The sequence below is a fragment of the Streptomyces sp. NPDC079167 genome (genome assembly GCF_040686735.1).
Taxonomy (GTDB): domain Bacteria; phylum Actinomycetota; class Actinomycetes; order Streptomycetales; family Streptomycetaceae; genus Streptomyces.
The window spans coordinates 56,208-165,036 of sequence record NZ_JBFBLO010000011.1; the positions used below are offsets into that span (position 1 = coordinate 56,208).

The following is a 108,829-nucleotide window of genomic DNA, read 5'->3' on the forward strand; positions in this document are numbered from 1 at the left end:
TTCGCCGCGGTGAGAACGGCGGCCAGTGCGGAGTCGGTCTGCTGGTGATGTTGCATCACGGTGAGGAACTCGGTGTCGGTGAGGTCCTTGGTGACGCCGAGGTCGGCGAGAGTGTCGAGGTAGGCGGTCTTCAGACGGTCGTGCCACGGGTCGAGGTACGCACCCGTCTCGCGGCGCAGGAACGCCTCGAGAGGGGCGACGGTGTGGATTTGGTACCAGGCCGGGCCTGTGGGCCGTTCAACGGTCGGTGTGAACGGTGAGGGCAGGCGTGGGTCCAGCTCGATGTGCGAGAGGTCGACGAACCAGCAGCCGGGGATCTTCGGGTCGAACTGGGGGTGGCGGAAGTGGTCGGGCCCCGACAGACCGACCGTCAGCCGTGCGGCGGCCGCGAGGAACGCGGTGTTGAGGTCGAGGCCCGTTCTCCCAGTTCTTCACGGTCTGGGTCGTCTACTTCAGGGCCTGCGCGAGCCGGGCCTGCGTGATGCCGGCGGCCTCACGGAGCCGGGCGCGCTCCGACGGAGGCGCGCTCCGACGGAGGCTGGAGCTGGGGGCCCTTCCTCCAACCGCGCGTCGACCGACGCGAACAGCTCTTCCTCAGATGCCATGCCTGTCAACCTCCGCCCCTGGAGAGTGACAGCCCTCCCTGCATCATTTGGCCCGCGCCTTCAACCCGTTCGAAGTGAGGGGGCGGCAGGCGTGACGGTGCTTCCTACGGATTCCCGGGGCTCTGCGGACGAGCTACGCGGTAGCGGAGGTAGACGACCTTCGAGCTGAAGGTGCGGGTCTCCATGAGCTCGAGGCCGACCCGTTGCCCGCTACGGGGAAAGAACGGAATGCCACCGCCGACGAGGACCGGGTGGACCATGGTCCGGTACTCGTCGATCAGACCCGAGGCGGCCGCCTCGGCGGCCAGGGTCGCGCCGCCGATCGCGATGTCGCCCTCCCCCGGCTCGGCCCGCAGCCGTTCGATCTCCTGCGCCAGGCCGCCGGAGGCGAGGCGGGCATGTCCCTGCACCGCGGACAGTGTGGTGGAGAACACCACCTTGGGAAGCGGATTCCAGAGCGCGGCCCATTCGAGCATCGAGTCGTCGAGCGACGGGTCCTCGTCGGCGGTCTCCCAGTACAGCATCGTCTCGTACAGCCGTCGTCCCATCAGGTGGACGCCGACCTCCCGGATGTCGTCGATCCAGAAGCGGAAGACCTCCTCGTCGGGTCCCGTCCAGTCGAAGTCGCCGTCCGGCCCGACGATGTAGCCGTCAAGTGAGACGTTCATCGAATACGTCACGCTTCGCATCAGCAGTCCTCCTCGGTAGCGGGTTCGACAGTACGACCGCCGGATGCCGTAGGGCTTTCACGGCTCGCGGAATCGCCTGGGCCGGTCACCGGACGGGTTCACCACGTTCGTGTGCCGGCTGCCCGATCGCCCTTCCGCGGCGAAGGTGTTCGCAGGGCGCGCCGAGTCCGGGGACAGGGACGACCGTTCGTCCTCGGGTTCCCTGCCGTGCAATGCTGAAGGCACGTGGGACCACGGCGGGTAGCGGAGAAAGAGCAGGGTGAGGGCAGTGCGGCGGGGCGGGGCCAGGTTGTGGGATCGGTTCGCGGCGTCCGATCCGGGGCTGCTGCGACTCACGGCGGGGCTGCGGACCGTCTCGGCGATCGCCCTCACTCTGGTGGTTCTGGCCCTGGTGGGAACCGGCGTCAACCACTTGGTCGCCGGTGCGATGACGGCGATGACCGCCACCTTCGCCGTCAAGGACAAGCTGGTGCGCGACCAGGCGGTCACACTCGCCCTCGGTCTGCCGGTGTCACTCGTCGCCATGTCGCTGGGGGCGCTGCTGACTTCGCAGGTCGTCGCGGGCGACCTGTTCTTCATCGCCCTCATCTTCGGTGCCGTCTACTGCCGCCGGTTCGGCGAGCGTGCCACGGCACTCGGCCTCATCGGCTTCCAGGTCTACTTCCTCTCGCTGTTCGTCGGTGCGTCGACGACTGCCCTGCCGGAGCTGTGTCTGGCTCTTGCCATCGGATTCGGCTGCAGCGCGGTGGTTCGGTTCGGTGTCGTCCCGGAAACGCCCCAACGCGTCCTGGCACGGCTGCGCGACGCGTTCCGGACGCGGCTGGCCCAGCTCGTCTCCGTGCAGATCGAGCTCCTCGACGCCGGCCCGGAGCAGTTGGAGAAGGTGCTCGACGACCTGCGGCTGCGCACCGCGCGGCTGCATGAGACCGCTCTGATGATCCAGGGGCGCCTGGAGGAGGGGACTTCGGACGCGGACAAGGCGGCGCTGCTGCAACGCCGGGTGGCGGACGCCGAGATCGCCACGGAACGGCTGGGGATGCTGCTGTTGAACGCCCGCAGCGTCGAGCGTGCCGACACCCTGACCCTGCATCTCCCGCACGCACCCGTGCCGCTCACCGGCGACTGGAGGCCGGCTGAGGACGACGCGACCATCGCCCTGCGCCGGGACCTCACGGCGCTTCACCTCCTGGTGAGCCGTCCGTCGGCGCGCGACGGCGGCACGGCGGTGGCCCACATCCGTAACAGGCTGCTCGGCTACCGCGACGAGGAGAGGCTTCCGTCCGCGCCGTCGGGCATCCAGGACGCCTTCCGGGGCATCGGTGAGGCCGCCCGGTCCGTCCTGGGGCTGCGACTCGCGCTCGACGGACCCCAGGACGAGTCGGACGACTCTCCGGCCACCACCCGATCGCGCGAGGAGTTCGACGCGGAGGACATCGCGCTGGCCTCCTCCGAGACGCGAGGGGAGGAGGACCGAGGCGGGTTGCAGCGTCCCACCACGAGGGCCGCCTTCCAGGTGTCGGTGGGCTCGGTGCTGGCCATGGTCGGCGGTGAGTTCCTCTCCTCCCAGCGTTGGTACTGGGCCGTGCTCACGTGCTGGGTGGTCTTCCTCAACACCGCTTCCACCGGTGAGATCCTGGTCAAGGGATACCGGCGGCTCCTGGGCACCCTGCTGGGCGCGGTCGCGGGTGTCGCCCTGGCGGGGCTGGTCGGTGACCACACGTGGGTCTCGTTCGCGCTGGTCCTTGTCTTCATCTTCGCGATGTTCTTCACGGCCCCGCTGTCGTACGCGGTCATGTCCTTCTTCGTCACGGCCATGCTGGGCCTGCTGTACACCTTGCTGAACTCGTACAGCTTCGACGTGTTGGTGCTGCGCATCGAGGAGACCGCCATCGGAGCGGCGTGCGGCGTCATCGCCGCTGTCCTGGTGCTGCCGGTGCGCACCGACCGCCGTACCGACGAACTGCTGGGCACAGTCCTGGAACGGCTGGGTGATGTCGCGTCCGCAGCGGTGGAGCAGCTCAGTGGTGGACCCGCGTCCGATCTTCTCGGCAAGGCGCGCAGCCTGGACACGGCGCTGGACGAACTACGTGATTCCACCAACCCGTTGACCTATCCGATCACTCCGCTGCGTGGCCGCCGCCGGACCGTCCGCTATCTGGTGGCGCTCCTGGAGACGTGTGCGTACCACGCCCGTTCGCTGGCGGCGACCGCGGAACTCGTGCCGCACAGCAAGACTGTCGCGGCCGATCCGCGGCTCCACCGGGCGGGGCAGCGGATCGCCCACAACATCGGGGTGCTCGGCGCCCATGTCGAGGACGAGGGCGCCAGGGGCGAGGTCGAGTCCGGTGCCAGCATCGCCTCCACGCTGCGGGACGACGGGTCCGGCACCCAGCCGTCGGGGACGGTGACCTTCCGGGTGCTGCGTCACCTGCAGCGTCTCGACGAGGGTGTGGTGGGGCTCGCCCGCCCCCTGGACGTTCCGGTGGCCGACCGCGCCGAGTCGAAGGCCGCAGGCGGCTGAGGGCTCCGCCGGTCTCCTCACGTCGTGGCAAGGCCGTTGCGCCCCGGGGCGCACGGCTGGGTGATCAATCGCCTGACAGGCCCTGGCACGGGCTGGTCCGGTGGGGGGTGTATTCGGTGACCGTCCACCGCTCCCCGTCCGCCCGCTCCAACTTCGCCGTGACGGCGTACCTGACCGGCCGGCCCGGCGGGGGCGGGATCCGCCAGCCGGTCGTCGTGTCGAGGGTCTGCCAGTCCGATCCGTCCACGCAGTCCTTCACCGTCACCGTGGGCGGCTGGGCACCGGCGAGCACGGTGGCTTCCGGCTCGTGACGGAGGTCGCCGCGCATAGCCGTACGCTCCTTCTTCATGCGGGCCAGGTCCGCCTCGAACGCGGCCCACACGTCTGGCGAGGTGTACCGCTTCAGGTCCGTCCCGTCGGCCGAGGCAGCCCGGTACGCCGTGACCTGCTCCGTCCACATCAGGCCGTACGTCTCCAGTGCCTCGGCCTCGGCCGCCCCGTCAGCCGTACCGCTCGGCGAGGAGGAGCGTGCGGTCTCGGGCACCGGTGCGGCGGGCATGGCTGTCGTGGGCGTGTCCGCGGGCGGTTTCGCGTCGCTCCCGACACCACCGCCGCCACCGCAGCCGGTCAGGACGAGAACGAACGTCGCGGCGCCGCACCGGAGCGCGACACCCGCCCGGGAGCACCTCCGCCGAGCTGTCACCATCTGTGCTCCCGGTTCGCCGTGCGATATCGATCAGCGACTCAACGACGCACCGCCTCCGGGGGTCACCGCCGCCGGACCTCGCGTCACCGAACGGGGTACCCCGGTCCGGTGGCGGGGCGCATCGTGCACATGAAGGCTCCCGGGGCCGGCTTCGATCGGTCGGCTCCGTCGCCCCCCGGTCCGGAGCCCGGCCGAGCGGATGCTGTACGAAGATCTGTGTGAACGAACAGACCCAGCCGACGACCGTGCGTGTGTTCATCGCCCTCGCCCCGCCCGACCACGCGAAGGAGGAGCTGGCCCGGGAGCTGCGTCCGGCGTATGACACGCACCCTCACATGCGATGGAACCGCATCGAGGACTGGCACATCACCCTGGCCTTCCTCGGGGAACTTCCGGTCGAGACCGTTCCGCTCCTGCGCCGGCCGCTCGCTCTCCTCGCGGCGGACCGCCGGCCGCCCCGCCTGGCGCTGCACGGCAGCGGCACCTTCGACGACCGGGTGCTGTGGAGCGGCATCGACGGGGACCTCGACGGGGACCTCGACGAACTGCGTCGGCTCGCCGCCGATGTGCGTACGGCGGTGAAGGGGGCGGGAGTCGCCTTCGAGGACCGGCCTCTTCGCCCCCATCTGACATTGGCCCGTGCCCGCCGGGGAGACCGGACCTCGGCGGCAGAGATCGCTGAAGTGTTCGCCGGGTTCACCGGCAGTCCCTGGCCTGCCGAACGTCTGCATCTGGTCGGCAGCAACGCCGGCCGTAGCCGTGGGCCGATCCACTACGGGGACATCGAGGCGTGGGCTCTCGGCGGCGGAAACCGGACTGGAGCCACCGGATTCCGGTAGGCGCACGCCGGGCGGCCCCTCAAGGCCGTGTCGCCCGGGGCCAGGAACTGGGCGGTACGGCTGCCCGGACAGCCGTACCGGTCACGCGACAACTGCGCGTACCGGCCCGTGCTCCATTGTCGTGAGATATCTGGAAGCCGGTGTCGGCCTCCGGCCGGCAGGCTACGCATCCGTCCATGACCGTGAACCCCATCGAACTGCAGAAGTGCCTCGGCGGCGTGAACTACCCGGCCCCGAAGCAGGAAATCATCGACCAGGCGCAGCGGCACGGGGCCGACCAGAACATCATGGACGCGCTCGGCGGCATCCCCGACAAGGAGTACGACTCTCCGGCCGCGGTGAACAAGGAGGTCGGCAGCGGCTCCTGACCTCCGGGTCTCACTCGGCCGACGCGCCCGCGGGCGGTGAAGCCGGTCCTGCGCCCCGGTCGGCCCCATGAGGCCGGCCGGGGCGTAGCCGTTGCGGAGGAACGTCACGGGCGGAGGGCCGCAGGAGAAGCCCGCCGAGGGGCAGGGGCGGCGAGCGGCCCCGGCCTGCCCCGCGCCGCGGGACCGGCGAGTTGTACGTCAGGTACGCGGCGGGAGGTGATGGAGGCGTACATCGACGAGCTCGCCCCCCGCCACCTGGGCCGTCATGTAGGTGCACGAGGGCTGCCGACGCCGGTCGGTCGGCGAACCCGGGTTGAGGAGTCGCAGTCCACCGGGCGCGACGGTGTCCCACGGGATATGGCTGTGGCCGAACACCAGGACGTCGAGATCGGGGAAGCGGGCCGCGCAGCGTCGTTCGCGGCCCTGCGACGTTCCTGTCTCATGGACGACACCGAGGCGGAGCCCGTCGAGCTCCGCGCGCGCCACCTCGTCCAGCCGGGTTCTCAGCTCCGGCCCGTCGTTGTTGCCGAACACTCCCACGAGGCGCCGCGCGCGGGACTCGAAGAGGTCCAGAGTCGCCGCGTCCACCCAGTCACCCGCGTGGACGACGACATCGGCCGCGTCCAGCGCCCCGAGAAGGGGAGCGGGCAGTTCCCTGGCCCGCTTGGGCACGTGCGTGTCCGATGTCAGCAACAGGCGCACAGCCACACCTTCCGTCCGTCGGCTCAGCGGCTGACGACATGCCGCTCGTCGGGCACACAGTGTGTCATCGTCAGGCCTTCCACCTCGCGCGGTGGATTCTTGCCGAGATTGGCGAGGCGCTTGCGCTCGTCGTCCGAAAGGTCCTGGCTCGCCAGCGGTTTCAGCCCCGCGACGTCCTCGGGACCGATTCCGAGGCCTTTCCCGACCCGCAGCCCCAGGTCGTTCTCGACGAGGAGGAAGTGCCAGACCATCCGTTCCTGCACCGGCCGGTCGCACTGCGAGAGCATGTCGATGAAGTTCGCCACCAGGTCGTCCCGCTCCCAGTCCTCCAGGAGCTGGTACCGCTGGCCGGCCTGCAGGTAGTCGTTCGTCCGGGGAATCCGCTTGCGGGTGAGCCGGCCCCGGATCTCGGGTCCCTGCTCGTCGTGCGTCGGGTACTGCCCTTCGCGCAGGCCGCCGGTGATGGAGGGCTCGTAGTTCACTTCGGGGTTCTCCCCCTGGTGGCCGTTGTCGTACGCCATCAGCCCGTCGCGCTGGTTGGTGGCCACGTGCGCGTTCTTGGCCTGGTTGACCGGCAACTGCAGATAGTTCGGGCCCACCCTGTAGCGCTGGGTGTCGCTGTAGGAGAAGGTCCTTCCGACGAGCATCTTGTCGTCGGAGAAGTCCAGTCCGTCGACGAGCACGCCCGTGCCGAACGACGCCTGCTCGTTGTCGGCGAAGTAGTTGTCCGGCGTCCGGTTCAGCACCATCCGGCCGACGGGCTTCGGCGGGAAGTCCTGCTCGGGCCAGGTCTTCGTGTCGTCCAGAGGGTCGAAGTCCAGCTCGGGGTGCTCGTCGTCCGACATCATCTGGACCACCAGTTCCCACTCGGGGTAGTCCCCGCGCCCGATGGCCTCGTACAGATCCTTCGTGGCGTGCCCCAGCTCCTGGGCCTGTACGTTCGCCGCGTCCTCGGCGGTCATGCTGCGTACACCCTGCTTGGGAAGCCAGTGGTATTTGACCAGCACGGACTCCCCCTCGGCGTTCACCCACTTGTACGTGTTGACGCCGAAGCCCTGCATGTGGCGGTAGTCGGCGGGGATGCCGCGCGGGCTGAAGAGGTTGACGAGCATGTGCATGCTCTCAGGAGTCTGCGACATGAAGTCGAAGATCCGGCCCGGCTTCTGCTCGTGGGAGACGGGGTCAGGCTTCAGCGCGTGGATGACGTCCGGGAACTTGATCGCGTCCCGGATGAAGAAGACACCGAGGTTGTTGCCGACGAGGTCCCAGTTGCCGTCCTCGGTGTAGAACTTCACCGCGAAACCGCGTGGGTCCCGCGCCGCCTCGGAGGAGTCACGTCCGCCGATGACCGTCGAGAAGCGGACCGCCACATCGGTGCGCTTGCCCTCCGTCTGGAAGAGCTTGGCCCGCGTGTAGCGGGAGATGGGCTCGTCGCCCCACTTGCCGTACGCCTCGAAGTATCCGTACGTCGTCACGCCCCGCGCGTGTACGACGCGCTCGGGGATGCGTTCCCGGTCGAAGTGGCTGATCTTCTCCAGGAACTGGTAGTTCTCCAGGGTGGCCGGGCCCCTGGCACCCACCGTCCGCTGGTTCTGGTTGTCGTAGACGGAGTGACCTTGCCGGTTCGTGAGTACCGGGCGGTCGTCCTCGCGGCCGGCACCTGAGTTCGCTACGTCTGTCACAGCCAACAACTCCTCTTCGCTGTCCCTGGTACGCCGCGGCGCCGAGCGCACGCTCTCCCGCAGGCGGATCTCCGAGCTCATGCTCCTGCCACCTCCGCGCCCTCACCACCGCAGCGGGGCGAATGGATCAGCTCACAGACGCTCCTTGTCAATATCCAGAATCCTGTTTACTGTTTGATTTGTGAACGACCTGGACGCCCGCTTCCTCACCCGTAACGGCCTCGCCGCCCGGCAGCTCGCCGCCGTGCTCCTGCGTCACGAGCCGGACACCCGCCTGCCCAGGGTGAAGGACTTCGCGGAGCAGTTGGGCTGCGGCAACGGCACCGTCCAGGCGGCCCTCCAGCTGCTGGAGCAGTCGGGAGCCATCTCAACCACCGCCCGCGGCCATCTCGGCACGTTCCTGGTCCGGTCCGATCGCACCATCCTGTGGCGGCTGTCGGGCCTCGGCACCCTGCTCGCCGCCATGCCACTCCCCTACTCGCGGCGGTACGAGGGTCTGGCGACCGGGCTGCGGGGCGCCTTCGAGGAGGCGGGTGCGCCGTTCGCGGTCACGTTCATGCGGGGCGCCGGCGCCCGGACCGCGGCGTTGCTGGAAGGCAAGGTCGACCTGGTCGTGCTGTCGCGTTTCGCCGCCGACCGGCTGACCGCGGAACACCCGGTGGAGCTGGTCGCCGACCTCGGACCGGCCACCTACGTCGGCGCGCACGGCATGCTCGTGCGGCGGGGCGCCGACCTGGAGGCGTCAGGCCTTCGGGTCGCCATCGACCACACCTCGGAGGATCTGCGGATGCTCGTGGAGCGCGTCTTCGCAGGCCGGGAGGACATCGTGTGGCGGGAGACCTCGTACATGCAGCTGCCCGACCTGTTCTCGCGCGACGAGGTGGACGCGACCGTATGGAATCTCGACGAGGCGCGGGACCGGATCGGTCCCGGTGTCGAAGTACTTCCGCTCGGGGACGAGGTCACCCGTGAGCTGGCGCTGCGCAACTCCAGTGCCGCTGTGATCTGCCGGACGGACGGGGCGCAGGCGCTGGCCGCGGTCCGCGCGTCGCTCGACCTGCCCCTGGTGAAGCGACTGCAGGGTGAGGTTCTGAGAGGGGAGCGCGTGCCTTCGTACTGACCGGCGAAGGGCGGGGTGACCGGTGTCTCAATTCTCCGGAGCGTCGGCCGTCCTCAAAATACAGAATCCTGGTTACTGTTGATTTAGGAGGATCATGATGGACGACCAGCTCGCACTGCGGCTCCAGCTCTTCCGCGAGGGCGGTCAGGTCAGGCCCGAGGTGGCTGATTTCGTCACTGCCGAGCTGACCTCCCTGGAGTCCGAGGGCCTGACCGTCACCGAAGCGACGGCCGGGATGCTCACCAGCCACCTGATGATGGCCCTCGGCCGGCTCCTGGACGGTGAGCCGGTCGAGCAGTTCCTCACCGACGAACAGATCGCCGCAGAGCTCGCCGGGCATCCCGACGCTGTGGCCCGCGCCCGCGCCGTCTCGGCCCGTGCCGAGAGGCAGCTGGGGGCCGCGCTCCCCGACTCCGAGGTCAACTTCCTCGGCATGCACCTGGCCGTCCTGGCTCAGCGGCCCCCGTCCGGACCGGCCTCGGCCGGCTGACCGGACCTCTTGTTCCGCAACCAACCGCTACAGAGAGAAGAGCAGTGATGACGAAGATCCTCACGGGTGGAGTCGGCAAGGTCGAGGTCACCCAGGCCATCGGCGGGCTCGGTATCGACGCCCTCGACATCATCCCCTCCAGCGACATGGACGCCGCTATGAAACTCCGGATGGGGCAGGCCGACTACTACCTGGGCACGTGTCACACGGGAGCGGGCGCCTCGTTGGGCGTGCTCGTCGGTCTCATGGGCAGCGCGGCATGCCACACCTTCGGGCGGAGCGTGCCCACCGAGGAGGAGATCGCCGCTCTGCTCGACGACGGCAAGAAGGTCTTCGGCTTCTCGATGGACCAGATCGACGCCATCGCCCCCCTCATGGCACGCGCCATCGCTGCCCGCGGCTGACGTCAGCCTCTTCGCATCATCCCGGGCACCAAGGAGTGACTCGTGAGCACCACACTCGCCGCCGGTACCAGCCTCGACTTCACACTCGCCCAGCAACTGACCGTGATCGCCCTCTGCGCGCTGACGGCCTACATCTCGCACATGGCCCTGGCCGTCTTCAACGACGGGGTACGTCCCTTCCTTCTCGACTTCATCCAGGGACGCACCACCCGCAGCGCGACGACCGCTGTCTCCTTCGGTCTCTCCGCGGGCTTCATCTTCGGGCTCGGTGCCCCGATGGCGCTGTCCACCGGTGTCCTGAATCCGTGGCTGGTGTTCCTGCCCACCGACATCCTCGGGATGCTGTCGCCCAGGAAATGGCTCGCTCCGGTCCTGGGTGCCGCCTGGGGGGCCGTCGTCGTATTCGGGCTGAACGGCGCCAACAACGTGGCCCACGATCTCCCCGTCGACTTCCTGACCGCGATGCAGCAGATGTCGACGCCGATCCTGTTCCTCTTCACCCTGTTCCCGGTGCTCGCCATCACCAAGCAGTTCGGCCGCAAGTGGGGCGGTGTCGCCGGAGTCCTCGAACTGGTCCTCGTCGTCATGACCATGAAGCTGTGGCCGAACATGTTCGCCGGAGCGCTGGCCATGGCGGCCGGTGTGCTGATGCTCATCGGGCTGGCCGTCTCCAAGGACGTCAGGCAGCGCCGGGCCGACCGGACGTCGGTTGTCGTGGAGGACGTCCCTCAGGACGACCCGATGGCGTCGCTCTTCAGCGCCAGCGCCGCACGTCTGCGGAGGTATCTGCCGCTGTTCATGGTGCTCGGGGCCGGGGTCTGTGTGCTCGCGCAGATGCACATATTCGGCGGTGGCGAGGCGACCAGCTTCCTGATCGCGAAGGGGCAGTACTCCGAGGCCGCTCAGGTCGACTTCTACCGGGTGTTCGGCTTCATTCCGCTGATCGCGACGACCGCGCTGGCCTCCGGGGCCTACGGGATCGCCGGATTCACGCTGGTGTATCCGATCGGCTATCTCATGCCGAACCCTTTCGTGGCAGCAGTGGTCGGTGCACTCGTGTTCGCCTCCGAGGTGCTGGCGCTCTCCTGGATCGGCAGGCTCCTCGGCAAGCTGCCCAGCGTCCGGGACTCCTCCGAACATCTGCGCAGCGCCATCGGGGACGCCCTCCAGCTCGCGATCCTGTTCGGTTCGCTGATGGCCGCGAACGCCATGGGGGGCGGGCTCGGCATCCTCGTCGTCGGCGGTCTCTACCTGCTCAACGAGGCGATGGGCCGGCCGGTGGTGAGGATGGCCGCCGCTCCGGCGGCCGTGATCGTCGGCGGGATTCTCCTCAACATCCTGTACTGGCTCGACCTGTTCACGCCGCTGAAGGGCTGACCACTTCACGGACAGGACCGGCCCGTACGCGAAAGAAGGCTGCACGATGAACCGCCCCGCACCCCGCACCCTGCGCACCGTCACCGGAGAGCTGTCCGCCGCTTCCGTGCGCGGTCCCGCCCTGGCCCACGAGCACCTGGCCCTCGACCTGGACCGTCAGGGCGACGGCGCGGCCGTCCTCCGTCCGGAGCGCCACGCGGGGGCCGTGACCGCTGAACTCACCGCCCTGCGGAAGGAGTGCGGGCTCTCGCTCGTCATCGAGCTGACCTGCCGGGGCATGGGCCGCGACGTCGGTGCCCTGACCAGGATCTCGCGGGACTCCCAGGTCGCCGTCGTCGCCTCGACCGGCTGGTACTACGAGCCGTTCCACACGCCGGAGATCGAGGCCAGCACCGTGGATCAGCTGACCGACGTCCTCGTCCGAGAGATCGAGGACGGCATCGACGCGACCGGTGTCCGGCCCGGTGTCCTCGGTGAGATCGGCAGCCATGGCGACGTACCGACTGCTCCCGAGGCCAAGGTGCTCCGCGCGGGCGCGCGGGCCGCGCTCGCCACGGGCCTCTCCCTCGCCACGCACGCGCAGCTCGGACGGGGCGGGCTCGCCCAGGTGGAGATCCTCACCGGTGAGGGCCTGCCCGCAGACCGGATCAGTGTCGGTCACCAGGATCTGCTCGATGATCCGGGCGTCCACCGGGAGCTCGCGGCGCGAGGGGCGTACGTCGCCTTCGACACCGTGGGCAAGTCGTCGTACCGGAGTGACCGGGACCGGCTCGCGCTGCTGCTCGGCCTGCTGGAGGCCGGGCACGCCGACCGGGTCCTGCTCAGCTGTGACATCTCCCGCCACGGCTACCTCGTGGAGGAGGGAGGCCAGGGCTACGGCCATCTCTTCTCGAGTTTTCTGCCCCGGCTCCGGGCGGCGGGTGCCGACGACGCCCTGGTCGACCTGCTGACCCGCCGCAATCCGCTGCGCTTCCTGACCGGCGCGAGCGAGGAGGACAACTGACATGAGCCCCGCACTCCCCCCTACCTTCCCACTGGCGACCGTCCCCCTGGACGACGCCGTGGCGATGCAGTTCCGGCTGCTGGAGGCCACCGCCGCCCACTTCGAGGGCGATCAGCTCTTCTCGTCGGACGCCGGAGTCGTCCCCGGACTCGGGCGTCCCCGCACCACCGCACGTGTCGAGGCGGTGCTCGCGGACTTCTTCGGGGCCGAGGACGCCGCCTTCGTGCAGGGCGCGGGTACCGGCGCGATCCGGGCCGCCCTCAATGCCGCCGTCCGGGCCGGAGACCCGCTGCTCATCCACCGGGCGCCGGTCTACCGCACCACCGAGGTCACCCTGCGGAGCATCGGGGTGCGGACGGTCGAAGTGGACTACAACGACGCGTCCGCCCTCCACGAGGCGCTCACGTCCGGACGGGTCCGGTGGGCGTACGTCCAGCACACCAGGCAACGGCTCGCCGATTCCTACGATCCCGCCGAGGTCCTCGCGGCATGCCGGGCGGCCGGGGTCCGCACGGTCGTCGACGACAACTACGCCGTCATGCGCACCCCGGCGGCCGGAGTGGAACTGGGCGCCGACGCCTCCTGCTTCTCGCTCTTCAAGCTGCACGGGCCCGAGGGTGTCGGCCTGGTCGTCGGCGCCCGGGACCTCGTCGCGCACATCCGCCGTGACAACTACTCCGGCGGCGGGCAGGTCCAGGGCCACCAGGCACTCGACGCGCTGCGTGCCCTCACCCACGTGCCCGTCATGTGGTCCGTGCAGTCGCGCGTGGGTGCCGAGGTCGCGGAACGACTGGCGGCCGGAGAGGTGGACGGTGTGGCCGAGGTCCGCATCGCCAACGCCCAGGACCGCTGCCTGCTCGTCCGACTCGACCGGCCCGTCGCCCGGCAGCTGCCCTCGGTCGCCGCCCGCTTCGGAGCCGCCCCGTATCCCGTGGGCTCCAACTCCCGGTACGAGATCGCCCCTCTCTTCTACCGCATGTCCAGCTCGTCGCTGGACGACTCCCCCGGGCTGGCCGACTGGACCGTACGCGTCAACCCGATGCGGGCGGGCGCGGACCTCGTCGTCGGCATCCTGCGGAGTTCGCTCGCCGCCCTGGACGACCCGAAGGACGACTGACCGTGTTTCTCGACACCCTGCTCACACGTAACCCCGGGCTCGTCGACGCCGCGGCCGCTCTGCACCGGGAGGGCGCGATCCCCCCGGACACGTACGTCATGGACCTGGACGCCGTCGAGGCGAACGCCGCCTTGCTGGCGGCCGAGGCCGGACGCCTCGGCGTCGGGCTCTGGTTCGTCGTCAAGCAGCTCGGCCGTAACCCCGAACTCATCCGGGCCGTCGCCCGCCACATCCCCCGCTCCGCGGCCATCGACCCGGCCGAGGCCCGTACCCTGCTGGCTGCCGGAGCACGCCCCGGAAACGTCGGGCACCTCGTCCAGATTCCCCGGCGTGCCTTGCCCGAGGTGCTGGCCCGGCGCCCCGAGACCGTCACCGTCTTCGACCTGGACAACGCCCGTGCCGTTTCCGAAGCGGCGCGCGAACTGGGCTTCGTCCAGGACGTCCTGATCCGGATCGAGGGCGCCGACGGCTTCGTCCACCCCGGCCAGGAGGGCGGCGTCCCGCTCGCCCGGCTGGATGACTTCGCGAAGGCCGCCGAGGCCCTGGACGGCATCCGGATCGGGGGCGTCACCGCCTTCCCCTGTGTCCTGTGCGATCCGTCTACGGGCCGGCCGGCCGCCACGCCCAACTTCGGCCTGGCCCTCGAGGCCCGCGAACTCCTCGCCTCACGGGGACACCACGGCCTCAGGCTCAGCGCCCCCAGCGCCACCTCGATGGCCTCGCTCCCGCTGCTCGCCGAACTGGGCGCCACCCACGGCGAACCGGGCCACGCCCTCACCGGCACCACCCCTCTGCACGCCGTCGATCCGGGGCAGCCGGAGAAGCCCGCGTACGTGTACGTCAGCGAGGTCGCCCACACGCTCGACGACGGACGCCCGGCGGTGTTCGGAGGCGGCTTCTACGCCCGCTCCCACATCCGCGGCGCTCTCCTGCCCCGTACCGGCACACGGCTGGGCGTGCAGACCGCTCCGCCCGAGAACATCGACTACTACCGGCTGCTCGACGCACCCGCCGACGGGGCCGGCGTCCGCCTCGGTGACACCGTGCTCTTCGCCTTCCGCACCCAGATCTTCGTCACCCGTTCGACCGTCGCCGTCGTCTCAGGAGTCGCGTCCGGCTCCCCTCGGCTGAACGGCCTGTACGACGCCCAGGGCCGCGCCCTGCAGTAAGGAGCAATCCATGGCCAAGACCGTCATCGTCGTCATCGACGGGTTCGGGGTCGGCGCCATGCCCGACGCGGGTGCCCTGCGCCCGGGCGATCTCGCCGCCGACACCTGCGGGCACGTCCTCGACCACGCGCGCACCGCCTTCGGCCGGCCTCTGCGTCTGCCGGTGCTCGGGGCCCTGGGGCTCGGCCTGGTCCACCCCCACGCCGACCTGGCACGCCGAACCCGTCTGCCGGTCGCCGCAGGCAGGGCGGCGCTCGGCTATCCGGGCGCGGACACCTTCGCGGGCCACCAGACCATGATGGGAGCCGACTTCAGCCGGGTGACGGTGGCACGGCTCGCCGATCATCTCGACGAGGTGACCCGCGCGCTCCGGGCCGCCGGCCACCGGGCGGAAACCGTCGAAGGGAAACCCCTGCTCCTCGTCGACGGAGTCGTTCTGGTCCATGACAACCTCGAGGCCGATCCCGGGATCAACTGGAACACGTCCGGCAGCCTCGACGACTCCTCCTTCGACGGGCCCGGCGGGATCCTCGCCATCGCCCGTACGGTGCGCTCCGTCGCTCCGGTGGCACGCGTCATCGCGGTCGGGGGGCATGCGGACGGCCCTCTCCCCTCCTTCGTCCGCCCCGGCGGCGGGGGGACGGTCGGGCTCGACACCCCGGCCACCGGCTTCTACCGCAACGGCGGCCTACAGGTGCAGCACCTGGGCGCACCGCTCGATCACACCCGCCAGCTTCCCGACCTCGCGGCCCGGTCCGGCATTCCCGTCACGCTGGTGGGGAAGGCCGCCGACATTTTGGTGTGCGAGACGGCGGGACGTCATCCGGCCGTGGCCACCGACGAGGTCCTGTCCCGCACTCTGGAAGCCGTACGCGCGGGAGGCGACGCGCTCGTGGTGGCCAATGTGCAGGAGACGGATCTGGCAGGGCATCAGCAGGACGCCGAACGGTACGGGCGTCTGCTGGAGCAGGTGGACGCCGGGCTCGCCGGTCTGGCGGCGCTGCTGGCGGAGCCCGGCGACCGGCTGATCGTGACCGGCGACCACGGCAACGACCCCACGATCGGCCACGCGCACCACACCCGGGAGTATGTGCCGGTCCTGATCCACCGGCCCGGCACGGAAGGGGTCGAACTGCTTCCGGACGCACACAGTCTGGCGGACGTCGGCGCCACCGCGGCGGCGTCGCTGGCGCTGGATCCGGAGGAACTGGCCGGCGGCACGCCTCTGCACGCCGGCCGGTGCGCGGCCTGAAGGACCCTGTCGTCACACGCGTGGGCGGGCCCGGCAGATGGTCCCTGCCGGGCCCGCCGTCGCTCGGGGCACGGACCCGCACCCCGTCTTCACGAGTCGGGGTCAGCGGATCTCTGTGACCCGCTGCTCCTTGCGTGCGGCGCAGTTGGAGTTCTCCACCGACACGTACACGTTGTCGATGTGACCGCCCCAGCTCACGCAGTAGCCCTTGCCGTACACGTAGCCCGGTCCCGCGTACGACGTGAAGTTGCCGTCGTCCCCGGCCCACTCGTCGGTGGCGGGGACGTAGATGTACGCGGACATGGCCTTGGCCGTCCCCGGGTTGGTCCGGATGGTCGCGACACAGTTCTGGCCGTTGGAGGAGTTGTACGTCAGGTAGACGGTGCCCAGCGAGCCGACGGGCGCGGAGTTCACGGTCTTGTAGGCCTTGCCGCAGACACCCTGCGGTGTGACGTTCGGTGCGGCGGACGCCGTCGTGCTCAGCGCGACCGTGCCGCCCACCGCCAGCGCGGCGACAGCTCCGACAGCCGCGACATTGCGTACGATTCTCATATTTCCCCCTTGTGTCCCTGGGAGCGCTTTACTCCCACTTGATGTGACTCCCGATCAGTACGGATGGTTGCACCGCATCCACGGAGGGGTACCGGAGGTATCCGCGTCGGTGAGCAGCCGGTGGCTCTCGCCAGGGCAGTACGCGGAACCGCGAGGCCGCGCCGATCTCATCGGAGGAGGCGAGGATGCGGGCGTCCGCAGCCCTCTCCGACAGGGCGCGCTTCATCGCCGCCCCCTCGGTGGCGGCCGCGCCCCGACCGATTCGCCATTTTGCGGAACCTTTACCCGTGACCGGCCGTTTGACCGAGTGAGCGCACGGGCTCGTGACCGACAACTCAGACGAAGACCGAGGTGACCTCGATGGCAGTGTGGGACCAACTCAAGAATCAGGCCAAGAATCTGCAGCAGTCCCAGGGAGCGCGCGGGTCGACGCCCGGACGAAGCGGCGGGCAGGGATCCGGTGGTGGTTCGCGCGCCCAGTTGGTCAGCACGCTGAAGTCGCAGCTGGCTTCCCTCAAGACGGAGCTCAAGAGCGGTGGCTACCGGGACGCGAGCATGGCGATGTGCGCACTCGTCGCGGCCGCCGACGGGCATGTCGATCCTGCGGAGCGTCAGCACGTGGAGTCGATGATCCTGGGGAACGATGTCCTGCAGAACTTCCCGCCGGAGCAGTTGCGCCAGCGCTTCAACAAGCATGTGGACCAGCTCACGCTCAACTTCCAGCAGGGCAAGGCCGATGCCATGCAGGAGATCGTGAAGACCGCCAAGAAGCCGACCGAGGCGAGGGCCGTGCTCCAGACGGGCATCGTCATCGCCGGCTCCGACGGCAACTTCTCGCAGGCCGAGCACATGATTCTCCGAGAGGCATGCACGGCGTTGGGACTGTCCCCGGCAGAATTCCAGCTCTGAACCGGCCGGGCGGCGGGCCTGCCCGAACGGAGAGCGCCACGCCCTGATCCGTCCGGCAGCAGGCAACCGCCGCCGGACGGACAGGCCGGACGTCGCACGGGCGCGTCGGCGGATCTCTCTTCGCGGGCGCGGAACGGGCGTCGACGCGCCCTCGGGACAGCTCCGGCAGGACTTGCCGGGCGCTCAGCGCACGGAGTCCGAGGGTCAGCGCACGGAGTCCGAAGCGGGTGTCCCGTTGCGCGGCCGACGGTCTGCGGGAAGGGCGCAGGCAGGCGTCCCGCCCGGCATCCGCTCGCGGTTGTTCGCGACGAGCCGGTAGACACCGTGCGCGATCCAGCGGAGGGGAGGCAGGGTAAGCAGCGCCCCCATCACAGCCCAGCCGCTCCCCGCGTTCAGCAGCATCTTGGCGACTGCCTGCGCGCCACCGTGGATCACTCCGGGGGGCGTGATCCACAACAGTTCGTACTCTGCCCGCTCCCGGGTCGAGCCGAGGGATTCGAGATCCGCGAACTGCCAGGGAGTGATCTCACAACTGGGCCGGATATGCCGTTCGGCGAACATCACGGAGGAGGTACAGAAAGCGCAGTCTCCGTCGTAGATGAGCACAGGTCGCGTTCGCATGGCCTCATCATGCCCCACATGATCCTCGGCGGAGTACCCGCCCGGTCGCGCTGCCGGCCCGCGAGAGCGCGGAGACAGCGGCCACCGAGGGGCTACGCCTCCTGGCGCCGGCGTGCGAGGTGAACGGTGATGTCGGCGGCGACCTCGACCGTCTCCGGCAGGACGCGCATGATCCTGCTGAACACCTGCTGCTGCTCCGCGGCCGGCAGGACGAGATAGGCCGAGATGGTCGAGAGCTGGCCTACGTAGTCGGAAGCGCTCATGGTCAAGCGTCGTTCGATCACGGACTGCTGTACGTCGGTGAACCACGGGGCCCGTTGAAGCTCGGTGCCTGGCCACTGCATGGCATGACCTGCCGGGGTGCCGTCCGGTGACGGGACCGCGTCACTCTCCAGGAACGGCGCCCGTGCCGCTCGCACGGCTTCCTCCACAGCCGGATCGGCCGGCTGGATCGGCCCGCCGAACGAGGCGAACACCGCACCCGGCTCCAGCAGCGCCGCCACACGCGGCCACCGGCCCTCCGGATTCGTCCAGTGCAACGCGGCTGCCGCATAGACAAGCTCGTACGTCCTGTCGGGTCGAAGCTCCTCGAACGCGGAGCGAACCGTCCTGACGCTCGCCGGCACATGCTTGCGCAACTCGGCGAGCATGGCCGCGTCCGGCTCGGTCGCGGTGACCTCGACCCCGTGTCGAGCGAACAGGCGCGTCGCTTTTCCCGTCCCGGCACCGATTTCGAGGGCGGTCCGCAGCGGCTGCCCCGCATAGGCCGCCACTCTCTCGAACAGATCTGGTGAGTATCCCGGCCTGAACCGTTCGTACGCTTGTGCCGTTGCTCCGAAGCTCAGTGCGCGACCAGACATGCGCGCATCCTGGCACAGTTGCTGTTCGCGTAGAACGTCCGCCATGACACGGCTGCGCCTGCTGATCAGGCCGCAGCGGAACACGACACGGACGGCATACCGGTGGCGAACGGAAGCGCCCGCCCTACTCTGGAGCGCCAGAACGCTGTCGGCTGCGACCTTGCGCCCCGGACGCCCGCGTCATCCGGGGCGGCCCGCGGACGGTTGCCCGCCAGCCCCCTCGGAGTCAGGAAGTCGCCGCCCTCGTGCCCACCCCACTCCCCCGCCGTGCCGCGCTCTCCGCACTGACCGGCCTCGCAGCCCTTCCCCTCTGCGGGTGCGGCACATCACCGCCGGCTGCCGCTCCACCGGCGCCCTCCGCGACAGCGCCCTCGCGATCCGACGGGGCAGCACACAGGACGGAGCCCGCGTTCCAGGAACTGGAACGGAAGTTCGGCGCCCGGGTGGGCGTGTACGCGATCGACACCGGTAGCGGTCTGTCCGTCACACACCGGCCGGACGAGCGTTTCGCCTACGCCTCGACCTGCAAGGCGCTGCTCGCGGGGGCATTGCTGGACAGGTACACACTCAAGCGGCTCGAACGGCGCGTGCGGTACGGCCCCGGCGATCTCGTCGCCAACTCCCCGGTCACCGAGCGGCACGTGGACACGGGGCTGACCCTGCGCGAACTGTGCGACGCAGCCGTCCGCTACAGCGACAACGCCGCGGCCAATCTCCTCTTCCACGAGCTCGGTGGCCCCCGTGGGCTGCGGGACGCCCTCCTCGCTCTCGGCGACCGCACCACCCGGTGCGACCGCTACGAACCCGATCTCAGCGAGGCCGCGCCCGGCGATCCCCGTGACACCAGCACTCCTCGTGCCCTTGCCGCCGATCTGCGGGCCTACGTGCTGGGGGGTGCTCTGGGCACGGAGAGGCGGGCCGTACTGACCGACTGGCTCAAGCGGAACACCACCGGCGACGCACTCATCCGCGCCGGCGCTCCGGACGGCTGGGTGGTGGCCGACAAGACCGGCACGGGCGGCTACGGCACCCGTAACGACATCGCCGTCCTCTGGCCGCCGGAGTCCACTCCCGTCGTCCTCGCCGTGCTGACCCGTGGCGACGCCCGCGACGCCGAACCGCAGGACGCGCTCGTCGCGCAGGCGGCCCGTGTCGCCCTCACCGCCTTCGCCTGAGGACAGCCGCGTCAGGGACAGCCGCCCTCACGGCGGTCAGGGGCGGTAGCGGAGGGGGTGGTCGGCGGGTACCTCGGTCAGCACGATGCGGTGGCCGTCCGGGTCGGCGATCCACATCTCGATCAGCCCCCAGGGCTCCTGGAGAGGCGGGCGCAGGACGACCGCCCCGCGGGCCGCCACCTCCTCGTGTGCCGCCGCGCAGTCAGCGACCTGCATCCAGAGCCGCAGCGACTCGGTCGGAGGTGTCTCGGAACGGCCCGACACCTCGAGGAAGCCCCCGCCGAGGAAATACACCGTTCCGCGGTCCGGTCCGGTGCCGAACTCTCTGTAGACGGGGAGCCCGAGGGTCCGCCCGTAGAAGTCGCGGGAGGCCTCCGGGTCGCCGGGCCTCAGCAATACCCTGCTGCTCAGTACGTACACCATGGTCACGACCCTACGCGGACGGTGCGAGGGGATCGGTTCTCTCGCCCCACCGCCGGGCCGTGCCCGGGACACGCGGGTTCAGTGGGCGATGGTGTCGATCAGCTCGCGTGCGCCTTGGCGCAGCAGGGAGACTGCCACGGAGGTGCCGAGGGTGGCGGGGTCGAGAGGTCCTGCCCACTCGTGTGCGTTGAGGACGGTCTTGCCGTCGGGAGTGAACACGCAGGCGCGCAGTGAGAGATCTCCGTTGCGGTGAGCCGTGGCGTACCCCGCGATCGGGGAGTTGCAATGCCCCTGCAGGACATGGAGGAACATGCGCTCGGCCGTGATCTCCCGGTAGGTCCCCGGGTGGTTGAGCGCGCTGACGGCATCGATCGCCGCGGTGTCGTCCTCGCGGCACTGCAGGGCCAGGACGCCCGCGCCGATGGGCGGGCACATCGTCTCCGGTGCGAGGATGTCGCTGATCACGTCGGGGCGGCCGATGCGGCGGAGGCCCGCGACGGCCAGGAGCAGGGCGTCGGCCTCTCCGGCGGCGAGTTTCGCGAGCCGCCGGTTGGCGTTGCCGCGGAACGGAACGCAATCCAAGTGGGGGTGGGACGCCGCAAGTTGCGCGGTCCGGCGGACGGACGAGGTGCCGACACGCGTGCCGTCCGGGAGTTGGTCGAGCGTGAGCCCGTCCGGGTGTACGAGGGCGTCGCGGATGTCGTCGCGCTCGAGGAACGCGGCGAACGTCGTGCCGGCGGGCAGGGGGCGGTCGGCCGGGATGTCCTTGACGCAGTGGACGGCCAGGTCTGCCTCCCCGGCGAGCAGGGCGGCGTCGACCTCTTTGGTGAAGGCTCCCTTCCCCTCGACCATCGAGAGATCGCCCATCCATTTGTCACCCGTCGTCCTGACGGGGACGACCTCGGTGACCATGCAGGGATTACGGGCCGCGAGTTCGGCCCGGACACGCTCGACCTGGGCCAGGGCCATGGGGGAGTCGCGCGAGACGATGCGGATCAGCTCAGGGGCGGACATGGCTCTCACGATAGACCGCCGGGCGCGGGCGGCGCCCCTTCGACGCGGTCCCGGGCACCTGTTCCGGACGGCCCCGGAGGAGACCGGCGGACCGGGTCGGCGTCGATTTCCGGCCGCATTGGAACGGCCCTCCGTGTGACTCACGCACGGGTTCCGCCCATCGACAGAATGCGACAATAGACCGTCGAGCAGCAAGACTTGACGTACCGCCGCGCCCAAGTGGCTGTACCCGCGGGTCCGGCTCCTGGGATGTGCCCCTCTCCCCCGGACCTCATATGGCTGATTCGAAACCCTGCGGCCTTGCCTCACTCCCCCGAGGGCTGTCAGCCATCCGGCGAGATCCTTAGCATGACCCCTCACGGACATCGAATTCTCTCTCCGAGAACCGCGAGGGCTGGATGAACAACGGGGACACCTCCATTCCGAAGAACATCGACGTGAACGTGCCGAGCGTCGCACGGATGTACGACTACTACCTGGGTGGCAAGGACAACTACCCTGCGGACCGGGTGGCATCCGAACAACTGCTGGTGCACGTTCCGAGCACCAAGGTCTTGGCGGTGAACAACCGGAGGTTCCTGAGGCGTGTCGTGCACCACCTGGCATCCGAGTACGGAATTCGCCAGTTCATCGACCACGGATCCGGCCTGCCGACCCAGGACAACGTCCATCAGGTCGCCCAGCTCGTGGACCCCGAGGCCAGGATCGTCTACATCGACAACGACCCCATCGTCCTCGCGCACGGCAAGGCGATACTCGAGGAGAACGACAGGACCGCGGTCATCCAGGCGGACATGCGGGACACCGAGGGGATCTTCGGCCACCCGGAGGTGAACCGGCTCATCGACCTCGACGAGCCGGTGGCCGCGCTGTTCGTGTCGGTGATGCACTGCATTCCCGACCAGGACGATCCCGCGGGCCTGGTACGCCGGGTGGCGGACCGTCTCGCTCCGGGAAGTTTCCTGGTGGTGTGTCAGCTCGTGAGTGAGGACAAGGCCATCCGTGACTTCGTCACGGACTTCATGGCGGAGAGCACGGGCAACCAGTGGGGGCGGGTGCGCCGCGAGGCCGATGTGCACGGGTTCCTGGAGGGCCTGGAGGTGCTGGACCCCGGGCTGGTGGAGGTGTCGACGTGGCGTCCCGATTCGGATCTGGCGCCGAAGCAGGAGACGCAGGAGTGGATCGAGTTCGGCGGCGTCGGCCGCAAGTGGTGAGGGATCGGTGCTGACGAGGCCGGCGCTCGGCGTCTCCCCGCTGCGGTGGGACCGGCCTCGGGACCACCACCGGTCCGTGCCGCGCCGTCACGCCCGCCTGCCTGGCCGCACGGCCCGGGCCGGCCGCAGAAGCCGGCCGCAGTGACCGGGCACACCTCGGGCATCCACCGCCGATCGACGCCGCGCTCGCCAGGCGACTGGTCGACACGCAGTTCCCGCAGGGGACGCGTCTGCCTCTCGAGGTGCTCGACCCGGCCGGGTCGGACCACGTGATCTACCGCTGCCTTCCGGACGGCGCTCGGCGTGGACGACGCCACCTGGGCACGGGGACGCGGATGGGCCCTGACCACCGCCCTGAACGCCTACACCTCGTACGCCGCGTCCGATCCACGGGTTGCCGCGCAGACGACCCGGCAGATCACCGAGGCCCTGACCGGCTGAGCCCCCGTGGGAGGGGGGTCACCCAGCCGGACCGCTGCCGGTTAGCCGGCCGCCGGAGGTGTAGCGCTCGAGGGCCAGCCTCAGGAGGTCCTTGCTCTCGGCCGGGCTCGGCGACTGGGCGCTGAGCGAGTCCAGGATCCAGCGGTACTCGTCCGTGCTCTCCGGCTTGTTCACGGACGTGGCGTTGGTCAGGTGTTCGATGTACGCGACGTCGGGGAGCCCGTCCACCGCGAACCGCAGATAGGTGATGCCGTTGCCCGGAGACGTATGGGCGGTCACGTCGAAAGGGGCGACCTGCACGATGACGTGAGGAAGCTCCGTCATCTCCAGCAGATGCGCGAGCTGTTCGCGCATCACCCGGGTGCCGCCCGTCGGACGCATCAGCACGGCCTCGTCCAGCAGCACCCAGAGCTTCGGCGCATCCCGCCGCTGCAGCAACTGCTGCCGCCTGAGCCTCAGCTCGACCCGGCGGCGGGTGATCTCCTCCGATTCGAGAGCGTGACCGGAACGCACCACGGCATAGGCGTAGTCGGCGGTCTGCAGCAGCCCCGGAATGTAATGCCCCTCGTACGTACGGATCGACGCGGCGGCCTCCTCCAGACCGACCAGGGGCTCGAACCAGTCCGGCAGCACGTCGGCGTAGTTGCGCCACCATCCGCGCTGTCCGGCCCTGCGAACCAGGTCGATGAACTCGGCCGTCATGGCTGGGTCGGTCACACCGTAGAGCGTGAGGAGGTCGGCGGCGTCGCGCTCCTTGCAAGGGGAGTGCCCGGTCTCCATCCGGCTGATCTTCGCCGTCGAGCACCGGATCCGTTCCGCGGCGACCTCAGGGGTGATGCCGGCCTCGCCGCGCATCCGCCGCAACTGCGCGCCCAGCACCAGGCGCAGAGCCGTGGGACTCGCCCCCGTCGCCGGGGTGAGCGTCGGCCTCCGTGACGGCTGAAGCTGTTCGTTGCCGGGCATGCGGACTCCTGAGGACGGGCGTCGTGATGCCAGTCTGCCATCAGGAGCCCCGCCATGGCCCGGCCGATTGCGAGAGTGCCGTAATATTTCAGCCCGCGCTGACGCGGACTCAGCCCGTCATGGTGTCGAAGTCGCCGTCCCTGACGCCCGCGAGGAACGCTCGTACCTCGTCTCCCGTGTACACGAGGGCGGGCCCTTCGGGGTGCCGGGAGTTGCGTACGGCCACCGCTCCACCGGGCAGCAGCGCCATCTCGACACAGTTCCCGCTGGGATTGCTGTGATGGCTCTTCTTCCACTCCACGCCGGTCAGGGAGTTGGCGGGAACGCCGTTGTCGATGTGCTGCATGCGGTCCGTCCTTTTCGTTGCGCTGACACGTCCTGGTGTGTCACCAGGGTCCGCGCCGGGTGAACAGGTGTCCCTGGCTCACACCCCCGAGTGCAATTCCGGATGCAATTGCACAGCGGGTGCGGACGGCGAGGATACTAGTGGTCATCCGGCCCCGACGGCACCATTGCGCCGGGCTTCGACGGAGGGTTGTCAGCGCTCATGCACGCGGAGAACACACGGCGTCACGGAGCGGCAGCGCCCGTGCCCGGTTTTGCGGCGAGCGGCGCGGACCCGCACGAGGAGCTGGCGCGGGACCTCGGTATCGGGGCCCCGGGGTTCGCCACGCGTGGCCTGGGGGCGGACGCGGAGAGCCTGCGGCTGGCGCGTGCGTTCGTCCGCGAAGCTCTCCACCAATGGGGCCTGGGCTCCTGCGCCGATGAGGTCACCCTCGTCGCGGGCGAGTTGGCGAGCAACGCCGTCTGCCACGGACTGCTGCCCGACGAGCGGTCGACGGCCCGGCTCGGCCTCGCGTGCCAGGACGGGACGCTGGTCTGCGCGGTCAACGATTCCAGCCCCGAAGTGCCCGTACTGCGCCCGGAGGCCGAGTCCTTCGAGCGCGGCCGGGGTCTGCGCATCGTCGACGCGCTGAGCACTTGCTGGGGCTGGTCGCGGTCCCCCGGGGCGGGCAAGACCGTCTGGGCCAGGGTTCCGGTCCTCCGGCCCCCGGCGGGCTACAGCCCTGCCAGTGCCGTCCAGGCCGCCGCCAGGACCGAATGCCCGAGCGGGGTCGGGTGGACCCCGTCACCCGCGATGCACTCGGCGCCGCCGGCGGCGCGCGCCGCCTGGTTGAGCAGGCCGTCCGCCGCCAGCAGCGTGGCGTCGAACTCCTCGGACAGCCTGCGGACCGCCTGAATCCTCGGGTCGAGGTCGTCTCGCCAGGCCCACTGCTCCTCCTGTACCGGCACGAGGAAGGGCTCGATGAGGATCAGCTGGGCGTCCGACTCCTCCCGGACCTGGGTGAGGATGGCGCGGTAGTCGTGCTCGAACACGCTCACCGGGGTGACCGTGCCGTAGAAGTAGCGGCGGTAGGTCTCGTTCACGCCGATCAGGACCGACACCACGTTCGGCTCGAGGTCCAGGGCGTCCTCACGCCAGCGGGCGCGCAGATCCGAGACGCAGTCGCCTGCGACGCCCCGGTTGACGAACGTGATGTCGCTGCCCGGAAGCGCGGACCGCACATGTTCGGCGGCCGTCCGGGCGTAGCCGTTGCCCAGGGGGCAGTCCCGTTCCACCAGCCGTCCCGCGTCGGTGATGCTGTCGCCCTGGAACAGGACGGTTGCCGAGCGGTGCAGGCTGATGGTCACGCGGGCTCCGGGGGGTGAGGATCCAGGGGTCGACGGAGATGATCCTGCCCACGGAGATCCCGCTTGATCCGGACCGGGTCCGCCGTGGCCCGGCGTGGTCCGGGCCGGACTCAGCGGGCGGCGGCCGGAGCACGCACCGCGCTGAAGTCGAGCGCGCTCTCGACCTCGAGCAGCGTCTCCTCGGCCACCCGCCGCACCTCGGCCGGAACGTCGCCCTGCTCCTCCACCAGACCGGCGTAGATCGGTGCGTCGGATGCCTCTGCGAAACTCACGTGAACTGCCTATCGATCGGTTATGCCCGCCAATCAGCGGAAACGGGAGCCGAGTGTACGCGTTCGCCTCCGGGCGTCGGGGGGCGGACCCCGGGAACGGCCCCCGGCCACCGTAAAACCGGTTGTCCGCTGCGGGGAGCGGCTGCGACGCTGATCACTCCGAAGGGGTGTAGCTCAGAGGCCAGAGCGCCGGTCTCCAAAACCGGATGCCGCAGGTTCGACTCCTGCCGCCCCTGCTCGACAGGTCTCCCCGCCCGATGACGGGCGGAGAGACCTGTTCCACTATTCGATGACGAGTTCGACGTCGATGTTGCCGCGTGTGGCCTTGGAGTAGGGGCAGTACGCGTGCGTCGCCTCGACCAGGCGCCGGCCGGTCTCCCCCTCGAGCGCCTCAGGCAGCTCGACGCGCATGACGACCGCGAGCCCGAAGCCCGAATCGTCCTTGCCGATCGAGACCTCGGCCGTCACGGAGACGTCCTGGGTGTCGACCTTCATCTCACGGGCGACCGAGCTCATCGCGCTGGCGAAGCACGCGGCATATCCGGCGGCGAAGAGCTGCTCGGGGTTGGTGCCCGCGCCGTTGCCCCCGAGGGCCGGCGGCAGGGCGAGCGCGAGGTCGATCTGTCCGTCGGAGCTCACCGCCCGGCCTTCACGGCCGTTGGCGGTGGCGGCAGCGGTGTACAGCGCGTCCATGGGGTGACCTTCTCTCGTACGACGGTGGCCGAGGTCCGGCCACCCCGTAAGAATTACACGCAATTCAATTGCGCACAACTTAATGGCGAACGGCAAGCTACCCTTGACTCATGACGCCATCACCGACCCCCGCACCCGGACTGGCCGATCTGCCGGACACGGAACTCCTCAAGCTGGACCACCAGGTCTGCTTCTCGCTGCAGGCGGCCTCCCGCGCCTTCGGTGGCGTCTACCGGGAAGCGCTCAAGGACCTCGGCCTCACCTACCCGCAGTACCTGGCCCTGATGGTTCTCTGGGAACACGGCCCGCTGCCGGTCAAAACCATCGGTGAGCGGCTGCACCTGGACTCCGGCACGCTGTCGCCCCTGCTGAAGAGGCTGGAATCAGCCGGTCTCGTCAGGCGGGAGCGCAGCCCGCAGGACGAGCGGTCGGTCACGGTCCACCTCACCGGCGCCGGGACGGACCTGCGCGAGCGCGCGCTGCCCGTCCCCCGTTCGATCCTCAAGGCCACCGGCATGTCGGTCCAGGAGGTGCTGGCCCTGCAGGCGACCCTGGGGCGGCTCACCGCCTCCCTCGGCCGGGCCGGCTGACCGGGTCCGGGGCGTCCGGGGCGGGGCCGCACCAGCGCTCGCAGGAGTTCCGACGCCGAAATAGGATGCAGGAACTATCGCAACGCGGAGCGGCCCATGAACCGGCGTCGAACTCCCCGGTCGGCGAGCGCCGAGGACCTGCTCAGCACATTGCAGCACCTCACCGCCCGTGCGCGGGAAGAGGTGGAGCTGCATCAGGCCCGCGTCGAGCTGGCCCAGGCCCTGCAGCGCAAGATGCTGCCCGCGACGCTGCCTGTCTTCCCGGGACTGCAGACGGCGGCTCGGTATGCCCCCGCTCGGGACGGGCTGGACATCGGCGGCGACTGGTACGACGGCTTCCTCCTGCCGGACGGGTCGCTCGGCCTCGCCATCGGCGATGTCCAGGGGCACGACGTGGAAGCCGCGGCCTTCATGGGGCAGATCCGCATAGCCATGCGCGCCATCGCCAGTTCGGCAGCCGATCCCGGTGAGGTGATGGGCCGCACCAACGATCTGATCCTTTCGATGGATTCGGCGCTCTTCGCCACCTGCTCGTTCCTCCGGCTGGACCCGGAGACGCGGGAGCTCCGCAGTGCCCGCGCGGGCCATGTCGCATCCGTGTGGGCGACATCCGACGGACGCTCGGGCATCACAGCCGACGCCGGCGGCCTCCCGCTCGGCATCGCGCTGCGCCAGCACTACCCTGTCACCCGACGCGACCTGGACGTCGACGGGGTTTTCGTCCTGCTCACCGACGGAGTCGTCGAAGGGCCCTCGCTGTCGATCGACGACGGCCTGGACGGGATCAGGCGCCTGGTGAGCGCCCACGTCGGCGCCGACGCCGAGGAACTGGCGGACCGGGTACTCCAGGCCGCGGTGTTCACGGGCCATGAGGACGACGCGGCCGTGCTCGTGCTGCGCCACGACCGCCCCTCCCCGGGCCCCGGGTGAGCGGGTCCCACGCCCGTGCGTGTCACAACGGCCCGCCGTCAGGGGCGGTGTCTTATGAGATGCGTGATCCCCAGCGAGAAGACCCGACGCCGAGCCGTGATCGTTCTGCAGATGCTGGGCATCGCGACCGCTTACTACGCGTCCGCACGGCTCGGCCTCCTCAGAGAGATCGAGGTGGAAGGGTCGGTCGTCACCCCCCTGTGGCCGCCCTCCGGAATCGCCCTCGCCGCACTGCTGTACCTGGGACCACGGATCTGGCCCGGGATCGCCCTCGGGGCTCTCCTCACCGTCATCTCCATGAGCGACGGGTTCACCTTCTGGGGCCTCGCCGTCACCGCGGGCAGCGCTCTGGCCCCGCTGGGCTCCTTCCTGGCCCTGCGCGCGGTGGGGTTCCGGACGGAACTGGACCGCCTGCGCGACGGTCTCGCCCTCGTCTTTCTGGGAGCCCTGGGCGGCATGCTCATCAGCGCCACCACGGGCAGCGGGGTCCAGCTGCTGAGCGGAGGGCTGTCCGCCTCTCAGTTCTGGCCGGTCTGGTCCGCCTGGTGGGCGGGTGACGCGATGGGCGTACTCATGGTCACGCCTCTGCTGCTCGTCCTGCGCAAGGCACGCCTGCCCAGGACGGACGACCGGTGGGCGGAGACCGTTGCGCTCGCCGTGGTCACCGCGGTGGCTTCGACCGTAGCGACCAGAAGCTCGCTGTCCATGATCTACCTCCTCTTCCCGGTGCTCGTCTGGGCGGCGCTCCGCTTCCAGCTGGCCGGCAGTGCCCCCTGTGCTCTGCTCATGTCCGTCATGACGATCATCGCCGGAACCGAGGGGATCGGACCGTTCGCCGGTCACTCGGTGCTCGAGGTCATGCTGAACCTCTGCGTCCTCAACGGCTGTGTGGCGCTCACGGCATTGCTGCTCGCGGCGATCGTGACCGAGCACAACAACATCCGCCACGAGACGGAGCTCGCCTGCGAGGAGCTGGCCGCACTCGTGGAGGAGCTCGCACCGGGTCCGTCGACCGGGCGCCGGCCCGGCGGACCGCCGTCCGACCTGAGGTAGGACCCCGCACCCGGATCAGGACCGCTGGACGGGCCTGACCCGGACGCGCGAGGCGCGGCCCTCAGGTGGTACGGGGGAAGTGGTCCGCCAGGAAGTCGTTGCGGAACGTACCGGAGGGGTCGAGCCGCTCGGTCAGCCGCTCGAAGTCGGCGTAGTGACCGTACAGCTCGCGGAGCGCCGCCGGCGGGGTGGTGAAGACCTTGCCCCAGTGCGGCCTGGCCCCGAAGGGGGCGAGGGCCTCCTCGATGGCTCCGAGGACGGGCGTGACAGCGGCGGTGTCGGGCACCCAGGTGAAGTGGAACGCCACGGAGTCCCTCCCCTGTGCCGGGCTCAGCCACAGGTCGTCGGCCGCCACCGTGCGGATCTCACCGATCTGGAGGAGCGGCGCGAACTGCTGCCGGATCCGGTCGAGAGCCTCGTAGGCCGCCACCGCGTCATGCCGGGCGACGAAGTACTCCGACTGGAGTTCCTCCCCGTTGCTCGGCGTGAATTCCAGCCGGAAGTGAGGGAGCCTGGCGTGCCAGGGGCCCGGGACGCCCTGCTGCTCGGTGCAGTGTTCCGCCGCCACACCGGGGACCGGGTGCCTCGCCCCCTGCGCGAGCGTCGCGCCGAGCCACCGGGACGGTGCGGTGCGGGGGCCGTCGTCGCCGACACGCCGCTTGAGCCACACCTGATCGATCGGGCCGCCGTGCCAGCCGGTGAAGAGGCTCACGCTGTACGCCTCGGACATCACCTCGTCGAACCGGCCGAGCAGCTGCTCCTGCGGAAGTCCCTCGTACACCCACTGCTGGATGTCGAACGCGGGCACGAGGTCCAGGGTCAGCCGGGTCACCACTCCGAGTGCGCCCAGGGAGACCACCGCGCCGTCGAAGTCCGCGTCACCCCGCTCCAGCGACAGGATGCCGCCGTCGGCGGTGACGAGCTCGAGCGCCCTGACGGCGCCCGGCAGGGAACGGTTCCCCACGCCCGAACCATGGGTCCCCGTGGCGCATGCTCCCGCCACGGAGATATGGGGCAGCGAGCCGAGGTTGTGCAGGGCGAAGCCGTTGCGGTGCAGGGTCCCGGTCAGCTCCCCGAACCGCAGGCCGGCGCTCACCGTCGCGGTACGGGCCTCCCGGTCGATCTCGATGGAGCGGGGCAGGCCCGCGACGGATATCAGGGCGCCGTCGGTGTCGGCGACAGTGTTGAAGGAGTGCCCGGTGCCCAGCGCGCGGACGGCCGTCCCCGCGGACACGAGATCCTGGAGTCCGGCCACGGAGGTGGGTGTGTGCAGCCGCTCCGCACCGAAGGTGATGTTGCCCGCCCAGTTCGTCCGGCGGGCGGACGGGGCGTACGCCGAATGGTCGATCATGTCTCCGGAGCTTACGCTCCGCCCGCCCCGGGCTCAGGGCTTGCGTCCCACACCGCTCACTGCGGGGCTCGGGGGTGCGACCGGCCCGTCCGGACCGGGGTCGGGACGCCAGTGCGCCGTCCTGACGACGCCCGGTTCGACCAGCTCCAGCCCGTCGAGGAACGCGGCGATCCTGTCCGGGCCGCGGAGGTGGTAGGGGTTCGGCGCATGCGCGTTGTACGCCTCGACCGCGCGGTTCATCGTCCCGCTGGTGTCTGTGCCGTCCGCGAGGGCCACGTAGCTTCCGGGAGCGAGCTCCTCGGCCAGACGGCGGACCAGCGCCCACGGGTCCTCCTCGTCGGGCAGCTGCCCCATGATGCCCAGCAGGGTCAGCCCGACGGGGCGGCTGAGATCGAGGGTGCGGGCGGACTCCTCGATGATCCGGCCGGTGTCGCGCACATCCGCGTCGACATACGCACACGCTCCCTCCGGGGTGCTGGTCAGGAGCGCGCGGGCGTGCGTCAGCACGAGCGGGTCGTTGTCGACGTACACGATCCGGGACTCGGGCGCTGTCCGCTGCGCCACCTCGTGGGTGTTGTCGGCCGTGGGCAGACCCGTCCCGATGTCGAGGAACTGCCGGATCCCTGCCTCCCCGGCGAGGAATCGGACGGCGCGGGCGAGGAAGGCCCGCTGGTCACGCGCGATGCCCGCGATGTCCGGGTAGGCCGCGAGGATCGTCTCCCCCGCCTCGGCGTCCGCGGGGTAGTTGTCCTTGCCTCCGAGCAGGTAGTTCCAGACGCGGGCCGAGTGCGGCACATCGGTCCTGAGCCGGTCGGCCGGTGGCTGTCGGTGCACGCTCATGTCCAAGCCTCACACACCGCGATGGCGACGGGTGCCCGTCCGGGCACGGCTCCGGGGTCAGTACGGCAGGGGCCGTCCGGACGGTGTTCGCAGATCGAGCGGGGGCGGCCCCGTGGGGGGCTGCGGACGGCGGACGATCTGGATGCGGCCCACGGCCCACCACCTCCTCCTGGTAACCCGGTATCTGCCCGCCCAGCCGCCCTTCACACGTCGGACGGCCCTCAGGCCCGTCCGGCGGCATTCGCGGATGCGGGCCCGGCGATGTGCGGTGACGCTTGACGAGTGGGGGAAGCCGACACGAGGAGGATCCGCCATGTCCGCGCTGGACAAGATCAAGAAGATGCTGAAGGGCCACGAGGACCAGGCCGGAAAGGGCGTCGACAAGGCCGGAGACATGATCGACGACCGGACGCAGGGCAAGTACGGCAAGCATGTCGACACCGGCCAGGACAAGCTGAAGCAGCAGTTCGGCGCCGACCGCGACCAGGACAACCCGCCCCGCTCCTGACGGCAGCGTGCCGGGCTCGCCGTCCGGCCCGCATCCCGGTGCCCGGCCCGGGGACGGTTCGCTCCGTCACCGGGCCGGGCACGCGGTGTGTACGGATCCCGGAGCGGATATCGAGCACCTGACCGGATTCCTGTTATCGTCCCCGCCGCACGGCGTCTCCCGAGTGTGGGAAGTGACGGAACAGGATCCCGGAAGAGTGAGCACAGCATGGGCGAGGCAGGCGAGACGGCGCTGATCAAGGCCGCGCAGAAGGGCGACCCCGAGGCGCAGGACCGGCTCGTCGCCTCCTACCTGCCGTTGGTCTACAACATCGTCGGCCGGGCGCTGAACGGGCACGCGGACGTCGACGACGTGGTCCAGGACAGCGTGCTGCGCATGCTGCGCGGCCTGCCCTCACTGCGTACCCCGAAGAGCTTCCGGTCCTGGTTCGTGGCCATCACCATGAACGAGATACGCGGGCACTGGCGTGCGCGCGGGACCGGGGAGATATCCGCGGACCGGATGGACGACGCGTACGACGTCGTCGACCCCGCCGCCGACTTCGTCGAGCTGACGATCGTCCGGCTCGGTCTCACGGGCCAGCGCCGGGAGGCCGCCGAGGCCACGAGGTGGCTCGACGACGACGACCGCGAGCTGGTGTCGCTCTGGTGGCTGGAGACGGCCGGGGAGCTGTCCAGGGCGGAGGTCGCGAGCGCCCTCGACCTGTCCCCCCAGCACACAGCAGTGCGTGTCCAGCGGATGAAGGAGCGGCTGGAGGCCTCCCGCGTGGTGGTACGCGCTCTGGCGGCGGATCCGCGCTGTGTCCTCCTCGAAGACCTGACGGCCCACTGGGACGGGGTGCCGTCCGCGCTGTGGCGCAAGCGCCTGGCACGCCACGCGCGGGAGTGCACGGTGTGCGCCGGGCACAGGTCGGGGCTGGTCCCGGCGGAGGGTCTGCTGGTGGGCCTGGCCCTGGTCCCCGTGGCGGCGTCCGCGGGCGGCCGGGCGGCGGAGTTCGCGCCGACGGCGTTCCTGCCCGCGGCAGCCGTCGCGTCGGGGCCGGGGCGTGCCGAGCGCCGGCGGGACGGCGTGAGACGGCGCCGGCGCACCACGGTCCTCGCCGGTCTGGCCGCGGTCGCGGTACTGGGAGGCGGAGGCGCCGTCGTCCATCTCCATGCGGACGACGAGGGTGAGGGCCCGGCGACCGCCGTAACTCCGCTCACCGGTCCCTCGGCATCCGTGACGACGCCGTCGTCGTCGCCCTCCTCCCCCGCCCCCTCGTCCTCATCGGCGTCGCCGTCGCCTTCGGCGACCACGTCCCCGTCCGCGTCCAGGAGCCGGAGCGCCACCCCCACTCCCGAGAAGACGCAGAGGCCGCGCACTCCCTCCTCCGAGCCGGCTCCGGCCCCCGCGCCGAAGGCCTCGTCGGCCCCGTCGGTGGCCGATGAGGTCATCGCCCTGGTCAACAGCGAGCGAGCGAAGGAAGGGTGTGCGCCGGTGAGCGGCAACAGCCTGCTGGCGAAGGCCGCTTCACGTCATTCGGCGGACATGGTGGCACGGGACTACTTCTCCCACACCTCTCCGGACGGCACGGACCCCGGGGCGCGCATCACCGCCGCCGGGTACCGGTGGAGCACGTACGGCGAGAACATCGCGAAGGGCCAGCCGACCGCCGCGGCGGTGATGGACTCCTGGATGAACAGCTCCGGCCACCGGGCGAACATCCTCAACTGCGCCTTCAAGGAGATCGGGATCGGCAGGGAGGAATCGTCCGGCGGCCCCGTGTGGACCCAGAACTTCGGTGCCGCCCTCTGACACTCCTGGTCCCGAGCGGCGTCACGTCACGGAAACGGGCAGGTAGCACGCTCTCCATGTAAGGGATCTAGGCTGGACACGAGCCCAGGCCGACGGCGTCCGCAGGCGATCTCGCCCTCCCACGCGGACAGGAGCACGGTGCCCACGCCTTTTTCTTCCAGCCGGCCGGCTTCCCCCTTGGCTCGCCCATGTGCTGCGGGCCCAGCGCGGACCGGTGCCGTGGAACGCGGTACTGCGCGGGGCGCTGGCCGCCCTGCCGTTGCTCGTGTCGGTCCTCGCGGAACGGCCGACCGCCGGGGTCCCCGCCGCTCTCGGCGCGATGCTGGCCGGCATCAACGACCGGCCCGGCAGCCGCCGCTCCTCCGTCGCCCGACTCGGATTCCCCGCCCTGGCGGGGGCGGCGGGTCTGCTGCTCGGCACGGTGATCACGGCGGCTGTCGGCGGTGGCCGGTCCCTGGTGGTTCTGCCGCTCCTGTTCGGGCTGCTGGGTCTGGTCGCGGGAGCGGTCAGCTCCACGGGGCCCGTCGCGTCCGCGTGCGGCACACAGGTGCTGGTCGCGGTCGTGATCGGGGCCGGCATGCCGTCGCCCGAGCCCGGCCCGGTGCGCGCTCTGCTGTTCCTCGCCGGTGCCGGATGGCTCCTCCTGCTCCGGCTGGTCCTTCCGTCGCCGGGCAGCATCGGCAGGGGGCCGTACCGTCTCGACGGGGAGCGGGAGGCGGTCGCCGCGGTGTACGAGGCTGTGGCGGGACTCCTGAAGGCCACAGGCGGCCCGCGGGCCCGCGCGGGGCGCGCAGCGTTGAGTGCCGCGCTCGACCAGGCGCAGGACGCTCTGTCCGGGCCACGGCTGCGGCGTTACGCGAGCTCCGCGGCGGAGCGCCGGCTGCACGCCCGGTATGCGGCGGCGTTTCCGCTGGCCGAGGCGGTGACCGCGCTGGCGTGGGCCGGGGCCCCGGTGCCGGACAGGATCGTGGAGGGTCCCCGCAGGCTGGCGGCCGCGGTGCGGACCGGCGGCCCCTGCGGGCCGTTGGCGGCTCCGGCCCGTACGGATGCAGGGCTTCGGGCCCTGGACGAAGCCCTGCTGCGGGCCGCGGCGGCCTTCGACCGCCCCGCCGGCGCGCCGCCGGGCAGGCCCGGAGCACGCTCGTACGCGTCCGTCCTGCGCGGCGCGTGGAGTGCGGCCGGCCGTGAGTACGGTCTACGGGTCGCCGTGTGCTGCGCGACGAGCACGGTCGTGGCGCAGTGGCTGCACCACGACCACTGGTACTGGCTGCCCGCCACGACGGTGTTCCTCGTCAAGCCCGATCTCGGACCGCTGGTGTCGCGCGTGGTGTGCCGGGCCGTGGGTACGGTCGTGGGCGCCGCGGTCTTCGGTGGCGCGGTCCTGCTGGCGTCAGGTCCGTACCCTCCGGTCGTGGCGGTCGCGCTCTGCGGCGCGCTGCTTCCTGTGGCCACCCGGCACTTCGCCTTGCAGACGGCCGTGGTCACCGTCCTCGTGCTGTCCCTCGTCGTGCTGGGAGGTGAACCGCCTGCCTCGTGGGGGCGCGTGGTGGAGTCGCTTCTCGCCTGCGCGACGGTGCTGCTCGTCGGGCATCTCCCGCTGCCGGGCCGGCGTGGCCACGCCGTACGGGCCGCTCTCGGCACGGCGGTGGAGGCGGCGCACCGTTATCTGGGGCACGTCACGGAGGCCCGGGAGGACCACGCCGGCAGGACGGCACTACGCCGGGATGCCTATCGGTCGCTGGCGGCGGCCCGTGCGGCGATCGAGCTGTCGGCAGCCGAACTCCCTCCGGCGGCCCGGCACGCGGCCGGGTCCGAGGGTGTGGCCGGTGCGCTGGAAAGGCTCATCGACACCACGACGGCGTGTGCGGTGCAGTTGGAGCACCCGGCCGACGAACTGCCCTCACCCCACTCCGAACTGCTCGCCGCCCACCTCTCCGATCTCGACCGGGCATGGGCGGTCCCGGCCCGGTGAACACGTTCCTAGAATGCTGCGCATGATCGCTGAACTGCAGTGTGTGGTGATGGACTGTCCCGATCCGGCGCGCCTGGCCCGGTTCTACGCGGCCGTGTCGGGCGGGGAGGCCGACCGGCCCGACAAGCGGTGGGCCCTGGGCGAGGACTGGGCGACGGTGCACACTCCGGCCGGGCTCGTCTTCTGCTTCCAGCGGGTCGAGGAATACCTGCCTCCGAGGTGGCCGGACCCGGCTCACCCACAGCAGTTTCACCTGGACTTCGGTGTCCCGGATCTGGACCGTGCCCAGGAGCAGGTGCTCGCACTGGGGGCCACGCTGCTGGATGACGGGGGTGACACACGTGGCTGGCGTGTGTTCGCGGATCCGGCCGGACACCCGTTCTGCCTGCTGCGCCACTGACCCCGGGTGCCTGGATCACGGGCACAGGCACCCGGGGCCGGGGTCAGCGGCCGATCAGCGTCAGGGCTGTGCAGGTGCCGCCCACCGTGCCGACAGCCAGGACGGACAGCGCCACGCAGCGGGCCCTGAGCCGTTCGTAGCGCGCGGTGTACTCACCCCGGAGTTCGTGGGCACGGCCTGCGATCCTTGTGAGCGTGTCCCGGCAGGCCTCGATCCTGTCCGCCACGTAGACGTGCTCGACGTCCTCGCGCTGGGCGGTGGTGAGCCAGGGCAGCGCGTCGGTGAAGCGGCGGGCCTGTCGGCGGGCCTCCTCGACCTCGGCGTTCCAGAGCAGGTAGCCCTCCACCTGGGCCAGGCCCCGGGCACTCTCCTTGTCCGGCTTCACGCGGTCCTCCTCTCCTCGGCGCCTCGCCCCGGGGGTCTAGGCCTGCTTGTCCCCGGGAGCCACGGTGACCGACTCGTGAGGGCGGTTCGCCGCGTCCTCGAGGGCGCGGATCGCGGGATAGTGCAGGTCGAACGCCGGAGATTCGGAACGGATCCGCGGAAGCGTCAGGAAGTTGTGCCGCGGGGGCGGGCACGACGTCGCCCATTCGAGCGAACGGCCGTAGCCCCAGGGGTCGTCGACCTCGACCTTCTTGCCGTACTTCGCTGTCTTCCAGACGTTGTACAGGAACGGGAGCATCGACAGTCCGAGCACGAACGAGGCGATCGTCGAGACCGCGTTGAGTGCGGTGAAGCCGTCGGCGGCGAGGTAGTCCGCGTAGCGACGCGGCATGCCCTCGGCACCGAGCCAGTGCTGCACCAGGAAGGTGCCGTGGAAGCCGATGAACAGCGTCCAGAAGGTCATCTTCCCGAGCCGCTCGTCCAGCATCTTGCCGGTGAACTTCGGCCACCAGAAGTGGAAGCCGGCGAACATCGCGAAGACCACGGTGCCGAAGACGACGTAGTGGAAGTGCGCGACGACGAAGTACGAGTCGGAGACGTGGAAGTCCAGCGGCGGCGAGGCCAGGAGCACACCGGTCAATCCACCGAAGAGGAAGGTGACCAGAAACCCGACCGCCCAGAGCATCGGGGTCTCGAAGGACAGCGACCCCTTCCACATCGTGCCGATCCAGTTGAAGAACTTCACACCGGTCGGTACCGCGATGAGGAATGTCATGAAGGAGAAGAATGGCAACAGCACGCCGCCCGTCACATACATGTGGTGCGCCCACACCGTCACCGAAAGGCCGGCGATGGCGATCGTCGCAGCGATCAGGCCGACGTAACCGAAGATCGGTTTGCGGCTGAACACCGGAATGATCTCGGTGACGATTCCGAAGAACGGCAGGGCGATGATGTACACCTCCGGATGGCCGAAGAACCAGAAGAGGTGCTGCCACAGCAGTGCGCCGCCGTTGGCGGGATCGAAGACGTGTGCGCCGAATTTCCTGTCCGCCATGAGGGCCAGCAACGCGGCGGCCAGAACAGGGAAGGCCAGCAGCACCAGAACACTGGTGAGCAGGACGTTCCACACGAAGATCGGCATGCGGAACATCGTCATGCCTGGGGCGCGCATGCACACGATCGTGGTGATGAAGTTGACCGAGCCGACGATGGTGCCGAAGCCTGACAGGGCCAGACCCATGACCCACAAGTCGGCGCCGGGGCCCGGTGAGCGGACCACGTCCGACAACGGGGTGTAGGCGAACCAGCCGAAGTCGGCGGCGCCCTGCGGGGTGAGGAAGCCGGCCACGGCGATCAGTGAGCCGAAGAGGTACAGCCAGTAGGCCAGCATGTTGAGACGTGGGAACGCCACGTCGGGTGCGCCGATCTGCAGCGGCATGATCCAGTTCGTGAATCCGGCGAACAGCGGCGTCGCGAACATCAGCAGCATGATCGTGCCGTGCATCGTGAAAGCCTGATTGTACTGCTCGTTGGACACGATCTGGGTGCCGGGACGGGCCAACTCGGCACGCATGACGAGCGCCAGGATGCCTCCGAGGAGGAAGAACATGAACGACGTGCTCAGGTAGAGCGTGCCGATCGTCTTGTGGTCGGTGCTGGTCAGCCATCTGATGACCACGTTCCCCGGCTGCCGACGCCGGACAGGCAGTTCGTCCTGGTAGGCGGGATCGGCTTCCGCCGATACTGCGGGGCCCCTCGTCGTCACTGCGGCACTCCTTCGGTCGACGGCCGATTGCGGACTCGGCGACCAGGATGGACTCCCCGCGGGGGTACCGCAGGTCATCTCCGTGCGCACTCCCCCAGTGGCTGGCAAAGGACACTCCACTGGCCGATGGCCACGAACAGCGTGTTGACGAACGCGTCCCCGTCTCCGGGAGGGCGGTTCGCTCTCAGACCGTGGCCCAGTCGCGCATGGCCTTGCGTGAGGGGAAGTCGGCGACGTTCTTGTCGAGCGGGTCGTCGGTGTACTGATGGATGCGCCACTCCGCTTCGATCCGTGGGGCGGCCGCCTTGCCGTAGTCGGCGATCCAGAGTCCGTCGCCGGTGTACGAGCTCGTGTCGTGGTTGATCCAGAAGGAGCGGTTGCAGTACAGGAGCACACGGTGACGGGGCCTCAGCCTCTTCACCTCCCGGATGAAACGGTCCTTGTCCGCGCTGCTCGCGCGTGTGCCCTCCCCTGTCTGTTCCCAGTCGACGGCGAGGAGGTCGCCCTCCTTCTCCGGTGTCCTGTCGAGGAAGTAGTCCGCCTGCTCCTTGGCGTTTCCGGGCCAGAGGAAGTGGTAGAAGCCGACGACACAATCGGCATCCCGGGCGCGTTTCACCTGGCTCTTCAGCCTCGGATTGACATAGGAGCGGCCCTCGGTCGACTTGACGAAGACGAAGTCCGAGCCGTCCGTGTCGTAGTCCGTCTGAAACGCGCTGACATCTACGCCGTGCAGCACGGGCACCACCTCCAAGTGGGGCATTGTGGTTCCGTTTCTCTCTCCCATACGTGCCCATCCGGAGCGCTCTCATCCGTCACCCGCGTGCTGAACCGATTCGGCACATCCGGAATAGCGTCAGCGCCCCCTGGGTTGGTGAACCGGCGAGACCCTTTCACTCCACGCACTCCGCATCGGAAGGTCGGATTTTCATGAAGATCGGCATCATCGGGGCAGGCAACATCGGCGGCAACCTCACCCGGCGTCTCACCGCACTCGGACACGACGTGTCCGTCGCGAATTCCCGGGGGCCCGAGACGCTCAAGGACCTCGCCGAGGAAACAGGTGCCACAGCGGTCACGGCGGCGGAGGCGGCGCGGGGAGCACGGATCGTCGTGGTCACCGTTCCGCTCAAGTCGGTGCCGGACCTGCCCGCGGGCCTCCTCGACGGAGCGACCGACGATGTCGCCGTCATCGACACGGGCAACTACTACCCGCAGCAGCGTGACGGACGCATCGCGGCCATCGAGGACGGGCTGACGGAGAGCCGGTGGACCGAGAAGCAGATCGGCCACCCGGTCGTCAAGGCGTTCAACGGCACATACGCCCAGGACATCCTCGACAAGGGACGACCCCAGGGCACGCCCGGCCGGCAGGCCCTTCCCGTGGCCGGCGACGATCCTGCGGCCAAGCAGGCGGTCCGGGACCTGATCGACCAGCTGGGCTTCGACACCGTGGACGCGGGCGGCCTCGACGAGTCGTGGCGCCAGCAGCCGGGAACACCCGTCTACGGTCATCGGGGCGACGCCGACGCCATCACGACGGCGCTGGCGGACGCCTCCCCGGAACGCACCGCCGAGTGGCGGGCCTGACATCACCGCCAGCCTGTTCTCGCCACGTCACCCGCCTGCGCGGGCCGGGGAGGGGGCGCGGGCGCCGGATCAACTCCCGGGGGCACGCTGTCCATGAACGAGCTGACCGAGAACACGGCCCGCCCGGCACCCGCGGGACCCTATCCGGGCGGGGAGGACAGGCCGTACTCCTCCATGGTCGAGCGGTAGGCGTCGAGCAGTCTGATGTGGTATTCGAGCGGCGCGCCGTCGGGGTTGGTCTTCCCCAAGGGTGTCGTGGGCTCCGGGCACCAGGTGGTGAAGCGCGGAGTGATGCCGGGCGACATGAAGAAGCGGAGACCCTCGGTGGTCGAGGCGCTGGCCCCGTCGACGGTCGTGAAGCCGAAGGGCTCGGCCATCTCCACGCCCGCGACGAAGTTGGGGATCACGTTGCGCGCGCCGAAGACATCCGCGGAGTCGATAGAGCCCCAGGACCCCGTCGGGTCCGGCTGCCACGCGGTACGGAGAGGGCGGGGTTGACCCGCACCGACACCACCATACGGCGGAGGTCGTAAGGGCCGCCGGTGAGCACGATCTCCTCGGGCGGCCTGCGCAGGGCGGCGGCTCCCAGCTCGGGCAGGGTGCTGTGGTCGAAGGAGAAGATGAAGTACGACTTGGGTCTGATGTCCCCGTGCTCGTTGTCCCCGTGCTCGTTGTCGCTGAGCGCGGGGTCGTCGAACGCCATGCCGCCGCGCAGCAGATCCTCCTTGAGGACGGCCTCTCTCGGCACATGGGAGAACCGCTCCATGAGCTGCTCCACCAGATGCGTCCGGTCGCCGGCGACGACGGTGCGGGTGGTGCCGGGTTCGCTCGGGCTCGGCATGTGCGGGCTCCTCGGGTCCGGTGTCCTGGACGCTGTTGCGTGTACGCCACACTGTCCAACGAACCAGCGTCTCCAAGCGTTCGCAGATGATCCGTCCGGTTCGGGTGAGACGACCCGGCCCGCCGAGGATTGGGAGTACCTCTCATGCCCCGCACCATGTCCGTGTCGGACAGCATCCTGATCCGTGCGTCACCGTCGGCCGTGTACGAACAGCTGAGCGATCCCACGGCGATGGGGCGGTGGAGTCCGGAGAACCGTGGCGCCCGGGTGCTCGGGGACCGACGGGGAGCTCATGTCGGCATGGTCTTCGAGGGCCGCAACAAGCGCGGGTCCTTCCGCTGGACGACCAGGTGCACGGTGACGGCCGCCGATCCGGGCGAGCGGTTCGCCTTCCGTGTGCACGCGATCGGGGTGCGGCGTCCGCGGCTGCCGGGTGCGATCGCGCTGTGGGAGTACCGCTTCGAAGCGGTCGACGGCTCCACCCGGGTCACCGAGACCTGGACCGACAACCGGCGGGCGTGGCCCGACTTCCTCGCCAACGCCTTCGACCGGGTGGCGACGCGGGGGCACACGTTCGCCGAGTTCCAGCGCGGAAACATCCGTACGACGCTGGAGCGCCTCAAGGCCGCGATGGAGCAGGGGGACGTGGCGCAGCCCGGCCTCGTGGAGGACGGTCCGCGCCAGGGGTGAGACGTCGGCGCCGTCCGGTGGGAGCCCACCGGGCGCACGTGCCGACGCAGTTAGGCGGCGGCTCTCAGGGTGCTTCGCCGGGCATTACGATGCGGGTCAGCGCCTCGCCCGTGGTGAGGACCGTGGGTATGAGAACACCGACGCCCGTGATGTCCAGCAGCCTCACGAGGTGTGAGGGCGCGGCGGCCAGGCACAGCGAACCGTGCCGGTCCTTCGCGTACCGGAGGATACCGATCATGGTGTTGAGGCCGGAGGAGTCGCAGAACTCGACGGGCTCCAGATCGAGCACCACATGAGGTGTCCCCTGTCTGATCAGCTCCATGGCCCTGGTCCGCAAGGCCGGAGCACTGTCCACGTCGATCTCCCCGGCGACGGTGAGGACTGCCACGCTCTCCGCCGGATACCGGACGGTGAGCTCGAGGGTCTGGCTGTGCGTCATGGGTGTCAGTACTCCAGGCCGTGAGCGGACCGCCACCGTAGGCGGGAGCGGTGACGGCCCGCTGAAGATCGCAGAGATCGGATGTCAACCACAGAACCGTACCCTATGACAACTGTTGTCGTGAGGAAACTATTGGGGGTACCGGTGGCAACCTCCGAGGTTTGCGGCAGACAGGGGTACGATATTCAGGGCCACGCGCGTGTCCCTGAACCTTTTCTCCTGGCTTTCCATACGAGCGCATCGAATGCCCGGCTCGTCTGCTCGGTCCGGTGGCCAGACGGACGAGTGAAGCAATGCCGGATCGGAGTGTCATCAATATGGGCCTGAACCCCGAAGCCGACCAGCGGTCCCGGGATGCGGCCCGTGAGGGTTCCGAGTTCGTCGAACTCCTCGAGGTCCTCTGGGAGCACGGACGTGAGGCCGCGCCGACCGGCCCGGTCTCTCCTTCCCAGCTTCGCGTGCTGTACACGCTGGACCGCGAGGAGGGCATCAATCTGCGGATGCTCGCCGAAGCCCTGGGATCGGCGTCCCCCTCGGTCAGCAGGCTGTGCGACCGCCTGCAGGCCACGGGGTTCGTGGAGCGCGCCCCCAGCCCGGTGAGCCGACGGGAGCTGGAGCTCCGGCTGACCAGCCACGGCAAGGCGTACCTCGTCGACCTGCGTACGCGCAGGGAGGAGGTGCTGATGTCCACGATCGACGCCATGCCGGCCAAGGCGCGGCGTTCGCTCCTCGAAGGGCTCAGGGCCTTCCGCAACGCGGCCTCGGGGCAGGACAGCGGCAGTGCGAGACCCCTGCGGTCGACCGGGTAGAGACCGGCCGACCGCTCTCCGGGCCGAACGCGCCGGTCACGCGGGCGCGTCACCTGCGCCGGACTGCCGGCCGAACCAGTCCAGGCAGACCACGAGGGCGTCGTCGTCGAGCGGTGTGGCCCCTCGGTAGTCCCGCAGATCACGGATCACCGCCAGCGGCACCTGCTCGGACGGCAGGAAGCGGTGCGCGGACAGCGAGCGCGCGAGGGCACGCTGTCCGTAGCGCTCCCCCGCCGCCGACGCGCTGTCGTAGACTCCGTCACTGCCGATCAGCAGCCGGTCGCCCGGTTCCACGCGCAGGTGCTCCGCGACGTACTCCGTCTCCTCGAACATGCCCAGCGGGAGCTGCGCGTCGAAGTCGAGGGACTCGACGGCGCGTCCCCTGAGCCGCCACATCCGGGGGGACCCCGCGTCCACGGCCTCCACCTCCCCCGTCGCCAGGTCGAAGCGGAGCAGCAGGACCGACGCGTGCAGCGCGCCGCGGTACTGCGCGTAGACGGCCTGGTCGGCGAGGCTGGCCTGGCCCGGGAGGTCGAGGCCGGCGCGCCGGGCGTTGCGCAGCGCGTTGACGACGAGGTTGGTCAGCAGGGCCGCCTCCATCCCCTTGCCCATGCCGTTGGTGACGGTGAGCGTGAGGTGATGGGCGGACACCGACCAGTCGAAGTTGTCGCCGAAGATCGCGTACGCGGGCTCCAGATGGGCGCCCAGCGCGAATTCGGGGCGGAGGACGGAACGGCCGGGCAGCAGCTGCCACTGCATCTCGGCGGCCAGCGTCAGCCGGGTGGCGCGGCGGGCCAGCAGGTAGAGATCGGTGTCCCGCTCGGCGACCAGGATCTCGTGGCCGAGCGCTTCGCAGATCTGCTGCATCCCCGCCAGGCCCGTCGGCGTGCAACTGCTCTCCGGCGCCGTGACGGTGAGGACACCGAGCCGGTCGCCCCGGACGGTCACAGGCAGGTGCGCGGTCGTCGGCCCAGGCGTGGTCAGGGGCTCCACGTACGGTTCCTGGGCCCCGAAGGCCCGCCCCTGCGGGCTGTCATGGATCGGCACCGGTTCGGCGAGCGGCGCCTCGGACACCACCTGGAGCGTGGCCATACCGTAGTCGGCGAGCCGCAGTTCCACACTCTGTACGTCGCACTGCTCCCGCAGAGCCGCCGTGACGACGTCGAGGAGCAGATGGGGTGCGGCCTTACGCAGCTCCCGCTCGACGGCAGCGAATCTGTCCACGTGTTCCTGTTTCTCGTCGTGCTGCGCCGAAACCCGGACCGCCTGTGGGCCCCGGCCGTCGGCCTCCAGCGTACGGGTCCTGTACCCGATCCAGCGCGGCGCGCCCTGGAGGTCGCACCGGTGGCCGGCGTGCTCATCTTACGATGTCCAGGGACAACTGTTTCCACGCAGCAAGAAAATTCGTGTTCCTCGGGCATAGGCCCTCCGGAGCGGGGCAGGGGCTGGTCACGAAGTGCGCTCAGAACCAGGAGGGTGGGAACGCAGTGATTCCTCAAAAGACTGCCGGGACCGTAACGACTGACGAGGCGTCGGCTCCGGAGGCTACGCCGGGGCGCGTCGGTGAGCTGCCCTGGATCGAGGACGCGGGCAAGGTGGCCCCGAAGGACGCCCGCGCTCTGTCGACCCTGTTCTTCGAGCAGTTGCGGGTCCTCGAGGAGGGCACGCACGAATACCAGTACGCCCGCAACACCCTCATCGAGATGAACATCTCCCTGGTCCGGTTCGCCGCGCGGCGCTTCCGCAACCGGGGCAGTGGCGACATGGAGGACATCACCCAGGTCGGCACGATCGGCCTCATCAAGGCCATCGACCGGTTCGAGCTCTCCCGGGAGGTCGAGTTCGCCACCTTCGCCGTCCCTTACATCGTCGGCGAGATCAAGCGCTTCTTCCGGGACACCACCTGGGCCGTCCATGTCCCCCGGCGTCTGCAGGAACTCCGCGTCGATCTGGCGAAGGCGAAGGACGAACTCTCCACACACCTGGACCGTGACCCCACGGCCAAGGAGCTGGCCGACTTCATGGACCTCACCGAGGACGAGGTCATCGAGGGCATCATCGCCTCGAACGGCTACACCGCGGGCTCCCTGGACCTGCCGACCGACGGCGGCGAGACCACGGGCAAGGCGTCGCGCACGTTCGCCGACATCCTGGGCGAGCCGGACTCGGCCATGGAGACGGTGGAGAACCTGCACGCCCTGGCCCCGCTCATCGGGGAACTCGACGAGCGCGAGCGCCGCATCATCGAGATGCGCTTCGGGCAGGAGATGACGCAGTCACAGATAGGCGCCGAACTGGACGTCTCCCAGATGCACGTCTCCCGTCTCCTCACGCGCACGCTGAGCAAGCTCCGCGCCGGTATGCTCGCCTGACCGTCTGTCGCGGCGGGCGCGGCCTCGGTGACGGGGATGCCATGCCTGCCGTCCGGGGTCCAATATCCGGTGCGGTACCCGGCAGGCGACGTGCAGACTCGCTCCATGACGGACATGCGCGCATTCCGGGACGCGGTCAGCGACTGGGCCGCCGGCGGGCCCGGTGAACCGGCGAGCGGCCTGGCGGCCCGACTGGGGCTGCGGACGGCAGTGCTGCTGGAAGGACCGAGCGATCTCGCGGCAGTCGAAGCACTGGCCGCACGACGTGGCCGGGACCTCGCCGCCGAAGGGGTGTGCGTCGTGCCGATGGGCGGGGCCATGAGCGTCGGCCGCTACGCGGGGCTTCTCGGGCCGCCCGGTCTCGGTCTGCGCCTGCGGGGACTGTGCGACGAGCGGGAGCAGCCCTTCTACGACCGCGGGCTGCGGCGGGCACGGGCTCCGCACGGGGGCTTCTTCGTGTGCGTGGCAGACCTGGAGGACGAGCTCATCCGCGCGCTGGGGACGGCGCGGGTCGAGGAGGTCATCCGGGCGGAGGGCGATCTGCGGGCTTGGCAGACCTTCTTGCAGCAGCCCGCACAGCACGGCCGGCCACGGGAGCAGCAGTTGCGGCGTTTCCTGGGCACGAAGAAGGGCCGCAAGATCCGGTACGGCCGCCTCCTGGTGGAGCCGCTCGGCCCCGGAGAGGTACCGGCGCCGCTCGACGACCTCGTCAGAAGTCTGTGACCTGCTTCCGCCCGCGTAAACCTGTGCTCACGCACCAGGGCCGGGGCTCCCTCACGAACGGCGACGGGGCCGCCGGCCGGCCCGGGGGGCCGGGGCGGTCCCGGAACCGCTCGCCGGCCAGTGGGAAGGCCTGGTCAGGGAGGCCGGGAGTTTCGTGGCGGCGTTGCCCCGCGCCGCGTTCAGCTGTGCCTGCGTGAGGAAGAGGGCGCCGCTGAGGTCGGCGTCGGAGAGGTCGGCGTCCCGGAAGTCGGCGCCGATGACCTCCGCTCGGCGGAGGTCGGCTCCACGCAGGTCGGCTGCGATGAGGTACGCCCCTCTCAGTTCGGCGCCGCGCAGATCGGCACCCCTGAGCCGGGCGCCGATGAGATCGGCACCTCGCCGGCTGCGCTTCTCGCGTCCGGGGACCGTGGCGCGTTCGAGCTCTCCGGCGCGCAGGAGCAGGGCCGCCACTCCCTCCCTGTGTGCGGACACGTCCAGGTCTGCGAGCTCTTCGGCGGGCAGTCGGGTGAGGCGGTCGGTCGTGGCGAGCGCTTCACGGAGATCCCCGTACAGCGTCGCGGCGGCGGGCAGAGTGAGCGCTTCGGTGAGGTACCAGAGCAGTTCGTGGAGCTGCCTCATCACCGGGAAAACCTGGAACATCTGCCGGGCGGTGTCCGCGGCCGTCCGCCAGTCCCGGCCGGCGTAGGTCTCCTGGGACACCTTCTGGCCCGCACCGAAGCAGTCGTACACGGTGCAGCCGGAAAAGCCTTCGGGCCGCAGCCGGGTGTGTATGCCGCAGCGGAAGTCGTCCGCCAGGTTGGGGCAGGGAGTACCCGCCTCCTTGTTGATCGCGAAGTCCGCCGATGCGGTGAGCGTCAGCGCGACGCAGCAGAGGCCGAAGCAGTTCGCGCAGTCCGCGCGCAGGGCGGCGCGTTCGGTGACGGGTGCGGCTGTCGGATCGTCGTCGGGCACGTGCCTGCTTCCTCCGGTGAGCGGTTTCCGTCAAGCTTACGGGCGTACGCGGTTCCGGCGGCGGGTGCTCTGTCGGTGCACGGCCGCACACTTGGCGACAGGGCTCGGCACCGGCGAGGGGACAGGACATGAGCGCGTCGCAGGGACAGGAGAGAGGGTTCGAGCCCGCCACGGGCGACGGCCCCGAGGCCGGCGGGACCCCGGGCGGGCGCGCCGGGGAAGTGCGGACCGCCTTCGAGGGTCTGCTTCAGATCAGGCGGCTGACCGGTGCGGGGTCGGCGGACCCCGAAGGTGTGCCGGCCCCCTGGGAGGTGCACCGGCCCCTGCGGGCCGTGGCGTTGGCGCTGGAGGCCGCAGGCATACCAGCGTCGGCGGTCGGCCCGTCCGGTGAACGGTCGGCCGTGGGTTACCGCGTGAGCGAGGGCGAGACGTCCGGCTCGGTGCGCGTCGAGTGGGCCGGGCCGCCGGGAAGCGGCGCGGCGCACGACGAAGAGGAGGCGCTGGCCGGCTGCGCCACCGTGCTGCGACGGCTGGGGTGGACGGCCCTGCTCTACCGCGGGCCGCGCAGACGGCGCTTCCTCGACGTCGAACCACCGGTCGCCACCCGGTCCTGACGCCTCTCCGCAGCGGGCGCGAGAGCGTTGTCAGACCCATGAGGGATGCTTGACGGTCCGACACCTTCTGACCGGGAGATGCTGAGATGCACGAAGCCGAAATCGCCGCGGCCCAGGCGTATGTCCGTTTACTGGCTGCCACGCGCGCCGCGCTCGCCGACCCGGCCGACGCCCCTCTGTACATGCCGCTGCTCGCCTCCCCGATCGAGGAGGCCGACGAAGCCCTGCGCAGCGCGGGCCTCGCAGGGAACGAGGACCGGTTTTTCGCTCTTGTGCGGAAGCTCCAGCCGAGCTTGACGGGTTCCGGTCGCTGACGGTGTCCAGGCCGCGGTAGGTGTGCCCCGAGCGGAGGGCCGGCCGAACACGGGGCCGGGCGTCCTCCGGGGCGCCCGCCGCGGCGGGCAGTCCGCGACCGGCGGCTCCGGGGAAGCCCCCGTCCGCCGGCCGTCCGGGCGATCGACCACGCTCTCCACAGACGTCGAGCAGGCCCCGCCGCGCCGGATCCGCCCAATGCTTCGAGCGCCGCACCCCATCACGATGAATTGATTCAACCTCCGAAGAATCCGGACCGGCCGCTTGACTAGTTCCCTGCTCAAACCTAGCGTACGTTCCGGATGAAACGATTCACATCCCCGATCCTTTCCGGTCGCCGGATGACTCTGCTTACGAGGTGTTCATGTCTGATGTGTCGGCCGTCAAGGCAGCTCTGAAGTCCCAGGTCATCGAGACGCCCTCCTGGGGTTACGGCAACTCCGGAACCCGTTTCAAGGTCTTCGCCCAGCCCGGTGTCCCGCGCGACCCGTTCGAGAAGCTTGCGGACGCGGCCCAGGTGCACAGCTACACGGGGGTCGCCCCGAAGGTGTCGCTGCACATCCCGTGGGACAGGGTGGAGGACTACACGGCGCTGACCCGGCACGCCGAGGAGCTCGGGCTGCGGATCGGCGCGATCAACTCCAACGTCTTCCAGGACGACGACTTCAAGCTGGGCTCCGTCACGCACCCGGACCCGAAGGTCCGCCGCAAGGCCACCGACCACCTGCTCGAATGTGTCGACATCATGGACGCCACCGGGTCCCCCGACCTCAAACTGTGGTTCTCGGACGGCACCAACTACCCCGGCCAGGACGACATCACGGGCCGCCAGGACCGCCTGGCCGAAGCGCTCGCCGAGGTGTACGACCGGCTCGGCGACGACCAGCGGATGCTGCTGGAGTACAAGCTCTTCGAACCCGCGTTCTACACCACCGACGTCCCGGACTGGGGGACCTCGTACGCCCACTGCCTGAAGCTCGGGCCGAAGGCCCAGGTCGTCGTCGACACCGGCCATCACGCGCCGGGCACGAACATCGAGTTCATCGTCGCGTTCCTGCTGCGCGAGGGAAAGCTCGGCGCCTTCGACTTCAACTCCCGCTTCTACGCGGACGACGACCTGATGGCAGGCGCCGCCGACCCGTTCCAGCTGTTCCGGATCATGCACGAGGTCGTCGGGAACGGCGGCCTCGATGCCCGGACCAACGTCAACTTCATGCTCGACCAGTGCCACAACATCGAGGCCAAGATCCCGGCCGTCATCCGCTCGGTCACCAATGTCCAGGAGGCGACCGCGAAGGCACTGCTGATCGACGCGGAGGCGCTGACGGAGGCGCAGCGTTCCGGTGATGTCCTTGCCGCCAACGGAGTACTGATGGACGCGTTCAACACGGACGTACGGCCGCTGCTCGCCGAGGTCCGGGAAGAGCTCGGTCTGGCGCGCGACCCGTTCGCGGCCTACCTCGCCTCCGGCAACCAGGAACGCATCGCCATCGACCGCGTCGGTGGTGAGCAGGCGGGCTGGGGCGCCTGAGCACGTCCCCCGTCCGCCTGTGTCCAGCCCAGCCCCGCTCTCCCGACCCTCTCGCGAAGGAACCCTCATGACGTCCGCGACGCACGCCGAAGTCGCCGCGCTCCTGGAGCGCGCCCACCGGATCGGCTCCGACCCCCGCAACACCAACTACGCCGGTGGCAACGCCTCGGCCAAGGCGACGGAGACCGACCCGGTCACCGGTGGTGAGGCCGAGCTGCTCTGGGTCAAGGGATCGGGCGGTGACCTCGGCACGCTGACCGAGGCAGGTCTCGCAGTGCTCCGGCTCGACCGGGTGCGGGCGCTCAGGGCGGTGTACCCGGGGGTGGAACGCGAGGACGAGATGGTCTCCGCGTTCGACTACTGCCTGCACGGCAGGGGGGGCGCCGCCCCGTCGATCGACACCGCAATGCACGCGCTCGTCGAGGCCGCGCACGTGGACCATCTGCACCCGGACTCCGGCATCGCTCTGGCGTGCGCCGCCGACGGCGAGAAGCTGACCGCGGAGTGCTTCGGTGACAAGGTCGCATGGGTCGGCTGGCGCCGGCCCGGCTTCCAGCTGGGCCTCGACATCGCGGCCGTCAAGGAGGCCAATCCGCAGGCGGTCGGTGTCATCCTGGGTGGTCACGGCATCACGGCCTGGGGGGACACCTCCGAGGAGTGCGAGCGCAACGCCCTCTGGATGATCCGGACCGCCGAGGCATTCATCGAAGAGCACGGCAAGGCCGAGCCGTTCGGCCCCGTACTTCCCGGCAGGGAGGCCCTGGAGGAGGAGGCGCGCCGGGAACGGGCCGCGGCCCTCGCTCCGGTGATCCGTGGGCTGGCGTCCGAGGACCGGCCTCAGGTCGGGCACTTCACCGACGCGGCGCCCGTGCTGGACTTCCTCTCCCGGGCCGAGCACCCCCGTCTCGCCGCTCTCGGCACCTCCTGCCCGGACCACTTCCTCCGTACGAAGGTCAGCCCGCTGGTCCTCGATCTGCCTGCCGACGCTCCACTGGAGGAGGCGGTGGCACGGCTCGAGGTGCTCCACGGGGAGTACCGGGAGGCGTACCGCGCGTACTACGAGCGTCATGCGGTGCCCGGCTCGCCCGCCATGCGTGGAGCGGACCCGGCGATCGTGCTGGTGCCCGGTGTCGGCATGTTCTCGTTCGGCAAGGACAAGCAGACCGCCCGGGTCGCCGGGGAGTTCTACCTCAACGCCATCAATGTGATGCGGGGCGCCGAGGCCGTCTCCGCGTACGCGCCGATCGAGGAGTCCGAGAAGTTCCGGATCGAGTACTGGGAGCTGGAGGAGGCCAAGCTCCGCCGGATGCCGAAGCCCAAGGCACTGGCCACGCGGGTCGCGCTGGTGACCGGAGCGGGGTCGGGCATCGGCAAGGCCGTCGCGCACCGCCTCGTCGCGGAGGGCGCGTGTGTCGTCGTCGCGGATCTGAACACCGTGAACGCGGCGGCTGTCGCCGAGGAGCTCGGCGGTCCGGACAAGGCCGTCGCGGTGACCGTGGACGTCACGTCCGAGGAGCAGATCGCCGAGGCGTTCAAGGCCGCCGCACTGGCCTTCGGCGGTGTCGACCTGGTGGTGAACAACGCGGGGATCTCCATCTCCAAGCCCCTGCTGGAGACCACGGCCCGGGACTGGGATCTGCAGCACGACATCATGGCGCGCGGTTCGTTCCTGGTGTCCCGCGAGGCGGCGAGGGTGATGCGGGCCCAGGATCTCGGCGGCGACATCATCTACATCGCGTCCAAGAACGCCGTGTTCGCGGGCCCGAACAACATCGCGTACTCGGCCACCAAGGCCGACCAGGCACACCAGGTACGCCTGCTGGCGGCCGAACTCGGCGAGCACGGCATCCGCGTCAACGGGGTCAATCCGGACGGGGTGGTGCGGGGTTCCGGGATCTTCGCGGCCGGCTGGGGTGCCCAGCGCGCGGCGACCTACGGCATCGAGGAGGAGAAGCTGGGCGAGTTCTACGCCCAGCGCACGATCCTCAAGCGCGAGGTGCTGCCCGAGCATGTGGCCAACGCGGTCTTCGCCCTCACCGGTGGGGACCTCACCCACACCACCGGTCTCCACATCCCCGTCGACGCCGGTGTCGCGGCGGCGTTCCTGCGCTGACCATGTGCTTCCCCGCCGCGCCCCGGACGCTGTTCCGTGCACACCCGGGGCGCGGCGCCGCCCGGATCGGATGAGATCTGCAATGTCTGCGACTTCACGGCACGACCCGGTGTTCGCCGCGGTGGACCTGGGCGCCACCAGCGGCCGGGTGATCACCGGCAGGGTGGGCCCCGACACACTGGAGCTGACCGAGGCGCACCGCTTCGCCAACACGCCGGTCCGGCTCCCCGACGGACTGCACTGGGACGTACTCGCCCTGTACCAGGGCATGCTGGACGGGTTGCGCGTGGCTGCGCTCAGCGGCCCCGTGGCCTCGGTGGGCGTGGACACCTGGGCCGTGGACTACGGTCTGCTGGATTCGGACGGATCACTCCTCGGCCTGCCGTTCCACTACCGCGACGCGCGTAACACGAAGGCCGCCGAGGATCTCATGGCGCGTTTCGACGCGCAGGAGCTGTACGGCGTCGGCGGACTGCAGCATCTGCCGTTCAACACGGTCTTCCAGCTGGCCGCCCACCGTTCGACGGCCCAGTGGCCGGCGGCCAGGACACTGCTGCTGATGCCTGATCTCCTGGTCTACTGGCTGACGGGGACGGTGGGCGCAGAGGTGACGAACGCGTCGACGACCGCTCTGTTCGACGCGCGGACCGGCGACTGGTCCGATGCGCTGATCGGGCGGCTGGGGCTGGAGCGTTCCCTCTTTCCCGCCCTGCGCGAACCGGGCGAGCGGGCGGGCACCCTGCTTCCGCACGTGGCCGGGTACACCGGTCTGCCGGAGGACACACCGGTGACGGCCGTCGCCTCGCACGACACGGCGTCAGCTGTGGCCGCTGTCCCCGCCACCGAACCGGGGTTCGCGTATGTGTCGTGCGGAACCTGGTCGTTGGCCGGGCTCGAACTGGACGCGCCGGTGCTGACGGAGGAGTCGAGGGCCGCCAATTTCACCAATGAACGCGGTGTGGACGGCACGGTGCGCTATCTCCGCAACATCATGGGCATGTGGCTGCTGGAGGAGTGCCGTCGGACGTGGGAGCGCGACGGTACGCCGACGGGGCTCGCCGGTCTCCTCGCGGACGCGGCGCGAGCCAGGCCGTTCGCCGCGGTGATCGATCCGGATGATCCGGAGTTCCTGGCGCCGGGTGACATGCCGTCGCGGATCGACTCGGCTCTCACCCGGACCGGGCAGGCGACGCCGGGCAGCCCCGGCGGATATGTGCGGTGCGTGCTGGAGAGTCTGGCGCTGGCTCATCGCAGGACGCTGCGCGAGGCGGCCGCGCTGGCGGGGCGTGAGCTGACACGGATCCATCTGGTGGGCGGGGGTTCGCGCAACGAGCTGCTGTGCCAGTGGACCGCGGACGCCACCGGGCTGCCGGTCACGGCGGGTCCCGCCGAGGCCACCGCGCTCGGCAATGTGCTGTTCCAGGCGCGGGCGCACGGGCTGGTGGGCGGGCTCCCAGCCATGCGCGGGCTGGTCGCGCGCACGCAGGGACTGCGTCATTACACCCCGCGGGGAGACCCGCGGGCCTGGGACCGCGCGGCGCACCGGCTGACGGGAGGCGTATGAGCGGGCCCCCTGGTGGGGCAGCCAGGGGACCCGGTGCACGGGCGGCCGGGCCCGCGCGCCAAGCCGGTCAGGTCGAGGCCAGTCCCAGTTCCTGGTCGCCGAGCGGCTCGAAGTGGCGGGCGACCTCGGCGTCGGTGACCTCGCGGGGCTGTGCGGGGATCCATCGCGGGGTGCGGTCCTTGTCGATGATGCGGGCGCGTACGCCCTCCATCAGGTCATGCCCTTCGAAGGCCCGGCAGGAGACGCGGAACTCCTGGTCGAGGGCGGCTTCGAGACCGCTGAGCCGCCTGGCTCGCCGCACGGCGGCGAGCGTGACCTTGAGCGCGGTGGGTGAGGCGGCGAGGAGGGTGTCCGCGGTCTCCTTCGCGGCGGGCAGTCCGCTGTCGGCCAGCCGGCCGATGATCTCCTCGACGGTGTCGGCCGCATAGCAGGCGTCGATCCACGCGCGGTGAGCGGTCAGCTCCCCTTCCGGCGCGTCGGCCGCGAACCGCAGCACTGTCTCCGTAACCTCGCCGGGTGTCGTGCTCGCGGCGAGCGCGGTGGTGAGGCCGGCGAGGCGGTCCGACGGGACGAAGTGGTCGGCCAGCCCGCACAGGATGGCGTCGGCGGCGCCGACTGCCCGGCCGGTGAGAGCGAGGTGGGTACCGAGTTCGCCCGGCGCGCAGGCCAGCAGATAGGTGCCCCCGACATCGGGGACGAAACCGATCCCGGTCTCGGGCATGGCGACGCGTGAACGCTCGGTGACGACACGCACGTCGCCATGGGCCGATACGCCCACCCCTCCGCCCATCACGATGCCGTCCATGAGCGCCACGTACGGTTTGGGGAACCCGGCGATCCGGGCGTTGAGGCGGTACTCGTCACGCCAGAAGTCCACGGACGCGCGTCGGCCCGCGCGGGCGTCCTCGTAGATCGACCGGATGTCGCCGCCGGCGCAGAGGCCCCTGCCGCCGGCGCCGTCGATCACGACGGCGGTGACCGCGTCGTCGTCCGCCGCCAGGACCAGCGCCTCGTCGACGATGCGCACCATGGTGTGGGTGAGCGCGTTCAGCGCCCGGGGGCGGTTGAGGGTGATGTGCAGGACGTGGCCCTCGGTGTGCAGCAGGACGGGCTCGTCGTCGTTCATGTGTGCGCTCCGCTCAGCCGTGGACGATCTCTAGCGTGCCATTCTGCGATGCACGGGGCGGGGCCCCGGCGCCGGGTCACCCGTGCGACCGCTGTGGCACTCCGGCATCACGGGCTCGACAATTGAGATCAACGGGCCGCGATGTCCAGCAGCCCCGCCGGACGACCTCCGGAGCAGGTATGACCGACTCTTCACGGCGAGCAGACGACGACACGACGTCGCGGCTCCGGATCGACCGGCGCAGCACCGGTGGGACCGGGACGGCGGAGCGCCTCGCCATGAACCGGACGGGCAGCTTCGAATGGGATCTTGACGCCCGGACACTGGACATCGACGATGCGGGGCTGCTGGTCTTCGGTCTGGATCCCGCGACCTTCGAGGCGCGGCCGGGGGCGGTGCTCGAGCAGCTGGACCCGACGGAGAGCGCGCGCCTGGACGCGGCGATCCATGAGGCGATCTCCGGCGGGAGCAGCTCCTACAGCGTCCACTTCCAGGTGCCTCTGAAGGACGGGGCGCGCCAGTGGACGCATGTCCAGGCGCGGATCCTGAGGACCGAGGACGGCCGGGCACACCGTGTCATCGGTGTGGTGCGCGATGCGACGGCCGAGGTCACCCATTCGGCCTTCGTGCTGGATCTGGAAAAGCGGCGCCGCCGCCAGACGAGCATCGTCGAGCGCACCACCGCCGCGATGTCACGTGCGGTGACCGTGGACGACGTCACCGCCGCGCTCACGGGCCCGGGCGGCCTGGTCGGGATCGGGGCGGACGGTCTGGCGCTCGGGCTGGTGGAGAACTCCGCACTCAAGATCATCGCGCTGAGCGGCGACTCGGTGGAGGTTCTCGAAGGGCTGGGGTCCGGACAGCTCGACGCCGCGCTGCCGCTCGGGGACACGATCCTCAGCGGGCGCCCCCGGTTCATCACCTCGCTCGGATCACTGATCCGGCGCTACCCGGCGCTCGAGCCGCACATCGGGGAGCTGAACTTCCAGGCCGTCGCCTACCTTCCACTGATCGCTCAGGCCCGCTCGCTGGGCGGGCTCGCCCTCTTCTACCGGGAACGCACGGTATTCAACGCGGACGAGCGGATCCTGTGCCTGGGGCTGGCCGCCATCGTGGCCCAGTCCCTGCAGCGGGCGATCCTCTTCGACGAGGAGCGCGAATTCGCCACCGGGCTCCAGTCGGCCATGCTTCCGCGCCGGATCCAGGAGATCGAGGGGGGCGAGATCGCGGTCCGCTACCACGCGGCGTGGAGCGGACGCGAGGTCGGCGGCGACTGGTACGACGTGATCACCCTGCCCAGAGGCCGTATCGGCGTCGTGGTGGGCGATGTCCAGGGACACGACACGCATGCGGCGGCGATCATGGGCCAGCTGCGTATCGCCCTGCGCGCGTACGCCGCGGAGGGGCATCCCCCGGCGACCGTACTCGCGCGGGCCTCCCGCTTCCTCTCCGAGCTGGACACCGACCGGTTCGCGACATCGACGTACGCCCAGGCCGACCTCGCCACGGGCGCGGTGCGCGTGGCGCGCGCCGGGCACTTCGGGCCGCTGATCAGACATACCGAGGGCGGGTCGGTGTCCCCCAGGTGCGCGGGGGTCTTCCTCTGGGGATCTCCACGGATTTCCGGGACGAGGAGTATCCGGAGACGCGCCTCGACCTGGTGCCGGGCGAGACTCTCGTCCTGTACACGGACGGTCTGGTCGAGGAACCGGGCGCCGATGTCGACACGGGGGTCGCGGCGCTGATCCACGAGGTGAGCGACGGGCCCGACGGCGCCGAGGCGCTGGCCGACCATCTGTCGGACCGGCTGTGGGAGCGTTGGGGTTCGGGGGACGACGTGGCACTGCTCGTCCTGCGGCGCAGCCCGGATCTCGGGTCTCCGCGTGCGCCCCGGCTGCATCAGTACATCCATCAGGCGGATCCCCAGGGGCTGTCGGAGGCCCGTTCCATCGTCCGTCAGGCGCTCACGGACTGGGAGCTCGCCGGGCTGGCCGACGACGCGGAGCTGGTCACCGGGGAACTACTGGTCAATGTGCTGCTGCATACGGAAGGCGGGGCGGTACTGACGCTGGAGGTCCTGCCGGAACCCGTACGGCGCATCAGGCTGTCGGTCCAGGACCGCTCCAGTGTCTGGCCGCGGCGGCGCACTCCGGGCGAGACCTCGACCTCGGGACGCGGTCTGCTGCTGCTCGACGCGGTCGCCGAACGCTGGGGCATCGAGCCCCGCGGGGAAGGCAAGGCCGTCTGGTGTGAGATCGGTCCCCCCTCCTGATTCTCCGGATTCTCCGGCTGTGCAACCGGTGGCGCGGCCACGGAGCGGCGAGCGGCACGGCGGTGGGACTCCTGAGGGAATGCCTCGGGGGCGCACCGCGACGGAGTCGTCGCGGTGCGCCCCCGGCCGGTCCGCCGGTGTTCCGCCACCGCCGTGCCGGGATGCCCAGGGCGTCAGTGCTGCGCGCTGCGGCGCTTACGGACGGACCAGAGGATGCCGCCCCCGGCGAGCAGGACCGCGACAGCGGCTCCGCCGATGACGGGCGTGGCGGAGGACGAACCGGTCTCGGCCAGGTCCGGCGCGCTGGGGCTCGGCTCGGCAGGGGCAGGTGCGGCCTCACTGGCGGTCTCGCTCGGCGTCGCACTCGGCTCGGGGGTCTCCGAGGCCGGCGGCTCCGTGCTCGGAGTTTCCGAAGGCGTCGCCTCGGTCGGGGTGGGCGACGGGGCGTCGTCCTCACACACCGGAGCGGTCTTCGTGTCGTTCACGGAGTACCTGGCGTCGTCGCCGGCCTTGACGACGAGGCGGACAGTCAGCTCCTTGTCGTGCTCCGGGAGCTGGAGCGGCGTCTTCGTGCTGAAGTCGCGGCCGAACTGGGTCGTGGCAAGCAGATCGTCCCCGCCCACGACGGAGACGGTCACCTCGTTGGTGGCCTTGGCCGAGTAGGCCGTCAGGTTGAGCGTCACTTCGGAGCAGGTCACGGCCCAGGTGGGGGTGTGAGCTGCGGCCGGCCCTGCGGAGAGGACTCCGCCGGCCAGGCCGACTACCGCGGCGGCCGCGAATGCTCCCGCGCCGCGCCACGATCTCCTGGGTATGGTCATGGATTCTTCCTCCATCTGAGTTCACCGCTGGGATGGCGGTGGGGCGCACAGTAGTGCTCCCCGTCCCAGCGGTCGCACCCGCCCCATGCCTCAGCTGTACGCCAACCGCGCCCAGACCACCGCCACTTGTGACATGCCGGACACCACAGGATGGCCGGAAGCCGTTGCGCTCACCGTCGTCCCGGCGGGCCGTGAGGGTGATCTCAGAGGAGCTTGTGCATGATGTGCAGCCCCACATAGCCGTGCGTGGGGTGGTTGAACCCCTCGGGCAGGGTCCCGGTGACCTCGAACCCGAGCGAGCGGTACAGGCGGACCGCGTGGACGTTCGTCTCCACCACGGCGTTGAACTGCATGGCCCGATACCCCGCCGCCCGCGCCCAGTCCACCGTGTACTCGCAGAGAGCCCTGCCCACGCCCTGGCGGGAGTGTTCAGGGGCGACCATGTAGCTGGCACTGGCGATGTGCGAGCCGTTGCCCATGTGGTTCCTGTTCATCTTGGCCGTGCCGAGGACGGTCCCGGCGTCATCGACCGCGACCACCGTGCGTCCCGGCTCCGGGAGGAGCCACCATCCCTGGGCGACGTCCTCGACGAGGTCCGCAGGGTAGGTGAAAGTCTCGCCCGCGACGACGATGGCACGGAAGAACGGCCAGATGGCGGGCCAGTCCTTGTCGGTGGCTTCCCTGATCAGCATGGAGGCCAAGATGCCTGGGCGGAACACCCCGCGCAATCAATTTATCGATCAACGCCCCCAGGCCTGCGCAGCCCCAGCCTGACGAGCAGCCCTCGCCCGGCGCCGGAACTCCTGCCAGGGCGGCGGGCTGCCGGGCCGCGATGCCCGAAGACCGGTCCTGGGCGGCCCGGGGCCGGCCGTGCGGTCACCAGCCGCCCCGAAGCGGGCCTTCCCGAAGCCTGGCGGATCGGAGCGGGGCAGATCGGAGCCGGGCCGATCACGGGGTCGTATCCGGGTCGCGGCGCGGGGCGCGATGAACGCGCCTGTTCCAGCTCCAGCGTCAGATTCACCCGGCGCCAGAGGATCTCGTCCGGGTCATCCGCCAGCATCAGCTTCGTCATTTCCTCCCTCCCGGACACGGACCCCGGGCGTCCGAAGGCGGATTCCGGCTTCATACGCGCCAGGTATGCCCGCTCGTAGGGGTCCTCGACCACCTCCGCGAGCTGGACGGGGTCCAGGGCGGAGGCATGCAGGGCCGCGCGCGTCCAGGGGTCCTCGGCGCGGCTCAGGAGGCGGTCGATCCGCCGTGAACGCCAGTTGCGCGCACGCCAGTCGGTGCCGCCCTCCAGCATCGCCCGCATGCCCACCGGGCTCTTCCCGCCGATCAGGCCGGGCTCTCTCGCGGCGAAGGCGAGGAGCTCGTCCACCAGATAGAGCCAGACCACCGCGCGGTAGCGGTTCAGGTAGAACGCGACCGGGGAGACGCACCCGATGCGGGCCAGTCCGGTGAAGCGCACGGGACTGATTCCGAGAAGCGTGGCACCTTCCGCCGTGCCCGCCGTACGCACCCGGTCCCGGAGCGAGCCGGGAAACCCCGGCAGCCCGCGCAGCCGGTCGATCTCCTGCTGACGGATCCTGAGCCTCGCCCCGGTCGTGGTCGGCTCCGCACGGATCAGTCCCAGATGGACGGCGATATCGAATTCGCCGCGCTTCAAGGTCAGTTCCTGAGCCGCGCGTCCAACGGACAGGCACCTGGGCGCCGTCGCGTCGCCGTGCTTGCGGGTGGCTTCCGTAACGGTCATGGCCGTCCTCCCCCGTGAGGTCGAATACTCTCTGTGACCACGGTAGCGCGGGGAGAAAATACCCGCAGAGCCTGTGGACAACTCCTGGATGTCCACAGAAAGTGCAGGTCAGAGGTAGCCCGGGCGTCTCGATGCCTGCCGGGCCGCCCTACCGGGCCGTCACACCCAGGTGCTCGCCCACCCGATTCACCAACAGGGTCATCTCATAGGCGACCTGGCCGACATCTGCCTCGGCGGCCGTCAGTACGCACAGGCAGCTGCCGTCCCCGGCCGCCGTCACGAACAGCAGCGCCTCGTCGAACTCCACCATGGTCTGGCGTGCTCTTCCCGCACCGAAGTGACGCCCCGACCCACGGGCCAGGCTCTGCAGCCCGGACGAGACCGCCGCGAGGTGCTCCGCGTCCTCCCGGGCCAGGCTTGTGCTGGCCCCGGTCACCAGCCCGTCGTTCGACAGCACCAGCGCGTGCTGGATGTGCTCCACCCTGCTGGTGAGATCGTCAAGGAGCCAGTCAAGTCCCCGGTCCAGCGCCATGTGTTCGTCCTCCCCGTTCATCCGTTCCCCCGCCTGTCGCACAAGCCTTGCGTACGGGCCTCCTGCGGGCAAGCGCCTCCCGGCCGCGGGGGCGTTGCTTCGCGCCACCGTCCGCCCGGCCCGTGTTCGCCCACCCGCTTCACCAGACGCGCCATCTCGTACGCCACGAGGCCGACGTCCGCGAACGCCGTGCTGAGGACGGTGAGGCAGGAGCCCTCCCCGGCGGCGGCGACGAACAGGAAGCCGTCGTCCATCTCGACCATCGTCTGACGCGCACCCCCGGCACCGAAGTGCCGTCCCGTGTTCTTGGCCAGGCTGTTGAAGCCGGAGGCCACGGCCGCGAGGTGTTCCGCGTCCTCACGGCTCAGCGCCAGGGAGGCGCCGACCGCCAGTCCGTCGTCGCTCAGGACGACCGCGTGCCGGGTCTCGGCGACCCGCGCGACGAGATCGCCGAGCAGCCAGTCGAGTTCGCCTGAACCGCGGGAGGCCAGTCCCGGCCTCTCGTTCACCATCATGTGTGCTCTCCTTCGGTGTGCCGACGGAACGGGGATACGGGTGCGGATCGGCCCGAAGGGCCGCGCCCCGGCGCGCTGCCGCCCCCGCGGGCCCACCCGTCCCGGTAGGCGGTCATGCGGTCACGGGCCTGTTCGGGGGTGCACCCCACCGTGGGCCCTCCCTCGGGGTGCGGCTCGCACTCCTCCGGTTTCGGCTGCTCACGCAGTTGGGGTACGAGGCTGGCCTGGCGGACGCGCCGGGGCAGCTCGCCGTCCTCCTCGGTGGAGCGAGGGCGCCAGTGCAATGTGGTCACCGGGGCCGGCCCGGGCCCGGCACTCACCGCGGTCGTGCCCCGCTCCAGGGCGGGCACGGCGGCCGGTGCGGGGAACACGGTGGGGCGGGGCCGGGCGGCGGGGTGCGGGGCGAGCCCTCCGGGCCCGGAGCCGTCGTCGTCCCTGGCCACCGTCGTCGTCCGGGCCGCGTCGCCCGCCGGGCAGGCCGGCGAGCCCTCCGGGAGTCCGCTCCTGAGCAGCGCGGTCGGCAGCAGGACCACGGCGGTCGTACCCCCGTACGGCGAGGTGCGCAGCTTGACCTTGACGCCCTGACGGGCGGAGAGCCTGCTCACCACGAAGAGGCCGAGCCGGTCGCTGTCGAAGAGGTCGAGCGCCTCGGACTGTTCGATGCGGCGGTTCGCCTCGTCGAGCGGTTCCTTGCCCATGCCGAGCCCGCGGTCCTCGCTCTCCAGGGCGTAACCGTTGCCGACGGGTTCTCCGCTGATCCGCACCTTGGTGTGCGGTGGCGAGAACTGGGCCGTGTTCTCCACGAGTTCGGCCAGCAGATGGGTGAGGTCGGCCACTGCCGTGCCCTTCACGCCGGCGTCGGGCAGCGCACGCACCTCCACACGTGCGTAGTCCTCGATCTCCGAGACCGCCGCGCGGACGACGTCGGTCAGCGGCACGGGCGTCCGCCAGGCGCGCCCCGGTGCGGCACCGGAGAGGATGATCAGGCTTTCGGCGTGCCGTCTCATGCGAGTGGTGAGGTGGTCGAGGCGGAACAGGTCACCGAGTTCGCCCGGGTCGTCGGTGCGGCGCTCCATGCCCTCGAGGAGTGCGAGCTGACGGTGCACGAGGACCTGGCTGCGTCGGGTCCCGAACGATCAGGCAACGTTCGCACGTGCGCACCGCTTCGCGCGGTTCCGCCCGGGTGCGGGCTGCGCGATCATGTCCATATGGGCGACGACCGGACACACGTGCAGGACTTCTTCTCCGCGCGGGCAGCGGACTGGGACAGCCGTTTCCCCCACGACGGGCCGGCCTTCGCCGCCGCCGTCGGGGAGCTCGGTCTGCGTCCCGGCGGCGCCGTGCTCGACGCGGGGTGCGGTACGGGGCGCGCGCTGGCGGCGCTGCGCGCGGCGGTCGGGCCCGGTGGGACGGTCCTCGGGGCCGACCTGACGCCCGCGATGCTGGATGCGGCCCGGCGGGCGGGAAGGGCCGCGAGCGGCGCCCTGCTGCTGGCCGACGCCGCGCGGCTCCCACTGCGCGCCGGGTCCCTCGACGCCGTCTTCGCCGCCGGGCTGGTCTCGCATCTCCCGCACCCCGCCCAAGGGCTCTCGGAGCTGGCGCGGGTGGTGCGTCCCGGTGGCGGGCTCGCGCTGTTCCACCCGGTAGGCCGGGCCGCGCTGGCGGCACGGCACGGCCGGGCCCTTTCGGACGACGATCTCAGGGCTGAGCGCCGCCTCACGCCCTTGCTGGCGAACGCGGGCTGGCGGCTGGACTCCTACACCGACGAGGAGAGCCGGTTCCTGGCACTGGCCGTTCGGACCGGCTGAGCGATCCCTTCCGGGTACTGTCGGCCCCGCCGTCGCGTCGGGCGTGCTTCCGGTTACTCGGCGGGTCCGTCCGAGGGCCGTCCGTGCGGCACGGGGCAGCCGCGCACGCCCGGTGTGGGGAACGTGCCCAGCCCGGCCACCTCGTAGCCCTGCGGATACCCCCTGATCTCCGGGTTCTGGCGGGCGTAGTGAGGGGCCGACCGCGGCGGCATGAGCCGTACGGCGCGGGCCCTCAGACGCAGGGCCCCACGGGTCAGCCCCCGGACGAGGGGGCCCGGCCGCTCGTACCGGAACGCCCGGAGCAGCGAGTCGTCGAGCAGAGCCAGGCTGGCTCTGCGGACCACGGGGGCGAGCGGGCGCGGGTACCAGGAGCCCATCAGGGCAAGGGTGGCGTCGGAGACCGCGCGTGCGCCCTCGTCCCAGCCGAAGTGCGCCTCCTCGTACGAGTCCAGGGCGCTCTCGAAGTCCTCGTACGTCTGCGGCACGTCCTGGATGCCCATCCGGGCGCCGAGTGTGCGGTAGTACGCGGCGAAGGCCCGCAGTTCGTGGCCGGACAGCCTGCGCCAGCCGTACGTGTCGAGCCAGCGTTTGGGGGTGACGACGAAGGTGCACAGCACGTAGCGCATGTCGTCGTTGCTGATGTCGTAGCTGCGGTGCATCCGGTTGATCCGGCGGACGGCCGTCCGGCCCTCCTCGCTGTCGAAACCGTGCTCGACGACGGCGTCGAGAAGAAGTGCGGTGTCGTCGTACCTCTTCTGTGAACGTTCCGTCAGTTCCCCCGTCTCCGCCAGCAGCCGGCCGATGCTGGGGACGGCGTACGTGCGGTACAGGGCGAGTTCGAGAGCGCGGGTGATGTCCCAGGGGAACTCGTAGGACACGGTGAGCCGGTAGATCTGCAGGAAGTCCCGTTCCGGGTCCAGCCGCTGGATCTCCTTCAGCCGTTCGAACCGCTCCACCATGCTGTCCCCCTCGTCGGCCGGAGCCACAACCCTACGTGCGCCGGGCGGGCCGGCGCCACGGCATGAGGGGGGCTGCGGCGTGTCCCGGTGACCGGTGGCGCGCTCCGGGTACGTGGCCGTTATCGCTTGTCAGGGCCTCGACGACAGGGTTACCGAGTAGTTAAGGTGCGCCGACGGACCAAGCGATCAGGGACGAGGTGGGTGCTGTGGCTGCGACGGACGACACGGTCGCCGACGACGACGCGCTGTTTGTGCTGACCGCTGTGCTGTTGACGCCCGCACAGTTCCCCAGCGTGCTCGGCGACGACTACGTGGCGGCGTGCGCCGCACTCGGTCTCGAGCCGTACGCCGAGGGGTACGGCCTCGTGCTCGGCCAGGACAGTGCCGGTGCCCGGTGGACGGTGGTCGTCGAGGACGTCTCGCTGGTGGCTGTCGCCATCGCCTCGTGGGACTGCGGGATGGAGTACGACCTCTCCCCCGACGACCGTTCGGTGGTCTGCGCGCTTCCGGGGTGGCCGCTCGCACTGGCGGTCTCCGCGCCCGGCGTCCCCGAGCCTCATGATCCGCTGCCCGGCCCGGACGATGAGGGGCCGGCGCCGCTGACGCCGCCGGACACCGAGGTCTGGGGGGCTCCGCAGCGGCGTCTCGGCGCGGACGAGATCGCCCTGCAGTGGGCCTCGTGGCGCGAGCAGATGGACGACGAGACCGCGTTCGAACGGTCCGAGGAGCCCGGGCCGGACGGTGCGGCCCCGGCCGGGGAAGCTCCCGAAGCCCCCGCCGGAGAAGCTCCCGGCACCGAAGCCCCCGCCGGAGAGCCCTCGGCCGGGGAGGCGAGAAGCACGGCGGAGCCCGCCGCTTCCGGTCAGCACCCCGGCGTACGCAGGGCACTCGCAGCGGCCCGGGCGTATGTCGGGTCCCCGCCTCCGCCCGGCCGGATCCGCTCCGCGTTCGCCCCTGGCGGGGCCCGGACGCTGCGGGCCGACGGCCCCGGGTGGTCCCTGGTGGCCAGGACCGACGACATCGCGTTCGTCCTGCTGGACGAGGAGCCGGGCGAGATCATTCCGGTCGGCCGCGGCCCGGAGCTGCCGGGCCTGCTGAAGTCGCTCGACGAACTGGCCGTCCGGCCGTCCTGACCCGTGCCGCGCCAGGCTCGACCCGTGTGTACTACACACGCTCCAGGGAACGATGCGGCCCGACGGGCAGCTCCGCCTCGACCGCGTCACCGGGCCGTACGACTCCGCCCGTCGTGACGACGCCCATGATTCCGGCCTTGCGGACGACGGTGCCGTCGTCCGCGCGGCCGACGACCTGCTTGAGCAGTCCGTCCTGGAAGTTGTCGATCTGGAGGCAGGGATTGCGCAGGCCGGTCACCTCGACGACGGCTTCGCCGCCGAGGTGGAGCAGCGTGCCCACGGGAAGCGAGAGGAGATCGATTCCGCTGGTGGTGATGTTCTCCCCCAGGTCGCCCGGGCCGACCTCGAATCCCGCGTCCCTGAGCTCGGCGAAGAGCTCCTCGTGGATGAGGTGGACCTGACGCAGATTGGGCTGCGTCGGGTCCTGGGCGACCCGCGAGCGGTGTTTCACCGTGACCCCGGCGTGGACGTCGCCCTTCACACCGAGTCCGGCGAGAAGCGTGACGCCGGGCCTGTTCGGCTTGGTGAAGGAGTACTCGCCGTTGCTGCTGACCGCGGTGACCGTGCCGTTCAACGCCCGATCTCCTTACGGCTGATCCTGCGGAGCCTGCGCCGCTGCGACGGGTCGAGCATCAGGTATCCGATCGTGGGTACGCCGATGAGGACCAGCAGCGACCACCAGAATCCGATGAACGGAATCAGGACGACTGCTGCGACGACTCCCCCGATGGCGATCTTCGCGCCGTTCGACATGATCTGTGCCTCCTCCGCGGCCCTGGCCGCTCCTGATGGGAGAACGCCTGCGAGGCTCCGTCGGTTCCGGTCTCGCGGCACGAGCACCGCGACGGTCTACCGGAGCGGCTCGCCGACCTCATGCATGTGCTCCAGCGCCTGCCGGTACGACTCGATGATGCCGGTCTCCGCGTACGGCATCCCGATGGAGGCGCAGTGTGCCTTCACCAGCGGCTGGGCGAGGCGCAGATGGGGGCGGGGCATGCTCGGGAAGAGGTGGTGCTCGATCTGGTAGTTGAGGCCGCCGAGGAACCAGTCGGTGAGGACGGCGCCCTTCACGTTCCGCGAGGTGAGGACCTGGCGCTGAAGGTGCCCCCAGCGGTCACCGTCAGGGTCCGGCATCTCCATGCCCTTGTGGTTCGGCGCGAAGGCCATGCCCAGGTGGAGACCGAACAGAGCATGGTGCACCAGGGCGAAGACGACGGCCTTGCCCGGGGACATGACGGTCAGGAGCAGCGTTGCGTACAGCGCGAGGTGACCGGTCAGCAGAAGGCCGGACAGTGCGCGCTCACGGGCGGGCTGCCGCCTCAGGAACTGGAAGCCGTAGATCTTGAGGGCGATGCCTTCGAGAAGCAGCATCGGGAAGAAGAGCCGCGCCTGGTTGCGGGTGAGCCAGCGGGCGAAACCCTCGCGCTGGGCGGCCTGCTTCTGGGTCCACACCAGGGCGCCCACCCCGACGTCGGGATCCTTGTCTATGTGGTTGGGGTTGGCGTGGTGGCGTACGTGCTTGTCGTTCCACCACGCCTCGTTCATTCCGAGGAACAGATTGGCGTGGACGAGACCGACGATCCGGCCGGCCTTGCGGTCGCCGGTTATCTGGGCATGGCCCGCGTCGTGCCCGAAGAACGCCGTGCGGGTCCACAGGACGGCCAGCGGCAGGGCGAGGAGCAGGTTCCACCAGGTGTCGCCGAGGAGCACCATGCCGGTGATCACGGCTCCTAGCGCGACCAGGTTGGCGGCGATCCCCGCCGCGTACCAGCCCGTGCGCCGTTCCAGGAGCCCCTGCCCCTTGACGGTCTTCAGGAGCGGTGCGAAATCACTTCCGGTGGCCGGCGGGACCGCCGGACCCTCCGATCCGTCGCCTATGTGTTGCGCAACGGTGGCTGCTACCGCCTGGGGCATGACGTCTCCGGTTTCTGGGCATCTGCGCTGACCTCGTCAAACGTACGGAGAGCGGGCCTGCGGCAGCCATGGCGCCATCACCCCGGTCATACGGGGGGAATCCCCCTGCCCGGTGGTGACGCGAGCTGTACCCCAAGCTTCAGAAGGCAGAAATGAGTGAGGTGGATCACTGGGCATTTCTCCCGGAACGGGCCGTGGGTGGAGTACCCTCGGCGAACCCCGGGCTCACTAGTCAAATTTGAGGAATCTGACATCGCTGTGCACAGGCTCCCTGCGGCAACGCTCAACGAGATCTCTGAACTGTCCCGCTGCTCCGCAGTCTTCCTCCCCGCGGATCCGGCCCGTACCGGCCTGATCGCGTTCTGGAATGCGGACGGTAGCACCCCTCCCGGTGAAGCAGGGAGTCCGGCGGAACTGACGGTCGTCGGAGGCGACCTCCGCCCTTGTGCGGTCCCGGCGTTGACCATGCCCGTGCGGGACGCCCTGCCGGTCCTGACACGGGCGCGGGCGGGCTCTCTCTCCTCCCCTTCCGCGGCGTTCTGGGGCGCCGCCGGAGTCCTCGCTCTCCAACTCGCGGCGCGCGGACTGCTGCTGCCCGGCCTGAGCCCCACCGACCACGATGCCTGGCGGGCCGGCCCGCTGACGGCCGGCGATCTGGAGCGGATCCGGGTGCTGGCGGCTTCCATGCCGCCCGCGGCTCATGCGGTGCCCCTCGACCCCGCGGCCGAACCCGTGATGCTCGCCGAACCGGAGTCGCTCCTGCGGTCGTTCCTCGACGCGGTGGTGGACGGACTCCCACGTACCCCGGCGGCCGGACCGGCCACGGGCGCACCGGCGTTCGCCGCGCGGGAGGCACAGCATCTGCCGGCGCTCCGGCCGTGGGCGGCCGACGTCGCGGCCGGTCACGACGCGGGCGTGCGGCTCTCACTCCGTGTCGAGGTCTCGGGACTCGGCGACGATGTCGACGCGGAGGGCTTGGAGGGGGCCGGCGCCGGCGCACCCTCGTTCCGCGCGGTCCTGCAGATCCACAGCGTCCAGGACCCCGCCCGCGTCGCCGACGCGGCCGACGTGTGGGCGGACCGGTCCCCCGCCGCCGCCCTGTTCGGTCCGCGCGCCCGCATGGACGCCCTGCTCGCCCTGCGGCGCGCCGCCCGTGCCTGGCCCCCGCTGGCGCCCCTCCTGTCGGCCGCGGTTCCGGACGCGGTCGAGCCTGCCGACGAGGAGATCTCCGAACTGCTGGGCCCGGCGGCCAGGGCGCTCGCCGCGACGGGTGTCCAGGTGCACTGGCCCAGAGGGCTGTCGAGGAAGCTCACGGCGCGAGCGGTGATCGGGCCGCAGGACGACGACGCAGGGGCGACCGCGCGCACGGGAGGGGACACCCCGTCCTTCCTGTCGGCCGACGCCCTCCTGGCGTTCGACTGGCGGTTCGCGCTGGGTGGCAGGAACCTGAGCCGCGCGGAGCTCGACCAGCTGGCGGAGTCGGGCAGGCCACTGGTCAGACTGCGTGACCAGTGGGTGCTGATCGATCCGGAGGACGCCCGCAGGGCCCGCGGGACCCATGACCGCAAGGTCACCCCCATCGACGCGCTGGGGGCCGTGCTGACGGGAACCACCGATGTCGACGGGCACCGGGTGGAAGTGGCGGCGACGGGCTGGCTCGAGCAGCTCCGTGAGAGAATCGCCGACCCCGAGTCGGAGGACCGCCGGGCGGTCGGACAGCCGGAGGCACTCGACGCGAGTCTGCGCGACTACCAGCTTCGCGGCCTCAACTGGCTGCACACCATGACCTCACTCGGCCTCGGCTGCTGCCTCGCCGACGACATGGGACTCGGCAAGACCATCACACTGATCGCCCTGCATCTGCACCGTCAGGGCGTCGAGTCCGCTGCCGGGCCGACGCTCGTGGTGTGCCCCACCTCCCTGATGGGCAACTGGCAGCGGGAGATCGAGAAGTTCGCCCCGGGGACACCGGTGCGTCGTTTCCACGGCGGGTCGCGGTCGCTGGAAGACCTGGTGGACGGCGAGTTCGTCCTCACCACCTATGGCACCATGCGCCTCGACGCCGCCCGCCTGGCGCAGACGTCCTGGGGCATCGTCGTCGCCGACGAGGCGCAGCACGTCAAGAACCCGCACTCCGCGACGGCGAGGCAGCTGCGCGCCGTCGGCGGGCGGGCCCGTGTCGCCCTCACCGGCACACCGGTGGAGAACAACCTCTCCGAGCTGTGGGCCATCCTCGACTGGACGACTCCCGGGCTGCTCGGGCGGCTCGGCACCTTCCGCACCCGCTACGCGAGCGCGGTGGAGGGAGGCAACGACCCCGCCGCGGCCGAGCGGCTCGCCTCACTGGTCCGCCCGTTCCTGCTGCGGCGCCGCAAGTCCGACCCCGGAATCGCTCCGGAGCTTCCCCCGAAGACGGAGACCGACCGCGCCGTGTCGCTCACGGCGGAACAGGCCGGCCTGTACGAGGCGGTGGTACGCGAGACGCTCCAGGAGATCTCCGGCGCGGACGGCTTCGCCCGGCGCGGGCTGGTCATGAAGCTGCTGACGGCGCTCAAGCAGATCTGCAACCACCCGGCGCAGTACCTCAAGGAGGAACAGCCGCGGATCGTGGACCGCTCGGGGAAGGTGGAGCTGCTGGACGAACTGCTCGACACGATCCTGGCCGAAGGCGCCGGGGTGCTGGTGTTCACCCAGTACGTCCGGATGGCCCGGCTCCTGGAACAGCATCTGGCGGCGCGCGGGATCCCCACCCAGTTCCTGCACGGGGGCACGCCGGTTGCCGAGCGGGAGGTCATGGTGAACCGGTTCCAGGCAGGTGAGGTTCCGGTCTTCCTGCTGTCGCTCAAGGCGGCGGGTACGGGGCTCAACCTCACCCGGGCCGGTCATGTCGTGCACTTCGACCGCTGGTGGAATCCGGCCGTGGAGGCGCAGGCCACCGACCGCGCGTACCGGATCGGGCAGACCCAGCCGGTGCAGGTGCACCGGCTGATCGCCGAGGGCACCGTGGAGGACCGGATCGCCGCCATGCTGGCACGGAAGCAGGGGCTCGCGGACGCCGTACTCGGTAGCGGCGAGGCCGCGTTGACGGAACTGAGCGATGCGGAGCTGGCCGAACTGGTCGGGCTGCGAGGGGGCGCACGATGAACGAGGGTTACGAGCCGGAGCGCACGTTCGCCGCGCTGCCGCCCGCACAGGGCCGGGGATTCGCCTCTTCCTGGTGGGGGCGGGCGTGGCTGAAGGCGTTGGAGGACACCGCACTCGACGGTCAGCAGCTCAAGAAGGGGCGCCGGCTGGCCCGGGAGGGCAGGGTCGGCGCGGTTTCCGTCCGTCCCGGACGGATCACAGCGGTCGTGCAGGACCGCGACTCGACGGCGTACCGCAGTGATGTGCTGCTCCAGGAGCTGACCGAGGAGGAGTGGGACAGGTTCCTGGACATGGCGTCCGAGCGGTCGGGCCACATCGCCGCCCTGCTCGACCGCGAGATGCCGCCGCACCTGGTGGAGGACGCGGCCGCCGCCGGTCTCGAACTGCTGCCGGGCATCGGTGACCTGGAGCCGGAGTGCAGCTGCGAGGCCTGGGACCACTGTCCGCATACGGGCGCCCTGTGTTACCAGGTGGCGCGGCTGCTCGACCAGGACCCCTTCGTGCTGCTGCTGTTGCGGGGGCGCGACGAGCGGTGGCTGCTCGACGAATTGCAGGTGCGCAGCGCGGCCCGTGCTGTTCCTGGGACGGCTGACGAGTCGTCGGCCGGAAGCCCGGCGAGCGGTCCGGCGTCGCGCGGGGTGCGCGCCGACGAGGCGTACGCGGCGCGGGACATCCTGCCGCCGCTGCCCCCTCCCCCGCCCCTGCCGGCGGAGCCGGGAGTGCCGCCGTCGCTGGACACGGAGACGGATCCGGCGGAAGGCGTCGACCCCTCGGCTCTGGAGTTCCTGGCGGCGGACAGCGCCGTGCGGGCGTTCGCGATGCTCGCGGAGGCGCTGACGGCGGGACACGGACGGCAGCCTCTGGCGGCCGTGCTGACGCCGGAGCAGGACGCCGTGCGGCTGGCTGCCGACGGCCGGCCCGACGCCCGCCTCGCGGCCCGTCTCGGCGCGGTGGCCGGACGCGGGCCTGCCGGTCTCGACGCCGCGGTACGGGCCTGGCGGTACGGCGGGGCGGCCGCGCTGGCGGTGTGCGACGGGGAGTGGCTGCCGGGCCCCGACGAACTCGCGCGAGCCCGAGCGCAGCTCGCCTCCGCGTGGGAGGAGGGCGAGGGCCCGCAGCTCCGTGCCGCCGACAACCGCTGGACGGCGGTCGGTGCCGGAGCGCAGCTGCGGCTCGGACCCGACGGGCGCTGGTGGCCGTACGCCGAGGAGCGCGGCAGGTGGGTCCCGGCAGGCCCGGCGGAGGACGATCCCGCGGCCGCCCTCGCCGGGGTGCGGCCCGGCGCCTGAGGGCGGAACGCGCGTTGCCGATGTGACCCGACGCGTACGGTCCTTCCCCGGGGCGGAACCGTACGGGTGGGGCAGGACGTGTTGTGCCGTAGACCGGACACACGTCCATCGCACAGGAGCACCGATGCAGCGCAGACGGATTCTTCAGAGCGCCGCGGTGACGGCCACCGCGGCGCTCCTTCCGGCCTCGGCCCGCGCCGCGGCCGTGCCGACGGCGGACACGGATTACCCCGGCGCCCAGTGGGCTCCGGCGTCCACGTCCAACTACACGGTGGCGAGCCGACCTTCGGAGTACTCCGTCGACCGCGTCATCATCCACGTCGCCCAGCAGACGTTCACCGAGACGATCGGCATCTTCCAGAACCCGCGCAGCGAGGTCTCCGCCCATTACGTGGTGCGCTCGGGGGACGGGCTCGTGGCCCAGTGCGTACGGGAGCGGGACGTCGCCTGGCACGCGGGGAACTGGGACTACAACACACGCAGTATCGGCATCGAGCACGAGGGCTGGGTCGACCAGCCGTCGTACTTCACCCACACGATGTACGAGCGGTCGGCGAGGCTCACGGCTGACATCTGCGACCGCTACGGCCTGCCCAAGGACCGCGCGCACATCATCGGCCATCACGAGGTGCCCGGCAGCGACCACACGGACCCCGGGGATCTCTGGGACTGGGTGCGCTACATCCGTCTCGTGAATCTGGCCTGACGCCCGCCTCGGCCGAAGGCGGGCGGCGAGGCCTCGAACGCCCCGCCGCCCGCCGGAAGGTGGTACGGCCCGTCAGACGCCCGCGTTGCGCCAGACCGTCAGGTCCAGGGTCATGTACTTGCTCGGTGAGTCCTCTGCCGAGAAGCCCTGCACCGTCACGAGACCGATGTGGCCGCTGCCCGTGAACACACAGACCTGACGGCCCTTCGACAGCTTCTCGGTGTCGATGTTCTCGGTGAACCTGGTGTCCGCCCGGCATGCCTCGAGCGAACCCTCCTGGGACGGGTCGAGCAGCACCAGCTTCCCGTCGGTGCTCTCCGCGTCGAGGTATCCGCCCGTGTCGTAGGAGAGTTCGTACCCGGCGTCCTCGCCTTCCTGGGGCCGTACGTCCTCGTCCGCGAGGGTCAGGTGGTAGCCGGCGGTGAGGTTGATGCCGTTGTATTCGACGGGCTCGGGGGCCGGCTTCTCCTCCGCGTCGTCGTCCGGGGTGTCCGCGGGCTTCGCGTCCGGGGCCGGCGTCCCGCTCGACGTCTCCTTCTGCCCGTCCTGGGGCGAACTCCCGCCCTGCGTCTGCTTCTCGTCGTCCTTGCTCAGCAGGTAGGCCGTGCCACCGCCCGCGATACCGAAGACCAGTGCGGCCGCGAGAGCGATGAACAGGGCGCGCCTGCCCGTGCCCTTCTTCGGCGCGGCGGCCTGGTTCACGGGGGCGGGCGCGGGCTGCCCGGGCCCGGGATACGGCTGCGAAGGCGAGGGGCGCTGGGTGGGTGCGTAGGCGTGGCCCGGCGCGCCGGACGGCTGCGTGGGGTGTTGCGGCTGGTGGGGCGGGTACGGCTGGGGCGGCCCGAAACCCGGGGGCGGTGTGGCCGGGGCCCGCGTGACCGGTGCCGGGGAGGCGGGCGCGGTGGGAGAGTACGCCGCTCCCGGGGCGGTGGCCGGGGGCGGTGGGGTCTGGACAGGAGCGGGAGCGGCCGCGCGCACGGTGATGTCGGCGGCCACCGGCGCGGGAAGCCAGTCCTCGGGACGGCGCAGGACCGTCTCCGCGTTCGCGGTGCGGCACAGTTCGATGATCTCGGCGATCGACGGTCTGCCCGCGGGGTCCTTGGTGAGGCAACGGGTGACGAGCTCCGTGAGCCGCTCCGGGACCCCGGTGAGGTCCGGTTCCTCGTGCACGATCCGGTAGAGCACTCCGTGCGAGGTCCCCTCACCGAAGGCCGGGGCGCCCGTCGCCGCGTACGCCGCCACCTGGCCGAGGGCGAAGATGTCGGTGGCCGGGGTCACCTTGCGCCCGGCGGCCTGTTCGGGTGCCATGAACGACGGCGTGCCGATGGTCACCCCGCTGCCGGTGAGAGAGGTCGCGTCGGCCGCGTAGGCGATGCCGAAGTCGATGACCCGGGGACCGTCGGCGGCGAGCAGCACGTTGGAGGTTTGAGGTCGCGGTGGACGATGCCCGCGCCGTGGATGACATGGAGGGCCTCCGCCATGCCCGCGATCAGCAGGAGCACCGCCTGTACGGGCAGTGCGCCGTGCGCGGCGACCGCGTCGGCTAGGGAGGGGCCGGGCACGTACGCGGTCGCGAGCCACGGCTGCGTGCCCTCGGTGTCGGCGTCGATCACGGGCGCGGTGAAGAGGCCCTGCACCCGCTGCGCGGACTGCACTTCCTGGGCGAAGCGACGCCTGAATTCCGCGTCCTCGCCGAATTCCGGGCGGATCACCTTGATCGCCACGGGCCGCCCGCCGGGCGTGTACGACAGATAGACCTTGCCCATCCCGCCCGCGCCGAGCTTGGCCGCGATCCGGTATCCGGCGATCGTGGCCGGGTCGTCCCCCGCCAGTGGCTGGAAGATCTGGGAGCCGTTGCCCCGGTCCTGCTGCTGACCACTCATCTACTTGAATCTCCCCCGAAGGACACTGATGGCGAACGGCACCCTATCCAAGTGGAGGGGAACCTTCGCCTCCGTCTCGTTCCCGTGTCGGAACTCCGGCGTCGCGCGCATCGCCGGCGCGGCCCGGATCCGCTCCCCCTCCGCCCTCGACCGGCTCCGGAGCGTCCTGCTCGGTCCCGGGCGGGCCCGTCGCGCCTCCGCCCCGCAGGCGTTCCAGGTCGGAGGACCGGACCTGGATGACCAGCAGGGCCACCAGCGCGGCGACGACGGAGAAGACGGCGGCGGCGATGAACGCGCTGGACACACCGGAGGCCAGGACCTGGTCACCCCACGGCGCGGGAAGCTCACCTGTCCGACGGAACTCGAGTTGCTGCGCGGGGGTCGCCTCGGCCAGGAAACGGGGTATCTGATCCGTCGCCTCGTTGCGGCTGGCCGTACCGAAGACCGTGACCAGGATGGACAGCCCCAGCGAACCGCCGACCTGCTGGGTCGCGTTGAGAACTCCGGACGCGGCCCCCGCTTCTCTGGGCGCCACACCCGAGACCGCCATCAGCGTCAGCGACACGAACTGCATGCCCATACCGAATCCGAAGACCAGGATGGGGCCGAGGATGCTGCCCAGGTAGGTGCTGTGGACATCGGTCTGCGTGAGCCAGGCAAGTCCCACCGCGGCCAGGATCGCGCCCGTCACCATGAAGGGCTTGGGGCCCCACCGGGGCAGCAGCCGCGAGGCGAGACCGGCGCTGATGGCGATGATCGCGCTCACGGGCAGGAAGGCCAGCCCGGCGCGCAACGGGCTGAAGTCGAGGATGTTCTGGACGAAGAGGGTCAGGAAGAAGAACATGCCGAACATGGCGGCGGCCAGGCTCAGCATCATGGCGTAGGCACCGGAGCGGTTGCGGTCGCCGAACATGCGCAGGGGTGTGATGGGCTGCCTCGACCGGCGCTCGACGGCCAGGAAGACCAGCAGGAAGACCACGGCGGCGCCGAAGGAGGCGATGGTCAGGCTGTCGCTCCAGCCGTCCTCGGAGGCCCGGATGAAGCCGTAGACGAGCAGCACCATGCCCAGGGTCGAGGTGAGCGCCCCGAGGAGGTCGAAGTGACCGGGGTGCCGCTCGGACTCCTTGATGTGCCGGGGCGTTCCGAGGGCGATCAGCAGGCCGATGGGTATGTTGACGAAGAGCACCCAGCGCCAGTCGAGCCACTCGACCAGCAGGCCGCCGGCGAGCAGACCGATCGCGCTTCCGCCCGCCGACACCGCGGCGAAGACACCGAACGCCCGGTTCCGCTCGGGTCCTTCGGGAAAGGTCGTGGTGATGAGGGAGAGCGCGGTCGGTGAGGCGATCGCCCCGCCGACCCCCTGCAGGGCACGCGCCGCGAGCAGTTGCCAGGAATCCTGCGAGAGGCCGCCCAGCAGCGAGGCCACCACGAAGAGCAGCACACCGAAGATGAAGACCCTGCGGCGCCCGAGGATGTCGCCCAGCCGCCCACCGAGCAGAAGCAGCCCGCCGAAGGTCAGGGTGTAGGCGTTGATCACCCACGACAGGCTCTCGGTCGAGAAACCGAGGGAGGACTGGATGTGCGGCAGGGCGATGTTCACGATGGTGACGTCGAGGACCACCATCAGCTGGCAGGAGGCGATGACGAGCAGCGCGATCCCGTTGCCGTGGCCCCGCTCCGGGGATCCGGCGGCAGGCGCAGACTTCGCTTGCGATCCGGTCATAGCACTAGACGCCAAACAAGTCAGGGGAGAACGGAAACGTTCACTCATCGACGTTAGGACGGCACGGACCGGACCGCCAATCGATCACCTGACGGACGTACACACGCTCGGACACGCGGTGGCCCGATGACCCCGTCGGCCAGGAACGGCCGACGGGGCCGGGGCCGGAGCACGGTGGTCCAGGTCAGGTGAAGTTCACGTCGCTGCAGAGGAAGTACGTCTGGTCCATGTGCGACGCCTGCCAGATCGTGTAGACCACATGGCGACCGCTGAGACCTGAGGTGCTCACGGGGATCTCGTAGTTCTGACTGGGGGCGTAGCTGCCCGTCTCCGCGACCAGTTGCAGGTCACCCCAGCCCAGCGCCTCCGCGGCCGGGTCGAAACCCTGCCGGGTGACGTACACCTGGAAGTAGTCGGCCCCGTGACTGGCCTGGTCGTACAGCTTCACGGTGAAGTCACCGGTGATGTCGGTGGTCTTCCACGCCCCCACGGTGTCGAGGGAGTTGTACCGACCACTCTCCGCCCGGCCGCCGCTACACAGCTGACCGTCGGGCACGGCTGCCGGGAAATTGCCGCCGGACCCGTTGCGGTACAGCCCGTTCCAGTTCCACATGGCGTTCGGGTCGGCCTGCCACGCCTGCCAGCACATGGGGTCTTCCTGCTCCATGGCCGGGTTCTGGAAGTCGTCACCCCAGCGCAGCCAGCAGCCGTAGTTGCGGGAGGCCGGGTCGACGACGGAGCCGTGGGCGCTCGCGGTGCCCGTCCATGGGAGGAGGCAGAGAAGGGCGGCGGCGAACACACCGCCCAGGCGCAGCACCCAGCCGCCTAAATTGACGCGGTCATGACACATCATGGTGTGATCTCCATTTCGACGGAACGTTCGAGGAGAGGTGCGGGGATCCATCGGCGTGGGAGCGCTCCCGCGCCACTTGGGCTTTGCCCCGCCACCTTCGCCTCAAACATGCCGAGACGCATCACCAGTAATGCCGGCGGCCTCCGACCGCGTGCCCCACGGCACCCAGGAGCCACAGGGCGAGCCCGATCACGAGCAGGATGATCCCGATGGTCCACAGGACGCCGACACCCGTCACCAGGCCGAGTATCAGAAGGATGGCTCCGATGATGATCATTACTACCTCCGGAACGAACGCCCCGTGCGGACATTGTGCGCATATATGAGCATATGCCTTCGTGGCCTCTACGCCCAGACACAAGGTCATTGAGTTGCCTCTGCCAACGACCCGGGTTCCGCCCGCGCGGGTGGCAGGAGCGCGTCAGTCGCGGGGCAGCAGGGTTCCCAGCGGGCCCAGGTCCAGGTTGAGGTCTTCGGGACGTACCCCGTGCTGTTCGCAGAGCTCCGCCATCCGCTGGTCGAGCAGCATGAGGGTGGTGCCGATCTCGTCCACCTGGCCGTCGGTGAGGTCCCCCTGATCGATTCGCCGGATGGCCTGCCGCTCCATCAGCTGACGCAGCAGTTCCACCACCGTCAGCACGAGGGCGACGAGATCGCGCCCCAACTGGTCCGAGTCGACGTCGAGTCGTGAAGTGGTCACAGTGGGCCTCCGTCCGCCCAGGGAGCCGGAACGCGTTCATTGACGGACGAGAGCAGGGCGTGGAGCGACAGCCGCACGAGCGGGACGTCCGCGATCGCGATCACCAGGTCACCGCTGATCACCACGCCCGTCGCCAGTACCCTGTCCAGCAGATCGACCAGCGGCACCCCGATGGGGCCGCTCAATGGCTCGGGGTTGTCCCAGGGCACCACCTCGCGGTCCATCCCTACACCTCACCGACGAAGGAGTACGGCACCCAGGGACCGGAGATGTCGATCCCGGCCCCGGTCGCGTCCCTCAGTGTCCGGGTGAGCTCCTGGAGCTCGGCTCCGCGGTGCTCCGCCACAAGGTACGTGGCATTGAGGACCTGGACGCGTCCCTTTCCCGCGAGGTCGGGAGCGTGCAGCCGCAGACGGCGCCCCGCGGCGGCCAGGTTCCCGAAGGCAGCATCCACCGTTTCGGCGAGCCGGAGCGCGTCCTCATGCCGCTGTTCGCGCCGGGCCTGCACTCCGCGCTTGCGTTCCAGATAGGCCAGACCGGCCCCGGGCGCCGGGCGGACACGTGTCGCCGGCGTCTCCGGCCGGAGCGGAACGGGGCTCGGGCCGGGGGCCGGGGAATCGGCCGCGTAGACCTTGACTCCCCATTCGGAGTGGCCCGCCGTGCGCTCCAGAGCGGTGCTGAAGCGGGCGGTCTCGCCGATGAGGGCCTGCCGGGCCCGGTCCTCGCCGTGGTACAGGGTGGCGAGCGGGAGCGGGACGGTGGGGGACGACGCGGCGGCTGCGGACACCACGTCGTGGTGCGCGCGGGCGTATCGCTCCAGCTCCTCCCGGTCCGACAGACGGGTCTGCCACACCTCGTCCGTGAAATCGGCGGCGCGGACGGTCTGGACGACCGCGGTCAGTTCGCCGAAACGCAGCAGGCGCAGTGGTCCGCCGGCCTCGACCCCCGGCAGATCCGCGAACGCCGCCGGATCCGGTGTGTCGCACACCGCGAATACGTAGAGGGCGCTTCTGTCCGAAGCCTGTTCGGAACCCCGCTCCGTCATGTGGTTCGACTCTCCCTGCTCGTCAGTTGTCCGACGTCTCGTCCGTCTTCGACTCGAGCGCTTCCAGACGCTCGCGCAGTTCGCGGTTCTCGTCCAGGAGGGAGTCGCGGGCAGCGCGCGAACTCAGCGCGGGATCCGTCTCCCACCAGTCGATACCGGCCTTCTTCGCGGTATCGACGGAGGCCACGAAGAGGCGAAGCCTGATGGTGAGCAATTCGATGTCGAGAAGGTCGATCTTGATGTCACCCGCGATGACGATGCCCTTGTCGAGGACGCGTTCGAGGATGTCCGCGAGGTTGGTGTTCGGCGGCCCCGGAACGGGGTACGCCTCCCGTCCGACGTCGAGCTCGGTCACCTCGACGCCCTCCGTCCGCGTCGCCTGGGGGCAGGTTCCTCTTCTTCCTCTTCTTCGGGCTCCTCGTCTTCGTCTTCTTCTTCCTCGTCCTCGCCCTCGTCCTCGGGTTCCTCGTCGTCCTCGTACTCCTCCTCGGGCTCCTCCTCGTCCTCCTCTTCTCCCCCTTCTCCCTCCTCGTCCTCCTCGGGGCCCTCCTCGTCCTCCTCGGGGCCCTCGTCGTCCTCCGAGTCCTCGGACTCCCCGTTCTCGGCTTCCTCCTTCTCCTCGGCCTCTTCGTGCGTCATGACGACTTCCCCGTCGCGGATCTCGCCGCGCCAGCCCTCGGGCTCCTCGTCGGTGAGCGTGACGAATCGCTGGAAGTGCTTGAAGTCGAGTCGCATGCGCCGGCCCTGCACGCGCCACAGGTTGCCGGTCTTCTCGAAGAATCCCGAGGGGTAGTACTCGATCACGAGAACGATCCGGGTAAGGCTCGGCGCCAGTTCGTGGAAGCTGACACACCCGCGTGTGGAGCCCTTGGCCCCCTCGGAGGTCCACACGATGCGATCGTCAGGGATCTGCTCCTGGACCGTCGCCTTGAATCCGCGCGAGGAAGGGCCGATCTTGACCTTCCAGTCGCTCGACATTTCCTCGTCCATCGAGACGCTCTGAACGCCCTTGGTGAAGCTGCCGAACTTGTCGTAACGCGTCCAGTAGTCGTACGCGTCCCGCAGCGGCACCCCCACGTCGAGGACCTCGATGATGTTCATCGATTTACCCCCGCCGGACTGGCTCTTGCCCTTCCCGCCTCCGAACGCGTCCTTGGCCTTGTCCACGACCTTGTCCTTGACGTCCCCTGCCTTCTCCGAGACGAAGGCCTTCACCGGGGAATCGCCCTGCATGACGCGAGAGGCGATCGACGGCAGTGAGCCGCCGTTCTCGGCGATATCGGTGAGCTGCCCGGTGAGACCCGTCAGCTTGTCACCGGCCTTCTGCGCGAGCTTCCCGGTCTGTGCGCCGACGAAGTTCGAGAGCTCCTCGCGAAGGCGGTCCATGCCCGAGGTTTCCGACTCGGGCTCGTCCTTGTCCGTCCTGGCCATAGCTGCCTACCTCCGCCGTGCGCCGCGCTGGGACGCGGTTCGCTTCGATGACGTCGCCTTCTTGCCTGAAGCGCTCTTCTTGGCCGCGGACTTCTTGGCCGGAGCCGACTTCTTGGCAGGCGCTCTTCCGGCTGCGGACTTCTTCGCCGGTGCCGACTTCTTGGCCGCCGCCTTCTTCTTGGCCGGTGCCGCCTTCTTCGCTGCCGGCTTCTTCGCAGCGGTCTTCTTGGCCGGTGCGGACTTCTTGGCCGGTGCGGACTTCTTCGCTGCGGGCTTCTTCACCGGTGTCTTCTCGGCGGCAGCCTTCTTCGCGGCGGGCTTCTTCGCCGCCTTCTTGTCGGCTGCCTCATCGGAGGACCTGCTTCTGCGAGGGCTCGGCCTCTGCTCCTCCGGCTGCTCCTCCTCTTCCGGTTCTTCTTCGTCTTCGTCTTCTTCTTCGTCGTCTTCTTCTTCGTCGTCCTGTTCTTCGTCGTCCTGTTCCGGTTCTTCTTCCTCTTCGTCCTCCTCCGGCTGCTCTTCCTCGTCCTCGTACTCCTCGTCCTCAGGCTCGTCCTCGTCGTACTCGCCCTCGTACGTGTCCTCGTCCTCTTCCTCGTCCTCGTCGCCGGACTTCCCCAGGCGTGCCGTCCGGTCACTGAGGGCATCGGCCAGTGAGTTCATGCCCCTGTCGGCCGCCGCTGTCAGTGCCTTCCTGCCGGAGTCGAGGACTTCGCCCTTCAACTGGTCCTGCAGGTCGGCGAACTGCGGCATCTCGCCCAGCCGGCGCATGCCTTCGGCGGCGAGCTGGCGCGGCTCCAGGCCGAAGCGCCTGCCTGCCAGATAGGTCGCGACGGAGAGCGCCACGCGCCCCTTCTTCGTGCGACCGAGTACGTATCCGCCCACAACTGCGGCGGCGAGCGTCACCTTTGTCTGATCTTCCATGAGTGAGTCACCTTCGATGGTTCGGCGCGGGGCGGGCTTGTCCGGCATAGAGCCGGTCGAGCAGCTCCGCCTCTTCCCGTTCGAACTCCTCCAGGCCGACGTTGCCGTCCTCCAGCTCCTGATTCAGCGCGGCGAGCTGGGCCCGGATCACACCCGGGTCGTGCAGCTCCCGGTCGGCCGCTTCGTTCACCTTCTCGGCGACCCAGATCACGCCGCGGACCGGCGCGAGGGGCAGCAGGATCAGGCCGGTGAACAGTCCCATGTCAGATCCTCGAGACCGTCGGCCGCGGAGCACGGGAGGGGACGAAGCTGTAGCAGGGCAGCGGACCCGCGACGCGTAGCTCGACGCGCTCCCTGTGCGCGTCGGCGAACCGCTGCGCCGTTGCCCGGAAGGCGTCGCTCTCCTCGCGGTCGACGAGAAACGACACGTTGAGCGCGCATCCGTGGACCTCGGGCCCCGGAGCCACCTCGCGGGCCATGGGCGTGAGCTGGTGAAGGAGCTTCTTCCCAGCCTCGGCCGCTCTGCGGGAGAGCGCCGTTGCCACGGCCTCACCGAGCCGGACGTTGGCCTCGTAACCGGGGCGGCGGCGGACCTCGTCGCGCAGGCGCCGTACGTTCTTCTCCTCGGCGACGACAGCTGCGAGCGCATTCTGGGCGGGTAGCGCCTTCACGTTGATCTCCACGCTCCGGTCGAGGTGGTGGAGGGTCGCCAGGTGCTCGCGCTCCGATCCGGCCAGCTGGGCTCGGACGGATGCCTCGTCCGGGGCGATCACGCCGAACCGCATGGGCAGCACGGGGCCGCCGGCCGAGAGGCGCAGCAGAAGGTCCTGGTGCGCCATCAGGTCCCGGCGACGCGCGCGCAGTTGCTCCGGGGCGTCGCTCACGACCGCGGTGACACGCCCGTCACCGACCAGCCGCAGCCCGGCGGGAGGGCTGCCCACGCCGGCCGCGTCGGCCGGGAGCTCCGCTCCTGCCAGGATGATCGCGTACACGTACACGCGGCTCTCGGTCACGGCTCACGCCTCCGCGCGTTGGCGTCGGCTCGACCCGTCGCGGGCGGGCGCACGGCGCTTCCTCGGCCGCTCTTCCTTGTCGTCGTCGTCATCGTCACCGCTCCCCACCGCCTTGCGGACGGAGTCGCCGACGGACTCCGCCGCCTTGCGCACCTTGCGCTTGCCCACGGACTTGGCGGCACGTCCGCCGAGCAGCTCGGGGATGGTGGTGCTGCCGGAGTCGCGCTCCAAATCGAGCCTGTTGCACGCCTCGGCGAAGCGCAGGTAGGTGTCCACACTCGCGACGACGATGCGCGCGTCTATCTTGAGGATCTCGATACCGACCAGCGACACCCGGATGAACACGTCGATGACCATGCCGCGGTCGAGGATGAGTTCCAGAACGTCGTAGAGCGTGCCGGCCCTCGGCGGGCACGGGGCGACTTCGTCGGCGTACATGGTCGTGGTCATGGAGCGTCCTTCCGGGTGAGAGGCGAAACGGGTCATTCGTCGGCGGAGCCGCGCCGGTAGCGGCGGACCCTGCTGTACTCCATGAGTTCGCCCCGCTCATCGATCTGCACCTCGTAGGAGGCCAGCAGGCTCGTGGTGTCCGGGATGCGGGGTACTTCGAGCACGTCGACGACGACACACCATCCGTCGTCGTTGCGCCGCACCGCCGAGACCCCCTCAGCGGGGTGGCAGATCAGTCTTTCCAGGCTCTCGCAGGCAGCACGGGCAGCGTGCTCGGGGCCGCGTCGGGACGAGGAGCGTGGGGCTGCCGTTTTCGTTGTGGGCCCGGATCGGGCGCGACGGTTCTCTGCCATGAGATCCAGTCTGATCAGAATCGGTCGCGCCGCACCTCGGCGGACGGGGGCGGCCGGGGAAGCTCTCACCCTTTCGCCGTTCCGGCGGGACGCAGCGCCCGGGAGGCGTGCACAGTCGTATGCATGAGTGAGAGCCCTGGCCCCGACGGGCCCGAGGAAGAGCACGTCCGGCCGTCCGGAGCCGACGACACGACCGTCGAGGCGCTCGGAGCGCTGACGGAGGCATTGGAAGGGGTGGAGCGCGCGCGTGGGCAGCTCTACGGTTTCCACCAGCTCACGGGCGGTGCGGATCTGACGCTGGACCGGGCGGTCGAGCTGCTCCGGATGGGTGGTCACGCGGACCAGGCCGACCTGGTGGAGCGGGAGATCCTGGGCCGTAACGTCATCCCCGGCTGCTGGACCTTTCAGATCGTGGAGGCGTACGACGACACCTACTACCGGCCGTTCGTCGCGGTCGAGGAGCGGGTGCGACGGGAGCTCGTGGGCGGGCGGCGCCATCTCTACGAGGCTGAGATGAAGGAAGCCCGCCGTACGCACGGCCATCCTCATCACACCGCGCGGCCCTGACGATGAATCCGGCTGACGCGCTGCGGCGGATCGCGTTCCTCCTGGAGCGGTCCCAGGCGGCCACGTACCGGGTGAAGGCCTTCCGCACGGCGGCGGAGGCGATCGGTTCCATGGACGGCGAGGAGGTCGCCCAGCGGGTGGCGCACGGTTCCCTGGAGACGGTGCGCGGCATCGGGCCGAAGACGGCCAAGGTGATCCGTGAGGCGGTGGAGGGGGCGACGCCCGGGTATCTCGAAGAGCTGGAGGAAGAGGCCTCCGTACCGTTGGCCTCCGGCGGCGAGGCGCTCCTCGCGGCCCTTCGCGGGGACTGCCATCTGCACTCGGACTGGTCCGACGGGGGAAGGCCGATCGCGGAGATGGGCCGCACGGCGGCCGGGCTGGGCCATGAGTGGGCCGTGCTCACGGACCACTCCCCCAGGCTGACCGTGGCCAACGGGCTCTCGACCGAGCGCCTCCTCGATCAGTTGTCCGTGGTGGCGGAGCTCAACGAGCGGTGGGCGCCCTTTCGTCTGCTCACCGGGATCGAGTGCGACATCCTCGACGACGGCTCGCTGGACCAGGACCCGGACGTGCTGGCGCGGCTCGACGTGGTGGTGGTGTCGGTCCATTCGAAGCTGCGCATGGACGCGGGCGCGATGACGGAGCGGATGCTCGCCGCCGTACGCAATCCGCACGCGGACATCCTGGGGCACTGTACGGGCCGGCTCCTCGGCGGGAAGAAGCGTCCGCAATCGGAGTTCGACGCGGACCGGGTCTTCGCGGCGTGTGCCGAGGCCGGGACGGCTGTGGAGATCAACTGCCGCCCGGAGCGGCTCGATCCCCCGCGTGATTTGCTCCGGCGGGCGGTCGCGTCGGGTGCCCTCCTCTCGATCGACACCGACGCGCACGCCCCGGGGCAGCTGGACTGGCAGGTCTACGGGTGCGCGCGGGCGGAAGAGTGTGGAGTACCCGTGGACCGCGTGATCACCACCTGGCCGATGGAACGGCTCCTGGACTGGACAGCGCGGACATAGGGCGCCGCCGACGGCCGCGTCCCTGCGGACAGGCCGGTCGGGGACGTTCGGCGTACAGTCGATCACGGTTGTCCGTGTGACTCCGGGGCTTGCCGGGGCAGGAGGAAAACCATGTCACGTCAACGCACAGGACCTTCACTTCCACGAGGACGCGGCGCGCTGTCCGCAGGGGTCATCGGCTACCTGCGGGACGACGGCGTTCTGCCGGACCCGGCCACCGCCGGGGCTGCCGAACCCTACGGCGACGACCTGCAGCTCGCTCTGTACGTCTGCTACGAGCTGCATTACCGCGGGTTCAGCGGCGTGCGCCCCGAGATGGAGTGGGATCCGCCCCTGCTCGCCGTACGCGCGGCTCTGGAGGACCGCTTCCTGACGGCTCTCCGGCGCGACGCCCCGGTGGACGCGGGGCTGGACGAGGTCCTGGACGGTCTCCTCGTCGAACCGGTCCGTGGCTCCGGCGTCTCGTGGTTCCTCCAGGACCGGGGTGAGCTGCGCCATCTGCGCGCGTACGCGCTGCAGCGTTCGCTGTACCACCTCAAGGAGGCCGACCCGCACGCCTGGGTGCTGCCCCGGCTCAGTGGACGGGCGAAGGCGGGTATGGCGGCGATCGAGTACGACGAGTTCGGCGCCGGGCGCGCCGACCGCGTCCACGCATCGCTGTTCGCCGGCCTCATGACGGATCTGGGCCTCGACACGGCGTACGGCCGTTATCTGGACGAGGGCTGCGCGCCCATGCTGGCCCTGGTGAACGTCATGTCGCTCTTCGGCCTGCACCGCCGGCTGCGCGGTGCCCTGGTGGGCCACTTCGCCGCTGTCGAGATCACCTCGTCCCCCGCGTCCCGGCGCCTCGCCGACGCGATGAAGCGCACGGGCGCGGGCCCCGCGGCGGAGTTCTTCTACACCGAGCACGTCGAAGCGGACGCGGTGCACGAGCAGGTGGTGCGCCGCGAGGTGATCGGCGGTCTGCTCGAGGACGAACCCGGACTGGCGGCCGACATCGCGTTCGGCATCACCGCCACCTCATTCCTCGAGGACCGGCTCGGCGACCGGCTGCTCGCGGACTGGCAGGCCTGAACCACCGCCCTGGTCCGCATCCCGCCGGCGAAGCACCGAATGGAGTCGCAGATGTCAGCAGACATGGCCGAGGACACCCGTAACACCCGTTTGATGACCCTCCCCGGGGTGTACGCGCCCCAGCACGACACTCTCCTGCTCATGGCAGCACTGAACCGGGAGGACATCGGCCCGGGCACCGAGGTCCTGGATGTCGGGACCGGCAGCGGCGCCCTCGCCCTGCACGCGGCCCGGCGGGGAGCGCGGGTGACGGCCGTGGACGTCGAGTGGCGGGCCGTGGCGACGGCCCGGCTGAACGCGCTGCTGCACCGTCGGCACATCACCGTGCGGCGCAGCGATCTGCTCTCGGCCCTGCCCGGCCGGTCCTACGACCTGGTGATCTGCAATCCGCCCTATGTGCCGTCCCCCCTGGGGCAGCTTCCCGGGCGCGGTGCGGCGCGGGCCTGGGAGGCAGGGCGCGACGGCCGCGCCGTGTTGGACAGGATCTGCGAGACGGTCCCGGCGGCGCTGCGCCCCGGCGGGCGCCTCATGCTCGTGCACTCCGGCCTGTGCGACAGCGAAGTGACCCTCCAGCGCCTTTCCGATGCGGGGATGCGGGCTCATGTCAGCCACCGCGCCCTGGTGCCCCTCGGGCCCGTGCTGCGCTCCAGGCTGCGGTGGCTCCGGGCGACGGGGCTGATGGACGAGGCGGAGACGGCAGAGGAACTGGTGGTCATCCGTGCCGAACGAGCCTGAACGCCCGTGCCGGATCACCCTCGGCGCCGAGGGCCCTCTTCTGGTCGAGGGGCCGGTGGAGGTCACCTGCCCGGACGGCAGTGTGGCTGCCTCCGACCGTTTCGTCGTGGCCCTCTGCATGTGCCGGCGCAGCCGGATGTATCCGTGGTGCGACACCAGCCACCGGCGCCGGGTGCGGCCCGACGGGGAGGCGCGACGGCCGGCGGACTGACGCCCCTCACTCCCCGGCCCGCAGGCGCGTCCGCTTCACCCCGCGCAGTCGGCGTGATGCCTCGCGCAGGCGGGGGTGGCGCTCGTGGGCCTCCGCAGAACGCCGGTCCAGTTCCTCGGCCAGACGCTCCGTCCGCTTGTCGATGTCGAGTTCGTCGAGGATGCGGTCGACCTCCGCGAGCAGTGCGCCGTGCAGCTGCCACTGCCTCGGATGTTCCTGGACGTCTTCGAGCAGCAGATCCGCCACGCGGTCGCGTGTCGTGCGGCTCCGGGCGAGGGCGTCGGCCAGCCGTTCCTCGGCCTCCTCGCCGCTCTCGGCCATCGGCGTGGTGATCATGAGCGCGAACCCCTCGATGGCGTCGGACATGTGCCCGAAGAGTTCCCTGAGGTCCGTGGCCACGTCCTCCGGGAAGAGCGCCTCGTCGGTGCGCGCCTTGGCGAGGTCGGTCAGCGTGCGGGTCAGGACGCGCAGCACCACGGCGCAGATCTCCAGTGTATCGAGCCCGGTCCTCAGGACGACGCGGTAGAGCAGCCCCTGCTTGACGCGCGGGTTGAGCATCAGGCTCTCCTCGGCCTGCCGCAGGGACGCGTCGACCTCCACGATGTCGTGGTCCAGGCGGCGGGCCTCGTGGAGCCGGGCGGCGGCTTCCCGAACGGGGTGGTTGCCGCCGATCTCGTCACCGAGGGCCCGGAACATCTTTCCCATCCGCTCCCCCAGACCGCCGATGGAGGAGCCCGCCGACTCGACCCAGACGGGCGGGGCCAGCAGGAGGTTGAAGAGCAGGCCGACGCCGGCGCCGATCAGCGTCTCCAGAACGCGCTCCCATGCTGTGTCCGCGACCTGCGCGACGCCGAGGACCAGCATCGCGCTGATGGCCACCTCGGGCACGAACTCGTTGACCCGTACCAGCCGCCCGATCAGCAGGGAGGTGAAGATGGTCAGGCCCAGGGTCCACCAGCTGAGGCCCACCAGGGAGCTGAACCCGCTGGCGATCAGGACCCCGACGACGACGGCGTTCACACGCCGGATCCCGGTGGTGAGTGTGGCGTAGAGCGTCACCTGCACCACGAGGAGGGCGGTCAGAGGGGCGGTGAGCGGCGCGGGGTGGGGTTCGGGCAGCACGGTCTGGGCCACGGCGAAGGCGATGACGGCAGCCGCCGTCGACCGCAGTGTCTGGGCCGCGGCCGGTTCGGTGGTGCGCTGGACGAGTTTGACGACGGGCTCGGGCGTGGAAACTGCAGGCATTCCTTGACGGTGCCCCGTTCCACGCCACCGCAGCGCTTCGGGGGCCGGTCGGACTCCGTACGGACGTACGCGTGACCCCATCGGCACCGGCCTCGCGGGGACGGGCGCCCGGAGAGAAGGTGGATACATGGCTATCTCACTCACGCCCCCCACGGAGACCCCTCCGGCCGAGGGCTGCATAAGCGAAGCGCACGTCGAACGCGCCGACGGAGGGATCTGGGAGCACCCGGTCCTCTGGGCCGCCGTGGTACTGCTCGGCTCACTCGTCGTGGCCGGTTACTTCATCGCGCGGATCTTCGGGTTCACGTGAGTGCCCGCCGGACCCTGGAGGAACTGCTGGAACGGCACGGCACCACGTACGCCACCGAGGCGGGCATCCGGCTGCGTGACACCCCCCAGCCCTTGTACCAGCTGCTCGTCCTGAGCCATCTGCTGAGCGCGCGCATCCGCGCGCAGGTGGCGGTGGCCTCGGCGCAGGCACTCTTCTCGCACCGGCTGCGGACTCCGCGCCGTATGGCCGACGCCACCTGGCAGGAGCGCGTCGACGCGCTCGGCGAGGGCGGCTACCGGCGGTACGACGAACGGACGGCGACCCAGCTGGGGGACGGTGCCCAGCTCCTTCTCGACGAGTACGGCGGTGACCTGCGGCGGCTGCGCCGGAAGGCCGACGGCGACATGGAGGCCCTGCGGTCCGGGCTCCGCCGCTTTCCCGGCATAGGGCCGGCGGGCGCCGACATCTTCGTGCGCGAGGTGCAAACGGTGTGGCCCGAGGCCTCGCCCTACCTGGACGCGAAGGCGCTCCAGGGAGCGGAACGGCTCGGCCTGCCCAGCACGCCGGACGGGATCGTCCGGCTGGCGAAGGACGAGGCCCCGGCCGTGCTCGCCGCGGCGCTGGTGCGGGGCGCGCTGGACAAGGGCTGAGCGGGCTCAGCCGGCCGGCCGCCGTTTGCCCGGCTTGACGGAGCGGCCTTCGAGAAGCGCACGCCGGATCTGCGCGGCGGTCGCGCGGGCGTGTTCCGAGGTGGCCGTCCGGTCGGCGACCGACGTGACGAAGCGGTGGGTGGGGCGGAGGCACTGGCCGCACGGCGTGTCGGTGGTGATCAGATATCCGTCCTCGCACTGCGGATTCGCGCAGCGCCCCGGGCTCACGAGCGCCTCGGCGATCTCCTGCGGTGCCCAGCGGCGGCGGCCGTCCTCGTCCTTCTCGTGGAGGGCGTGGGACCAGCGGACGTTCCACCTGCGTTCGAGCCGCTCCAGGAGCTGGTCCGGGGTGCGCCGGGCGAGCTCCTGATGGATCAGGTCGTGCACCGTACGGGGGTGGCGGTGGCCGAGCGCCTGGACCAGCGGTTGCGGGAGTGCCTGAAGGATGTAGGTGACCGGATCGCCTGCCGCACGTTCGCGCCACTTTCGGCAGGTGCAGATGCCTTCGGCGGGCAGGACGCGCTGGCAGCGGCCGCAGAGGCCCCTGCACTCGGCGCAGAGTCCGTCGTCGAGCCCGTCCAGATGGGGCGCGGGGGCGCGGCCGCAGTCGCGGCAGCAGGCGGCGCACGGTCCGCAGAGGCGCTCGTCGCCGAGTTTCGTCGTCCATTGGCGCTGCTGGCAGCGGCAGCACAGGGCGTTGTTGCAGTACTCGTGGTGGGCTGCGCCCGAGTGCCGGCCGGGGGGCGGGAATGACATGGATGCGTTCTCCAGGTACGTGGCGAGGATCGGTCAGGTCCAAGCCATGTCGACGAAGCGCGCGCAGGGGCCCTCGGACGACGGTACCGCCCCGGTCGGGTCCCGTGCGGCGCTGTGCCGCGATCGGGCCGACATTCTCCCGCACCCGGGCGGTGCGTGTGGAATCAGGGTTTCAGGCCGCTGACCACGTTCGCGGTGGCGGTGATCCCTTCATGGATCGTGGGAGCCATGCTCGTACTGGCCAGCAGGAAGCCGAGCAGTGCGCAGACGATCGCGTGCGACAGCTTGAGCCCGCCGTTGCGCAGGAAGATCGCTGCGAGGACCAGCAGAAGCAGCACCACTGAGATCGAAATGGCCATGGCCAACCTCCTCCGCCGCGCCGGATTTGCGGCATTCGGCCGCCAGTGTGGCGCAGCGGAGGGGCCGTTCGGCCAACCGGCGTGTCCGCCGAACGGGTGTTGACGCACGGTGACCGGATACGTCTGTCGGTGACGGTCAGCCGCTTCGGCGGCCGACGGCCTCCTGCCGGCGGAGGAAGGCTTCCAGCCCTGCCAGGTCGTCGGTGTTGAGGTGGTCGACGCCCGCCGCGACGAGCTCGGCCCAGACGGCGTCGCGCGCCGGGCCCGCGAGGTCGGGAGTGCCCCAGAAGCGGACCCGTTGACCGTTCGCGTGGGCCGATGCGACGAAGGTGGACAGCCTGTCACGCTCGGCGGCCGGGAAGGGCCCGGTCCCCTGCCAGCTGAAGTTCGTCGCCCAGTTGCCGCTGATGAGCGGGATGAAGGAGGCGGGAGCGGCGGTGCCGAGGTCCTCCGGGCGGCCGTCGTAGAAGGCGTACCGCGTGGTCTGCCGCTCCATCGGGACACGGGCGGCCCGGTCCCCCGAGATGACGGGTGTGACGGCGCCGGTGCGGACCCGGCCGTGCACGGAGCGGGTGAGGATCGGGCGGTAGCGGCGCAGTACCCGGTCGAGTCGGAGGTAGGCGGCCGCGCCGTCGGTCTTTATGTCGATCAGCAGCTGCAGCGGGGCGGGGTGTCCCGCGTGGACGGTGCCGTGGTTGGCGCGGACCCGGGCGAGCAGCGGGTCGAGGTAGAGCGAGACGAGGGTGCGTGCGGGGTCGAGGCTCTCGGCCTCGTGTGCGACGAGCAGTTCACCGTCGACGAGGAAGATGTCCGCCTCGACACTCGTGAAGCCGTGCGCGAGCGCGTCGTGGAGGGGGCGCGGGTGCAGGTAGTCGTTGTGGGCGTGGGCCCGGGCCAGCGGGCGGGGCCCCCGGGGGCGGGCGGGCGCGGCGGCCGCTGTCTGGGCGGGGACGAACGCGCCCGCGGCTGCGGTGGCGAGGGCGGTGGTGACGACTCTGCGACGGGTCAGGTGTGCCATGGGGTCTCCCTGAAGCGGTCGGGCGGGCAGAGCGGGCGGGGGGGGACGCGACGATTATGGAGGCGTGGAGCAACCGATAGCAGGCACCTGCCAAGAGTTGGAACGCCCTTCGTCCGCACGTCGGTTGCGCTGCGTCTGCTGTTCCCCCTGCTCACCGCTCCGGTCGATCCGCAGGGCATGACAGGGCGGGGGCACGTGTGCTCACGCGCCCCCGCCCGTCGTCGGCTCAGGGAGCCGGAAGCTCCACCAGACCGGCTACGGCCTCACGGTGGCGTCCTGCGGTTCCGTACGCGATCGAGTCGGCCTTGGCCCTCTTCAGATAGAGGTGGGCGGGGTGCTCCCAGGTCATCCCGATGCCGCCGTGCAGCTGTACGCATTCCTCCGCGGCGTGTACCGCGACCTTGGAGCAGTAGGCCTGCGCCACGGCCACCGCGAGCGGCGTGTCCGGGCTGCCGGTCGCCAGCGCGTCCGCTGCGTTGCGGGCGGCCGCGCGCGCGGAGACGACCTCCAGCCAGAGCTGGGCCATCCGGTGCTTGAGCGACTGGAACGAGCCCACCGGCCTGTTGAACTGGTGACGTTCGCGGGTGTGCCGGACGGTCTCGGTCAGGCACCATTCGGCCAGTCCGAGCTGCTCGGAGGCGAGCAGCCCCGCACCGGCGAGCAGGCCCTTGCCCACGGCGGCGGCCGCGGGGCCCGCCTCCGCGAGCAGGGTCCCGGTGGCCCCGGTCAGGGTGACCGTGGCGAGCGGGCGGGTCAGGTCGAGCGGGACGAGCGGCTGGACGGCGACGCCGTCCGCGCCGGTCTCCACGGCGTACAGGCCCTCCGCGGTGGGGACCAGCAGCACGTCGGCCGCCGCAGCCTCCGCGACGCCGGTCACGGTCCGCTTCAGGGTGCCGGTCATCGCGGCGGCCCCGTCGGAGGGGGCCGTGGCGAACGGCAGGGCGAGCACGGCGATCCTGCTGCCCGACGCCAGCTCGCCGAGGAGTCCGGCGGCCGGGCCGTCCTCGGCACCCAGCGCGAGGAGGATCTCGGTCGCGACGACGGCGCTCGTCAGATACGGCGCCGGGGCGGCGCTGCGGCCGAGTTCCTCCAGGACGACGGCGGCCTCCCGATGGGTGGCACCCTGGCCGCCCAGTTTCTCCGGTACCAGCAGCCCGGCTGCCCCGATCCCCGCGGCGAGCGATTCCCAGAGCCGCAGGTCGTACGGCGTGTCGGACTCGGTCCCGGCGATCACCGTCGGCGCGTCGGCCCGGTCGGCGAGCAGCGAGCGCACGGCCGACCGCAGGTCCTCCTCGGCTTCTGAGTAGAGCAGGTCGGGTGTGTGGGCGGCTTCGGTCCGTGCGGTCATCGGGCAAGATCCTTCCAGGCGACGTCCTTGTCGTTACGCGGTTCGACGGGCAGCCCGAGGACACGCTCGGCGACGATGTTGAGGAGGACCTCGCTCGTGCCGCCCTCGATGGAGTTGCCCTTGGCCCGCAGATAGCGGTAGCCGGCGTCGCGTCCGGTGAAGTCGACCAGGTCAGGACGGCGCATGGTCCAGTCGCTGTACAACAGGCCGTCGTCACCGAGGAGTTCGACCTCGAGTCCGCTGATCTCCTGGTTGAGGCGGGCGAACGCGAGCTTCATGCCGGAGCCTTCCGGCCCGGGCTGTCCTGCGACGAGCTGCTGACGCAGCCGTTCACCGGTGAGCCTGGCGACCTCGGCCTCGACCCACAGGGTGAGCAGCCGCTGGTGGAGGTCGTGGGTGCGCAGGGCGGGCTGCTCGCGCCAGGTCTTCGCGACGGTGCCGATCATGCCGCCCTCGCGGGGGATACGGGCTCCGCCGATGGACACGCGCTCGTTCATCAGGGTGGTCTGGGCGACCTTCCAGCCGGCGCCGACCGGGCCGAGACGCCTGCTGTCCGGGATGCGTACACCGGTGAGGAAGACCTCGTTGAACTCGGCCTCGCCGGTGATCTGGCGCAGGGGCCGCACCTCGACGCCCGGGTCGGTCATGTCGCAGATGAAGTAGCTGATCCCGCGGTGCTTCGGTACGTCCGGGTCGGTGCGGGCGATCAGGATCGCCCAGCGGGCCACATGGGCGCTGGACGTCCAGACCTTCTGCCCGTCGACCACCCAGTCCTCGCCGTCACGGACCGCGCGGGTGCCGAGCGCCGCGAGGTCGGATCCGGCTCCTGGCTCACTGAAGAGCTGGCACCACACCTCCTCCCCGACCCACAGCGGGCGCAGGAAGCGCTGCTTCTGCTCCTCGGTGCCGTATTCGAGGACCGTCGGAGCGGCCATGCCGAGGCCGATGCCGATGCGGCGGGGATCGTTGTCGGGGGCGCCCGCGGCGGCGAGCTCGGCGTCTACGACGGGCTGCAGGGAGCGTGGCGCGTCGAGGCCCCCGAGCCCGGCGGGGTAGTGCACCCAGGCCAGGCCGGCGTCGAAGCGCGCCTTGAGGAAGTCGGTGCGGTCGGTGGTGGCCGGCGGGTGGGCCGCCAGCAGCTCCTGGGTGAGGCGGCGGATCTGTGCCGCGTCGATGGCGGTGCTCAACGGGTGCCTCCTGACGGCAGGACGACGATGCGGCCGGTGCTGGTGCCGTCGGCGACCCGCTGGACAGCCCGCGCCGCGTCGGCCATGGGGACGCGCTCGCTGATCAGCGGCTTGATGACGCCCTGCGCCGCGAGCTTGACGAGCTCGTCGTGGCAGGCGCGGACGGCTGCGGGGTCCTTGGTGTTGTACAGGCCCCAGTGGAGTCCGGCGATCGAGTAGTTCTTCACCAGGGCGTGGTTGAGGCCGGGCGAGGGGATGGTGCCGCTCGCGAAGCCGACGACGACGACACGGCCTTCGAAGGCGATGCACTTGACGGACTTGGCGTAGGCGTCCCCGCCGACCGGGTCGTATACGACGTCCGCGCCGCGCCCGCCCGTGGCCTCCTTCACCGCCGCGACGATGTCCTCGCTCCGGCGGTCGATGACCAGGTCGCAGCCCAGCTCACGGGCGATCCGGGCCTTCTCGGGCCCGCCGACGACCCCGATGACGGTGGCGCCGGCGGCCTTGCCGAGCTGGACGGCGGCGCTTCCGACCCCGCCTGCGGCCGCGTGCACCAGCAGCGTCTCACCGGCCTGCAGACGGGCGCGGCGGTGCAGCCCGAACCAGCCGGTCTGGTAGCCGATGTGCAGGGCGGCGGCCTCCGCGTCGTCCAGGGCGTCGGGAGCCGGCAGCAGGGACGCCTCGTCCGCGACGACGTACTCGGCGAAACCGCCCCGGGGAAGCGCGGGGGTGGCGAGCACGCGCCGTCCGTCCTCCGTCCCGCCGCAGATCTCCACCCCAGGGGTGAAGGGGAGCGGGGGCCTGACCTGGTACTGGCCGCGGCAGAGCAGCGCGTCGGGGAAGTTGATGTTCGCCGCTCGCACCTCGAGCAGCACCTGCCCGTCCCCGGGGGTCGGCCGGTCCGTCTCCTCGAGCTCCATCACCTCGCTCGGCTCGCCGTTCCGGTGCACTCGCCATGCCTGCATGAGGGGCCTCCACAACACTGTCGGCATTACCACTGCTCCGCCGCATACTAAGCGGTCGCTTGCCCGTCTGGGAACACCTCGCGGCCCCCGGCCCGGACCCGTTCACGACCGCTTCGGCTTGGCCCTCACATGCATCCGCTCCCCCTGCGGCCCGAACAGGCTGAGGAATTCGACCGGCTCGTCGCCGGCCGGGCCGAACCAGTGCGGGAGCCTGGTGTCGAACTCGGCGGCCTCACCGGGGGCCAGGACCAGGTCGTGCTCGGCGAGCTTGAGGCGCAGCCTGCCGTTGAGCACGTACAGCCACTCGTACCCCTCGTGCGTGCGCTGCTCGGGGGCCTCCGTGCACGGCGCCTCCTGGATGACCTTGTAGGCCTGGAGGCCCCCCGGCCGGGCGGTGAGCGGCAGGGACGTCTTCGTGCCGTGCACGATCGGTTTCGCCTTGACTCTCGGATCACCGACCGGGGGCGCCCCGACGAGATCGTCGAGCGGCACCTCGTGGGCCCGGGCGATGGGGAGCAGCAGCTCCAGACTGGGGCGCCGGCCCCCGGATTCGAGCCTGGACAGGGTGGAGACGGAGATTCCGGTGACCTCGGAGAGCCCCGTGAGCGTGACGCCACGGTCCTTGCGCAGCCGCCTCAGCCGTGGACCCACCCCGGTGAGTACGGCGTCGAGCTCGCGGTCACCCTCGTTCTGTGCATTCATGCGCCCATTGCAGAATCAGCAATCTCGTTTGTCAATCGGACACCCGTACTCGTGGCGGCGGGGCCGGGCGGGTCAGCGCCCGAACAGTTCGAAGGCGACGGCCGGCCGGCCCCCGAATCGCTCGGCAGCCGCTTCCGTGGTGCCCGTGAGGAACGTACGGCAGTACGCCTCCGGGTCCTCGTCCGTCAGCACCTCGATGTACGTACGGTGGGCCAGCAGCGACCGGACGGAGCGCTCGAATCCCGGCGCGGCGTCCACGGCGTGGGTGGGCCGGCCGGTGCCCGCCACGGCGACCCAGCGCACCCCGTCCCACGGCTCCAGTCCCTGGTCACCCAGTTCCGGGAAGATCCAGCGGTTTCCCGCGTCGCCCGCGGCGTCCAGGGCGGCCCGGCCGACCGCACGGTGGTCCGGGGTGTTCCAGGCGACGCCACCCCAGGTGTCCCTGTGGTTGAGGGTGATGAGCAGCTCGGGCCGGTGACGGCGGATGGCCGCGGTGATGTCCCGTCGCAGCGCGGCGCCGTACTCGATGACGCCGTCCCGGTGGTCGAGGAACTCCACGGCGGCGACACCGACGGCGGCGGCGCTCTCGCGCTGTTCCCGCTCGCGCAGCGGACCGCACTCAGCCGGGGCGATCGTGTCGATCCCGGCCTCTCCGCGGGTCGCCAGGAGATAGGTGACCTCCCGCCCCTCGTCGGTCCAGCCGGCCACGGCGGCGGCGCAGCCGTACTCCAGGTCGTCCGGGTGGGCCACCACGGCCAGGGCGCGGTGCCAGTCCGCGGGCATGGGTTCCAGCTGCTCCGTCATACCCGGCAGGTTATCCAGCGGAAGGTGACGGATGCGTGCATTGCGGAAGCGGTTCGGGGCAGGGAGCAGGGAGCCGCTCCGGCCGGACGCGCCGTACGACCAGCCGCGCAGAGCCGGAGGAAATACCCACGGGGGTATTATTGGCGTTCGGGCGCCGGGGTGAGCAGGACCCCGCACCGCCCCCGCTCCGGCGATCGAAAGGAACCCCGCTCGTGATCAGCCCCGCCTCCCTCTCCCCCACCGAGGCCGCAGCCCGGCTGGAGGAGTTCACCGTCATCGACGTCCGGGCCCCCGGTGAGTACGCCTCCGGGCACGTGCCCGGCGCTCTGAACATCCCGCTCGACCGGCTCACCGAGGCGGTTCCCGCCGTGAAGTCGGCCTCCGCCCGTGGATCCCTGCTGGTGGTGTGCGCCTCCGGAGTGCGGTCCACCAGGGCGTGCGAGATCCTCGCCGACGCGGACATCTACGCGGCGACCCTGACCGGCGGGACGTCAGCCTGGGAGGGTGAGGGGCACGGGCTCGACCGTCCGGTGGGCGCCCGGACGACCTGGCCGATGGAGCGCCAGGTGCGCCTCGCCGCCGGTTCGCTGGTCGTGGCCGGCCTCCTCGCGGGCCGCCGTTTCCCGGCTGCGCGGTGGCTGTCGGCGGGCATCGGCGCCGGACTCGTCTACTCCGCGGTGAGCAACACCTGCGGCATGGCCGCCGCCCTCTCGAAGCTCCCGTACAACCGCGCGCCGCACTCGGCGGCCGGCCTGGACGCCACGCTGGACGCCCTGCAGGGGTGACCGCCGGCCCCTGGGGCCTTCCGTTCGGATCAGGACTGATCCGAACGGAAGGCGCTAGCGGTCGGCCTCGCCCCGGACGAGGGCGAGCAGCCGGTCCAGAACGCGGGGACCGCCCGCGCGCACGCCGTCGTGCTCGTACTCGCTGGTCACCCACGTGCGCAGGCCGCGGATCGAGGACGCGGTGCGGAGCGCGTGGCCGGTGTCCACGTACATGTCGTCGTGGTAGACGGCCGCGGCCACCGGGACCTCGTTGGCCGCGAGCCGCTCCGCGTCGTACAGGACGGGCCAGTCGGTACGGGCGGCGAGGAGCTCCGCGGTCTCGCGCAGGGGGCGCAGCGCGGGATCGACGTCGAAGTGCCAGGGGTGGATGCTCTCACCGGTGAAGAGCACGGGGCCGTCGCCCGCCAGTGCCGCGGCGGCGTCGAACTGAGGGAACTCGGCACGGACGCGTTCGGCGGCCCAGTCGGTGGGCCGCGCGCCCTGACCGTAGATCGCCTCGTGCATGAGGGCGTACAGCGGGTGGCCGGCGAACGAGGTGGCGGTGCGCATGGCCTCCTGGAAGGCGTCGGACAGCTCGGTGCCGTGCGGGCCTTCGACGAAAGCGTTCTCCAGGAGGTAGTGCAGCTGGTGGCTGCCGTTGCCGCCGCCCAGCATGATGCCGAGGGACTGGAATCCCTCGGGTGTCAGCGTGTGCCCGGCGCTGTCCGGGCGGTGCTCGGCGAGGTACGCGGCGATCGAGCGGGCGCGGGCGACGTCCTGCGGGTAGCGGGCGTAGTGCGCAGCCACCTTGCGCTCGATCCGCGGATAGGCGGCCCGGTAGACGTCGTCGGCGTGTGCGTCCAGCGAGGGCAGGCCGCCGGTGATGAGGACGGCCTCGAGCCCCTCCGGGGCGGCCGACAGGTAACGGACGGCGCAGAAACCGCCGAAGGACTGCCCCAGGACGGTCCAGGGCGCGCCGCCCGTGAGCCTCGGCCGGATCAGTTCGCAGTCGCGGACGATGCTGTCGGCGCGGAAGTGGGCGAGGTGGTCGGCCTGTTCGCGGGCGCCGCCGCGCTTCGGCAGCGTCTGCCGGTTGGCCGGGGTGGAGAGACCGGTCCCGCGCTGGTCCAGGAGCAGCACCCGGAACTCCCGCACGGCCCGTCCCAGCCAGGCCTCCGTGCCCACGAAGCGGCGGGCGCCGAAGCCGGGGCCGCCTTCCAGGTAGACCAGCCACGGCAGACGGTCGGCGGCCTTCCCGCTCGCCACGGCTTCACGGGCGAAGATCTCGATGGTCTCGCCGCCGGGATCGTCGTGGTCGAGCGGGACCGTGAAGCGTCGGTCGGTGAGGACGATGCCGGGCTGGCGGTAGCTGTTCAAGGGAACTCCTGTATCCGGTGTTTCCCGGACAGTTCAGCACACCACCGTGCCCCGGTCGGTCGCGGCCCGTGTGCGGCCCGCCCCGGTGGCTTCTACCGTGCACTCATGATCCGGTTCGAGCAGGTCAGCAAGGTCTACCCGGACGGCACGACCGCTGTGGACGGCCTGTCCTTCGAAGTGGGCGAGGGGGAGCTGGTCACGCTCGTCGGGCCTTCCGGCTGCGGGAAGACGACCACGATGATGATGGTGAACCGGCTGATCGAGCCGACATCCGGCCGGATCCTGGTGGGCGGGGAGGACATCTCGACGATCGACCCGGTGCGGCTGCGCCGCCGGATCGGCTATGTGATCCAGCAGGTGGGCCTCTTCCCGCACCGGACCGTGCTGGACAACACGGCGACCGTCCCCGCCCTGGTCGGCTGGAAGCGCGCCAGGGCGCGGGAGCGCGCCGCCGAGCTGCTGGATCTGGTGGGGCTCGACCCGAGGACCTACGGCCCGCGCTATCCGGCCCAGCTCTCCGGCGGCCAGCGCCAGCGGGTGGGGGTGGCGCGGGCCCTGGCCGCGGACCCGCCGGTGCTGTTGATGGACGAGCCGTTCGGAGCCGTTGACCCGGTGGTGCGCGAGCGCCTGCAGAGCGAATTCCTCAACCTCCAGTCGAGGGTGAGGAAGACCGTGCTGCTCGTGACGCACGACATCGAGGAGGCGGTGCGGATGGGCGACAGGATCGCGGTGTACGGCGAGGGGCGCATCGAGCAGTACGACAGCCCGGGGGCCGTGCTCGGGACCCCCGCTTCGCCGTACGTGGCGAGGTTCGTGGGCTCCGACCGCGGTCTGAAGCGGCTGTCGGTCACCGCGGTCGAGCCCGAGGACCTGGAGGAGCCTCCGGTCGCCCGCACGGATGAACCCGCGCATACCGCCGCCGAGCGACTGGACGCGCTGGGCGCTCGCTGGGCCGTCGTCCTGAACGGCGGCGGGGAGTTGCACGGCTGGGTGGCGGCGGACGCCCTGCGGGGTGCGGGCGGGAGCGACACCGTAGGCGGCCTGGCGCGGCGCATGGACGCCTGGGTGCCTGTCGGGTCCCCGCTGAAACAGGCGTTCAGCGAGATGCTGCAGCACGACGCCGGATGGATCGCGGTGCTGGACGGGGCGAGGTTCCTCGGCGTCCTGACCCCGGCGAAGCTCCATGAGGCGCTGCGCAGGTCGGTGGACGCGGACGCACAGGGGGTGGGGCGCGACCAGGTGCGGTTCGACTCGATCGCGGATGCCTGAAATCCCGCCGCGGACGCCTGACGAGCACCGCCCGATTTACCGGCGCTTGCCATTAACCCGCGTATGCAATTATTGTCTACGCCAGTAACCATCGTACGCAGGTCGGCTCGGTCCGACATCACGAGAGGCCCCACCATGAGCACGGTCCCCACCGTCACCCTCAACAACGGCGTCCCGATCCCCCAGCTCGGCTTCGGCGTCTTCCAGGTCCCCGACGACGAGACCACCGCCGCGGTCTCCGCGGCACTGGAGGCCGGCTACCGCTCCATCGACACCGCGGCCGTCTACGGCAACGAGGCCGGTGTGGGCCGCGCCCTGGCCGAGTCCGGGCTCGCCCGCGAGGAGCTGTTCGTGACGACGAAGCTCTGGAACGCGGACCAGGGGTACGACGCCGCGCTCGCCGCCTTCGACACGAGTCTGGCCGCGCTGGGCCTCGATCATGTGGACCTGTACCTCATCCACTGGCCCACCCCGGCGCGCGGCCTCTACGTCGAGACCTGGCGCGCCCTGGAGAAGCTGCTGGCCGACGGCCGGATCCGCGCCGCGGGCGTCTCCAACTTCCAGCCCGCACACCTGCGCCGCCTCCGCGAGGAGAGCTCGCTGATCCCCGCGGTCAACCAGATCGAGCTGCACCCCGGGCTCCAGCAGACCGAACTGCGGGCCGTGCACGCGGAGTACGGGATCGCCACCGAGGCCTGGAGCCCGCTGGCGCAGGGGGCTCTGCTGAAGGACGAGGCGATCGTCTCCCTCGCCGAACGCCACGGGAAAACGCCGGCCCAGGTGGTCCTGCGCTGGCACCTCCAGCTCGGCAACGTCGTGATCCCCAAGTCGGTCACGCCCGCACGCATCCGGCAGAACATCGACGTCTTCGACTTCGAGCTGTCGGCCGCCGACATGGACGCGATCGCGGGCCTCGACCGTGGCATGCGCACGGGCCCGGACCCCGACACGCTCAACTGACCCGCACCAGGCCCGCCCGGGCCGTGGAACGATCGGGCCGGGCCGGCGCCGTGCGCCCGCCCGGCCACGTTCCGCCCACGCGGAGCAGGGCCCGTCGGCTACCGGCCCCGGCGGTAGCTGCTGCCGTCGCGGGGCCGCTCCAGCAGGCCGGCCACCACGAGGTGGCGGCGCAGAGCCGAGCAGTCCTCGTGCACCGTGAGCAGGGCGTCGTTGACCTCGCGTTCGGTGTATACGCGGTCCCGCTCGAAGAGCGTGTGCGCGAGGTGCACCAGCAACTGCTCGCGCCGGGCGGGCTTCCGGGGGATCGCCGTCAGGCGCCCGCCCGAGAAGAGTGCGGCCACCTGGTGCGAACCGCGTGGTTCCGTATCGGACATGCCGGAAGCCTCGCAGGAGCCCGCAGCACGGGCAACGCCTTTTCCCACCATTCGAGAGCGTGTTGACGTTCGGGCCGACCGTCGTACGGTGTGACCATTCATTCACCCTCACGACATGAGGCGGTCCCCCATGGCCCTGTTCGATCTTCCTCTCGATGAACTGCACGCCTACCGCAGCCGGTCGGTGGAGCCCGAGGACTTCGACGCGTTCTGGTCGGCCACGCTCGACGAGGCGAGAACCCACGATCTGGACGCACGCTTCGAGCTGCGGGCCGGTCTCGGCCTCGTCACGGTCGAGGTCTACGACGTCACGTTCGCCGGTTTCGGCGGCCACCCCGTCAAGGGATGGTTCGTCATACCGGCCGGGACCACCGAACCCCTGCCCGTGGTCGTGGAGTTCATCGGGTACGGCGGGGGCCGGAGCCTGCCCCACACCCATCTGCTGTGGGCCTCGGCCGGCATGGCCCACTTCGTGATGGACACCCGGGGCCAGGGCAGCGGCTGGGCCCCGGGCGACACCGCCGACCCGGTGGGCTCCGGCCCGTCCCTGCCCGGGTTCATGACCCAGGGCATCGAGGACCCGGCCACGTACTACTACCGCAGGGTGATCACGGACGCCGTACGCGCGGTGGAGGCGGCCCGCTCGCATCCGCTGGCCGACGCGTCACGCACCGCGGTGGTCGGCGCGAGCCAGGGCGGCGGCCTGGCCCTCGCCGTCGGCGGGCTGGTGCCGGACCTGGCGGCCGTCGCCCCGGACGTGCCGTTCCTCTGCGACTTCCCCCGGGCGACCCGGATGACCGACCGCAAGCCCTACCGCGAGATCGGCGACTACCTCAAGACGCACCGGGGCCGGGCCGAGCAGACGGCCAGGACCCTGGCCTACTTCGACGGGGTCCACTTCGCCGCACGCGGGCGGGCACCCGCCCTGTTCTCCGTGGCCATGGAGGACCTGACCTGCCCGCCGTCCACGGTGTTCGCCGCGTTCAACGCGTACGCGCACGCCACGAAGGAGATCGAGGTGTACCACTTCAACGATCACGAGGGTGGCGGCCCGTTCCAGCACGCCGTTCAGCTCACGCGCCTCCCGCGGCTGCTGAAGGCCTGACGGAAGGACGCGGCCCGCGCCTCTTGACCCGCCCCGCGGGCGGAGCCTAGGTTCCCGGGTGGAAAGCGCTTACTACCGAGTGGGCGCCCTTCTCCGCCTGAAGGGGTGTTTGTCACGACCAGCAATCCTTCGCACCGCGAGCCGGTGCGGGTCGCGATCGTCGGGACGGGCGCGATCGCGCGGGGCAGCCATCTGCCCGCGCTGACCGCGCTCGCCGCCGGTCAGCCGTTGGAGATCGTCGCCGCGGTCGATGTCGACGCGGCCGCGGTCGAGGCGTTCTGCGGTGACGCGGGGATCGTCCACCCGTACACCGACCTCGACCGGATGCTGGCCGAGCAGCGCCCGGACCTGGTCACGCTCGCCACCCCGCCCCGGTTCCACCGCGACCAGACGGTGGCGGCGCTGCGCGCCGGGTCGTGGGTGTGGTGCGAGAAGCCGCCGTGTCCGTCGTTGGAGGACTTCGACGCGATGGAGGCGGCGGAGGGCGCCGGTGGTGCCGGCCCGTACGCGGCGATCGTGTTCCAGCACCGCTTCGGCTCGGGCGCCCGGCACGTGCGGGAGCTGCTCGCCGGTCGGGCCATGGGACGGCCGCTGGTGGCTCACTGCCAGACGACCTGGTACAGGGACGAGGCGTACTACGCCGTTCCGTGGCGGGGCAGCTGGAGCAGCGAGGGCGGTGGGCCCACGATGGGGCACGGCATCCATCAGATGGACCTGCTGCTCGATCTGCTGGGCCCGTGGACGGAGATCCGCGCGATGGCGGGGCGGCTCGTGCACGACGTGGAGACGGAGGACGTCTCCACCGCGCTCGTCCGCTTCGAGAACGGTGCGGTGGCCACCGTCGTGAACAGCGTGCTCAGTCCGGACGAGGTCAGCAGGATCCGGATCGACTGCGAGCGCGCGACGGTCGAACTCACTCACCTGTACGGGCACCGGAACGCGGACTGGCGGATCACACCCGCTCCTGGAGTGACTCCCGAAGCGGCGGACGTCTGGCGGGACTTCGGACCCGATGTGCCCAGCTCGCACGAGGCACAGCTCAAGGGGCTGCTGGAGGACCTGCGGGCCGGGCGCAGGCCTCGGAGCAGTGGCGCGGACGGGCGGAAGAGCCTGGAGCTGGTCGCCGCCCTCTACAAGGCGGCCTTCACCGGGGCCACCGTACGGGCGGGCGAGATCGGTCCGGGCGATCCGTACTACGGCGCGCTGCACGGCGGTGCGCCCGGGTGGGCGCCTGAGGTCCCGCGACAGCCCGCTGTGCCGGCCTGAGACCGGCCGCCGGACGTGCTCCCCGTGTCCGGAAGCCGCCGCCCGGCACTCAGCTCGTCGGGATCAGCTCCCGGGACTCGAGGTAGGTCCGGGCGACGTCCTCCGGAAGCCGGCGCCAGCTGTCGACCTGTTCGTTCATCCGGGCCAGGTCGGCGGTCGTCAGCGCGGTGTTGAGCCTTTCCAGGGCGTCACGCACCCCGGCGCCGCCCGCCCTCGCGCGGTTCACGACGGGGACGAGGTGGTCGGCGTTCTGCAGGTGCTTGTCGTCGGCCAGCAGGACGAGGCCGAAGTCGTCGAGGGTGGCGTCGGTCGTGGTGGTCAGCACCATCTGGTCCTGGCCGCGCTGGACCGCCTGTTTCGCCTGGGTGGTGCCGACGCCCTTGGGGTCGACGGCGGTGATGTCGATGCCGTACGTCTTCTTCAGGCCGGGGGCGCAGTAGGGGCGCTGCACGCATTCGTCCCCGGCCGCCAGACGGACGGGCAGACCGTTCCTGCCGAGGTCGCCGAGCGTCTTCAGACGGTGCTTCTCGGCATAGGGCTCGGCGACCGCGAAGGCGTTCTGGTCGACGGCGCGGCCGGGTTCGAGGACGGTGAGACCGCGGGGCCCGGCCAGGAGGCGCAGGGCCTTCATGGTCGTGTCCAGGTCGGGTGAGCCGACCGGTGCCGCGTCGGCTCCATGTGCCTTGGCGTTGAGCCAGTCGGCGAATGTGGCGGCGTATTCGGGTACGACGTCGATCTGGCCGCTCTCCAGGGCCGGTTCGTAGATCTCCCGGTTGGTGACGGAGATGATGCGCGTGGAGTAGCCGGCCCGGTCCAGCAGCAGCGCGTACATCTGGGCGAGCAGGTCGCTCTCGGTGAAGCCCGCGGAGCCGATGGTCAGGTGCTTGCTGTCGCCGGGCGGCGCGGTGACGTCGCCCTGGCTCTCCAGGCTGGGCCCCGTGGTGCAGGCGGCGGCGAGGAGGAGCGCCGGCAGCAGGCGGGCGGCTCCCCGCAGCCTCCTCATGCCGCCTTCCGTCCACGGTCGCGGTGGGGCGCCAGCCTCAGTCCCGCCTCGAAGAGCCCCTCGACGAGCAGGGCGAAGACGGCGACGAGGACGGCTCCGGCGACGACCTGCGGTGTGGAGGCCAGGTTGAACCCGGCCGTGATGATCCGGCCGAGCCCGCCGCCGCCGACGAGCGCCGCGAGGGTGGCGGTGGCGACGAGCTGCACGGCGGCGACGCGCACACCGGTGAGGACGAGCGGCAGGGCGAGCGGCAGCTCCACCTGCCGCAGCATCTGCCGGCCGGTCATCCCCATGCCGCGCGCCGCCCGTACGACGTCGGGGTCGACCTCACGCATGCCCACATAGGCGTTGGTGAGGAGCGGGGGGACCGAGAACAGGACGAGGGCGATGATGGTCGGCCCCTGGTCCCACCGGCCGACCGGGGTGAGCAGCAGGAGGACGAGAACGGCGAAGGTGGGTACCGCGCGTCCGATGTTGGACAGGTTGACGGCCAGAGCGCCGCCCTTGCCGATGTGGCCGAGCCAGAGGGCCACCGGCAGGGCGAGGGCACAGCTGATCAGCAGGCAGACGACGGTGAGGAAGAGGTGTTCGCCCAGCCGGTTCCAGATGCCGTCGGGGCCGGACCAGTGGGCGGATGTGGTGAGCCAGGACCAGGCGTCCGCCAGGGTGTTCACGGGGTCCTCCTGGTCCAGGGGCGTCAGCAGCCTCTGCGCCCCGAGGAGCAGGAGGTCCGCGGCGACGGCGATGACGACGCAGAGGACCGAGGCGGTGAGCACCTGGGCCTTGAAGTAGGTGTTCATGCCGGAGTAGATGAGGTTGCCCAGTCCGCCGAATCCGACGATGGCGCCGACCGTGACGAGCGAGACGGCGGAGACGGCGGCGATCCGTAGCCCGGCCATGGCCGCGGGCAGGGCGAGCGGGAGCTCGACGGTGAGGAGGAGCCTCAGGGGGCCGTAGCCCATGCCGCGCGCCGCCTGCCGGGTCTCTTCGGGGACGGCGCGCAGTCCGGCGAGGATGTTCCGCACGAGGAGGGTCAGCGAGTAGAGGACGAGGCCGGCGACCACGAGCGCGGCGGAGAGTCCGTACACGGGGAGCAGCAGCGAGAACATCGCGAGCGAGGGAATCGTGTACAGGACGGTGGTCACGCCGAGCACGGGCCCGGCCGCCCAGCGGCGGTGGCGGGCGGCCAGGGCGAGCGGTAGCGCGATCACGAGTCCGAGCAGCAGGGACACGGCCGTCAGCTGGAGGTGCTGGAGCGTCGCGTCCATGAGAATCTCGCGACGGCTGGTGAGGTAGGCGCCGCAGATCCACTCATTGCGCGCGAGGCAGTCGTCGGGGGGCGCGGTCACCTGTCCATTGGATCCGGGGCCGCGCAGCGGTCGCTCGGCGTGCTCGGCCGTTCGGCGGAAGGTGTGCGCGGGGTCCGGGCCGGACCTCGGCGCCCGGGTGGCGGGTGCCCGGCGTGGGCCGTGGGCAGGACCGCGGCCCCGCGGCCGGCCCGGGTCCGGATCATCCCGCCCCGGCGCACGGGTCCGCCGGCCCGCTCGCCGTCCGGCGTCTCAGCTCCTGCCCGCCGGGGAGAGCACGAAGACCGGGATCTCCCGGTCGGTCTTGGTCTGGTAGTCGGCGTAGTCGGGGAACGCCTCGACGGCGCGGCCCCACCACAGGGCCTTCTCCTCCCCCGTGACCTCGCGGGCGGTCATCTCCTGCTTCACGGTCCCGTCCTGCAGCTCCACCTCCGGGTGGGCCTGCACGTTGTAGTACCAGACGGGGTGCTTGGGCGCGCCGCCCAAGGAGGCGACCACGGCGTACTCCCCGTCGTGCTCGACCCGCATGAGCGGGGTCTTGCGGAGCTTGCCGCTCTTGGCGCCGAGCGTGGTCAGGAGGATGACGGGCCTGCCGCGCAAGGTGGTCCCCTGCGTGCCGCCGGAGCTCTCGATGAGCTCGACCTGCTCACGGACCCACGTCGTCGGGCTCGGCTCGTACTCGCCCTCGATCGGCATGACACGTGTCCTCTCGTCGGAGTGCTGTGGTCGTGTGCCCATCATGGCTCCGCCGAGGATCAGCGGCGCGCAGGGACACCGGCGTACAGCCCGCCCGTCGGCTGCCGTCTCATTCTGTGGAACCCCGTGAGACGGCGGAGGAAGGATCCGCTCACAGAATCCGGGCCTCTTGATGTTGATACGTCCGCTTATTCCCGAAATATGCACTCGCCCCGACCCAGGGGCTTGCGGGGGCAGGCCGTACCGTGGGGGCAGCGGAGTAAGCCAAGCCTTACCCCGCTGCACTCTGCCCGTGCTCGCCCGCCCTAAGGAACATCACTCCATGACACGCCCCGTCCGCGTCGCCATCGTCGGAGCCGGTCCCGCCGGAATCTACGCAGCGGACGCGCTTCTCAAGTCCGAGGCCGCCCAGGAGCCGGGCGTATCGATCGACCTGTTCGAGCGCATGCCCGCGCCCTTCGGCCTGATCCGGTACGGAGTGGCTCCGGACCACCCCCGGATCAAGGGCATCGTCAAGGCGCTGCACCAGGTCCTGGACAAGCCGCAGCTGCGGCTGTTCGGCAACGTCGACTACCCCGGCGACATCGGCCTGGACGATCTGCGCTCCTTCTACGACGCCGTGATCTTCTCCACCGGGGCCGACGCCGACCGTGCCCTCGACATACCCGGGATCGAGTTGGACGGTTCCTACGGTGCCGCCGACTTCGTCGCCTGGTACGACGGGCACCCCGAGGTCCCGCGCACCTGGCCGCTGGAGGCCGAGAAGGTCGCCGTGCTCGGTGTCGGCAACGTGGCCCTGGACGTCGCGCGCATCCTCGCGAAGACGGCGGACGAGCTGCTCCCGACCGAGATCCCCGCGAACGTCTACGACGGGCTCAAGGCGAACAAGGCGCTCGAGGTGCACGTCTTCGGACGTCGCGGGCCCGCTCAGGCGAAGTTCAGCCCGATGGAGCTGCGCGAGCTGGACCACTCGCCGAACATCGAGGTCATCGTCAACCCCGAGGACATCGACTACGACGAGGGTTCGATCGCCACCCGTCGGGAGAACAAGCAGGCCAACATGGTCGCCTCCACGCTGGAGAACTGGGCGATCCGGGACGTGGGCGACCGCCCCCACAAGCTGTTCCTGCACTTCTTCGAGTCCCCGGTGGAGGTCGTCGGCGAGGACGGCCGCGTCGTCGCCCTGCGCACCGAGCGCACGGAGCTGGACGGCACGGGCAACGTGAAGGGCACGGGCCGCCACACGGACTGGGACGTGCAGAGCGTCTACCGCGCGGTCGGCTACTACTCGGAGGAGCTGCCGAAGCTGCCCTTCGACGTGGCCTCCGGCACCGTCCCGCACGCGGCCGGACGCGTACTGGCGGGCGGGGAGCCGATGCCCTCCGTCTACGTCACCGGGTGGATCAAGCGTGGTCCGATCGGCCTGATCGGGCACACCAAGGGCGACGCCAACGAGACCGTGGCCTGCCTGCTGGAGGACCACGCCGCCGGGCGGCTGCCCGCCCCCGCGCAGCCCGGGCCCGACGCGATCGTCGACTTCCTGGAGCAGCGCGGCGTCCGGTACACCACCAAGGAGGGCTGGCACCGCCTGGACGCCCACGAGCAGGCCCTCGGCGCCGAACAGGGCCGTGAGCGCATCAAGGTCGTCGAGCGTGCCGCCATGCTGGACGCCTCCGGAGCCTGACAGCCGGCGAACCTCTCCGCGCCCCTGGCGTCCCTTCGACGGGCGCCGGGGGCGCGGCCGTTCGCCCCTGCGCCCCGCAGTCCGTAAACGGAACGCGTGCGCCCCGAGGCCGTAGACTCGCCGGATGGCCAAGTACTTCGACGTGCACCCCGAGAACCCCCAGCGCCGCACCATCACCAACGTGGCCGAGAGCATCCGGTCCGGCGCCCTCGTCGCCTATCCGACCGATTCGTGTTACGCCCTCGGCTGCCAGTTGGGCAGCCGCGACGGGATCGACCGCATCCGGTCGATCCGGAACCTCGACGACCGCCACCACTTCACCCTGGTGTGCCAGAACTTCGCGCAGCTCGGCCAGTTCGTCCAGGTCGACAACGACGTCTTCCGCACGATCAAGGCGGCGACGCCCGGGAGTTACACCTTCATCCTCCCCGCCACCAAGGAGGTGCCGCGGCAGTTGCTGCACCCCAAGAAGAAGACCGTCGGTGTCCGGATCCCGGATCACACCGTCACGCAGGCGCTCCTGGAGGAGCTGGGGGAGCCGCTGCTCTCCAGCACGCTGCTCCTGCCGGACGAGGAGGAGCCGCTGACGCAGGGCTGGGAGATCAAGGAACGCCTCGACCACGTCGTGGACATCGTGCTGGACTCCGGCGACTGCGGCACCGAGCCGACCACCGTCATCGACTTCTCCGGGGGCGAGCTGGAGGTCGTACGCCGGGGAGCCGGGGACGTCTCCCGGTTCGAGTAGCGCACTGCCCGCACGGTCACTCCGCGCTTCCGGCGCCCCCGCTGAGATGCGCGCACCCCCGGGTGCCTGGTTCGGTGGAGGAGTCCGCTCCGCCCAGTGCCAGGGAGTGATCATGAGCGATTCAGAGGACGTACGGAGCCGTCTCCAGCAGATGCGCGGCCGGGCCGAGGATCTCGTCAGGGCCGCCGAGCAGGCCACCGATCCCGCGGAGCGCCGGCGCCTCCAGGACGAGGCGCACCGGCTCAAATCCCGGAGCGTGCAGGTCAGCGGCATGGCGAGCGGGGACATCTACCCCATGGAGTAGGCCGGTTCCGCGGCTCCCGCAGGTGCGGCGCCAGGCACCGCTTGCCGTCACCGGGGGCTCATGTTAAGACCGGAAATGAGGTGACATGCGGTGGATACGCGGAGGGCGGGGCACGGGCTTCCCCTCCCCCACCCCGCTCTCCGCCCGCGCTCCGCGAAGGGGAACCGGTGACGTACATGAGGTGGCAGCCGTTCCTGGAAGCCGTCCAGGAACGCGGCGATTATCCGTCGGGACTGGAGGCGGAGCGGGCGTCCCGCGTGGTGCTGGCCCTGCTGGGGGCCCATCTGGTCGGGGAGGAGCGCAACGAGCTGGCGGCCAGGCTGCCGGAGACGTTCGCGCTCATCCTCCTGAACCCGCTGCAGGCCGCCGAGCCGCTGAGTTCCGAGCGGTTCGTGCGGGCGGTCTCCGCCTGGATCGAGGGCGCCAACGAGCAGACGGCGGCCTGGGACACGAGCGCCGTGCTCAGCGTGGTGGCCGATGCCGCCGGTGAGGAACTGCTCCAGCGTGTACTGCTGCAACTGCCCCCGGGTTACGACGTCCTGTTCGGCCACCCCGTCGGCGGCTGACGCTCAGCCCAGCCCCGCGATCCGTGCGAGGCGCCGCATCGAGTCCGTCAGCGCCTCGCGGTCGTAGGTGCTCGTGGTCACCAGCACCTCGTCCGCACCGGTCTCCTTGATCACCAGGTCCAGTCCGGCGGCCACGGTCTCCTCGGTGCCCGCCAGGTGGCCGCGCAGTCCGCTCTCGAACAGGCCCCGCTCCTTGTCCGTCATGGCCAGCGCCTCGATCCGCTCGGCCGGAGCCAAGGGTGGGAAGGAGCCGTGCGTACGGGAGTACGCCATGGACCAGGCCTCCGGGACCAGGAGCCGCCGCGCCTCCTCCTCGGTCCCGGCGACCGCGACGGTGCCCGCCACGATCACATAGGGCTCCGGGGCCCACCCGGAAGGGCGGAAGCCGGCGCGGTAGTCCTCGACCGCTCTCACCAGTCTGTCGCGGCCGCGGAGGTCGCCGACGACGAGGGGCAGACCGGCCGCCGCGGCGATGGCGGCACCTTCGCCGGTGGCCAGGACGTACGGAGGCACGCGCAGCCCCTCGGCGGGGAGGGCGTGCACGTGGGGGTGGGTCTGCTGCGTGCCGTCCAGCCAGCCGAGGAGCTCGGCCAGCTGCGCGGCGAAGGCGCCGGCGTCCTCCTTGTCCCGGCCGAGGGCCCTGCGGATGCCGTCGGTGAACCCGACCGAACGACCGAGCCCCATGTCGATGCGGCCGGGGAAGAGCGACGCGAGCACCCCGAACTGCTCGGCCACGACGAGGGGCTGATGGTTCGGGAGCATCACACCACCGGTGCCCACCCTGATGGCCGAGGTCGCGGCGGCCACGGCGGCTGCCAGCACGGTCGGCGCCGAGCCGGCCACGCCGGGCACGCTGTGGTGCTCGGACACCCAGAACCGGTGGTAGCCGAGGGCCTCCGCGGTGCCCGCCAGAGTGACGGTGTCCCGCAGCGCCTGCGCGGCGTCGTACCCCTCACGGGTGCGGGAACGGTCGAGGAAGGAGAACCGGGTCGATGCGATGGAAGAGCTCACGCTTGGTTCAACACCCTCGGCGCGCCGGGATTCCCGCCGCCGCACGGCAGGCGCCGCGAGGCGGCCGCACGCTCGGCACAGGAAGCCGTCGTGTGCTCAGCGGCGCGACGCGGCGGCGATCTCGGCGGGCGCGTCACGGAGTC

112 protein-coding genes, 1 tRNA gene and 10 pseudogenes (2 of these 123 only partly in view) are annotated in these 108,829 nt (G+C 70.7%); 56 read left to right on the top strand and 67 right to left on the bottom strand.

Annotated elements, in window-relative coordinates:
* Together AB0P41_RS23320 and AB0P41_RS23325 are read right to left on the bottom strand one after the other, a co-directional pair.
* Window positions 1–416 (bottom strand): annotated as a pseudogene (locus AB0P41_RS23320) (transcriptional regulator) (its annotated part extends 433 nt beyond the left edge of the window); the annotation flags it as partial.
* A 293-nt stretch (window positions 417–709) separates the two neighbouring features.
* The gene (locus AB0P41_RS23325) at window positions 710–1,294 is read right to left on the bottom strand and encodes a dihydrofolate reductase family protein (protein ID WP_356710768.1); all 585 of its coding nucleotides are present in this window, start codon (window positions 1,292–1,294) and stop codon (window positions 710–712) included.
* A 259-nt stretch (window positions 1,295–1,553) separates the two neighbouring features.
* Between AB0P41_RS23325 and AB0P41_RS23330 the strand changes: the two genes are divergently transcribed.
* Window positions 1,554–3,815: an FUSC family protein gene (locus AB0P41_RS23330; protein WP_365933937.1), complete on the top strand. Its 2,262-nt coding sequence runs from the start codon at window positions 1,554–1,556 to the stop codon at window positions 3,813–3,815.
* A gap of 64 nt (window positions 3,816–3,879) precedes the next feature.
* On the opposite strand, the gene AB0P41_RS23335 is transcribed toward AB0P41_RS23330, so the two are convergent.
* Complete coding sequence (locus AB0P41_RS23335) at window positions 3,880–4,521, bottom strand: secreted protein/lipoprotein (protein WP_356710772.1); 642 nt, start codon at window positions 4,519–4,521, stop codon at window positions 3,880–3,882.
* Between the two features lie 218 nt (window positions 4,522–4,739).
* Between AB0P41_RS23335 and thpR the strand changes: the two genes are divergently transcribed.
* Together thpR and AB0P41_RS23345 are read left to right on the top strand one after the other, a co-directional pair.
* Window positions 4,740–5,360: an RNA 2',3'-cyclic phosphodiesterase gene (gene thpR, locus AB0P41_RS23340; protein WP_365933939.1), complete on the top strand. Its 621-nt coding sequence runs from the start codon at window positions 4,740–4,742 to the stop codon at window positions 5,358–5,360.
* Window positions 5,361–5,536: 176 nt separating this feature from the next.
* A complete protein-coding gene (locus AB0P41_RS23345) occupies window positions 5,537–5,728 on the top strand; it encodes a DUF2795 domain-containing protein (protein ID WP_356710776.1) in 192 nt (63 codons plus the stop codon).
* Between the two features lie 198 nt (window positions 5,729–5,926).
* Here AB0P41_RS23345 and AB0P41_RS23350 read toward each other — a convergent pair whose 3' ends face one another.
* Both AB0P41_RS23350 and AB0P41_RS23355 read right to left on the bottom strand, forming a co-directional pair.
* Window positions 5,927–6,430: a metallophosphoesterase gene (locus AB0P41_RS23350; RefSeq protein ID WP_356710778.1), complete on the bottom strand. Its 504-nt coding sequence runs from the start codon at window positions 6,428–6,430 to the stop codon at window positions 5,927–5,929.
* Window positions 6,431–6,453: 23 nt separating this feature from the next.
* Window positions 6,454–8,112, bottom strand: a complete 1,659-nt coding sequence (locus AB0P41_RS23355) for a catalase (protein ID WP_356710780.1) — start codon at window positions 8,110–8,112, stop codon at window positions 6,454–6,456.
* Window positions 8,113–8,293: 181 nt separating this feature from the next.
* Between AB0P41_RS23355 and yhfZ the strand changes: the two genes are divergently transcribed.
* From yhfZ to AB0P41_RS23395, 8 genes are all read left to right on the top strand, one after another.
* Window positions 8,294–9,232 carry a GntR family transcriptional regulator YhfZ gene (gene yhfZ / locus AB0P41_RS23360; RefSeq protein WP_356710782.1) on the top strand — a complete coding sequence of 313 codons (939 nt, stop codon included), beginning with the start codon at window positions 8,294–8,296 and terminating at the stop codon, window positions 9,230–9,232.
* Between the two features lie 97 nt (window positions 9,233–9,329).
* A complete protein-coding gene (locus tag AB0P41_RS23365) occupies window positions 9,330–9,722 on the top strand; it encodes a transcriptional antiterminator (protein WP_356710784.1) in 393 nt (130 codons plus the stop codon).
* A 47-nt stretch (window positions 9,723–9,769) separates the two neighbouring features.
* Window positions 9,770–10,126, top strand: coding sequence for a DUF2620 domain-containing protein (locus AB0P41_RS23370; protein ID WP_356710786.1), 357 nt, complete (start codon window positions 9,770–9,772; stop codon window positions 10,124–10,126).
* 42 nt (window positions 10,127–10,168) lie between these two features.
* Complete coding sequence (locus tag AB0P41_RS23375) at window positions 10,169–11,503, top strand: YhfT family protein (protein WP_365933943.1); 1,335 nt, start codon at window positions 10,169–10,171, stop codon at window positions 11,501–11,503.
* A 46-nt stretch (window positions 11,504–11,549) separates the two neighbouring features.
* Window positions 11,550–12,506: a phosphotriesterase gene (locus AB0P41_RS23380; RefSeq protein ID WP_365933945.1), complete on the top strand. Its 957-nt coding sequence runs from the start codon at window positions 11,550–11,552 to the stop codon at window positions 12,504–12,506.
* Window position 12,507: 1 nt separating this feature from the next.
* The gene (locus AB0P41_RS23385) at window positions 12,508–13,623 is read left to right on the top strand and encodes an aminotransferase class V-fold PLP-dependent enzyme (protein WP_365933947.1); all 1,116 of its coding nucleotides are present in this window, start codon (window positions 12,508–12,510) and stop codon (window positions 13,621–13,623) included.
* Between the two features lie 2 nt (window positions 13,624–13,625).
* Window positions 13,626–14,792, top strand: coding sequence for an alanine racemase (locus AB0P41_RS23390; protein ID WP_365933949.1), 1,167 nt, complete (start codon window positions 13,626–13,628; stop codon window positions 14,790–14,792).
* A 10-nt stretch (window positions 14,793–14,802) separates the two neighbouring features.
* Complete coding sequence (locus AB0P41_RS23395; RefSeq protein WP_365933951.1) at window positions 14,803–16,044, top strand: phosphopentomutase; 1,242 nt, start codon at window positions 14,803–14,805, stop codon at window positions 16,042–16,044.
* Between the two features lie 102 nt (window positions 16,045–16,146).
* On the opposite strand, the gene AB0P41_RS23400 is transcribed toward AB0P41_RS23395, so the two are convergent.
* Together AB0P41_RS23400 and AB0P41_RS23405 are read right to left on the bottom strand one after the other, a co-directional pair.
* On the bottom strand, window positions 16,147–16,596 hold the full coding sequence (locus AB0P41_RS23400) for a spore-associated protein (RefSeq protein ID WP_356710798.1): 450 nt from the start codon (window positions 16,594–16,596) through the stop codon (window positions 16,147–16,149).
* A 124-nt stretch (window positions 16,597–16,720) separates the two neighbouring features.
* Window positions 16,721–16,834: pseudogene (locus AB0P41_RS23405) on the bottom strand (DeoR family transcriptional regulator); the annotation flags it as partial.
* 122 nt (window positions 16,835–16,956) lie between these two features.
* Here AB0P41_RS23405 and AB0P41_RS23410 point away from each other — a divergent pair.
* Window positions 16,957–17,505: a tellurite resistance TerB family protein gene (locus AB0P41_RS23410; protein ID WP_356710801.1), complete on the top strand. Its 549-nt coding sequence runs from the start codon at window positions 16,957–16,959 to the stop codon at window positions 17,503–17,505.
* A 204-nt stretch (window positions 17,506–17,709) separates the two neighbouring features.
* On the opposite strand, the gene AB0P41_RS23415 is transcribed toward AB0P41_RS23410, so the two are convergent.
* Complete coding sequence (locus AB0P41_RS23415; protein WP_356710803.1) at window positions 17,710–18,126, bottom strand: DUF393 domain-containing protein; 417 nt, start codon at window positions 18,124–18,126, stop codon at window positions 17,710–17,712.
* 92 nt (window positions 18,127–18,218) lie between these two features.
* Window positions 18,219–19,031, bottom strand: coding sequence for a class I SAM-dependent methyltransferase (locus tag AB0P41_RS23420; RefSeq protein ID WP_356710805.1), 813 nt, complete (start codon window positions 19,029–19,031; stop codon window positions 18,219–18,221).
* Window positions 19,032–19,231: 200 nt separating this feature from the next.
* On the opposite strand from AB0P41_RS23420, the gene bla reads away from it, so the two are divergent.
* Entirely contained in the window at window positions 19,232–20,161 is a 930-nt protein-coding gene (gene bla, locus AB0P41_RS23425; protein WP_356710807.1) for a class A beta-lactamase, read from the top strand.
* 36 nt (window positions 20,162–20,197) lie between these two features.
* On the opposite strand, the gene AB0P41_RS23430 is transcribed toward bla, so the two are convergent.
* A complete protein-coding gene (locus AB0P41_RS23430; protein ID WP_365933955.1) occupies window positions 20,198–20,584 on the bottom strand; it encodes a VOC family protein in 387 nt (128 codons plus the stop codon).
* Between the two features lie 78 nt (window positions 20,585–20,662).
* Window positions 20,663–21,598, bottom strand: coding sequence for a hydroxymethylbilane synthase (gene hemC, locus AB0P41_RS23435; protein WP_365933957.1), 936 nt, complete (start codon window positions 21,596–21,598; stop codon window positions 20,663–20,665).
* A 398-nt stretch (window positions 21,599–21,996) separates the two neighbouring features.
* Between hemC and AB0P41_RS23440 the strand changes: the two genes are divergently transcribed.
* Complete coding sequence (locus AB0P41_RS23440; RefSeq protein WP_356710812.1) at window positions 21,997–22,812, top strand: SAM-dependent methyltransferase; 816 nt, start codon at window positions 21,997–21,999, stop codon at window positions 22,810–22,812.
* A gap of 279 nt (window positions 22,813–23,091) precedes the next feature.
* Window positions 23,092–23,253 (top strand): annotated as a pseudogene (locus tag AB0P41_RS23445) (phosphotransferase); the annotation flags it as partial.
* A gap of 18 nt (window positions 23,254–23,271) precedes the next feature.
* Here AB0P41_RS23445 and AB0P41_RS23450 read toward each other — a convergent pair.
* The gene (locus AB0P41_RS23450) at window positions 23,272–24,216 is read right to left on the bottom strand and encodes a helix-turn-helix transcriptional regulator (protein WP_356710814.1); all 945 of its coding nucleotides are present in this window, start codon (window positions 24,214–24,216) and stop codon (window positions 23,272–23,274) included.
* Between the two features lie 109 nt (window positions 24,217–24,325).
* Complete coding sequence (locus AB0P41_RS23455; RefSeq protein ID WP_356710816.1) at window positions 24,326–24,562, bottom strand: DUF397 domain-containing protein; 237 nt, start codon at window positions 24,560–24,562, stop codon at window positions 24,326–24,328.
* A 201-nt stretch (window positions 24,563–24,763) separates the two neighbouring features.
* Here AB0P41_RS23455 and AB0P41_RS23460 point away from each other — a divergent pair.
* Window positions 24,764–25,234 (top strand): annotated as a pseudogene (locus AB0P41_RS23460) (ATP-binding protein); the annotation flags it as partial.
* A 41-nt stretch (window positions 25,235–25,275) separates the two neighbouring features.
* Here AB0P41_RS23460 and AB0P41_RS23465 read toward each other — a convergent pair.
* Together AB0P41_RS23465 and AB0P41_RS23470 are read right to left on the bottom strand one after the other, a co-directional pair.
* The gene (locus tag AB0P41_RS23465) at window positions 25,276–25,908 is read right to left on the bottom strand and encodes an SGNH/GDSL hydrolase family protein (protein WP_365933959.1); all 633 of its coding nucleotides are present in this window, start codon (window positions 25,906–25,908) and stop codon (window positions 25,276–25,278) included.
* A 110-nt stretch (window positions 25,909–26,018) separates the two neighbouring features.
* Window positions 26,019–26,180: a hypothetical protein gene (locus tag AB0P41_RS23470; protein ID WP_187327294.1), complete on the bottom strand. Its 162-nt coding sequence runs from the start codon at window positions 26,178–26,180 to the stop codon at window positions 26,019–26,021.
* A gap of 163 nt (window positions 26,181–26,343) precedes the next feature.
* Here AB0P41_RS23470 and AB0P41_RS23475 point away from each other — a divergent pair.
* Window positions 26,344–26,416: transfer RNA gene (locus AB0P41_RS23475), tRNA-Trp, on the top strand.
* Between the two features lie 46 nt (window positions 26,417–26,462).
* On the opposite strand, the gene AB0P41_RS23480 is transcribed toward AB0P41_RS23475, so the two are convergent.
* The gene (locus tag AB0P41_RS23480; protein WP_356710820.1) at window positions 26,463–26,873 is read right to left on the bottom strand and encodes an organic hydroperoxide resistance protein; all 411 of its coding nucleotides are present in this window, start codon (window positions 26,871–26,873) and stop codon (window positions 26,463–26,465) included.
* A 110-nt stretch (window positions 26,874–26,983) separates the two neighbouring features.
* Between AB0P41_RS23480 and AB0P41_RS23485 the strand changes: the two genes are divergently transcribed.
* The 3 genes from AB0P41_RS23485 to AB0P41_RS23495 all read left to right on the top strand — a co-directional run bounded on the left by AB0P41_RS23485 (window position 26,984) and on the right by AB0P41_RS23495 (window position 29,446).
* Window positions 26,984–27,463 carry a MarR family transcriptional regulator gene (locus tag AB0P41_RS23485; protein ID WP_356710822.1) on the top strand — a complete coding sequence of 160 codons (480 nt, stop codon included), beginning with the start codon at window positions 26,984–26,986 and terminating at the stop codon, window positions 27,461–27,463.
* A gap of 96 nt (window positions 27,464–27,559) precedes the next feature.
* Entirely contained in the window at window positions 27,560–28,393 is an 834-nt protein-coding gene (locus tag AB0P41_RS23490) for a PP2C family protein-serine/threonine phosphatase (RefSeq protein ID WP_356710824.1), read from the top strand.
* 63 nt (window positions 28,394–28,456) lie between these two features.
* Complete coding sequence (locus tag AB0P41_RS23495) at window positions 28,457–29,446, top strand: MASE1 domain-containing protein (protein ID WP_365933961.1); 990 nt, start codon at window positions 28,457–28,459, stop codon at window positions 29,444–29,446.
* 61 nt (window positions 29,447–29,507) lie between these two features.
* Here the strand turns inward: AB0P41_RS23495 and AB0P41_RS23500 are convergent, their stop codons facing one another.
* Together AB0P41_RS23500 and AB0P41_RS23505 are read right to left on the bottom strand one after the other, a co-directional pair.
* Window positions 29,508–30,797: an FAD-binding protein gene (locus tag AB0P41_RS23500; protein WP_365933963.1), complete on the bottom strand. Its 1,290-nt coding sequence runs from the start codon at window positions 30,795–30,797 to the stop codon at window positions 29,508–29,510.
* A 33-nt stretch (window positions 30,798–30,830) separates the two neighbouring features.
* Entirely contained in the window at window positions 30,831–31,637 is an 807-nt protein-coding gene (locus AB0P41_RS23505; RefSeq protein ID WP_365933965.1) for an SAM-dependent methyltransferase, read from the bottom strand.
* A gap of 313 nt (window positions 31,638–31,950) precedes the next feature.
* Here AB0P41_RS23505 and AB0P41_RS23510 point away from each other — a divergent pair, with 313 nt between their 5' ends.
* From AB0P41_RS23510 to AB0P41_RS23525, 4 genes are all read left to right on the top strand, one after another.
* Window positions 31,951–32,145, top strand: a complete 195-nt coding sequence (locus tag AB0P41_RS23510; protein WP_356710832.1) for an antitoxin — start codon at window positions 31,951–31,953, stop codon at window positions 32,143–32,145.
* A 207-nt stretch (window positions 32,146–32,352) separates the two neighbouring features.
* On the top strand, window positions 32,353–33,939 hold the full coding sequence (locus tag AB0P41_RS23515) for a sigma-70 family RNA polymerase sigma factor (RefSeq protein ID WP_365933967.1): 1,587 nt from the start codon (window positions 32,353–32,355) through the stop codon (window positions 33,937–33,939).
* A gap of 190 nt (window positions 33,940–34,129) precedes the next feature.
* On the top strand, window positions 34,130–35,911 hold the full coding sequence (locus AB0P41_RS23520) for an FUSC family protein (RefSeq protein ID WP_365933969.1): 1,782 nt from the start codon (window positions 34,130–34,132) through the stop codon (window positions 35,909–35,911).
* 22 nt (window positions 35,912–35,933) lie between these two features.
* Window positions 35,934–36,311, top strand: a complete 378-nt coding sequence (locus tag AB0P41_RS23525; RefSeq protein WP_356710838.1) for a VOC family protein — start codon at window positions 35,934–35,936, stop codon at window positions 36,309–36,311.
* A 43-nt stretch (window positions 36,312–36,354) separates the two neighbouring features.
* On the opposite strand, the gene AB0P41_RS23530 is transcribed toward AB0P41_RS23525, so the two are convergent.
* From AB0P41_RS23530 to AB0P41_RS23540, 3 genes are all read right to left on the bottom strand, one after another.
* Complete coding sequence (locus AB0P41_RS23530; RefSeq protein WP_365933971.1) at window positions 36,355–36,696, bottom strand: hypothetical protein; 342 nt, start codon at window positions 36,694–36,696, stop codon at window positions 36,355–36,357.
* Window positions 36,697–36,732: 36 nt separating this feature from the next.
* Window positions 36,733–38,463, bottom strand: coding sequence for a cytochrome c oxidase subunit I (gene ctaD, locus AB0P41_RS23535; protein WP_365933973.1), 1,731 nt, complete (start codon window positions 38,461–38,463; stop codon window positions 36,733–36,735).
* A 184-nt stretch (window positions 38,464–38,647) separates the two neighbouring features.
* Entirely contained in the window at window positions 38,648–39,199 is a 552-nt protein-coding gene (locus AB0P41_RS23540) for a glycoside hydrolase family 25 protein (RefSeq protein ID WP_365934214.1), read from the bottom strand.
* A gap of 191 nt (window positions 39,200–39,390) precedes the next feature.
* Here AB0P41_RS23540 and AB0P41_RS23545 point away from each other — a divergent pair, with 191 nt between their 5' ends.
* Window positions 39,391–40,050, top strand: coding sequence for an NAD(P)-binding domain-containing protein (locus tag AB0P41_RS23545; RefSeq protein ID WP_356710844.1), 660 nt, complete (start codon window positions 39,391–39,393; stop codon window positions 40,048–40,050).
* Between the two features lie 2 nt (window positions 40,051–40,052).
* Here the strand turns inward: AB0P41_RS23545 and AB0P41_RS23550 are convergent.
* Window positions 40,053–40,891: pseudogene (locus tag AB0P41_RS23550) on the bottom strand (hypothetical protein).
* Window positions 40,892–41,035: 144 nt separating this feature from the next.
* On the opposite strand from AB0P41_RS23550, the gene AB0P41_RS23555 reads away from it, so the two are divergent.
* Window positions 41,036–41,581 (top strand): SRPBCC family protein, encoded by a 546-nt coding sequence (locus AB0P41_RS23555; protein WP_356710846.1) that lies wholly within the window; start codon window positions 41,036–41,038, stop codon window positions 41,579–41,581.
* Between the two features lie 64 nt (window positions 41,582–41,645).
* Here the strand turns inward: AB0P41_RS23555 and AB0P41_RS23560 are convergent, their stop codons facing one another.
* Complete coding sequence (locus AB0P41_RS23560; protein ID WP_356710848.1) at window positions 41,646–42,020, bottom strand: STAS domain-containing protein; 375 nt, start codon at window positions 42,018–42,020, stop codon at window positions 41,646–41,648.
* 317 nt (window positions 42,021–42,337) lie between these two features.
* On the opposite strand from AB0P41_RS23560, the gene AB0P41_RS23565 reads away from it, so the two are divergent.
* Window positions 42,338–42,829 carry a MarR family transcriptional regulator gene (locus AB0P41_RS23565; RefSeq protein ID WP_365933976.1) on the top strand — a complete coding sequence of 164 codons (492 nt, stop codon included), beginning with the start codon at window positions 42,338–42,340 and terminating at the stop codon, window positions 42,827–42,829.
* A 36-nt stretch (window positions 42,830–42,865) separates the two neighbouring features.
* Here AB0P41_RS23565 and AB0P41_RS23570 read toward each other — a convergent pair whose 3' ends face one another.
* The gene (locus AB0P41_RS23570) at window positions 42,866–44,053 is read right to left on the bottom strand and encodes a PP2C family protein-serine/threonine phosphatase (protein WP_365933978.1); all 1,188 of its coding nucleotides are present in this window, start codon (window positions 44,051–44,053) and stop codon (window positions 42,866–42,868) included.
* Between the two features lie 263 nt (window positions 44,054–44,316).
* On the opposite strand from AB0P41_RS23570, the gene AB0P41_RS23575 reads away from it, so the two are divergent.
* Both AB0P41_RS23575 and AB0P41_RS23580 read left to right on the top strand, forming a co-directional pair.
* A complete protein-coding gene (locus AB0P41_RS23575) occupies window positions 44,317–45,201 on the top strand; it encodes a SigB/SigF/SigG family RNA polymerase sigma factor (RefSeq protein WP_365933980.1) in 885 nt (294 codons plus the stop codon).
* A gap of 105 nt (window positions 45,202–45,306) precedes the next feature.
* A complete protein-coding gene (locus tag AB0P41_RS23580) occupies window positions 45,307–45,924 on the top strand; it encodes a TOPRIM nucleotidyl transferase/hydrolase domain-containing protein (protein ID WP_356710854.1) in 618 nt (205 codons plus the stop codon).
* Between the two features lie 51 nt (window positions 45,925–45,975).
* Here AB0P41_RS23580 and AB0P41_RS23585 read toward each other — a convergent pair whose 3' ends face one another.
* Complete coding sequence (locus tag AB0P41_RS23585) at window positions 45,976–46,875, bottom strand: pentapeptide repeat-containing protein (RefSeq protein WP_365933981.1); 900 nt, start codon at window positions 46,873–46,875, stop codon at window positions 45,976–45,978.
* Window positions 46,876–47,003: 128 nt separating this feature from the next.
* On the opposite strand from AB0P41_RS23585, the gene AB0P41_RS23590 reads away from it, so the two are divergent.
* From AB0P41_RS23590 to AB0P41_RS23610, 5 genes are all read left to right on the top strand, one after another.
* Entirely contained in the window at window positions 47,004–47,489 is a 486-nt protein-coding gene (locus AB0P41_RS23590; RefSeq protein ID WP_365933983.1) for a hypothetical protein, read from the top strand.
* Window positions 47,490–47,575: 86 nt separating this feature from the next.
* Entirely contained in the window at window positions 47,576–47,803 is a 228-nt protein-coding gene (locus AB0P41_RS23595) for a hypothetical protein (RefSeq protein WP_356710860.1), read from the top strand.
* Between the two features lie 362 nt (window positions 47,804–48,165).
* Complete coding sequence (gene rhaI / locus AB0P41_RS23600) at window positions 48,166–49,332, top strand: L-rhamnose isomerase (RefSeq protein ID WP_365933985.1); 1,167 nt, start codon at window positions 48,166–48,168, stop codon at window positions 49,330–49,332.
* Window positions 49,333–49,399: 67 nt separating this feature from the next.
* A complete protein-coding gene (locus AB0P41_RS23605; RefSeq protein ID WP_365933987.1) occupies window positions 49,400–51,445 on the top strand; it encodes a bifunctional aldolase/short-chain dehydrogenase in 2,046 nt (681 codons plus the stop codon).
* An 82-nt stretch (window positions 51,446–51,527) separates the two neighbouring features.
* Window positions 51,528–53,009, top strand: a complete 1,482-nt coding sequence (locus tag AB0P41_RS23610) for a rhamnulokinase family protein (RefSeq protein ID WP_365933988.1) — start codon at window positions 51,528–51,530, stop codon at window positions 53,007–53,009.
* 67 nt (window positions 53,010–53,076) lie between these two features.
* Here AB0P41_RS23610 and AB0P41_RS23615 read toward each other — a convergent pair whose 3' ends face one another.
* Window positions 53,077–54,135, bottom strand: a complete 1,059-nt coding sequence (locus AB0P41_RS23615; RefSeq protein WP_365933990.1) for an enoyl-CoA hydratase/isomerase family protein — start codon at window positions 54,133–54,135, stop codon at window positions 53,077–53,079.
* A gap of 179 nt (window positions 54,136–54,314) precedes the next feature.
* Here AB0P41_RS23615 and AB0P41_RS23620 point away from each other — a divergent pair.
* Window positions 54,315–56,398: pseudogene (locus tag AB0P41_RS23620) on the top strand (SpoIIE family protein phosphatase); the annotation flags it as partial.
* Between the two features lie 182 nt (window positions 56,399–56,580).
* Here the strand turns inward: AB0P41_RS23620 and AB0P41_RS23625 are convergent.
* The 6 genes and pseudogenes from AB0P41_RS23625 to AB0P41_RS23650 all read right to left on the bottom strand — a co-directional run.
* Window positions 56,581–57,225 (bottom strand): LAETG motif-containing sortase-dependent surface protein, encoded by a 645-nt coding sequence (locus AB0P41_RS23625; protein ID WP_365933992.1) that lies wholly within the window; start codon window positions 57,223–57,225, stop codon window positions 56,581–56,583.
* A gap of 203 nt (window positions 57,226–57,428) precedes the next feature.
* Window positions 57,429–57,917 carry a GNAT family N-acetyltransferase gene (locus AB0P41_RS23630; protein WP_365933994.1) on the bottom strand — a complete coding sequence of 163 codons (489 nt, stop codon included), beginning with the start codon at window positions 57,915–57,917 and terminating at the stop codon, window positions 57,429–57,431.
* Between the two features lie 41 nt (window positions 57,918–57,958).
* Window positions 57,959–58,978 carry a DUF6397 family protein gene (locus AB0P41_RS23635; RefSeq protein WP_365933996.1) on the bottom strand — a complete coding sequence of 340 codons (1,020 nt, stop codon included), beginning with the start codon at window positions 58,976–58,978 and terminating at the stop codon, window positions 57,959–57,961.
* A gap of 148 nt (window positions 58,979–59,126) precedes the next feature.
* Window positions 59,127–59,510, bottom strand: a complete 384-nt coding sequence (locus AB0P41_RS23640) for a roadblock/LC7 domain-containing protein (RefSeq protein WP_356710879.1) — start codon at window positions 59,508–59,510, stop codon at window positions 59,127–59,129.
* Between the two features lie 122 nt (window positions 59,511–59,632).
* Window positions 59,633–60,025, bottom strand: a pseudogene (locus AB0P41_RS23645) (roadblock/LC7 domain-containing protein); the annotation flags it as partial.
* Window positions 60,022–61,149, bottom strand: a pseudogene (locus tag AB0P41_RS23650) (ATP-binding protein); the annotation flags it as partial. The pseudogenes AB0P41_RS23645 and AB0P41_RS23650, both read right to left, overlap by 4 nt.
* Before the next feature lie 84 nt (window positions 61,150–61,233).
* Here AB0P41_RS23650 and AB0P41_RS23655 point away from each other — a divergent pair.
* Entirely contained in the window at window positions 61,234–61,833 is a 600-nt protein-coding gene (locus AB0P41_RS23655; protein WP_356710881.1) for a methyltransferase domain-containing protein, read from the top strand.
* 53 nt (window positions 61,834–61,886) lie between these two features.
* Here the strand turns inward: AB0P41_RS23655 and AB0P41_RS23660 are convergent, their stop codons facing one another.
* Window positions 61,887–62,792, bottom strand: a complete 906-nt coding sequence (locus tag AB0P41_RS23660; protein ID WP_365933998.1) for an oxygenase MpaB family protein — start codon at window positions 62,790–62,792, stop codon at window positions 61,887–61,889.
* Between the two features lie 206 nt (window positions 62,793–62,998).
* On the opposite strand from AB0P41_RS23660, the gene AB0P41_RS23665 reads away from it, so the two are divergent.
* On the top strand, window positions 62,999–63,925 hold the full coding sequence (locus AB0P41_RS23665) for a hypothetical protein (RefSeq protein ID WP_365934000.1): 927 nt from the start codon (window positions 62,999–63,001) through the stop codon (window positions 63,923–63,925).
* A 31-nt stretch (window positions 63,926–63,956) separates the two neighbouring features.
* Here the strand turns inward: AB0P41_RS23665 and AB0P41_RS23670 are convergent, their stop codons facing one another.
* From AB0P41_RS23670 to AB0P41_RS23680, 3 genes are all read right to left on the bottom strand, one after another.
* Window positions 63,957–64,499, bottom strand: coding sequence for an MOSC domain-containing protein (locus AB0P41_RS23670; RefSeq protein WP_365934001.1), 543 nt, complete (start codon window positions 64,497–64,499; stop codon window positions 63,957–63,959).
* Window positions 64,496–64,678, bottom strand: coding sequence for a hypothetical protein (locus tag AB0P41_RS23675; protein ID WP_356710890.1), 183 nt, complete (start codon window positions 64,676–64,678; stop codon window positions 64,496–64,498). Before AB0P41_RS23675 ends, AB0P41_RS23670 begins: the two co-directional genes overlap by 4 nt.
* Before the next feature lie 96 nt (window positions 64,679–64,774).
* Window positions 64,775–65,839, bottom strand: a complete 1,065-nt coding sequence (locus AB0P41_RS23680) for an acyl-CoA desaturase (RefSeq protein WP_365934003.1) — start codon at window positions 65,837–65,839, stop codon at window positions 64,775–64,777.
* A 258-nt stretch (window positions 65,840–66,097) separates the two neighbouring features.
* Here AB0P41_RS23680 and AB0P41_RS23685 point away from each other — a divergent pair, with 258 nt between their 5' ends.
* From AB0P41_RS23685 to AB0P41_RS23695, 3 genes are all read left to right on the top strand, one after another.
* A complete protein-coding gene (locus tag AB0P41_RS23685) occupies window positions 66,098–68,983 on the top strand; it encodes a DEAD/DEAH box helicase (protein ID WP_365934005.1) in 2,886 nt (961 codons plus the stop codon).
* A complete protein-coding gene (locus AB0P41_RS23690) occupies window positions 68,980–70,272 on the top strand; it encodes an SWF or SNF family helicase (RefSeq protein WP_365934007.1) in 1,293 nt (430 codons plus the stop codon). The genes AB0P41_RS23685 and AB0P41_RS23690 overlap by 4 nt, the downstream gene beginning before the upstream one ends.
* 124 nt (window positions 70,273–70,396) lie before the next feature.
* On the top strand, window positions 70,397–70,978 hold the full coding sequence (locus AB0P41_RS23695; protein ID WP_356710898.1) for an N-acetylmuramoyl-L-alanine amidase: 582 nt from the start codon (window positions 70,397–70,399) through the stop codon (window positions 70,976–70,978).
* A 72-nt stretch (window positions 70,979–71,050) separates the two neighbouring features.
* On the opposite strand, the pseudogene AB0P41_RS23700 reads toward AB0P41_RS23695, so the two are convergent.
* The 14 genes and pseudogenes from AB0P41_RS23700 to AB0P41_RS23765 all read right to left on the bottom strand — a co-directional run bounded on the left by AB0P41_RS23700 (window position 71,051) and on the right by AB0P41_RS23765 (window position 81,350).
* A pseudogene (locus tag AB0P41_RS23700) lies at window positions 71,051–72,861 on the bottom strand (serine/threonine-protein kinase).
* A gap of 43 nt (window positions 72,862–72,904) precedes the next feature.
* Window positions 72,905–74,584 carry an MFS transporter gene (locus tag AB0P41_RS23705; RefSeq protein WP_356710901.1) on the bottom strand — a complete coding sequence of 560 codons (1,680 nt, stop codon included), beginning with the start codon at window positions 74,582–74,584 and terminating at the stop codon, window positions 72,905–72,907.
* A 184-nt stretch (window positions 74,585–74,768) separates the two neighbouring features.
* A complete protein-coding gene (locus AB0P41_RS23710) occupies window positions 74,769–75,434 on the bottom strand; it encodes a lytic polysaccharide monooxygenase auxiliary activity family 9 protein (RefSeq protein WP_365934216.1) in 666 nt (221 codons plus the stop codon).
* Between the two features lie 124 nt (window positions 75,435–75,558).
* Window positions 75,559–75,714 carry a DUF6131 family protein gene (locus tag AB0P41_RS23715; RefSeq protein ID WP_167748664.1) on the bottom strand — a complete coding sequence of 52 codons (156 nt, stop codon included), beginning with the start codon at window positions 75,712–75,714 and terminating at the stop codon, window positions 75,559–75,561.
* Between the two features lie 144 nt (window positions 75,715–75,858).
* Entirely contained in the window at window positions 75,859–76,137 is a 279-nt protein-coding gene (locus AB0P41_RS23720; protein ID WP_356710905.1) for a gas vesicle protein K, read from the bottom strand.
* Window positions 76,134–76,361 carry a gas vesicle protein gene (locus AB0P41_RS23725; RefSeq protein ID WP_356710907.1) on the bottom strand — a complete coding sequence of 76 codons (228 nt, stop codon included), beginning with the start codon at window positions 76,359–76,361 and terminating at the stop codon, window positions 76,134–76,136. Before AB0P41_RS23725 ends, AB0P41_RS23720 begins: the two co-directional genes overlap by 4 nt.
* A 2-nt stretch (window positions 76,362–76,363) precedes the next feature.
* Window positions 76,364–77,182, bottom strand: coding sequence for a GvpL/GvpF family gas vesicle protein (locus AB0P41_RS23730; protein WP_365934009.1), 819 nt, complete (start codon window positions 77,180–77,182; stop codon window positions 76,364–76,366).
* A gap of 22 nt (window positions 77,183–77,204) precedes the next feature.
* The gene (locus AB0P41_RS23735; protein ID WP_356710910.1) at window positions 77,205–77,537 is read right to left on the bottom strand and encodes a gas vesicle protein; all 333 of its coding nucleotides are present in this window, start codon (window positions 77,535–77,537) and stop codon (window positions 77,205–77,207) included.
* Window positions 77,534–78,613, bottom strand: coding sequence for an SRPBCC family protein (locus tag AB0P41_RS23740; protein WP_365934010.1), 1,080 nt, complete (start codon window positions 78,611–78,613; stop codon window positions 77,534–77,536). Before AB0P41_RS23740 ends, AB0P41_RS23735 begins: the two co-directional genes overlap by 4 nt.
* 6 nt (window positions 78,614–78,619) lie before the next feature.
* Window positions 78,620–79,534 (bottom strand): histone protein, encoded by a 915-nt coding sequence (locus tag AB0P41_RS23745; RefSeq protein ID WP_365934012.1) that lies wholly within the window; start codon window positions 79,532–79,534, stop codon window positions 78,620–78,622.
* Between the two features lie 7 nt (window positions 79,535–79,541).
* A complete protein-coding gene (locus AB0P41_RS23750; protein WP_356710916.1) occupies window positions 79,542–79,796 on the bottom strand; it encodes a gas vesicle protein GvpG in 255 nt (84 codons plus the stop codon).
* A 1-nt stretch (window position 79,797) separates the two neighbouring features.
* On the bottom strand, window positions 79,798–80,547 hold the full coding sequence (locus AB0P41_RS23755; RefSeq protein WP_356710918.1) for a GvpL/GvpF family gas vesicle protein: 750 nt from the start codon (window positions 80,545–80,547) through the stop codon (window positions 79,798–79,800).
* A gap of 3 nt (window positions 80,548–80,550) precedes the next feature.
* Window positions 80,551–80,997, bottom strand: coding sequence for a gas vesicle protein GvpJ (gene gvpJ / locus AB0P41_RS23760; protein WP_365934015.1), 447 nt, complete (start codon window positions 80,995–80,997; stop codon window positions 80,551–80,553).
* Window positions 80,998–81,029: 32 nt separating this feature from the next.
* The gene (locus AB0P41_RS23765) at window positions 81,030–81,350 is read right to left on the bottom strand and encodes a gas vesicle protein (protein ID WP_356710921.1); all 321 of its coding nucleotides are present in this window, start codon (window positions 81,348–81,350) and stop codon (window positions 81,030–81,032) included.
* 123 nt (window positions 81,351–81,473) lie between these two features.
* Between AB0P41_RS23765 and AB0P41_RS23770 the strand changes: the two genes are divergently transcribed.
* The 5 genes from AB0P41_RS23770 (at window position 81,474) to AB0P41_RS23790 (ending at window position 84,950) form a co-directional block, all read left to right on the top strand.
* Entirely contained in the window at window positions 81,474–81,917 is a 444-nt protein-coding gene (locus AB0P41_RS23770) for a hypothetical protein (protein WP_356710923.1), read from the top strand.
* A 2-nt stretch (window positions 81,918–81,919) separates the two neighbouring features.
* Entirely contained in the window at window positions 81,920–82,930 is a 1,011-nt protein-coding gene (locus AB0P41_RS23775; protein WP_365934017.1) for a PHP domain-containing protein, read from the top strand.
* 111 nt (window positions 82,931–83,041) lie between these two features.
* A complete protein-coding gene (locus AB0P41_RS23780) occupies window positions 83,042–84,004 on the top strand; it encodes an iron-containing redox enzyme family protein (RefSeq protein ID WP_356710927.1) in 963 nt (320 codons plus the stop codon).
* Window positions 84,005–84,055: 51 nt separating this feature from the next.
* Window positions 84,056–84,739 carry a HemK2/MTQ2 family protein methyltransferase gene (locus AB0P41_RS23785; protein ID WP_356710929.1) on the top strand — a complete coding sequence of 228 codons (684 nt, stop codon included), beginning with the start codon at window positions 84,056–84,058 and terminating at the stop codon, window positions 84,737–84,739.
* On the top strand, window positions 84,723–84,950 hold the full coding sequence (locus tag AB0P41_RS23790) for a CDGSH iron-sulfur domain-containing protein (RefSeq protein WP_356710931.1): 228 nt from the start codon (window positions 84,723–84,725) through the stop codon (window positions 84,948–84,950). Before AB0P41_RS23785 ends, AB0P41_RS23790 begins: the two co-directional genes overlap by 17 nt.
* 6 nt (window positions 84,951–84,956) lie before the next feature.
* Here the strand turns inward: AB0P41_RS23790 and AB0P41_RS23795 are convergent, their stop codons facing one another.
* Window positions 84,957–86,195: an FUSC family protein gene (locus AB0P41_RS23795; RefSeq protein WP_365934019.1), complete on the bottom strand. Its 1,239-nt coding sequence runs from the start codon at window positions 86,193–86,195 to the stop codon at window positions 84,957–84,959.
* A 127-nt stretch (window positions 86,196–86,322) separates the two neighbouring features.
* Here AB0P41_RS23795 and AB0P41_RS23800 point away from each other — a divergent pair, with 127 nt between their 5' ends.
* Together AB0P41_RS23800 and AB0P41_RS23805 are read left to right on the top strand one after the other, a co-directional pair.
* On the top strand, window positions 86,323–86,505 hold the full coding sequence (locus AB0P41_RS23800; RefSeq protein ID WP_365934021.1) for a hypothetical protein: 183 nt from the start codon (window positions 86,323–86,325) through the stop codon (window positions 86,503–86,505).
* A complete protein-coding gene (locus AB0P41_RS23805) occupies window positions 86,502–87,116 on the top strand; it encodes an endonuclease (RefSeq protein ID WP_365934023.1) in 615 nt (204 codons plus the stop codon). Before AB0P41_RS23800 ends, AB0P41_RS23805 begins: the two co-directional genes overlap by 4 nt.
* 6 nt (window positions 87,117–87,122) lie before the next feature.
* On the opposite strand, the gene AB0P41_RS23810 is transcribed toward AB0P41_RS23805, so the two are convergent.
* From AB0P41_RS23810 to AB0P41_RS23845, 8 genes are all read right to left on the bottom strand, one after another.
* Window positions 87,123–87,872, bottom strand: coding sequence for a hypothetical protein (locus AB0P41_RS23810; RefSeq protein WP_356710938.1), 750 nt, complete (start codon window positions 87,870–87,872; stop codon window positions 87,123–87,125).
* A 164-nt stretch (window positions 87,873–88,036) separates the two neighbouring features.
* Complete coding sequence (locus tag AB0P41_RS23815; RefSeq protein ID WP_356710939.1) at window positions 88,037–88,231, bottom strand: hypothetical protein; 195 nt, start codon at window positions 88,229–88,231, stop codon at window positions 88,037–88,039.
* 136 nt (window positions 88,232–88,367) lie between these two features.
* On the bottom strand, window positions 88,368–89,249 hold the full coding sequence (locus AB0P41_RS23820; RefSeq protein WP_365934026.1) for a phosphatidylinositol-specific phospholipase C/glycerophosphodiester phosphodiesterase family protein: 882 nt from the start codon (window positions 89,247–89,249) through the stop codon (window positions 88,368–88,370).
* A 226-nt stretch (window positions 89,250–89,475) separates the two neighbouring features.
* Window positions 89,476–90,597: an acyl-CoA dehydrogenase family protein gene (locus AB0P41_RS23825; protein ID WP_365934028.1), complete on the bottom strand. Its 1,122-nt coding sequence runs from the start codon at window positions 90,595–90,597 to the stop codon at window positions 89,476–89,478.
* Complete coding sequence (locus AB0P41_RS23830; RefSeq protein ID WP_356710945.1) at window positions 90,594–91,784, bottom strand: acyl-CoA dehydrogenase family protein; 1,191 nt, start codon at window positions 91,782–91,784, stop codon at window positions 90,594–90,596. The genes AB0P41_RS23825 and AB0P41_RS23830 overlap by 4 nt, the downstream gene beginning before the upstream one ends.
* Window positions 91,781–92,749: an NADPH:quinone oxidoreductase family protein gene (locus AB0P41_RS23835; RefSeq protein WP_356710947.1), complete on the bottom strand. Its 969-nt coding sequence runs from the start codon at window positions 92,747–92,749 to the stop codon at window positions 91,781–91,783. The genes AB0P41_RS23830 and AB0P41_RS23835 overlap by 4 nt, the downstream gene beginning before the upstream one ends.
* Before the next feature lie 102 nt (window positions 92,750–92,851).
* Window positions 92,852–93,451, bottom strand: a complete 600-nt coding sequence (locus AB0P41_RS23840) for an XRE family transcriptional regulator (RefSeq protein WP_365934030.1) — start codon at window positions 93,449–93,451, stop codon at window positions 92,852–92,854.
* A 72-nt stretch (window positions 93,452–93,523) separates the two neighbouring features.
* A complete protein-coding gene (locus AB0P41_RS23845; protein ID WP_365934032.1) occupies window positions 93,524–94,255 on the bottom strand; it encodes a PIG-L deacetylase family protein in 732 nt (243 codons plus the stop codon).
* A 212-nt stretch (window positions 94,256–94,467) separates the two neighbouring features.
* Here AB0P41_RS23845 and AB0P41_RS23850 point away from each other — a divergent pair, with 212 nt between their 5' ends.
* On the top strand, window positions 94,468–95,040 hold the full coding sequence (locus AB0P41_RS23850) for a rhodanese-like domain-containing protein (RefSeq protein WP_365934033.1): 573 nt from the start codon (window positions 94,468–94,470) through the stop codon (window positions 95,038–95,040).
* Between the two features lie 54 nt (window positions 95,041–95,094).
* On the opposite strand, the gene AB0P41_RS23855 is transcribed toward AB0P41_RS23850, so the two are convergent.
* Window positions 95,095–96,396 (bottom strand): alpha/beta fold hydrolase, encoded by a 1,302-nt coding sequence (locus AB0P41_RS23855; protein WP_365934035.1) that lies wholly within the window; start codon window positions 96,394–96,396, stop codon window positions 95,095–95,097.
* Between the two features lie 105 nt (window positions 96,397–96,501).
* On the opposite strand from AB0P41_RS23855, the gene AB0P41_RS23860 reads away from it, so the two are divergent.
* Window positions 96,502–97,665, top strand: a complete 1,164-nt coding sequence (locus AB0P41_RS23860; RefSeq protein ID WP_356710956.1) for an ATP-binding cassette domain-containing protein — start codon at window positions 96,502–96,504, stop codon at window positions 97,663–97,665.
* Window positions 97,666–97,800: 135 nt separating this feature from the next.
* Window positions 97,801–98,625: an aldo/keto reductase gene (locus tag AB0P41_RS23865; RefSeq protein ID WP_356710959.1), complete on the top strand. Its 825-nt coding sequence runs from the start codon at window positions 97,801–97,803 to the stop codon at window positions 98,623–98,625.
* Between the two features lie 98 nt (window positions 98,626–98,723).
* Here AB0P41_RS23865 and AB0P41_RS23870 read toward each other — a convergent pair whose 3' ends face one another.
* A complete protein-coding gene (locus AB0P41_RS23870; RefSeq protein ID WP_365934038.1) occupies window positions 98,724–98,999 on the bottom strand; it encodes a DUF2087 domain-containing protein in 276 nt (91 codons plus the stop codon).
* Between the two features lie 130 nt (window positions 99,000–99,129).
* Here AB0P41_RS23870 and AB0P41_RS23875 point away from each other — a divergent pair, with 130 nt between their 5' ends.
* Window positions 99,130–100,104: an acetylxylan esterase gene (locus AB0P41_RS23875; protein WP_365934218.1), complete on the top strand. Its 975-nt coding sequence runs from the start codon at window positions 99,130–99,132 to the stop codon at window positions 100,102–100,104.
* A 105-nt stretch (window positions 100,105–100,209) separates the two neighbouring features.
* Entirely contained in the window at window positions 100,210–101,370 is a 1,161-nt protein-coding gene (locus AB0P41_RS23880) for a Gfo/Idh/MocA family oxidoreductase (protein ID WP_365934040.1), read from the top strand.
* Window positions 101,371–101,419: 49 nt separating this feature from the next.
* Here the strand turns inward: AB0P41_RS23880 and AB0P41_RS23885 are convergent, their stop codons facing one another.
* From AB0P41_RS23885 to AB0P41_RS23900, 4 genes and pseudogenes are all read right to left on the bottom strand, one after another.
* Window positions 101,420–102,373: an ABC transporter substrate-binding protein gene (locus AB0P41_RS23885; protein WP_365934042.1), complete on the bottom strand. Its 954-nt coding sequence runs from the start codon at window positions 102,371–102,373 to the stop codon at window positions 101,420–101,422.
* A complete protein-coding gene (locus AB0P41_RS23890; protein WP_356710967.1) occupies window positions 102,370–103,047 on the bottom strand; it encodes an ABC transporter permease subunit in 678 nt (225 codons plus the stop codon). Before AB0P41_RS23890 ends, AB0P41_RS23885 begins: the two co-directional genes overlap by 4 nt.
* Before the next feature lie 18 nt (window positions 103,048–103,065).
* Window positions 103,066–103,722, bottom strand: a pseudogene (locus tag AB0P41_RS23895) (ABC transporter permease); the annotation flags it as partial.
* Between the two features lie 210 nt (window positions 103,723–103,932).
* Window positions 103,933–104,376 carry a nitroreductase family deazaflavin-dependent oxidoreductase gene (locus AB0P41_RS23900; protein ID WP_356711277.1) on the bottom strand — a complete coding sequence of 148 codons (444 nt, stop codon included), beginning with the start codon at window positions 104,374–104,376 and terminating at the stop codon, window positions 103,933–103,935.
* A 322-nt stretch (window positions 104,377–104,698) separates the two neighbouring features.
* Here AB0P41_RS23900 and AB0P41_RS23905 point away from each other — a divergent pair, with 322 nt between their 5' ends.
* The 4 genes from AB0P41_RS23905 to AB0P41_RS23920 all read left to right on the top strand — a co-directional run bounded on the left by AB0P41_RS23905 (window position 104,699) and on the right by AB0P41_RS23920 (window position 107,675).
* Complete coding sequence (locus AB0P41_RS23905; protein WP_365934043.1) at window positions 104,699–106,060, top strand: FAD-dependent oxidoreductase; 1,362 nt, start codon at window positions 104,699–104,701, stop codon at window positions 106,058–106,060.
* 124 nt (window positions 106,061–106,184) lie between these two features.
* Window positions 106,185–106,805 (top strand): L-threonylcarbamoyladenylate synthase, encoded by a 621-nt coding sequence (locus AB0P41_RS23910; protein WP_356710973.1) that lies wholly within the window; start codon window positions 106,185–106,187, stop codon window positions 106,803–106,805.
* A 112-nt stretch (window positions 106,806–106,917) separates the two neighbouring features.
* A complete protein-coding gene (locus AB0P41_RS23915; RefSeq protein WP_365934046.1) occupies window positions 106,918–107,109 on the top strand; it encodes a DUF6381 family protein in 192 nt (63 codons plus the stop codon).
* 176 nt (window positions 107,110–107,285) lie between these two features.
* The gene (locus tag AB0P41_RS23920; protein WP_356711280.1) at window positions 107,286–107,675 is read left to right on the top strand and encodes a DUF2267 domain-containing protein; all 390 of its coding nucleotides are present in this window, start codon (window positions 107,286–107,288) and stop codon (window positions 107,673–107,675) included.
* 3 nt (window positions 107,676–107,678) lie between these two features.
* Here AB0P41_RS23920 and AB0P41_RS23925 read toward each other — a convergent pair whose 3' ends face one another.
* Complete coding sequence (locus tag AB0P41_RS23925) at window positions 107,679–108,686, bottom strand: MsnO8 family LLM class oxidoreductase (RefSeq protein ID WP_365934048.1); 1,008 nt, start codon at window positions 108,684–108,686, stop codon at window positions 107,679–107,681.
* 96 nt (window positions 108,687–108,782) lie between these two features.
* A protein-coding gene (locus AB0P41_RS23930) for a metalloregulator ArsR/SmtB family transcription factor (protein ID WP_356710979.1) crosses the window boundary here: on the bottom strand, window positions 108,783–108,829 show its final stretch. It continues 337 nt past the right edge of the window; only the last 47 of its 384 coding nucleotides appear in the window; its start codon lies beyond the right edge, outside the window — the gene reads right to left on this strand; the stop codon is at window positions 108,783–108,785.

What these genes read in the sequence shown, in the direction of transcription:
- AB0P41_RS23325 (WP_356710768.1), bottom strand. Translation starts at nt 1,294, where the DNA reads ATGCGAAGCGTGACGTATTCGATGAACGTCTCACTTGACGGCTACATC.
- AB0P41_RS23335 (WP_356710772.1), bottom strand. Translation starts at nt 4,521, where the DNA reads ATGGTGACAGCTCGGCGGAGGTGCTCCCGGGCGGGTGTCGCGCTCCGG.
- AB0P41_RS23345 (WP_356710776.1), top strand. Translation starts at nt 5,537, where the DNA reads ATGACCGTGAACCCCATCGAACTGCAGAAGTGCCTCGGCGGCGTGAAC.
- AB0P41_RS23365 (WP_356710784.1), top strand. Translation starts at nt 9,330, where the DNA reads ATGGACGACCAGCTCGCACTGCGGCTCCAGCTCTTCCGCGAGGGCGGT.
- AB0P41_RS23370 (WP_356710786.1), top strand. Translation starts at nt 9,770, where the DNA reads ATGACGAAGATCCTCACGGGTGGAGTCGGCAAGGTCGAGGTCACCCAG.
- AB0P41_RS23380 (WP_365933945.1), top strand. Translation starts at nt 11,550, where the DNA reads ATGAACCGCCCCGCACCCCGCACCCTGCGCACCGTCACCGGAGAGCTG.
- AB0P41_RS23385 (WP_365933947.1), top strand. Translation starts at nt 12,508, where the DNA reads ATGAGCCCCGCACTCCCCCCTACCTTCCCACTGGCGACCGTCCCCCTG.
- AB0P41_RS23395 (WP_365933951.1), top strand. Translation starts at nt 14,803, where the DNA reads ATGGCCAAGACCGTCATCGTCGTCATCGACGGGTTCGGGGTCGGCGCC.
- AB0P41_RS23400 (WP_356710798.1), bottom strand. Translation starts at nt 16,596, where the DNA reads ATGAGAATCGTACGCAATGTCGCGGCTGTCGGAGCTGTCGCCGCGCTG.
- AB0P41_RS23410 (WP_356710801.1), top strand. Translation starts at nt 16,957, where the DNA reads ATGGCAGTGTGGGACCAACTCAAGAATCAGGCCAAGAATCTGCAGCAG.
- AB0P41_RS23415 (WP_356710803.1), bottom strand. Translation starts at nt 18,126, where the DNA reads ATGCGAACGCGACCTGTGCTCATCTACGACGGAGACTGCGCTTTCTGT.
- AB0P41_RS23420 (WP_356710805.1), bottom strand. Translation starts at nt 19,031, where the DNA reads ATGGCGGACGTTCTACGCGAACAGCAACTGTGCCAGGATGCGCGCATG.
- AB0P41_RS23430 (WP_365933955.1), bottom strand. Translation starts at nt 20,584, where the DNA reads ATGGTGTACGTACTGAGCAGCAGGGTATTGCTGAGGCCCGGCGACCCG.
- hemC (WP_365933957.1), bottom strand. Translation starts at nt 21,598, where the DNA reads ATGTCCGCCCCTGAGCTGATCCGCATCGTCTCGCGCGACTCCCCCATG.
- AB0P41_RS23440 (WP_356710812.1), top strand. Translation starts at nt 21,997, where the DNA reads ATGAACAACGGGGACACCTCCATTCCGAAGAACATCGACGTGAACGTG.
- AB0P41_RS23450 (WP_356710814.1), bottom strand. Translation starts at nt 24,216, where the DNA reads ATGCCCGGCAACGAACAGCTTCAGCCGTCACGGAGGCCGACGCTCACC.
- AB0P41_RS23455 (WP_356710816.1), bottom strand. Translation starts at nt 24,562, where the DNA reads ATGCAGCACATCGACAACGGCGTTCCCGCCAACTCCCTGACCGGCGTG.
- AB0P41_RS23480 (WP_356710820.1), bottom strand. Translation starts at nt 26,873, where the DNA reads ATGGACGCGCTGTACACCGCTGCCGCCACCGCCAACGGCCGTGAAGGC.
- AB0P41_RS23485 (WP_356710822.1), top strand. Translation starts at nt 26,984, where the DNA reads ATGACGCCATCACCGACCCCCGCACCCGGACTGGCCGATCTGCCGGAC.
- AB0P41_RS23490 (WP_356710824.1), top strand. Translation starts at nt 27,560, where the DNA reads ATGAACCGGCGTCGAACTCCCCGGTCGGCGAGCGCCGAGGACCTGCTC.
- AB0P41_RS23500 (WP_365933963.1), bottom strand. Translation starts at nt 30,797, where the DNA reads ATGATCGACCATTCGGCGTACGCCCCGTCCGCCCGCCGGACGAACTGG.
- AB0P41_RS23505 (WP_365933965.1), bottom strand. Translation starts at nt 31,637, where the DNA reads ATGAGCGTGCACCGACAGCCACCGGCCGACCGGCTCAGGACCGATGTG.
- AB0P41_RS23510 (WP_356710832.1), top strand. Translation starts at nt 31,951, where the DNA reads ATGTCCGCGCTGGACAAGATCAAGAAGATGCTGAAGGGCCACGAGGAC.
- AB0P41_RS23515 (WP_365933967.1), top strand. Translation starts at nt 32,353, where the DNA reads ATGGGCGAGGCAGGCGAGACGGCGCTGATCAAGGCCGCGCAGAAGGGC.
- AB0P41_RS23525 (WP_356710838.1), top strand. Translation starts at nt 35,934, where the DNA reads ATGATCGCTGAACTGCAGTGTGTGGTGATGGACTGTCCCGATCCGGCG.
- AB0P41_RS23545 (WP_356710844.1), top strand. Translation starts at nt 39,391, where the DNA reads ATGAAGATCGGCATCATCGGGGCAGGCAACATCGGCGGCAACCTCACC.
- AB0P41_RS23555 (WP_356710846.1), top strand. Translation starts at nt 41,036, where the DNA reads ATGCCCCGCACCATGTCCGTGTCGGACAGCATCCTGATCCGTGCGTCA.
- AB0P41_RS23560 (WP_356710848.1), bottom strand. Translation starts at nt 42,020, where the DNA reads ATGACGCACAGCCAGACCCTCGAGCTCACCGTCCGGTATCCGGCGGAG.
- AB0P41_RS23565 (WP_365933976.1), top strand. Translation starts at nt 42,338, where the DNA reads ATGGGCCTGAACCCCGAAGCCGACCAGCGGTCCCGGGATGCGGCCCGT.
- AB0P41_RS23580 (WP_356710854.1), top strand. Translation starts at nt 45,307, where the DNA reads ATGACGGACATGCGCGCATTCCGGGACGCGGTCAGCGACTGGGCCGCC.
- AB0P41_RS23590 (WP_365933983.1), top strand. Translation starts at nt 47,004, where the DNA reads ATGAGCGCGTCGCAGGGACAGGAGAGAGGGTTCGAGCCCGCCACGGGC.
- AB0P41_RS23595 (WP_356710860.1), top strand. Translation starts at nt 47,576, where the DNA reads ATGCACGAAGCCGAAATCGCCGCGGCCCAGGCGTATGTCCGTTTACTG.
- rhaI (WP_365933985.1), top strand. Translation starts at nt 48,166, where the DNA reads ATGTCTGATGTGTCGGCCGTCAAGGCAGCTCTGAAGTCCCAGGTCATC.
- AB0P41_RS23605 (WP_365933987.1), top strand. Translation starts at nt 49,400, where the DNA reads ATGACGTCCGCGACGCACGCCGAAGTCGCCGCGCTCCTGGAGCGCGCC.
- AB0P41_RS23610 (WP_365933988.1), top strand. Translation starts at nt 51,528, where the DNA reads ATGTCTGCGACTTCACGGCACGACCCGGTGTTCGCCGCGGTGGACCTG.
- AB0P41_RS23615 (WP_365933990.1), bottom strand. Translation starts at nt 54,135, where the DNA reads ATGAACGACGACGAGCCCGTCCTGCTGCACACCGAGGGCCACGTCCTG.
- AB0P41_RS23625 (WP_365933992.1), bottom strand. Translation starts at nt 57,225, where the DNA reads ATGACCATACCCAGGAGATCGTGGCGCGGCGCGGGAGCATTCGCGGCC.
- AB0P41_RS23630 (WP_365933994.1), bottom strand. Translation starts at nt 57,917, where the DNA reads ATGCTGATCAGGGAAGCCACCGACAAGGACTGGCCCGCCATCTGGCCG.
- AB0P41_RS23635 (WP_365933996.1), bottom strand. Translation starts at nt 58,978, where the DNA reads ATGACCGTTACGGAAGCCACCCGCAAGCACGGCGACGCGACGGCGCCC.
- AB0P41_RS23640 (WP_356710879.1), bottom strand. Translation starts at nt 59,510, where the DNA reads ATGGCGCTGGACCGGGGACTTGACTGGCTCCTTGACGATCTCACCAGC.
- AB0P41_RS23655 (WP_356710881.1), top strand. Translation starts at nt 61,234, where the DNA reads ATGGGCGACGACCGGACACACGTGCAGGACTTCTTCTCCGCGCGGGCA.
- AB0P41_RS23660 (WP_365933998.1), bottom strand. Translation starts at nt 62,792, where the DNA reads ATGGTGGAGCGGTTCGAACGGCTGAAGGAGATCCAGCGGCTGGACCCG.
- AB0P41_RS23675 (WP_356710890.1), bottom strand. Translation starts at nt 64,678, where the DNA reads ATGTCGAACGGCGCGAAGATCGCCATCGGGGGAGTCGTCGCAGCAGTC.
- AB0P41_RS23680 (WP_365934003.1), bottom strand. Translation starts at nt 65,839, where the DNA reads ATGCCCCAGGCGGTAGCAGCCACCGTTGCGCAACACATAGGCGACGGA.
- AB0P41_RS23690 (WP_365934007.1), top strand. Translation starts at nt 68,980, where the DNA reads ATGAACGAGGGTTACGAGCCGGAGCGCACGTTCGCCGCGCTGCCGCCC.
- AB0P41_RS23695 (WP_356710898.1), top strand. Translation starts at nt 70,397, where the DNA reads ATGCAGCGCAGACGGATTCTTCAGAGCGCCGCGGTGACGGCCACCGCG.
- AB0P41_RS23705 (WP_356710901.1), bottom strand. Translation starts at nt 74,584, where the DNA reads ATGACCGGATCGCAAGCGAAGTCTGCGCCTGCCGCCGGATCCCCGGAG.
- AB0P41_RS23710 (WP_365934216.1), bottom strand. Translation starts at nt 75,434, where the DNA reads ATGTGTCATGACCGCGTCAATTTAGGCGGCTGGGTGCTGCGCCTGGGC.
- AB0P41_RS23715 (WP_167748664.1), bottom strand. Translation starts at nt 75,714, where the DNA reads ATGATCATCATCGGAGCCATCCTTCTGATACTCGGCCTGGTGACGGGT.
- AB0P41_RS23725 (WP_356710907.1), bottom strand. Translation starts at nt 76,361, where the DNA reads ATGGACCGCGAGGTGGTGCCCTGGGACAACCCCGAGCCATTGAGCGGC.
- AB0P41_RS23730 (WP_365934009.1), bottom strand. Translation starts at nt 77,182, where the DNA reads ATGACGGAGCGGGGTTCCGAACAGGCTTCGGACAGAAGCGCCCTCTAC.
- AB0P41_RS23740 (WP_365934010.1), bottom strand. Translation starts at nt 78,613, where the DNA reads ATGGCCAGGACGGACAAGGACGAGCCCGAGTCGGAAACCTCGGGCATG.
- AB0P41_RS23745 (WP_365934012.1), bottom strand. Translation starts at nt 79,534, where the DNA reads ATGGAAGATCAGACAAAGGTGACGCTCGCCGCCGCAGTTGTGGGCGGA.
- AB0P41_RS23750 (WP_356710916.1), bottom strand. Translation starts at nt 79,796, where the DNA reads ATGGGACTGTTCACCGGCCTGATCCTGCTGCCCCTCGCGCCGGTCCGC.
- gvpJ (WP_365934015.1), bottom strand. Translation starts at nt 80,997, where the DNA reads ATGACCACGACCATGTACGCCGACGAAGTCGCCCCGTGCCCGCCGAGG.
- AB0P41_RS23765 (WP_356710921.1), bottom strand. Translation starts at nt 81,350, where the DNA reads ATGGCAGAGAACCGTCGCGCCCGATCCGGGCCCACAACGAAAACGGCA.
- AB0P41_RS23770 (WP_356710923.1), top strand. Translation starts at nt 81,474, where the DNA reads ATGAGTGAGAGCCCTGGCCCCGACGGGCCCGAGGAAGAGCACGTCCGG.
- AB0P41_RS23775 (WP_365934017.1), top strand. Translation starts at nt 81,920, where the DNA reads ATGAATCCGGCTGACGCGCTGCGGCGGATCGCGTTCCTCCTGGAGCGG.
- AB0P41_RS23780 (WP_356710927.1), top strand. Translation starts at nt 83,042, where the DNA reads ATGTCACGTCAACGCACAGGACCTTCACTTCCACGAGGACGCGGCGCG.
- AB0P41_RS23785 (WP_356710929.1), top strand. Translation starts at nt 84,056, where the DNA reads ATGTCAGCAGACATGGCCGAGGACACCCGTAACACCCGTTTGATGACC.
- AB0P41_RS23795 (WP_365934019.1), bottom strand. Translation starts at nt 86,195, where the DNA reads ATGCCTGCAGTTTCCACGCCCGAGCCCGTCGTCAAACTCGTCCAGCGC.
- AB0P41_RS23800 (WP_365934021.1), top strand. Translation starts at nt 86,323, where the DNA reads ATGGCTATCTCACTCACGCCCCCCACGGAGACCCCTCCGGCCGAGGGC.
- AB0P41_RS23810 (WP_356710938.1), bottom strand. Translation starts at nt 87,872, where the DNA reads ATGTCATTCCCGCCCCCCGGCCGGCACTCGGGCGCAGCCCACCACGAG.
- AB0P41_RS23815 (WP_356710939.1), bottom strand. Translation starts at nt 88,231, where the DNA reads ATGGCCATTTCGATCTCAGTGGTGCTGCTTCTGCTGGTCCTCGCAGCG.
- AB0P41_RS23820 (WP_365934026.1), bottom strand. Translation starts at nt 89,249, where the DNA reads ATGGCACACCTGACCCGTCGCAGAGTCGTCACCACCGCCCTCGCCACC.
- AB0P41_RS23825 (WP_365934028.1), bottom strand. Translation starts at nt 90,597, where the DNA reads ATGACCGCACGGACCGAAGCCGCCCACACACCCGACCTGCTCTACTCA.
- AB0P41_RS23835 (WP_356710947.1), bottom strand. Translation starts at nt 92,749, where the DNA reads ATGCAGGCATGGCGAGTGCACCGGAACGGCGAGCCGAGCGAGGTGATG.
- AB0P41_RS23840 (WP_365934030.1), bottom strand. Translation starts at nt 93,451, where the DNA reads ATGAATGCACAGAACGAGGGTGACCGCGAGCTCGACGCCGTACTCACC.
- AB0P41_RS23845 (WP_365934032.1), bottom strand. Translation starts at nt 94,255, where the DNA reads ATGACGGAGCAGCTGGAACCCATGCCCGCGGACTGGCACCGCGCCCTG.
- AB0P41_RS23860 (WP_356710956.1), top strand. Translation starts at nt 96,502, where the DNA reads ATGATCCGGTTCGAGCAGGTCAGCAAGGTCTACCCGGACGGCACGACC.
- AB0P41_RS23865 (WP_356710959.1), top strand. Translation starts at nt 97,801, where the DNA reads ATGAGCACGGTCCCCACCGTCACCCTCAACAACGGCGTCCCGATCCCC.
- AB0P41_RS23870 (WP_365934038.1), bottom strand. Translation starts at nt 98,999, where the DNA reads ATGTCCGATACGGAACCACGCGGTTCGCACCAGGTGGCCGCACTCTTC.
- AB0P41_RS23875 (WP_365934218.1), top strand. Translation starts at nt 99,130, where the DNA reads ATGGCCCTGTTCGATCTTCCTCTCGATGAACTGCACGCCTACCGCAGC.
- AB0P41_RS23885 (WP_365934042.1), bottom strand. Translation starts at nt 102,373, where the DNA reads ATGAGGAGGCTGCGGGGAGCCGCCCGCCTGCTGCCGGCGCTCCTCCTC.
- AB0P41_RS23900 (WP_356711277.1), bottom strand. Translation starts at nt 104,376, where the DNA reads ATGCCGATCGAGGGCGAGTACGAGCCGAGCCCGACGACGTGGGTCCGT.
- AB0P41_RS23905 (WP_365934043.1), top strand. Translation starts at nt 104,699, where the DNA reads ATGACACGCCCCGTCCGCGTCGCCATCGTCGGAGCCGGTCCCGCCGGA.
- AB0P41_RS23910 (WP_356710973.1), top strand. Translation starts at nt 106,185, where the DNA reads ATGGCCAAGTACTTCGACGTGCACCCCGAGAACCCCCAGCGCCGCACC.
- AB0P41_RS23915 (WP_365934046.1), top strand. Translation starts at nt 106,918, where the DNA reads ATGAGCGATTCAGAGGACGTACGGAGCCGTCTCCAGCAGATGCGCGGC.
- AB0P41_RS23920 (WP_356711280.1), top strand. Translation starts at nt 107,286, where the DNA reads ATGAGGTGGCAGCCGTTCCTGGAAGCCGTCCAGGAACGCGGCGATTAT.